At 68.8% G+C, this 105,868-nt stretch carries 89 protein-coding genes, 1 pseudogene and 1 riboswitch; of the genes and pseudogenes, 49 read left to right on the plus strand and 41 right to left on the minus strand.

The window, feature by feature from the left end:
* Nucleotides 1–74: 74 nt before the first annotated feature.
* The 3 genes from ASE31_RS05470 to ASE31_RS05480 all read left to right on the plus strand — a co-directional run bounded on the left by ASE31_RS05470 (nucleotide 75) and on the right by ASE31_RS05480 (nucleotide 2,899).
* On the plus strand, nucleotides 75–815 hold the full coding sequence (locus tag ASE31_RS05470) for a 16S rRNA (uracil(1498)-N(3))-methyltransferase (protein ID WP_057200519.1): 741 nt from the start codon (nucleotides 75–77) through the stop codon (nucleotides 813–815).
* Between the two features lie 203 nt (nucleotides 816–1,018).
* Nucleotides 1,019–2,095, plus strand: coding sequence for a diguanylate cyclase (locus ASE31_RS05475; RefSeq protein WP_057200520.1), 1,077 nt, complete (start codon nucleotides 1,019–1,021; stop codon nucleotides 2,093–2,095).
* A gap of 60 nt (nucleotides 2,096–2,155) precedes the next feature.
* On the plus strand, nucleotides 2,156–2,899 hold the full coding sequence (locus tag ASE31_RS05480; RefSeq protein WP_057200521.1) for an SOS response-associated peptidase: 744 nt from the start codon (nucleotides 2,156–2,158) through the stop codon (nucleotides 2,897–2,899).
* 16 nt (nucleotides 2,900–2,915) lie between these two features.
* Here ASE31_RS05480 and ASE31_RS05485 read toward each other — a convergent pair whose 3' ends face one another.
* On the minus strand, nucleotides 2,916–3,533 hold the full coding sequence (locus ASE31_RS05485; RefSeq protein WP_057200522.1) for a hemolysin III family protein: 618 nt from the start codon (nucleotides 3,531–3,533) through the stop codon (nucleotides 2,916–2,918).
* A gap of 212 nt (nucleotides 3,534–3,745) precedes the next feature.
* Between ASE31_RS05485 and ASE31_RS05490 the strand changes: the two genes are divergently transcribed.
* Nucleotides 3,746–4,918, plus strand: coding sequence for an MFS transporter (locus tag ASE31_RS05490; RefSeq protein ID WP_057200523.1), 1,173 nt, complete (start codon nucleotides 3,746–3,748; stop codon nucleotides 4,916–4,918).
* 3 nt (nucleotides 4,919–4,921) lie between these two features.
* On the opposite strand, the gene ASE31_RS05495 is transcribed toward ASE31_RS05490, so the two are convergent.
* The gene (locus tag ASE31_RS05495) at nucleotides 4,922–5,833 is read right to left on the minus strand and encodes a LysR family transcriptional regulator (protein ID WP_057200524.1); all 912 of its coding nucleotides are present in this window, start codon (nucleotides 5,831–5,833) and stop codon (nucleotides 4,922–4,924) included.
* 141 nt (nucleotides 5,834–5,974) lie between these two features.
* On the opposite strand from ASE31_RS05495, the gene ASE31_RS05500 reads away from it, so the two are divergent.
* Together ASE31_RS05500 and ASE31_RS05505 are read left to right on the plus strand one after the other, a co-directional pair.
* Nucleotides 5,975–7,336, plus strand: coding sequence for a M20/M25/M40 family metallo-hydrolase (locus tag ASE31_RS05500; RefSeq protein ID WP_157412365.1), 1,362 nt, complete (start codon nucleotides 5,975–5,977; stop codon nucleotides 7,334–7,336).
* A gap of 146 nt (nucleotides 7,337–7,482) precedes the next feature.
* Complete coding sequence (locus ASE31_RS05505) at nucleotides 7,483–7,962, plus strand: YidB family protein (protein ID WP_057200525.1); 480 nt, start codon at nucleotides 7,483–7,485, stop codon at nucleotides 7,960–7,962.
* Between the two features lie 51 nt (nucleotides 7,963–8,013).
* On the opposite strand, the gene ASE31_RS05510 is transcribed toward ASE31_RS05505, so the two are convergent.
* The 6 genes from ASE31_RS05510 to otnI form a co-directional block, all read right to left on the minus strand.
* The gene (locus ASE31_RS05510) at nucleotides 8,014–8,919 is read right to left on the minus strand and encodes an alpha/beta hydrolase (protein WP_057200526.1); all 906 of its coding nucleotides are present in this window, start codon (nucleotides 8,917–8,919) and stop codon (nucleotides 8,014–8,016) included.
* A gap of 190 nt (nucleotides 8,920–9,109) precedes the next feature.
* Nucleotides 9,110–9,640 carry a TlpA disulfide reductase family protein gene (locus ASE31_RS05515; RefSeq protein ID WP_057200527.1) on the minus strand — a complete coding sequence of 177 codons (531 nt, stop codon included), beginning with the start codon at nucleotides 9,638–9,640 and terminating at the stop codon, nucleotides 9,110–9,112.
* Between the two features lie 74 nt (nucleotides 9,641–9,714).
* Nucleotides 9,715–11,205, minus strand: coding sequence for a M20 family metallopeptidase (locus ASE31_RS05520; RefSeq protein WP_057200528.1), 1,491 nt, complete (start codon nucleotides 11,203–11,205; stop codon nucleotides 9,715–9,717).
* 69 nt (nucleotides 11,206–11,274) lie between these two features.
* Nucleotides 11,275–12,501 (minus strand): GGDEF domain-containing protein, encoded by a 1,227-nt coding sequence (locus ASE31_RS05525; RefSeq protein ID WP_057200529.1) that lies wholly within the window; start codon nucleotides 12,499–12,501, stop codon nucleotides 11,275–11,277.
* A 92-nt stretch (nucleotides 12,502–12,593) separates the two neighbouring features.
* Nucleotides 12,594–14,567, minus strand: a complete 1,974-nt coding sequence (locus tag ASE31_RS05530; RefSeq protein WP_057200530.1) for a methyl-accepting chemotaxis protein — start codon at nucleotides 14,565–14,567, stop codon at nucleotides 12,594–12,596.
* 134 nt (nucleotides 14,568–14,701) lie between these two features.
* Nucleotides 14,702–15,520: a 2-oxo-tetronate isomerase gene (gene otnI / locus ASE31_RS05535; protein WP_057200810.1), complete on the minus strand. Its 819-nt coding sequence runs from the start codon at nucleotides 15,518–15,520 to the stop codon at nucleotides 14,702–14,704.
* 98 nt (nucleotides 15,521–15,618) lie between these two features.
* Between otnI and ASE31_RS05540 the strand changes: the two genes are divergently transcribed.
* Nucleotides 15,619–16,056 carry a MerR family transcriptional regulator gene (locus tag ASE31_RS05540; RefSeq protein WP_057200531.1) on the plus strand — a complete coding sequence of 146 codons (438 nt, stop codon included), beginning with the start codon at nucleotides 15,619–15,621 and terminating at the stop codon, nucleotides 16,054–16,056.
* A 95-nt stretch (nucleotides 16,057–16,151) separates the two neighbouring features.
* Nucleotides 16,152–16,763 carry an NAD(P)H-dependent oxidoreductase gene (locus ASE31_RS05545; RefSeq protein WP_057200532.1) on the plus strand — a complete coding sequence of 204 codons (612 nt, stop codon included), beginning with the start codon at nucleotides 16,152–16,154 and terminating at the stop codon, nucleotides 16,761–16,763.
* On the opposite strand, the gene ASE31_RS05550 is transcribed toward ASE31_RS05545, so the two are convergent.
* The 4 genes from ASE31_RS05550 to ASE31_RS05565 form a co-directional block, all read right to left on the minus strand.
* Nucleotides 16,764–17,894: a glycerophosphodiester phosphodiesterase gene (locus ASE31_RS05550; protein ID WP_057200533.1), complete on the minus strand. Its 1,131-nt coding sequence runs from the start codon at nucleotides 17,892–17,894 to the stop codon at nucleotides 16,764–16,766. It lies immediately after the preceding gene.
* Between the two features lie 81 nt (nucleotides 17,895–17,975).
* Nucleotides 17,976–18,560, minus strand: a complete 585-nt coding sequence (metW, locus tag ASE31_RS05555) for a methionine biosynthesis protein MetW (RefSeq protein WP_057200534.1) — start codon at nucleotides 18,558–18,560, stop codon at nucleotides 17,976–17,978.
* The gene (locus ASE31_RS05560; RefSeq protein ID WP_057200535.1) at nucleotides 18,557–19,687 is read right to left on the minus strand and encodes a homoserine O-acetyltransferase; all 1,131 of its coding nucleotides are present in this window, start codon (nucleotides 19,685–19,687) and stop codon (nucleotides 18,557–18,559) included. The genes metW and ASE31_RS05560 overlap by 4 nt, the downstream gene beginning before the upstream one ends.
* 141 nt (nucleotides 19,688–19,828) lie before the next feature.
* On the minus strand, nucleotides 19,829–20,401 hold the full coding sequence (locus ASE31_RS05565; RefSeq protein WP_057200536.1) for a TMEM165/GDT1 family protein: 573 nt from the start codon (nucleotides 20,399–20,401) through the stop codon (nucleotides 19,829–19,831).
* Between the two features lie 22 nt (nucleotides 20,402–20,423).
* A riboswitch (yybP-ykoY riboswitch) is annotated at nucleotides 20,424–20,601 on the minus strand.
* A 244-nt stretch (nucleotides 20,602–20,845) separates the two neighbouring features.
* Here ASE31_RS05565 and ASE31_RS05570 point away from each other — a divergent pair.
* Nucleotides 20,846–21,247, plus strand: a complete 402-nt coding sequence (locus tag ASE31_RS05570; RefSeq protein WP_057200811.1) for an RNA-binding protein — start codon at nucleotides 20,846–20,848, stop codon at nucleotides 21,245–21,247.
* 282 nt (nucleotides 21,248–21,529) lie between these two features.
* Nucleotides 21,530–22,117 carry an RNA-binding protein gene (locus ASE31_RS05575; RefSeq protein WP_057200537.1) on the plus strand — a complete coding sequence of 196 codons (588 nt, stop codon included), beginning with the start codon at nucleotides 21,530–21,532 and terminating at the stop codon, nucleotides 22,115–22,117.
* 135 nt (nucleotides 22,118–22,252) lie between these two features.
* Here the strand turns inward: ASE31_RS05575 and ASE31_RS05580 are convergent, their stop codons facing one another.
* Genes ASE31_RS05580 through ASE31_RS05595 form a run of 4 tightly spaced genes read right to left on the minus strand, consistent with a single transcriptional unit; the run spans nucleotide 22,253 to nucleotide 25,347 of the window.
* Nucleotides 22,253–23,041 carry an SDR family oxidoreductase gene (locus ASE31_RS05580; RefSeq protein ID WP_057200538.1) on the minus strand — a complete coding sequence of 263 codons (789 nt, stop codon included), beginning with the start codon at nucleotides 23,039–23,041 and terminating at the stop codon, nucleotides 22,253–22,255.
* 52 nt (nucleotides 23,042–23,093) lie between these two features.
* The gene (gene lptC / locus ASE31_RS05585) at nucleotides 23,094–23,720 is read right to left on the minus strand and encodes an LPS export ABC transporter periplasmic protein LptC (protein ID WP_057200539.1); all 627 of its coding nucleotides are present in this window, start codon (nucleotides 23,718–23,720) and stop codon (nucleotides 23,094–23,096) included.
* 58 nt (nucleotides 23,721–23,778) lie between these two features.
* Nucleotides 23,779–24,342 (minus strand): HAD family hydrolase, encoded by a 564-nt coding sequence (locus ASE31_RS05590; RefSeq protein ID WP_057200540.1) that lies wholly within the window; start codon nucleotides 24,340–24,342, stop codon nucleotides 23,779–23,781.
* Between the two features lie 3 nt (nucleotides 24,343–24,345).
* On the minus strand, nucleotides 24,346–25,347 hold the full coding sequence (locus tag ASE31_RS05595) for an SIS domain-containing protein (RefSeq protein WP_057200541.1): 1,002 nt from the start codon (nucleotides 25,345–25,347) through the stop codon (nucleotides 24,346–24,348).
* Between the two features lie 48 nt (nucleotides 25,348–25,395).
* On the opposite strand from ASE31_RS05595, the gene ASE31_RS05600 reads away from it, so the two are divergent.
* Nucleotides 25,396–27,381: a monovalent cation:proton antiporter-2 (CPA2) family protein gene (locus tag ASE31_RS05600; protein WP_057200542.1), complete on the plus strand. Its 1,986-nt coding sequence runs from the start codon at nucleotides 25,396–25,398 to the stop codon at nucleotides 27,379–27,381.
* 9 nt (nucleotides 27,382–27,390) lie between these two features.
* Here the strand turns inward: ASE31_RS05600 and ASE31_RS05605 are convergent, their stop codons facing one another.
* On the minus strand, nucleotides 27,391–30,453 hold the full coding sequence (locus ASE31_RS05605; RefSeq protein WP_057200543.1) for an EAL domain-containing protein: 3,063 nt from the start codon (nucleotides 30,451–30,453) through the stop codon (nucleotides 27,391–27,393).
* Nucleotides 30,454–30,602: 149 nt separating this feature from the next.
* On the opposite strand from ASE31_RS05605, the gene ASE31_RS05610 reads away from it, so the two are divergent.
* The gene (locus tag ASE31_RS05610; protein WP_057200544.1) at nucleotides 30,603–31,157 is read left to right on the plus strand and encodes an adenine phosphoribosyltransferase; all 555 of its coding nucleotides are present in this window, start codon (nucleotides 30,603–30,605) and stop codon (nucleotides 31,155–31,157) included.
* 84 nt (nucleotides 31,158–31,241) lie between these two features.
* On the opposite strand, the gene ASE31_RS05615 is transcribed toward ASE31_RS05610, so the two are convergent.
* Complete coding sequence (locus ASE31_RS05615) at nucleotides 31,242–31,496, minus strand: DUF2061 domain-containing protein (protein WP_057200545.1); 255 nt, start codon at nucleotides 31,494–31,496, stop codon at nucleotides 31,242–31,244.
* A gap of 256 nt (nucleotides 31,497–31,752) precedes the next feature.
* Here ASE31_RS05615 and ASE31_RS05620 point away from each other — a divergent pair, with 256 nt between their 5' ends.
* The 11 genes and pseudogenes from ASE31_RS05620 (at nucleotide 31,753) to ASE31_RS05660 (ending at nucleotide 45,663) form a co-directional block, all read left to right on the plus strand.
* Nucleotides 31,753–32,799, plus strand: a complete 1,047-nt coding sequence (locus tag ASE31_RS05620; protein ID WP_057200546.1) for an SPFH domain-containing protein — start codon at nucleotides 31,753–31,755, stop codon at nucleotides 32,797–32,799.
* Nucleotides 32,800–32,901: 102 nt separating this feature from the next.
* A complete protein-coding gene (locus tag ASE31_RS05625; protein ID WP_057200547.1) occupies nucleotides 32,902–34,392 on the plus strand; it encodes a DUF4178 domain-containing protein in 1,491 nt (496 codons plus the stop codon).
* A gap of 24 nt (nucleotides 34,393–34,416) precedes the next feature.
* Entirely contained in the window at nucleotides 34,417–34,638 is a 222-nt protein-coding gene (locus ASE31_RS05630) for a DUF350 domain-containing protein (protein WP_082604034.1), read from the plus strand.
* Between the two features lie 165 nt (nucleotides 34,639–34,803).
* Nucleotides 34,804–35,064 (plus strand): annotated as a pseudogene (locus ASE31_RS05635) (TonB-dependent siderophore receptor); the annotation flags it as partial.
* Nucleotides 35,065–35,336: 272 nt separating this feature from the next.
* Nucleotides 35,337–35,591, plus strand: coding sequence for a TonB-dependent receptor plug domain-containing protein (locus ASE31_RS33065; protein WP_369818169.1), 255 nt, complete (start codon nucleotides 35,337–35,339; stop codon nucleotides 35,589–35,591).
* The gene (locus ASE31_RS33070; RefSeq protein WP_369818170.1) at nucleotides 35,546–36,133 is read left to right on the plus strand and encodes a hypothetical protein; all 588 of its coding nucleotides are present in this window, start codon (nucleotides 35,546–35,548) and stop codon (nucleotides 36,131–36,133) included. The genes ASE31_RS33065 and ASE31_RS33070 overlap by 46 nt, the downstream gene beginning before the upstream one ends.
* Nucleotides 36,134–36,154: 21 nt before the next feature.
* The gene (locus ASE31_RS33075) at nucleotides 36,155–37,219 is read left to right on the plus strand and encodes a TonB-dependent receptor (RefSeq protein WP_369819437.1); all 1,065 of its coding nucleotides are present in this window, start codon (nucleotides 36,155–36,157) and stop codon (nucleotides 37,217–37,219) included.
* 75 nt (nucleotides 37,220–37,294) lie between these two features.
* A complete protein-coding gene (locus tag ASE31_RS05645) occupies nucleotides 37,295–38,887 on the plus strand; it encodes a polyamine aminopropyltransferase (protein WP_057200549.1) in 1,593 nt (530 codons plus the stop codon).
* A gap of 234 nt (nucleotides 38,888–39,121) precedes the next feature.
* Nucleotides 39,122–42,907, plus strand: coding sequence for a PAS domain S-box protein (locus tag ASE31_RS05650; protein ID WP_057200550.1), 3,786 nt, complete (start codon nucleotides 39,122–39,124; stop codon nucleotides 42,905–42,907).
* Nucleotides 42,904–43,899 carry a two-component system response regulator gene (locus ASE31_RS05655; RefSeq protein ID WP_057200551.1) on the plus strand — a complete coding sequence of 332 codons (996 nt, stop codon included), beginning with the start codon at nucleotides 42,904–42,906 and terminating at the stop codon, nucleotides 43,897–43,899. The genes ASE31_RS05650 and ASE31_RS05655 overlap by 4 nt, the downstream gene beginning before the upstream one ends.
* A 48-nt stretch (nucleotides 43,900–43,947) precedes the next feature.
* Nucleotides 43,948–45,663 (plus strand): FAD-dependent oxidoreductase, encoded by a 1,716-nt coding sequence (locus ASE31_RS05660; protein WP_157412367.1) that lies wholly within the window; start codon nucleotides 43,948–43,950, stop codon nucleotides 45,661–45,663.
* A 6-nt stretch (nucleotides 45,664–45,669) separates the two neighbouring features.
* On the opposite strand, the gene ASE31_RS05665 is transcribed toward ASE31_RS05660, so the two are convergent.
* The 3 genes from ASE31_RS05665 to ASE31_RS05675 all read right to left on the minus strand — a co-directional run bounded on the left by ASE31_RS05665 (nucleotide 45,670) and on the right by ASE31_RS05675 (nucleotide 48,670).
* Nucleotides 45,670–46,317, minus strand: a complete 648-nt coding sequence (locus ASE31_RS05665; protein WP_057200552.1) for an aspartate/glutamate racemase family protein — start codon at nucleotides 46,315–46,317, stop codon at nucleotides 45,670–45,672.
* A 20-nt stretch (nucleotides 46,318–46,337) separates the two neighbouring features.
* On the minus strand, nucleotides 46,338–47,252 hold the full coding sequence (locus ASE31_RS05670) for an amino acid ABC transporter substrate-binding protein (protein ID WP_157412368.1): 915 nt from the start codon (nucleotides 47,250–47,252) through the stop codon (nucleotides 46,338–46,340).
* A gap of 62 nt (nucleotides 47,253–47,314) precedes the next feature.
* On the minus strand, nucleotides 47,315–48,670 hold the full coding sequence (locus ASE31_RS05675) for an aspartate aminotransferase family protein (RefSeq protein WP_057200553.1): 1,356 nt from the start codon (nucleotides 48,668–48,670) through the stop codon (nucleotides 47,315–47,317).
* 166 nt (nucleotides 48,671–48,836) lie between these two features.
* On the opposite strand from ASE31_RS05675, the gene ASE31_RS05680 reads away from it, so the two are divergent.
* The 4 genes from ASE31_RS05680 (at nucleotide 48,837) to ASE31_RS05695 (ending at nucleotide 52,466) form a co-directional block, all read left to right on the plus strand.
* Nucleotides 48,837–49,700, plus strand: coding sequence for a MurR/RpiR family transcriptional regulator (locus tag ASE31_RS05680; RefSeq protein WP_057200554.1), 864 nt, complete (start codon nucleotides 48,837–48,839; stop codon nucleotides 49,698–49,700).
* Nucleotides 49,697–50,197 carry a L,D-transpeptidase gene (locus ASE31_RS05685; protein WP_057200555.1) on the plus strand — a complete coding sequence of 167 codons (501 nt, stop codon included), beginning with the start codon at nucleotides 49,697–49,699 and terminating at the stop codon, nucleotides 50,195–50,197. The genes ASE31_RS05680 and ASE31_RS05685 overlap by 4 nt, the downstream gene beginning before the upstream one ends.
* 88 nt (nucleotides 50,198–50,285) lie before the next feature.
* The gene (locus tag ASE31_RS05690) at nucleotides 50,286–51,647 is read left to right on the plus strand and encodes an esterase-like activity of phytase family protein (RefSeq protein WP_057200556.1); all 1,362 of its coding nucleotides are present in this window, start codon (nucleotides 50,286–50,288) and stop codon (nucleotides 51,645–51,647) included.
* A 114-nt stretch (nucleotides 51,648–51,761) separates the two neighbouring features.
* Nucleotides 51,762–52,466: a riboflavin synthase gene (locus ASE31_RS05695; protein WP_057200557.1), complete on the plus strand. Its 705-nt coding sequence runs from the start codon at nucleotides 51,762–51,764 to the stop codon at nucleotides 52,464–52,466.
* A 3-nt stretch (nucleotides 52,467–52,469) separates the two neighbouring features.
* On the opposite strand, the gene ASE31_RS05700 is transcribed toward ASE31_RS05695, so the two are convergent.
* Entirely contained in the window at nucleotides 52,470–52,865 is a 396-nt protein-coding gene (locus ASE31_RS05700; protein ID WP_057200558.1) for a nuclear transport factor 2 family protein, read from the minus strand.
* A gap of 148 nt (nucleotides 52,866–53,013) precedes the next feature.
* Here ASE31_RS05700 and ASE31_RS05705 point away from each other — a divergent pair, with 148 nt between their 5' ends.
* The 4 genes from ASE31_RS05705 to ASE31_RS32035 all read left to right on the plus strand — a co-directional run bounded on the left by ASE31_RS05705 (nucleotide 53,014) and on the right by ASE31_RS32035 (nucleotide 56,298).
* Entirely contained in the window at nucleotides 53,014–53,550 is a 537-nt protein-coding gene (locus ASE31_RS05705) for a GNAT family N-acetyltransferase (protein ID WP_057200559.1), read from the plus strand.
* A gap of 85 nt (nucleotides 53,551–53,635) precedes the next feature.
* Complete coding sequence (locus ASE31_RS05710; protein WP_057200815.1) at nucleotides 53,636–54,121, plus strand: NUDIX hydrolase; 486 nt, start codon at nucleotides 53,636–53,638, stop codon at nucleotides 54,119–54,121.
* Nucleotides 54,122–54,268: 147 nt separating this feature from the next.
* Nucleotides 54,269–54,562 (plus strand): hypothetical protein, encoded by a 294-nt coding sequence (locus ASE31_RS05715; protein WP_007850748.1) that lies wholly within the window; start codon nucleotides 54,269–54,271, stop codon nucleotides 54,560–54,562.
* Between the two features lie 41 nt (nucleotides 54,563–54,603).
* Nucleotides 54,604–56,298 (plus strand): DUF692 family multinuclear iron-containing protein, encoded by a 1,695-nt coding sequence (locus ASE31_RS32035; protein WP_162261377.1) that lies wholly within the window; start codon nucleotides 54,604–54,606, stop codon nucleotides 56,296–56,298.
* A gap of 21 nt (nucleotides 56,299–56,319) precedes the next feature.
* Here the strand turns inward: ASE31_RS32035 and ASE31_RS05725 are convergent, their stop codons facing one another.
* Complete coding sequence (locus ASE31_RS05725) at nucleotides 56,320–57,147, minus strand: IclR family transcriptional regulator (RefSeq protein WP_057200816.1); 828 nt, start codon at nucleotides 57,145–57,147, stop codon at nucleotides 56,320–56,322.
* A gap of 103 nt (nucleotides 57,148–57,250) precedes the next feature.
* Between ASE31_RS05725 and ASE31_RS05730 the strand changes: the two genes are divergently transcribed.
* The 5 genes from ASE31_RS05730 (at nucleotide 57,251) to ASE31_RS05750 (ending at nucleotide 62,275) form a co-directional block, all read left to right on the plus strand.
* Nucleotides 57,251–58,249 carry a tripartite tricarboxylate transporter substrate binding protein gene (locus ASE31_RS05730; RefSeq protein ID WP_057200560.1) on the plus strand — a complete coding sequence of 333 codons (999 nt, stop codon included), beginning with the start codon at nucleotides 57,251–57,253 and terminating at the stop codon, nucleotides 58,247–58,249.
* A gap of 154 nt (nucleotides 58,250–58,403) precedes the next feature.
* The gene (locus ASE31_RS05735) at nucleotides 58,404–59,918 is read left to right on the plus strand and encodes a class I adenylate-forming enzyme family protein (protein ID WP_057200561.1); all 1,515 of its coding nucleotides are present in this window, start codon (nucleotides 58,404–58,406) and stop codon (nucleotides 59,916–59,918) included.
* Nucleotides 59,919–59,931: 13 nt separating this feature from the next.
* A complete protein-coding gene (locus tag ASE31_RS05740) occupies nucleotides 59,932–60,717 on the plus strand; it encodes a citryl-CoA lyase (protein WP_057200562.1) in 786 nt (261 codons plus the stop codon).
* Nucleotides 60,714–61,445 (plus strand): SDR family NAD(P)-dependent oxidoreductase, encoded by a 732-nt coding sequence (locus tag ASE31_RS05745; protein WP_057200563.1) that lies wholly within the window; start codon nucleotides 60,714–60,716, stop codon nucleotides 61,443–61,445. Before ASE31_RS05740 ends, ASE31_RS05745 begins: the two co-directional genes overlap by 4 nt.
* Nucleotides 61,442–62,275: an SDR family NAD(P)-dependent oxidoreductase gene (locus ASE31_RS05750; RefSeq protein ID WP_057200564.1), complete on the plus strand. Its 834-nt coding sequence runs from the start codon at nucleotides 61,442–61,444 to the stop codon at nucleotides 62,273–62,275. The genes ASE31_RS05745 and ASE31_RS05750 overlap by 4 nt, the downstream gene beginning before the upstream one ends.
* 8 nt (nucleotides 62,276–62,283) lie before the next feature.
* Here ASE31_RS05750 and ASE31_RS05755 read toward each other — a convergent pair whose 3' ends face one another.
* From ASE31_RS05755 to ASE31_RS32425, 3 genes are read right to left on the minus strand one after another with little or no spacing between them, the layout of a single operon-like run.
* Nucleotides 62,284–63,369 carry a porin gene (locus ASE31_RS05755; RefSeq protein ID WP_057200565.1) on the minus strand — a complete coding sequence of 362 codons (1,086 nt, stop codon included), beginning with the start codon at nucleotides 63,367–63,369 and terminating at the stop codon, nucleotides 62,284–62,286.
* A gap of 36 nt (nucleotides 63,370–63,405) precedes the next feature.
* Nucleotides 63,406–64,398, minus strand: coding sequence for a tripartite tricarboxylate transporter substrate binding protein (locus tag ASE31_RS32420; RefSeq protein ID WP_057200566.1), 993 nt, complete (start codon nucleotides 64,396–64,398; stop codon nucleotides 63,406–63,408).
* Between the two features lie 45 nt (nucleotides 64,399–64,443).
* Nucleotides 64,444–65,538 (minus strand): 4-oxalomesaconate tautomerase, encoded by a 1,095-nt coding sequence (locus ASE31_RS32425; protein ID WP_057200567.1) that lies wholly within the window; start codon nucleotides 65,536–65,538, stop codon nucleotides 64,444–64,446.
* Nucleotides 65,539–65,737: 199 nt separating this feature from the next.
* Between ASE31_RS32425 and ASE31_RS05770 the strand changes: the two genes are divergently transcribed.
* A complete protein-coding gene (locus ASE31_RS05770; protein ID WP_057200568.1) occupies nucleotides 65,738–66,658 on the plus strand; it encodes a LysR family transcriptional regulator in 921 nt (306 codons plus the stop codon).
* A 17-nt stretch (nucleotides 66,659–66,675) separates the two neighbouring features.
* Complete coding sequence (gene mnmA, locus ASE31_RS05775) at nucleotides 66,676–67,797, plus strand: tRNA 2-thiouridine(34) synthase MnmA (protein WP_057200569.1); 1,122 nt, start codon at nucleotides 66,676–66,678, stop codon at nucleotides 67,795–67,797.
* Here mnmA and ASE31_RS05780 read toward each other — a convergent pair whose 3' ends face one another.
* The 10 genes from ASE31_RS05780 to ASE31_RS05825 all read right to left on the minus strand — a co-directional run bounded on the left by ASE31_RS05780 (nucleotide 67,798) and on the right by ASE31_RS05825 (nucleotide 85,390).
* Entirely contained in the window at nucleotides 67,798–70,401 is a 2,604-nt protein-coding gene (locus tag ASE31_RS05780; protein ID WP_235514273.1) for a DUF5682 family protein, read from the minus strand. It abuts the gene before it with no gap.
* Between the two features lie 2 nt (nucleotides 70,402–70,403).
* Nucleotides 70,404–71,510, minus strand: a complete 1,107-nt coding sequence (locus ASE31_RS05785) for an AAA family ATPase (RefSeq protein WP_057200818.1) — start codon at nucleotides 71,508–71,510, stop codon at nucleotides 70,404–70,406.
* 200 nt (nucleotides 71,511–71,710) lie between these two features.
* A complete protein-coding gene (locus ASE31_RS05790; protein ID WP_082604035.1) occupies nucleotides 71,711–72,424 on the minus strand; it encodes a Bax inhibitor-1 family protein in 714 nt (237 codons plus the stop codon).
* A gap of 90 nt (nucleotides 72,425–72,514) precedes the next feature.
* The gene (locus ASE31_RS05795) at nucleotides 72,515–73,078 is read right to left on the minus strand and encodes a DUF3592 domain-containing protein (RefSeq protein ID WP_057200570.1); all 564 of its coding nucleotides are present in this window, start codon (nucleotides 73,076–73,078) and stop codon (nucleotides 72,515–72,517) included.
* 231 nt (nucleotides 73,079–73,309) lie between these two features.
* Complete coding sequence (locus tag ASE31_RS05800) at nucleotides 73,310–77,122, minus strand: DUF4132 domain-containing protein (protein WP_057200571.1); 3,813 nt, start codon at nucleotides 77,120–77,122, stop codon at nucleotides 73,310–73,312.
* A 135-nt stretch (nucleotides 77,123–77,257) separates the two neighbouring features.
* Complete coding sequence (locus ASE31_RS05805) at nucleotides 77,258–79,348, minus strand: SWIM zinc finger family protein (protein WP_057200572.1); 2,091 nt, start codon at nucleotides 79,346–79,348, stop codon at nucleotides 77,258–77,260.
* A 2-nt stretch (nucleotides 79,349–79,350) separates the two neighbouring features.
* Entirely contained in the window at nucleotides 79,351–80,502 is a 1,152-nt protein-coding gene (locus ASE31_RS05810) for a VWA domain-containing protein (RefSeq protein WP_057200820.1), read from the minus strand.
* Nucleotides 80,503–80,630: 128 nt separating this feature from the next.
* Entirely contained in the window at nucleotides 80,631–81,203 is a 573-nt protein-coding gene (gene ssb, locus ASE31_RS05815) for a single-stranded DNA-binding protein (RefSeq protein ID WP_057200573.1), read from the minus strand.
* 133 nt (nucleotides 81,204–81,336) lie between these two features.
* Nucleotides 81,337–82,518, minus strand: a complete 1,182-nt coding sequence (locus ASE31_RS05820) for an MFS transporter (RefSeq protein ID WP_057200574.1) — start codon at nucleotides 82,516–82,518, stop codon at nucleotides 81,337–81,339.
* A gap of 172 nt (nucleotides 82,519–82,690) precedes the next feature.
* Nucleotides 82,691–85,390: a sulfite reductase flavoprotein subunit alpha gene (locus ASE31_RS05825; protein WP_200961076.1), complete on the minus strand. Its 2,700-nt coding sequence runs from the start codon at nucleotides 85,388–85,390 to the stop codon at nucleotides 82,691–82,693.
* A 191-nt stretch (nucleotides 85,391–85,581) separates the two neighbouring features.
* Here ASE31_RS05825 and uvrA point away from each other — a divergent pair, with 191 nt between their 5' ends.
* Nucleotides 85,582–88,674 carry an excinuclease ABC subunit UvrA gene (gene uvrA / locus ASE31_RS05830; RefSeq protein WP_082604052.1) on the plus strand — a complete coding sequence of 1,031 codons (3,093 nt, stop codon included), beginning with the start codon at nucleotides 85,582–85,584 and terminating at the stop codon, nucleotides 88,672–88,674.
* 3 nt (nucleotides 88,675–88,677) lie between these two features.
* On the opposite strand, the gene ASE31_RS05835 is transcribed toward uvrA, so the two are convergent.
* Both ASE31_RS05835 and ASE31_RS05840 read right to left on the minus strand, forming a co-directional pair.
* Nucleotides 88,678–89,646 (minus strand): alpha/beta hydrolase, encoded by a 969-nt coding sequence (locus ASE31_RS05835; RefSeq protein ID WP_057200575.1) that lies wholly within the window; start codon nucleotides 89,644–89,646, stop codon nucleotides 88,678–88,680.
* Nucleotides 89,647–89,710: 64 nt separating this feature from the next.
* Nucleotides 89,711–90,034 (minus strand): hypothetical protein, encoded by a 324-nt coding sequence (locus ASE31_RS05840; protein WP_057200576.1) that lies wholly within the window; start codon nucleotides 90,032–90,034, stop codon nucleotides 89,711–89,713.
* Between the two features lie 165 nt (nucleotides 90,035–90,199).
* On the opposite strand from ASE31_RS05840, the gene ompR reads away from it, so the two are divergent.
* On the plus strand, nucleotides 90,200–90,940 hold the full coding sequence (gene ompR, locus ASE31_RS05845) for a two-component system response regulator OmpR (RefSeq protein ID WP_057200577.1): 741 nt from the start codon (nucleotides 90,200–90,202) through the stop codon (nucleotides 90,938–90,940).
* Nucleotides 90,937–92,286, plus strand: coding sequence for an ATP-binding protein (locus ASE31_RS05850; protein WP_057200578.1), 1,350 nt, complete (start codon nucleotides 90,937–90,939; stop codon nucleotides 92,284–92,286). The genes ompR and ASE31_RS05850 overlap by 4 nt, the downstream gene beginning before the upstream one ends.
* A 9-nt stretch (nucleotides 92,287–92,295) precedes the next feature.
* Here the strand turns inward: ASE31_RS05850 and ASE31_RS05855 are convergent, their stop codons facing one another.
* Complete coding sequence (locus ASE31_RS05855; RefSeq protein WP_057200579.1) at nucleotides 92,296–94,254, minus strand: methyl-accepting chemotaxis protein; 1,959 nt, start codon at nucleotides 94,252–94,254, stop codon at nucleotides 92,296–92,298.
* A gap of 223 nt (nucleotides 94,255–94,477) precedes the next feature.
* Between ASE31_RS05855 and ASE31_RS05860 the strand changes: the two genes are divergently transcribed.
* Nucleotides 94,478–94,930: an acyl-CoA thioesterase gene (locus tag ASE31_RS05860; RefSeq protein WP_057200580.1), complete on the plus strand. Its 453-nt coding sequence runs from the start codon at nucleotides 94,478–94,480 to the stop codon at nucleotides 94,928–94,930.
* A 124-nt stretch (nucleotides 94,931–95,054) separates the two neighbouring features.
* On the opposite strand, the gene ASE31_RS05865 is transcribed toward ASE31_RS05860, so the two are convergent.
* Both ASE31_RS05865 and ASE31_RS05870 read right to left on the minus strand, forming a co-directional pair.
* On the minus strand, nucleotides 95,055–97,181 hold the full coding sequence (locus ASE31_RS05865; RefSeq protein ID WP_157412369.1) for a hypothetical protein: 2,127 nt from the start codon (nucleotides 97,179–97,181) through the stop codon (nucleotides 95,055–95,057).
* 78 nt (nucleotides 97,182–97,259) lie between these two features.
* Entirely contained in the window at nucleotides 97,260–98,051 is a 792-nt protein-coding gene (locus ASE31_RS05870) for an IclR family transcriptional regulator (protein ID WP_057200823.1), read from the minus strand.
* A 166-nt stretch (nucleotides 98,052–98,217) separates the two neighbouring features.
* Here ASE31_RS05870 and ASE31_RS05875 point away from each other — a divergent pair, with 166 nt between their 5' ends.
* The 7 genes from ASE31_RS05875 to ASE31_RS32430 form a co-directional block, all read left to right on the plus strand.
* Nucleotides 98,218–99,978 carry an FAD-dependent oxidoreductase gene (locus ASE31_RS05875; protein WP_057200583.1) on the plus strand — a complete coding sequence of 587 codons (1,761 nt, stop codon included), beginning with the start codon at nucleotides 98,218–98,220 and terminating at the stop codon, nucleotides 99,976–99,978.
* Between the two features lie 39 nt (nucleotides 99,979–100,017).
* Nucleotides 100,018–100,794: an SDR family NAD(P)-dependent oxidoreductase gene (locus tag ASE31_RS05880; protein ID WP_057200584.1), complete on the plus strand. Its 777-nt coding sequence runs from the start codon at nucleotides 100,018–100,020 to the stop codon at nucleotides 100,792–100,794.
* 71 nt (nucleotides 100,795–100,865) lie between these two features.
* Nucleotides 100,866–102,065: an ABC transporter substrate-binding protein gene (locus tag ASE31_RS05885; RefSeq protein ID WP_057200585.1), complete on the plus strand. Its 1,200-nt coding sequence runs from the start codon at nucleotides 100,866–100,868 to the stop codon at nucleotides 102,063–102,065.
* Nucleotides 102,066–102,147: 82 nt separating this feature from the next.
* The gene (locus ASE31_RS05890) at nucleotides 102,148–103,071 is read left to right on the plus strand and encodes a branched-chain amino acid ABC transporter permease (protein WP_057200586.1); all 924 of its coding nucleotides are present in this window, start codon (nucleotides 102,148–102,150) and stop codon (nucleotides 103,069–103,071) included.
* Nucleotides 103,068–104,840: an ATP-binding cassette domain-containing protein gene (locus ASE31_RS05895; protein WP_057200587.1), complete on the plus strand. Its 1,773-nt coding sequence runs from the start codon at nucleotides 103,068–103,070 to the stop codon at nucleotides 104,838–104,840. Before ASE31_RS05890 ends, ASE31_RS05895 begins: the two co-directional genes overlap by 4 nt.
* A gap of 15 nt (nucleotides 104,841–104,855) precedes the next feature.
* A complete protein-coding gene (locus tag ASE31_RS05900; RefSeq protein ID WP_057200588.1) occupies nucleotides 104,856–105,569 on the plus strand; it encodes an ABC transporter ATP-binding protein in 714 nt (237 codons plus the stop codon).
* 29 nt (nucleotides 105,570–105,598) lie between these two features.
* Nucleotides 105,599–105,868: MBL fold metallo-hydrolase (locus ASE31_RS32430; protein ID WP_235514277.1), on the plus strand; the 270-nt coding region annotated here is incomplete at its 3' end.

Raw genomic sequence — 105,868 nt, forward strand, 5'->3', positions numbered from 1 at the left:
CTTGGCCGCGCCGGTTTCATCCATCAGGAGGTCCGTGGAACGGCCAACTGAAAGCCATTGAAAAGATATTGAGCATGCCTCGCTTCCACTGCCCCATCGACCTTGCGCCTGGCGCCGAGATCGACCTGCCCCCGGGCGCCGCCCGCCACGTGCAGGTGCTGCGCCTGCAGCCCGGCGACGCCATCACCCTCTTCCACGGCGGCCAGGACGGCCCCGGCGGCGAATTCGACGCCACCGTGCTGCGCATGGGCCGCAGCGACGTGCGCGTGCAGGTCGGCGCCCACCATGCCATCGAGCGCGAGGCGCCGCGCGCCGTGCACCTGCTGGCCGGCATCACCGCCAACGAGCGCATGGACTGGCTCGTGGAAAAGGCCGCCGAACTCGGCGTGGCCAGCATCACCCCCCTGGTGGCCGAGCGCAGCGTGCTCAAGCTCAAGGGCGAGCGCGCCGACAAGAAAATCGCCCACTGGCAGGCCGTGGCCGTGGCCGCCTGCGAGCAGTGCGGGCGCAACCGGGTGCCCATGGTGCACGGTGCGGTGGATCTGGGCGCCTGGGTGCGGGCGCAGGCCCAGCCAGGCACCCCGGGCTCGGCGCAGCGCCTGCTGCTGTCGCTGCGGGCGGGCACTGTGCCCTTGCATACCGGGGCGGCAGGCGCAGGTCCCGTGGTGTTTCTGTCGGGCCCCGAAGGCGGGTTGAGCCCAGCCGAAGAGAATCTGGCGCTGCAGCACGGCTTCGCCTCCGTCACGCTCGGCGCGCGCGTGCTGCGGGCCGAGACGGCGCCCCTGGCGGCCCTGGCCGCGCTCACGGTCGCCTGACCCAGGCGCGGATGCGACACAAAAACTCCCCGCCCGGGAAGCCCCGCCGGTAAAATCCCGGCCAGCGCCGCTGGCCAGCGCGCCCAACCCGGGCGACGTGCCCTTGGCAGGAGAGGCAGGCCACCTTGCACAAACCCACCCACTGGCGGCGGCTGGTGGGCTCCTTCCTTCCCACTGACCGTCGGCAGCGCACGATAGGCAGCATGGCCTTGCTCGCGCTGCTGCTCATGATCGGCAGCTCGGGCGTGATGCTCATGCTCGCGCATGCGGGCATGACCGCCCACGAAGAGGCGGTCCAGTGGTGGGCCGCCATTTCGGTGGGCGGCCTCATGGTGATGACGGCCATGGTCTTCAGCGGCTGGTCCGCGCGCCTGCCCGATCCCTCGCTCACCATGGCCCAGATGGCCTGGACCATCACCAGCGGTGCTGTGGCCTACGTGCTCGCGGGCAATGCGCGCGGTGTGGTGCCTGCCGTGCTGGCCATGATCCTGTTCTTCGGCACCTTCGGCCTGACGCTGGCGCAGGTCGTGGGCATCGGTGCCTATGCCCTGCTGACCTTTGTCGTGGCGGTTGCTGCGGCAGCCCGGTTCAATGCCGGAACCTACGGCGTGGTGGACACGGCCTATGCGCTCATGGTGCTGCTCGTGCTGGGGGGCTCGATCGCGCTGAACCTGCGCATCCAGAACATCCGCCAGCGCCTGCGCCAGCAGCGCGAGGCCCTGGCCCAGGCGCTGGCCGAAAACCGCGAACTGGCCATGCGCGACGAACTCACGGGCCTGCTCAACCGCCGCGCCATGGTGGACCTGATGCTGCTGGAGCAGCGGCGCAGCCTGCGCAGCGGCCGCCCCCTGCTGCTGGCGCTGCTGGACATCGACCATTTCAAGCCCATCAACGACCTGCACGGCCACTCCACGGGCGACCGGGCCCTGCAGGCCTTCACCGCCGCCGTGCGCGCCAGCGTGCGCGATACCGACGTGCTCGCCCGCTGGGGCGGCGAAGAGTTCGTGCTCATGCTCTGCGACACCCGACTCGATGATGGGCACGAGCTGCTGGAGCGCGTGCGCGCTGCGGTGGCGGGGCTGCAGGTGCTGCATGTGCCCGAGGCGGTGCACTTCACCGTGTCGGCCGGGCTGGCCCAGCACCTGCCCGAAGAGACCATCGAGCACACCCTGGAGCGGGCCGACCAGGCGCTCTACACCGCCAAGGCCCTGGGGCGCAACCGGGTGGCGGTGGCGCCGGGTCATCGGGCGGCAGCTTCGGCAGGGCACGCGCGGTCGTGAGCCCCGCTGCTGGATAGCCTCGGGGCCGCTGGGGGGGCACCGCACAGGTACCATCGCCGCATGAGCACTTACTACGAAACCCTGCAGAACGCCAGCGCCTACCCCGAATCCTTCGGAGTGGAGTCCCCCGCCATGCTGGGCGAGCGGCATCTGTGGCCGCGCAAGAACGGTTTTTTCATCCGCGCTGCTGCAGAGGCGGTCGACGAGGTTGCTCCGGTGGTTGCGGACGATGGCCTGGCCGAAGCCCCGCCCAGCCGCGCCGCGCGGCGCCGCGAACTGGTGCCCGCGCAGTGGGGCCTGGTGCCGCACTGGGTCAAGTCGGCATCCGATGGCAAGCTGCGTGCGCCCAAGCTGGCGCATGCCAAGTCCGATACCGCCTCCACCGGCACGGCGTTCCGCGACGCCTGGCTCAACGGCCAGCGCTGCATCGTGCCGATGCTGGCCTTCTACGAAGACGACTTTCGCCCGGGCAAGGCCGTTCCCACCCGCATCACGCGGGTGGATGGCAAGCCCATGGGCGTGGCGGGCCTGTGGGCGCGCTGGCAAGGGCCGGATGGCGAAGTGCTGCTCAGCTACGCACTGCTCACGGTGAATGCCAACAACCACGCCCTCATGCACCGCTACCAGCAGCCGGGCAGCGAAAAGAGCATGCCCGCCATCCTTAACGAAGGCGCCTACGACGCCTGGCTCAGCGCACGGCAGGAAAAGGCCAAGGAATTCATGCGCCAGTACCCGGCCCAGTGGCTCACCGCCAATCCGCTGGAAAAGAAGGCCGACAAGGTTCCGAAGGGCTGGCTGGAATAGCCAGCGGCCGTGTGCGCTAGGCCACGTAGAGCAGCACCGTGACGAAGTGGCAGATGCTGCCGCCCAGCACGAACAAATGCCACAGCCCGTGGCCGTGGCGAACCTTGTGGTCGGTGGCGTAGAAGACGATGCCCAGGGTGTAGCAGGCGCCGCCCGCCAGCAGCCAGCCGAAGCCGGCGGGGGTGAGCGCCTGCCACAGCGGCACCACGGCCACCAGGGCCAGCCAGCCCATCAGCACATAGATCACCAGCGAGAGCACGCGTGCGCCCTTGGCCAGCCAGATCTCCTGCGCGATGCCCAGCAGGGCCAGGCCCCAGACGACCCCCAGCAGCGACCAGCCCCAGGCGCCGCGCAACGAGACCAGCGCAAACGGCGTGTAGCTGCCCGCGATCAGCAGGTAGATGCTGCAGTGGTCCACCTTCTGCAGGATCTCCTTGGCGCGCCCGCGCACGCTGTGGTACGCGGTGGATGCCGTGTACAACGCCACCAGCATGGCCCCGTAGATGCTGAAACCCACGATCTTCCACGGGTCGCCCAGCCGGGCGGCCAGCGCCACGAGCACTGCCGTGCCGGCCACGGCCAGGGCGGCGCCCACCAGGTGGCTGATGCTGTTGAAACGTTCTCCGTGGTACATCCGGTCATCCTTTGCAATGCATGCAGCGCCACAGGCCAGCCGTGCATGGCCCACCATACACAATCCGTGCCACGCAGGGGCTCCAATCCCTGTGCAACGTCCGGGCACTCCTGTTGGTGCACATGCACAGCCGCTGGCGCGCCTGCCAGGGATTTCGATGTGCACAATGGGCGCCTCCTTCCCCTGCCCTCGCGCCCGGCGCCCCCGTCTGCATGAACAAGAACCTCTGGCTGCTGGCCCTGTGCCAGGGCCTTTTCCTGACCAACAACGTCGTCTTCATCGCCATCAACGGGCTTGTGGGCCTGCAGCTGGCGCCCTATGGCTGGATGGCCACGCTGCCGGTGATGGGCTATGTGGTGGGCGGCGCGCTGTCCACGGCACTGGTGGCGGCCACGCAGGCGCGCTGGGGGCGCAAGGTGTCGTTCCAGATCGGGCTGGCCGTGGCCGTGTTGTCGGCGGCGCTGTGCGCCTGGGCTGCGTTCAGCGCACACTTCTGGCTGCTGTGCGCGGCCACCGTGGTGGCTGGCTATTACAGCGCCAATGGCCAGCTCTACCGCTTTGCGGCTGCGGAGCTGGCCGTGCCTGCCTACCGCGAGAAGGCCGTCTCCCTGGTGCTGGCGGGTGGCCTGCTGGGCGCCGTGGCCGGCCCCAACCTGGCCAGTGCCACGCGAATGCTGTTCCCGGTGCCGTTTGCCGGCGCCTACGTCGCGCTCATGGGCGTGGCACTGCTGGCCATGGCCTGCATGTCGGCCATCCGCTTCGCGCCGCCGCCCGTTGTGCTCGACGCCGCAGGCCAGCCGCAACAGGGCCGGCCTCTGGCCGAGCTGATGCGCCAGCCCGCCTTCGTGGTGGCCATCCTGGGCGCCGCGCTGGGCTATGGCGTGATGAACCTGCTGATGGCGGCCACGCCGCTGGCCATGCAGGTGTGCGGCTTCGCCTTCGATCAGGCGGCACTGGTGCTGGAGTGGCATGTGATCGGCATGTTCGCGCCGGGCTTCTTCACCGGCCACCTGATCAAGCGCCTGGGTGTGCTGCCCGTCATGGGCACGGGGGTGCTGCTGAACTTCGCCTGCGTGGCCGTGGCGCTGTCGGGGGTGGAGCTGCACCACTTCGGCATTGCCCTGTTCATGCTGGGCGTGGGCTGGAACTTCCTGTTCACGGGCGCCACCACGCTGGCCATGACGGCCTACCGGCCCGAGGAGAAGGACCGCGCCCAGGCCGCCATCAACTTCTGCGTGTTCGCGACGCTGGCGGTGAGTGCCTTCTCGTCGGGCGTGCTGGTCACCACCCAGGGCTGGACGCTGCTCAACGCGGGGTCGCTGGTACCCATCGTGGTCACGGGTGCAGGCCTGGCGTGGCTGGCAGTGCAGCGCCGCAGAGCCTGAGCATCAGGGTGCCGTGACAGGCACTTGCGAAGCCACGGCCTGCGTGAGCCAGTGGACAAAGGCCTGGACGGCGCGCTCTTGCGCCCGTTCGCGCGCGACGAACAGGCTGTAGCCGCGCAGGCCGCTGTCCACGAAAGGGTGGGCCAGGGCCAGGTCGCCCGATTGCAGCTCGCGCTCCACGAAGTAACGCGGTACCAGGCCCACCCCCAGGTCCGCGCGCACCGCCTCGACGAGCATGGAGAACAGATCGAACCGGTGCCCGCCCAGGCTGTGAGCCGGCGTGTGGGCAACGCCCGCGTGGGCGAACCAGTCGTCCCAGGCGCCCAGGCGCGAGCTGAGCTGCAGCAACGGCACGGCGCTGAAATCGCCGCGCTCCATGGCACGCCGGTGGCGTGACCCTGGTGCGCATACGGCCACGCAGGCCTCGCGCAGCAGGGGCTGCTGCAGGGCGCCGGGCCAGGCCGCATCGTCGTATTGCACGGCCACGTCGAACGGGATCTCGGCCATGTAGGTTTGCGTGGGGTAGACCTGCAGGTGCACGCTGCAGGCCGGCTCCTCGGCCAGGAAGGTGGGCAGGCGCGGCAGCAGCCAGCGCTCGGCGAACACCGGCACGCAGCCCACCTGCAGGCTGGTGCCGTCGGCGCGCTGGGCCATGGCCTCGCGCGTGTGGTTCTGCAGGCGCAGCAGGTCACCCACGATTTGCGCGTGGTAGCGCCGGCCCACCTCGGTCAGATCGGTGCCACGCGCGCTGCGCCGCACCAGTTGCAAGCCCAGTTGCCCTTCGAGCTGGCGCAGCTGCTGGCTCACCGCGCTGTGGGTCAAAAACAGCTCCTGGGCGGCCTTGCCCACGCCATGGTGGCGCGCCACGGCGTCGAAGATGAGCAGGGCGCGGGTGCTGGGGATATGGCGGTGCATGTAAGAAAAACTGACGAGTGGGTAGATTAAAGCAGAGCCGAAAGCGGCGCTGCGGCCCAACAATTGCTCCGTTGCAGTGTGCCGCTTGTCGCCTGCCAGGCGGTCCGCATTCTTGTAGTTTCGTCAATTTTCCTTTCCACCATGATCCAGACCCGTACCCCCCGTTTCGCCTTCGCGGCCAGCGCCGTTGCCCTGTCCGTCGCCACCCTGCTGGGCGGTGCGGCCCATGCCCAGGCCGTCGCCCCCACGCCTACCCAGTTGCGCCCCGCCGTGGACCAGGCCTACACCCAGCTCATGGCCGCCCCGCAGATCCAGAAGCTGCTCGAGGCCGTCAAGGCCGACCACGAGCGCTCGATCGGCGACCTGAAGCTGCTCACCGAGATCGAGGCGCCGCCCTTCAAGGAGCAAAAGCGCGCCGAAGCCTTCCTCACCCGGCTGAAGGCGCTGGGGCTCACCGATGCGGCCATCGACGCCGAAGGCAACGTGGTCGGCGTGCGCAAGGGCACGGGCCAGGGCCCCAAGCTGGTGATCTCGGCCCATATGGACACGGTGTTCCCGGCTGGCACCGACGTGAAGGTCAAGGAGCGCGACGGCCGCCTGTATGCGCCCGGCATCTCCGACAACACGCGCGGCTTGGCCGTGTTGCTGTCCTGGCTCAAGGTGCTCAACGACAACCGCATCGCCACCGTGGGCGACCTAGTGTTCGTGGGCAACGTGGGCGAGGAGGAACTCGGTAACCTGCGCGGCATGAAGCACCTGTTCGCCGAGCACCTGGACATCGACGGCATGGTGGCCCTGGAGCCCGCCCCGGACGGCACCGTTCTGGTGCTCGGCACGGGCAGCCACCGCCACGAGGTCACCTTCAAGGGCCCGGGCGGCCACAGCTATGCCGCCTTCGGCCAGGTGCCGAGCGCCATCCACGGCATGGGCCGGGCGATTGCCAAGATCTCCGAGATCCGCACGCCGACCTCGCCCAAGACCACCTTCACCGTGGGCACGGTGGGCGGCGGCACTTCTGTGAACACCATCGCCCCCGAGGCGCGGATGGCCGTGGACATCCGCTCCGACGCGATGGAGCCGCTGCTGGCCACCGAAAAGCAGGTGCTGGCAGCCGTGGACGCGGCCGTGGCGGAGGAAAACCAGCGCTGGGGCGTGACCACGCTGAGCGCGTCCAGCAAGCTGATCGGCGACCGCCCAGGCGGCCGCACCCCGGTGGATGCGATCCTGGTCGAGGCCGCCGTGCGCTCCAACACGGCGTTCGGCCACAAGACGGTGCTCAGCGGTGCCAGCACCGACGCCAACGTGCCCATGTCCCTGGGCATCCCGGCCATCGTGATCGGTGGCGGCGGCAAGACCGGGGGCTTTCACGCGCTGTCGGAATGGATCGACATGACCGATGCCTGGAAGGGTGCGCAGAACTCGCTGGTCACCGTGCTCGGCCTGGTCGGTGTGCAGGGCATCAGCCAGCCCCTGCTCGAAAAGCGCCCTGCGCGCACCAAGTGAGTCCGCAGGCTTGCGGTCTCCTATCGACCGGCGGCCCTCAGTAGGACAATTCACCATTGTTGACACCAGGGCCTGCCCTGGCCTGCGTACCATCTCCGGGTGGCGGGCTGCTTCGGCCCTGCCCTGACTTATTTCAGGAGATCACCATGGGTTTGCTCGATTCAGTGCTGGGCGCTGTCATTCAGAACGCGTCGCAGGGCCATGGCGGTGCTTCGGCCGCGCAAGGCGGTGGTGGCCTGGGCGGGCTGGTGGCGCTGGCCGCACAGAATCCGCAGCTCATCCAGGCGGTGCTGTCGCTGGTGAGCAATGACGGCCCGGTGGGTGGCTTGCCCGGCCTGATGGCCAAATTCCAGCAGGCCGGGCTGGGCGACATGATCGCCTCGTGGCTCGGCTCCGGCACCAACCAGGCCATCTCGGGCGACCAGCTCTCGCGCGTGCTCGGCTCCGGCCCACTGTCGCAGGTGGCATCGCAGCTGGGCGTGGGCCAGTCGGATGCGGCGAACCAGCTGGCGCAGGTGCTGCCGGGGCTGCTTGACCAGCTCACGCCGCAGGGCCATGCGCCCCAGGGCGGCCTGGGCCACAGCAGCGACCTGTTCGGCATGCTCGGCGGCCTGCTGAGCAAGTAAGCCACACGCAGGAATCACCGGGGCTGGTCTACAGGCCCTGGCCGATCACGATCAAGCGACGGAAGCGAGCCGGCCCCGGGTGGCCGCGTTGTTGGCGCGTGCCGGGCAGCGCATGTCCAGCCACTGGCGCAGGGTCTCGAACACGGGGGCAGCCAGATCGGAGCGCTCGTTGAACAGCTCGTGGTACAGCGGTTCGAAACAGCGCGACTGCACCCGGGCGCTGGGTGCGGCGGCCGCAAAGGCGCGGCTGCCAGCGGGGTTCACCAGCCTGTCGCTGCCGGCCCACATCAACAGGGTCGGCACTTTCCACTGGGCCGCTGCGGCCACGGTGGCCGGGCCGCCGTCGGCAATGAAGCGCGCCAGGCGCGCACTGATGCGGTCATGGCACAGCGGGTCTGCCAGGTAGGCGACCGGCACGGCATTGTCGTGCGAGAGGTACTGCGCATCCAGGCCATTGCCCACGCGCAGGTTGGGTGCCAGGCGCGGCAAGGTGGCCAGCAGCAGCTTTTGCACCGCGCCCAGGCCCGGATCCAGCGCCGGGGACGACAGCACCAGCGCATCCACGGGCCGCACGCCGAGTGCGACGAAGCGCGAGGCCACCAGCCCGCCCATGCTGTGGCCCAGCAGCACCAGCGGCAAGCCCTCGGGGGTGCGGGCGCGCACAGCGTCCACCATGTCGGCCAGGTCGTCGAGCAGCCGGCTGTCGGTGGTGAGCCCGCCGCGCGGCCCGCTCGATTCGCCGTGGCCGTACTGGTCGTAGCCGCGCACGGCAAAGCCCCAGCCCCCCAGTTGCCGCGCCAGCGCGTCGTAGCGGCCCACATGCTCCCCCAGGCCATGCACCAGCAGCACGGTGCCCCGCTGGGCCTGGCCCGGTGGCAGCGGCCAGTCCTGGACGGCCAGATTCTCCCCGTCGCTGGCGGTGAAGGTGGTCAGGGTGGAGGGAACGGGTTCGGTCATCGGACAGGGCGGCAGAAGTGAGCGTCGTGGCCCGGGGGCGGACAGGAAAGGTTCGTGCAGGCAACAATCTGCCGCATGCAGGCATCGTGACGGGGCCGTGCAGCGCCGTCAATGGATTTCATGCAAGGCCAGGCCCTGGCAGGTCCGGGCCATGGCGAGTACCCAACGGTTCAGGGCGTGTTAACAGGCCCTAGTTCAGCGAGATCCAGAGGTCGTCCCAATCGGTGGGCTGGAAACTGCCCTCGCGCCGCAGCACCTGCTGGTGCTGGCGGTTGAGCACGTAGTGCGTGGGCCTGCGCGTGATGGTGCCGAAGCTGTCCTGGTGCCCCGGGGCGTTGCGCCAGGCGATGGGAAAGCGCTGCTCGGCTGGCACGGACACCTTGAGCAGGTCGATGTACTGCATGAAATCCGCGCTCTTGTCGTCCAGGTTCACCCCCAGCAGCACGAAGTCGCGCTGGCGGTTGTTGGTGTAGAACTCACGCATCAGGCGCAGTTCGTTGACGCACAGGGCGCAGCCGGCGGTGAAAAAGCTCACCAGGCAGACCTTGCCCTTGAAGTCGGACAGCATGACCGGCTTGCCATCGCTGCCGGTGCCTGACAGCTGGTGCTGCGCACCCTTTGCCGGCACGGGAGCGGGTGCGGGCTGCGCCCATGCACCCAGCTGGGTGGATGCCAGGGCCGATGCGGTGAAGGTCTGTAGAAACGCGCGTTTGTCCATCATCAGGGCCTGCAACAGGGAAGCGGTAAACCGGCGCCCCGCCAAGGCAGGGCGCAGGAGGAAAGACTCTCAGCCTCTCAGGCCGGGGTGGCTGGCGCAGCCTGCTCGGCGGCCATGGCCGCGATCACGTGGGCCACCGAGGCCGTGAGGCGCTTGGCATACGGCACATGCAGGAACTCGTTGGGGCCGTGGGCATTGCTCTTGGGGCCGAGCACGCCGCAGACCATCATCTGCGCCTGAGGGAAGCCTTCGCTGAGCATGTTCATGAGCGGGATGGTGCCACCCTGGCCGATGTAGCCGCAGGGCGCGCCGAAGTGCGCCTCTGATGCCTCGTTGAGCGCCCGCTCGAACCAGGGCGTGGTGGCCGGGGCGTTCCAGCCCGTGGCACCGCCGCCGTGGTCGAAGGTGACCCGGGCCTGGTAGGGGGCGTTGTCCTCCAGCAGTGTCTTGAGCTCCTGTACGGCCTGGGCCGCGTCCACCAGCGGGGGCAGGCGCAGGCTGAGCTTGAAGGCGGTGTAGGGGCGCAGCACATTGCCCGCGTCCTGAAGGGCCGGAAAGCCTTCGGCGCCGGTCACGCTGAGCGTGGGTGTCCAGGTGCGGTTGAGCAGGGCCTGCAGCGGGTCGGTGGTGGTGGGCAGCGCAAAGGCGGTGGAGCCGCCGCAGTCGTAGTGCGCCCAGGGGAAGCGCCTGTACACCTCCTCGCCCAGGATGGCGGCCGTGGCGCGGGCTTGGGCCAGGCGGTCCGCAGGCACCTCGCAGTGGAAGCTGGCGGGCAGCAGGCGGCCGGTGGCGCTGTCTTCCAGCCGGTCGAGCACCTGGCGCATGATGCGAAACGACGAAGGCACCAGGCCCGAGGCGTCGCCCGAGTGGATGCCTTCGGTCAGCACCTCGACCTTGAGCGTGCCGCTGGCCATGCCGCGCAGGCTGGTGGTGAGCCACAGCTGGTCGTAGTTGCCGGCGCCCGAGTCCATGCAGACCACCAGCGCCACGTCGCCCATGCGGCTCTTCAAGGCATTGATGTAGGGCAGCAGGTCGCCCGAGCCGCTTTCCTCGCAGGTCTCGATCAGGCCCACGATGCGTGGGTGCGGCACGTTCTGGCGCTTGAGTTCCTGCACGGCAGCAATGCTGGCGTACACCGCATACCCGTCGTCGGCGCCACCGCGGCCGTAGAGCTTGCCGTCCTCGTACTTGGGCGTCCAGGGGCCCAGGTCATTGCGCCAGCCCGAGAACTCGGGCTGCTTGTCCAGGTGGCCATACATCAGCACGGTCTGGGCCGAGGCGGGCGCGGTGGCGTCGATCTCGAAGAACAGCACGGGGGTGCGGCCTGCCAGGCGCACGATCTCCAGGCGCAGGCCGGCCACCTTCTGCGCTTCGACCCAGGTGGCGGCATTGCGCACCACGGTGTCGAGCAGGCCCAGCTCGGCCCAGTCGGGGGCAAAGCCGGGCGACTTGGCGGGGATGGCGATGTAGTCGGTGAGCTGGCGCAGGATGTCGGTGTCCCACGCCTGACTCACCCGCTCAAGCGCCAGTGCGGGTTGCAGGGCGTGGGGGGGGACGCGGGCGTTCATGGTGGTGTTCCTCTGGCGGGATGGGATGAAACCGACATTCCAACACAACGCGCGCCAGCGCGCCACGGGTCAGTATTCAGACGTTGGCAGCGTCTCGGGATTGGAGTCGAGCGAGGAGGGTGACGAGGGCGGGTGCAGGGCCAAGGCCGCCTCCACCCGGTTGCGCCCGAGCTCCTTGGCCCGGTACAGGGCCCGGTCGGCGGCCGAGATCAGCATGTCCCAGCTGTCGCCCGGCTCCAGCCGGCCGCCGAAGACGCCAATGCTCACCGTGACGCTGATGTCCTTGCCCTCGTGCCGGTAGCGCGCGCCGGACACCGACTCGCACAGCTGGCGCGCCACCTGGTGGGCGCCGATCAGGTCGGTGTCGGGCAGCACCACGAGGAATTCCTCGCCCCCATAGCGGCTCACCAGGTCCTGTGATCGCAGGCGCTCGCGCAGCAGGTTGACCACGTGGCACAGCACCTGGTCGCCCACTGGGTGGCCGTAGTGGTCGTTGACGCGCTTGAAGTGGTCGATGTCCACCATCATCACCGAGATGGATTCGCGCGTGCGCACCGCGCGCGCCACGTCGCGGTCCAGCGCCGAGATGGCCGCGCGCCGGTTGGCCACGCCGGTCAGGGGGTCCAGCGCCGCCAGGCGGCGGTTGTTCTCGTCTGCCCGGTCCCGGGCCATGAAGATGAAGCCCATGGTGGCCACCATCAGCTCGATGAAGGTGGTGCTGAAGGTCAGCGTCTGCACGCCGCTGGACTGCATGATGCCGGTGGCCGGATCGTCGCTGCCGCCGATCACGGCCACGCGCACCAGGAATACCAGCGCCTGCAGGGCCAGGACCGCCATGACCAGCCAGGTGCCGCGGCCGGGCGTGGACCCGCGTCGCGAGAACAGGATCCACAGCGCCCACAGGTTCAGCGCCCCCAGCAGCAGCCCGGCCAGCACCACGCGCGCGGCATAGTCGTCGATGAACCAGGCCATGCCGGCGGCCATGAGCACCGGCGCGACCGCCATGGTGGGCCAGGGCAGCGGCCGGCCCTGGAATTGCAGCAGGGCCGCCGCCAGGCAGGAGAACATGCAGCTGAGCAGCACATTGCCCAGCACGATGGACAGCAGGGCATGGATGTGGCCGCGCGATGCGAACAGGGCATAGGCCATGGCATTGAGCAGCAGGCCCAGGGCCCACAGCTCCACCCCTTCGCGGCGCTTGCCCCAGGTCACGACGGCCATCGCCAAGGCAGCCGCCAGCGATGACAGGATGATCATCACCAGCATGGTGGGCACGTCGGCAGTGAAGGGAACCATGGCACTTAGTCGGGACGGGCGGCAAAGGCCGCAGGGAGTTCAGGATAAACGATGGCGCCGCCCACTCCCGTCAGAAAAAGTGCCGGCCACGCCTACTGCAGGGCGGGCACCTCCACCGCCGACAGGCCCAGTGCCGGCACGCCCGAGAGCTTGAATACCTGCACCGCGCCGGCCAGCCGGGTGGCCTGTTCGCGCAGGCTGTGCGCGGCGGCGGCCGATTCCTCGACCAGGGCGGCGTTCTGCTGCGTCATCTGGTCGAGCTGGTTCACGGCGGTGTTGACCTGGCCGATGCCGTCCGACTGCGCGCCCGAGGCGGCCGTGATCTCGCCGATGATGTGGCCCACGCGCTGCACCGAGCCCACGATCTCGTCCATGGTCGTGCCCGCGTTGTGCACCAGTCGCGCGCCCGATTCGACGCGCTCCACCGAGGCGTTGATCAGTTGCTTGATCTCCTTGGCCGCGTCCGCGCTGCGTCCGGCCAGGCTGCGCACCTCGCTGGCCACCACGGCAAAGCCCCGGCCCTGCTCGCCGGCGCGGGCCGCTTCCACGGCGGCATTCAGCGCCAGGATGTTGGTCTGGAAGGCAATCGAGTCGATCACGCCGATGATGTCGGCGATCTTGCGCGAACTCTGGTTGATCTCGCCCATGGTGGTCACCACCTCGCCCACCACCTGCCCGCCGCGCGCGGCCACTTCGGCGGCGGTGTTGGCCAACTGGTTGGCCTGGCGCGCGGCATCGGCCGACTGGCGCACGGTGGTGGTCAGATGGTCCATGCTCTGGGCCGTCTGCGCCAGGCTGCTGGCCGTGGCCTCGGTGCGGGCCGACAGGTCCTGGTTGCCGCTGGCGATCTCGGCGCTGGCGGTGCCGATGCTGTCCACGGCGGTGCGTACCTGCTGCAGCATCTGCGTGTAGCGCTGGCGCATGCCCTCGACCTCCTGCACCAGCGCACCGATCTCGTCGCGCCGCGTGGTGTGGAACACCTGCGTCAGGTCGCCCTGCGCCACCAGGGTGATGGCCTGGGTCAGGCCGCGCAGCGGGCGGCTCACGCCGCGGCGCAGCATCAGGAACAGGCCCACGGCCAGCAACGCCACGGCCACCGCCATCAGCGCCCACACGGCCAGGGTCACGCGGCGCTGGCCGGCCATGGCCTCCCCGTAGGGCACCTCGGCCACCACCCACCAGCCGCCAGCGGTCTTGCGCACCAGGGCGAAGGGGTCCTCTGCGCCTTGGCCCAGCAGCGGCACGGCCTCGCGCACATAGCCGTCCTGCGAGGCGGCCAGCGCCTCCAGGAACGGGCCGGCCTGGGGGTAGGCCTCCAGCACGCGCTTGCCGCCGGCGCTCGGGTGGTAGACGAACTGGGCCTTGTCCAGCCCGGCGCCGGGGTTCACCACGTAGGTGCCGCCATGCTCGAAGAAGCGCGTCTGCGCGACCTGCTTTTGCAGCATGGTGTGGAACACGCTGATGTCGTTGCCGATGAACAGCACGGCCGTCACCTTGCCCGCGCCGTCCTTGGTGGGCAGGTAGTGGCCCATATAGGGCTTGCCGCCCACCACGGTGACGCCGGTGTAGGGCTCGCCCTTGCTCACGGCCGCATAGGCCGGGTCGGTGCGCGCCAGCGGCGTGCCCTGCTGGCGCTCGCCCTTGTCGTTCTTGACCGAGGTGGTGATGCGCATGAACTCCTCGCCCTTGCGCGCGAACACCGTGGCGATGCCCCCGGTCTCGTTGGCAAACTTGTCCACCGAGCCATAGTCCTCGTTGACCAGGGCGCCGTAGCTGCGCAGCTCGCCCGTGGCCTCGTCCAGGTGCATGGCCGCGTCGAAGTAGCGCTGAAAGCCCTTCATCGTGAGCTGCACCAGTTCGCGGTTGGTGTTGTCGGCTGCGTCCAGCGACTGGGCCACGCTCTGCGCGGTGTCGCCCACGCTGGCGATCAATTGGGCGCGCGTGTTGCGCTCGGTCAGCACGGCGATGGCCAGGCCCACGAGCACCATGACCAGCGCCACCAGGGCAATGGCCATGAGCGTGACCTGGCGTGCGACGGAACGGTTGTTGGCAAGGGGGGCTGACACGGGGTTTGTCTCCTGAAAGTGAATGCGCATTGCCGGCTGTGCCGGTCTGCGTTCACTCTAAGCCCGAGTGCCTGTTACATTTATTCACGCATTCCCTTACGCAGAGCTGCGTACCACACCTGCTTAGCCGGGAGTCAGTGGCCTGATTGCGTCCTCTCAAGCCATCCGAGGCCTTCGGAGGTGCCGGCGGCCGGCCGGTACTCGCAGCCCACCCAGCCGGCGTAGCCCAGGCTGTCGATCAGGTCGAAGAGGTAGGGGTAGTGCAGCTCGCCCCGATCGGGCTCCTGGCGCTCGGGCACGCCCGCCACCTGCAGGTGCGACACGCGGCCCGTGGGCAGGTAGCGGCGCAGCTTGCTGGCCACGTCGCCCTCCACGATCTGGCAGTGGTACAGGTCCATCTGCACCTTGAGGTTGTCCATCTGCGCCGCGTCGAGCAGCTCATGGGCATGGTCCTGGCGGTTCAGGAAGTAGCGCGGCATGTCGCGCAGGTTGATGGGCTCGATCAGGATCTCGCGCCCGCTCTGCGCCGCCTCGGCCGCCGCCCAGCGCAGGTTGTCCACGCACAGGCCCTTGAGCGATTCGCGCTCGACCCCGGCCGGTACCATGCCCGAGAGCACGTGGATGCGCGGGCAGCCCAGGGCGTCTGCATATTCCAGCGCTTCCTGCACGCCGCGGCGAAACTCCGCCTCACGCCCCGGCAACGCCGCCGTGCCGCGCGCCTGCTGCTCCCAGGCCGTGGCCATGCTGGCGCGGTCGGTGCCGCTGGGCGGGGCGTTGAGCAGCACCATCGCCAGGCCGTTGTCGGCCAGCCGCGCCGCCAGCTCGATCGGGGCGAAGGCATAGGGGAACTGGCATTCCACCGCAGCAAAGCCGTCGCGTGAGGCAGCGGCGAAGCGCGCGAGGAAGGGCAGCTCGGTGTACATCAGGCTCAGGTTGGCGGCGAACTGGGGCATGGTGGTGGGCAAAAGGTGGAGGGCCAGGACGTGCGTAGGCTACTATTTTGCGGTGGAGCCATCCCCTCCACCGCCCACCCCCTTCAGGAACCCTCCCCATGCGCATCGGAGAACTTGCCCAACGCACCGGCACCACGCCCAAGGCCATCCGCCTGTACGAGGCGCGCGGCCTGCTGGGCACGGTGGCGCGCGACGGCAGCTACCGCCACTACGGCGAGGGCGACGTGGCGCGTGTGCAGCTCATCCGCCAGGCGCAGGGTCTGGGGTTCAGCCTGGCGCAACTGGAGGGCCTGCCCGACCTGCACAGCAGCGCTGGTTGGGCACGCATGGCCGGTCTGCTGGCGCAGCGGCGCGCGGCGCTGGCCCGGGAGATGGCGCGCCTGGCAGTGCTTGATGGACAACTGGCGGCACTGGAGGCCGAGTTGTACGCCTGCGATGCCATGGCAGTCCCCGCCACGCCGCAGGCCTGCGCCGCGCCGGATGCGCACTTGGGCCCATTGCGCCAATTGGTCCCCCTGGGCCACGCCAGCGCCTGACGCCGCTCCTTTCCGGAAAGCCTGATCCCGCTGCTTGACTCTGCCCCGTGGGGCAAGGTGAGCATGGGGAACTCAACCACTTTTCGGGAGTTCTCGTGGCGCAACGCATTCTGGTCATCCTTGGCCACCCTGCCCCCAACAGCCTGTGCGCAGGCATGGCGACCGCCTACGCCGAGGGCGCGCAGGCCGCCGGCGCCGAAGTGCGGCGGCTGGACCTGTCCACCCTGCACTTCGATCCCCGGCTGCAGGCCGGGTACCGGGGCGAGCAGCCCCTGGAGCCCGACTTGGTGGCTGCGCAGGCCGACATCACCTGGGCCGAGCACCTGGTCTGGGTTTATCCCATCTGGTGGGGCGCCATGCCGGCGCTGTTGAAGGGTTTCATCGACCGGGTCTTTTTGCCCGGGTATGCCTTCAAGTACCGCCAGGGCTCCTCGCTGTGGGACCGGCTGCTGGCGGGCCGCACGGCCGAGCTGCTGGTGACCATGGACTCGCCGCCCTGGTACTTCCGCTGGGTCACGCACATGCCGGGGCACCACCAGATGAAAAAGGCCATCCTGGAGTTTTGCGGCATCCGGCCGGTCAAGGTGCGCAGCTTCGGCCCGGTGCGCACGGCCGATGCGAAACGCCTGGGCGCATGGGTGGCGCAGGCGCGCGCCCTGGGTGCGCGGCATGGCGGCCGCGCGCCGACTGCCGACACAGCGTCCTGATTATTTCCCGGTGAACGCCTGCACGGCGGCGCGGCCTACGGCCGAGTCGTCGGTAAAGAAGCCGTCCACGCCCGCGCGCAGGTAGGCAGTGATCTCGGCCACGCTGTCACCTCGCGCATTGGCGTCGCTGGACGGGGCCTTGCGCAGGCTGGCGGGCAGGAAACTGTTCTCGGGTCGCAGGGTCCAGATATGCACTGCCAGGCCCGCCGCGCGGGCGTTGGCCACCAGTGCCGTGGGCTCGCCGAGGGCACCGTCCTTCACTGGCACCACCAGTGTCTTGTAGGGGCCGACGGCATTGGCGTAGGTCGCCACTTGCCTGAGGCCCTCGGCCGTGACCAGGTCGGCATAGCTGCGCGTGTTGGCAGCGCCCTGGGCGACAAAGTCGTAAGGCCGGCCTGAGGGCGCCACCAACTGCACCAGGCGCACCGTGCTCAGCTTGCGGATGGCCTGCAGGTTGGCCACCTCGAAGGATTGCACGAACACCGGCGCGTCCTTGTGGTTCCAGCCGTTCTTTTCGAGCACGGCAAGCAGCGGTGCTTCCAGCGGCTGGCCGATGGACTGGAAGTAGGTCGGGTGCTTGGTCTCCGGGTAGATGCCGATGGTGCGGCCGGTCTTGGCGCTCTGCGCCTTGGCCAGGTCGATCACCTCCTGCAGCGTGGGGATCTCGAACTGGCCGTTGTAGGCCACGTTGGCCGGGCGCTGCGCCGGGATGCGCTCGCGCGCGCGCAGGGTCTTGAGCTCAGCCAGCGTGAAGTCCTCGGTGAACCAGCCGGTGATGGCCTGGCCGTCGATGCTGCGTGTGGCCTTGCGCGCCGCGAACTCGGGGCGGTCCACCACGTCGGTGGTGGCTTCCTTCACCGAGCCGTCGGCGTTGAGGATGGCGATGGCGTTCTCGTGCCGGGCCACCAGCACCCCGTCCTTGGTGATCACCAGGTCGGGCTCGATGATGTCGGCACCGTCGTCGATGGCCTTCTGGTAGGCCGCCAGCGTGTGCTCCGGGCGCAGCGCCGAGGCGCCGCGGTGCGCGATCACCGTGGGGGTGGGCGGCCAGGCCTGCTGGGCGGCGGCGCCAAGGGCCAGGGTGCAAAGGATGGCGGCGGCAAGAGCGGATTTCAGGGGCAGAAGGCGCATGGTGTTCTCCGGGACGGTTATCTCCAGCCTTCCACCATAAACCGGTTGCGTGACGTGCGCATGGCGCACGCCTGCGAACGCTCAGGCGTGTTCGAAGTGGAACACCGCCGTGCCGGCCATCACGTTGGGCAGGAAGCGCACTTCCCTGCCGTCCTGCAGGCCGAAGGACTCGAGCACGCGCAGCTCGTTCTTGTGCGCCAGCACCTCGAAATCCTTGTAGGTGCCCACGCGGATGTTGGGCGTGTCGTACCACTGGTAGGGCAGGCGCCGCGTGACCGGCATGCGCCCGCGCAGTATGGACAGGCGGTTGGGCCAGTGCGCGAAGTTGGGGAAGGCGACGATGCCGGTGCGACCCACGCGGGCCGTCTCGCGCAGCATCACCTCGGCGTTGCGCAGGTGCTGCAGCGTGTCGATCTGCAGCACCACGTCGAAGCTGTTGTCGCCGAACATGGCCAGGCCCTCGTCCAGGTTGAGCTGGATCACGTCCACCCCGCGGCGCACGCAGGCCAGCACGTTGGCGTCGGCGATCTCGATGCCGTAGCCGCTGCAGCCGCGCTCGCGCTGCAGGTAGGACAGCATGGCACCATCGCCGCAGCCCAGGTCGAGCACGCGCGAACCTGCGGGTACCAGGCGCGCCAGCGCCTGCATGGTGGCTTTCTCGGTCATGCGTGGTGCTCCTTGGCAATGGCGTCGAAATACGAGCGCATGGTGTCCATGTAGCGCGGGTCGTCGAGCAGGAAGGCGTCGTGCCCGTGCGGCGCGTCGATCTCGGCGTAGCTCACGCGGCGGCGGTTGTCGAGCAGGGCCTTGACGATCTCGCGGCTGCGCTGGGGCGAAAAGCGCCAGTCGGTAGTGAAGCTGATGAGCAAAAACTTCGCCGTGGCGCGGGCCAGCGCCTGCGTGAGGCTGCCGCCGTACTGCAGCGCCGGGTCGAAATAGTCGAGCGCGCGCGTGATCAGCAGGTAGGTGTTGGCGTCGAAATACTCGCTGAACTTGTCGCCCTGGTAGCGCAGATAGCTCTCGATCTGGAACTCGATGTCCTGCGTAGAGTATTTGGGCGTGAGGCCTTCGCGCAGCTGGCGTCCGAACTTCTCGTTCATCACGTCGTCGCTCAGGTAGGTGATGTGGCCGATCATGCGCGCGATGCGCAGGCCGCGCTGCGGGATCACGCCGTGGCGGTAGAAGTGGCCACCGTGGAAGTCCGGGTCGGTGACGATGGCGCGGCGCGCCACCTCGTTGAAGGCGATGTTCTCGGCCGTGAGATTGGGCGCGCTGGCCACCACCACGGCATGGCGCATGCGGTCGGGGTACTGCAGCGTCCAGCCCAGGGCCTGCATGCCACCCAGGCTGCCGCCCAGCACGGCGGCCAGCTGGGTGATGCCCAGCCGGTCGAGCAGGCGGGCCTGGGCGTTGACCCAGTCCTCAACCGTCACCACCGGGAAATCGGCGCCATAGACCTCGCCCGTGTCCGGGTGGGTGTGCATGGGGCCGGTGGAGCCGAAGCACGAACCCAGGTTGTTCACGCCGATCACGAAGAAGCGGTTGGTGTCCACCGGCTTGCCCGGGCCGATCATGTTGTCCCACCAGCCCTCGCTGCGCGGCTGGCCTTCATAGACGCCGGCCACGTGGTGCGAGGCGTTCAGGGCGTGGCAGACCAGCACGGCGTTGGAGCGCTCGGCGTTGAGCGTGCCGTAGGTTTCGTAGGCCAGCACGTAGTCGCGGATGGATGCACCGCTCTGCAGCGGCAGCACCTCCTCGAAACGCATGGACTGGGGTGTGGCAATGAACGACATAAAAAAAACCCGGCATCGCTAAAAACGAGGCCGGGGTTTGGGTGTCGGTCGGGTCTTTAGCAGAATTTATAAAGCGCCCGCAAGCTATGGCAAATCGGCGCAGGACCGAATATACCAAAGCCGGGCGCTGGCCGCACCCCCTCAGGAAGAGGCCAAGGGTGCGAACAGCGCGATGCCGCCCAGGACCAGGAAGATGCCTGCGGACACCAGGTGCACCGCACGGATCGGCACGCGCCGTGTGATGCGCTCGCCCAGCCACACCACGGGGGCATTGGCCAGCATCATGCCGAGCGTGGTGCCCATCACCACCCACAGGTAGGCGTTGTACTGGGCGGCGAGCATCACGGTGGCGATCTGCGTCTTGTCACCCATCTCGGCCAGGAAGAAGGCGATCAGCGTGGTGCCGAAGACGCCCCAGCGCGGGGTGCCACCGGTCTCTTCCTCGTCGAGCTTGTCGGGGATCAGCATCCAGATGGCCATGGCGATGAAGGATGCGCCCAGGATCCAGCGCAGCATCTGCGGTCCCAGCATGGTGGTGACCCAGGCGCCCAACGCGCCGGCCAGGCCGTGGTTGGCCAGCGTGGCGACCAGAATTCCGAGGACGATGGGCCAGGGTTTGCGGAAACGGGCAGCGAGTACCAGTGCCAGCAGTTGGGTCTTGTCGCCCATCTCGGCAAGGGCGACGATGGCGGTCGAAACGAAGAAGGCTTCCATGGGGTGGGGTCAATCCGGCCGGATTGTTATGAGACGCACATTGACTGCACCCCGACTCCGGCCATTGGATCGGCATGCAGTCAATGGTCTCGCCCAGCTCAAGAACCGCATGCGCCATAGGTTTCAAGGAACCCAAGTATGTTGACGCATGCCCCCGGCGCATGTTGCGACCGGGCGGGCTACTCCCCAAAGACGCTGTGATTGTATACGAATCTAAGGTGAAACCCTGCCCACCCCCGGTGGATAAAAAGCAGGCCTTCGGAGCGTTTGCTGAAATAAAACCCCACAAGCGACAAAAGTGATTAATAATGACCTCGCTTTTCTGCTTAGCAGCAAGGCAGTTAGGTTAGCGGTGAATGGTCAGTTTCGCGTCTTTGAAGTCGTCACAGGTTTGTTGATTGCGTCGGGCTCCATCGCGTTTTCATGTTTTTTCAGGAGTCCTTCATGGGCAACAAACTTTACGTGGGCAACCTGCCCTACAGCTTCCGCGACGAAGACCTGCAGCAAACCTTCAGCCAGTACGGCTCGGTTGGCAGCGCCAAGGTCATGATGGAGCGCGACACCGGTCGTTCCAAGGGTTTCGGCTTTGTCGAAATGGGCAGCGATGCCGAAGCACAAGCCGCCATCCAAGGCGTGCATGGCACCAACTTCGGTGGCCGTGACCTCGTGGTCAACGAAGCCCGCCCCATGGAGCCCCGCGCTCCCCGTAGCGGTGGCTTCGGTGGCGGCGGTGGTGGTGGCGGCGGCTACGGTGGTGGCGGCGGCGGCGGTTACGGCGGCGGCGGTGGCGGCCGTAGCGGTGGCGGCGGCGGTGGTGGTTACGGCGGTGGCCGTAGCAGCTACTAAGCAGCGCACACCCGTCCCGGCAGGCTTTGCCTGCTGACGACAAAAACAAGGAGCCTTCGGGCTCCTTTTTTCATGCCTGCGGCATTGTCACCACACCGGGCCCGGGGCTGTCATGCAGCTTGCTTTTTTGGGAAATTTGTGGCGCATAATGGGTTGGCGGGCTTTTGCCCGTCTCAAGTTTGCGGTGATCCGTCAGTTTCGCGCTGAGAGCGTCATTGAGATTAGCTGGCTGCGGTATCGGGACTCCATCGCTTTATCCATGTGTTTTTGAGGAGTCCCTCGATGGGCAACAAACTGTACGTTGGCAATTTGCCGTACTCGGTACGTGACAGCGATCTGGAGCAGGCCTTTGGCCAATTTGGCGCAGTGACCAGTGCCAAAGTGATGATGGAGCGTGACACGGGCCGCTCCAAGGGTTTCGGATTTGTTGAAATGGGCAGTGACCCCGAAGCCCAGGCCGCCATCAACGGCATGAACGGCCAGCCCCTGGGTGGCCGCAGCATCGTGGTGAATGAAGCACGTCCGATGGAGCCCCGCCCACCGCGCAGCGGTGGTTTCGGCGGCGGTGGTGGCGGTTATGGCGGCGGTGGTGGTGGTGGCCGCAGCGGCGGCGGTGGCGGCTACGGTGGTGGCGGCGGCCGTGAAGGCGGTGGCGGTGGCTACGGCGGCGGTGGCCGTGAAGGTGGCGGCGGTGGCGGCTATGGCGGCGGTCGCGGTGATGGCGGCGGCGGTGGCGGCTACGGTGGTGGTGGCCGCAGCGAAGGCGGCTTTCGCAGCCCTTACGGCTCTGGTTCGCGCAACGGCGGTGGCGGCGGTGGCCGCAGTGGTGGTGGCGGCGGTTACGGCGGTGGCGGCAACGGCGGCTACTGAGCCCCATGCTCCCCAGCAACAAAGCCCCTTCGGGGGCTTTTTTCACGTCTGAAGCCTGCGAAGGAAGTGCCTTTCATGCTTCATGGCAAGGGCCGCCCCGCCGCGCTGGGGGACGGCGGGAAGCGACTCAGGGGGCTACTCGTCCATTCTGCGCTTGCGCGGCCGCCCCGCCAGTGCCTTGTCGAACACCACGTTGGGCAGCAGGCGCATGAGTTTGGCGACCACCCCCATCTGCCAGGGGATCACGCGGTAGGTGGCGCCTGCAGTGATGGCCCGGAATGCCCGCTCGGCAAAATCCCCGGCCTTCATGAGGAAGGGCATGCCATAGCGGTTGTGCTGGGTCAGCGGCGTGTCGATGTAGCCCGGCGAGATGGTGACCACGCGCACGCCATGGGGCCGCATCTCGCCGCGCAGGCTCTCGCAGTAGCTGATCACCGCCGCCTTGCTGCCGCAGTAGGCGCCATGCCCGGGCAGTCCGCGGATGCCGGCCACGCTGCCGATGCCCACGAAGGTGCCGCTCTTGCGCTGCACCATGGCATCGACGAAGGGGTGGAAGGTGGCGGCCATGCCAATGTTGTTGGTGGCAAAGGTGCGGGCCATGACGTCGATGTCGCCACGCACCGCCGTGTCCATGCCCACGCTGATGCCGGCATTGGCGATCACCACGTCGGGCGTGCCCTGGCGCACAAGGCAGTCGCGCCCGGCGGCGACGATGCTGTCCACCACCGAGACGTCGGCGCTGTAGATCTCATAGTCTGCAGGGTCGATGCCTTGCGCGATCGCCCAGGCCTTGACCTCCTCGGTGCGGCGCGCCACCAAGGCCAGGCGGTAGCCCGCCTGGTGAAAGCGCAGGGCCAGGGCCTGGCCGATGCCGCTGGAGGCGCCGGTGATGAAGGCCAGTAGTGGTTGCTGCTGCAGGGTCATGGGGGCTTTGGTGGTGGGGTGGGATGCGCCTGATGGCGGCGCCTACAGCGGGTTACTTGGCGGCGCCGGGCATGAGCAGGCCCTTGACCCGGCCGTGCAGCTGCAGCACCTGGTCCAGGTTGTCGTAGTCCATGCCATCGGCCGTGAAGCGGTCGTTGCCCCGGGTCAGGACCACCGGCTTGTCCGAGCGCACGCGCTCGGTCTGGGTGAAGGCGTGCAGGAACTCGCTGCGGAACTCCATGCGCGGCTGGGCGGCCACACCGGGGCGGGCGGGCAACGGCTCGCGCGTGACGATGGCGTTGCCGAACAGCTGCACTTCGCTGCCATCGGCATTGCTCAGGGCCCGGTTGGCCGTGGCCAGGGTCAGGCGCCCGTCGATGGCCACCGAGCGCATGCGCGCCAGGTCGATCTCCAGGGTGTCCGTGTCCGGGAAGTGGCGTGCAAGGTCGCCCTGCACCTCGCTTTGCAGTCGGCCCTTGGCATCGAAGCTCTTCACCGAAAAGGCCTTCATCGAATAGTCGGGCTGGTTGCTCCGGGCCTTCTCGGCGGCCGGGGCCAGGGGCATGGGGGCATTGCGCACCAGCCACCAGGTGCCCAGGGCCATCAGGCCCATGATCAGCACCGGCAGGTACAGGGTGATGCGCTCCCAGCTTTGCTGGAGCATGCGGCGGCGGCTCATGGGCGGCCTCCTGCCTGTGGGGCTGGCGTGGTGGTGCAAAGGTGCATGGGAGAAGTCGTCATGCCGTGTAGTCTGCCAGCAGGCGGGCGTAGTGTCCCGTGGCCACGAGCAGCAGATCGCAGAACTCGCGTGCAGCGCCATCGCCACCGCGCGCAGCAGTGATGTAGTGGGCGTTCTGCCGCACCTCGGCCTGGGCGTTGGCCGGTGCGCAGGCCAGGGCGCTGCGGCGCATCACCGGCAGGTCGGGCCAGTCGTCGCCTATGGCGGCGGCCTGCGCCCAGGACAGGCCCAGGCGGGCCAGGATGTCCTCGGCCGCAGGGCGCTTGTCCTCGGTACCAAAGACCGCATGCTCCACACCCAGGGCCTTGAGGCGCACGCGCAGCGGGGCCGAGTCGCGCCCGGTGATCACGGCGGGGGTGATGCCCGCCTTCTGCAACAGCTTGAGGCCGTGGCCGTCCAGGGTGTTGAAGCGCTTGATGGTTTCACCGGCGTCGGTGAACAGCAGGCTGCCGTCGGTGAGCACGCCGTCCACGTCGAAAAACGCCACCCGCACGCCTTGGGCGCGCAGCAGCAGCTCGGGTGCGAAGTTCAGGGCCGGCTGTACGGAAAGAGGGGTCGCCATGGCTCAGATCACCTTGGCGCGCATCAGGTCGCCGATGTGCACCACGCCGACGAGCGCACCGGCGGCATCCACCACCAGCACGCTGGTGATGCCATGGGCCTCCATGAGCTCGGCGGCGTCCACGGCCAGGGCATCGGGGGCAATACGCCGGGGCGATGGGTGCATGACCTCGGCGGCGCTGGCGGCGCGCAGGTCGGCACCGGCCTCGATGCGCCGGCGCAGGTCGCCGTCGGTGAAGATGCCCAGGATCTGGCCGGCAGGGTCGACGATGGCCGATGCGCCCAGCCCCTTGGCGCTCATCTCGCGCATCAGCTCGCTGAACGAGGCCTCGGGTGCCACGCGCGGCACGTCGCTGCCCGAGCGCATGACGTCGCTCACATGGGTCAGCAGCTTGCGGCCCAGGGCACCGCCGGGGTGCGAGCGCGCGAAATCCTCGGGCCTGAAGCCCCGTGCATCGAGCAGGGCCACGGCCAGCGCGTCGCCCATGGCCAGCTGGGCTGTGGTGCTCGCGGTGGGGGCCAGGTTCAGCGGGCAGGCCTCGCGGTCCACGCTGCAGTCGAGCACCAGGTCGGCATGGCGCGCCAGGGTGGAGTGCAGGCCCCCGGTCAGGGCCAGCAGCGGAACCCCCAGGCGCTTGAGCACCGGCAGGATGGCCGTGAGCTCGCCGCTTTCGCCGCTGTTGGAGATGGCCAGCACCATGTCGTGCTCGGTCACCATGCCCAGGTCGCCATGGCTGGCTTCGCCCGGGTGCACGAAAAACGCCGGGGTGCCGGTGGAGGCCAGGGTGGCGGCGATCTTGCGGCCCACATGGCCGCTCTTGCCCATGCCCATCACCACCACGCGGCCGCGGATCGAGAGTGCCATCTGCACCGCCTGTGCAAAGCGCGCATCCACGCGGGAGGCCAGCGCGTTCAGGGCGGCGGCTTCGATGTCGAAGGTCTCGCGGGCCAGGCGCAGGGCCTGTTCGGCATCGAAGGGGGGGAGCACGGGGGCAACGGGCGTCATCCCACGATTCTATCGACCGGCCTGCCCGGGCTCGGATAGCATCAGCCTATGTCCTCACTCGCCCTCACCCTGCTCTACCTTCTGGCCGCGGTGCTGGGCGTGGTGGTCTGCCGCAGCCTGAAACTGCCGCCCATGCTGGGCTACCTGGCCGCAGGCGTGCTGATCGGTCCCCATGCGCTGGCGCTGGCCCAGAACTCCGAAGGGGTGCGGCACCTGGGCGAGTTCGGCGTGGTGTTCCTGATGTTCGCCATCGGTCTGGAGTTCAGCCTGCCCAAGCTGCGCGCCATGCGCCGCCAGGTGTTCGGCCTGGGGCTCATGCAGGTGGTGGTGACCATGACGCTGGCGGGCGGGGGCTCGCTGGTCCTTTCGCTGCTGGTGGGCGGGATCTGGGAGATGGGCTGGCAGACGGCACTGGCCCTGTCGGGCGTGATGGCCATGAGCAGCACCGCCATCGTGGTCAAGCTGATGGCCGAGCGCGCCGAGCTCGAAAGTGAGCATGGCCGCAATGTCATGGGCATCCTGCTGTTCCAGGATCTGGCCGTGGTGCCGCTGCTGGTGCTGATCCCGGCGCTGGGCTCCTCGCCCGACAAGCTGCTGGTGGCCCTGGCCTGGGCCCTGCTCAAGGCCACGGTGTTGGTGGGCCTGCTGCTCACCGGCGGGCAGCGCGTGATGCGCTGGTGGCTGACTCTGGTGGCGCGCCGCAAGAGCGAAGAGCTGTTCATGCTCAACCTGCTGCTGATCACGCTGGGCCTGGCCTGGCTGACCGAAGAGGCCGGCCTGAGCCTGGCGCTCGGGGCCTTCATCGCCGGCGTGCTGGTGTCGGAGACCGAGTACAGCCACCAGGTGGGCACCGACATCCGCCCCTTCCACGACGTGCTGCTGGGGCTGTTCTTCATCACCATCGGCATGATGCTGGACTGGCACATCCTGGTGGACCGCTGGGGCCTGGTGCTGGCGCTTCTGGTGGTGCCGATCACGCTCAAGCTGGTGGTCATCCTGGTGCTGGCGCGGGGCATGGGGGCGACCACGGGGGTCTCGCTGCGCACCGGGCTGTACCTGGCGCAGGCCGGCGAATTCGGCTTCGTGCTGCTGTCGCTGGCCCAGAACAACAACCTGGTGCAGCCCGCGCTCATGAACCCCATCCTCGCGGCCATGGTGCTGTCCATGCTGGCCACGCCCTTCCTCATCATGTACGCCAACCGCATCGTGATGAAGCTGGTGGCCAGCGACTGGCTGCAGCAATCGCTGCAGATGACGAGCATTGCGCGCAAGTCCATCAATTCGAGCAAGCACGTGATCATCTGCGGCTATGGCCGTTCGGGCCAGAACCTGGCGCGCATGCTGGAGCACGAAGGAATCCCCTACATGGCGCTCGACCTGGACCCGGACCGGGTGCGCCAGGCCGCCGCCGCTGGCGACTCGGTGGTCTACGGCGATGCCACGCGCCTGCAGGCGCTCATGGCCGCTGGCCTGGTGCGCGCCAGCGCCGTGGCCGTGACCTACATCGACGTGCCGGCCGCGCTCAAGGTGCTGGCCAACACCCGCTCCCATGCGCCGCAGGTGCCGGTGGTGGTGCGTACCCAGGACGACCTGCACCTGGACAAGCTGCGGGATGCCGGTGCGACCGAGGTCGTGCCCGAGGCCATCGAAGGCTCGCTGATGCTCGCCAGCCACGCGCTGGCCCTGGTCGGCGTGCCCATGCGCCGCGTGCTGCGCCTGGTGCAGGACCAGCGCGATGCACGCTACAACCTGCTGCGCGGCTACTTCCACGGGGCCGACGACGACACCGTCAACGAGCGCGACCAGGAGCGCCTGGCCACCGTCACCCTGCCTTCGGGCTCCAAGACCCTAGGCCAGGCGCTGGGCGAGTTGGCCCTGCCGGCCATGGGCGTGCGCGTGGTCAACCTGCGCCGTGCCAACGGCCATGTGAGTGCTGCGGCGGACGATGCGGCACTGGCCGAGGGCGACACGCTGGTGCTGTCGGGCCACCCCGCAGCGTTGAGCCTGGCCGAAGCCAGGTTGCTCAAAGGCTGACAGGCCGGGTCAGCCGGGCTGCAGCGCTTCTGCGGGGCCGGGCCGCCCAAAGAGATAGCCCTGGAACTGCTGGCAGCCGTTGCGCAGCAGAAAGTCGTGCTGGCCTTCGGTTTCCACCCCTTCGGCCACCACGTCCAGGCCGAGGCTGTGCGCCAGCGCCACGATGGTGCAGGCAATGGCGGCATCGTTGGGGTCGGTGAGCACGTCGCGCACGAAGCTCTGGTCGATCTTGAGCTGGTCCAGCGGCAGCCGCTTGAGGTAGGACAGCGAGGAGTAGCCGGTACCGAAATCATCGAGCGAGAAGCCCACGCCCAGGTTGCGCAGCACCTGCATCTTGACGATGCTCTCCTCTACGTCCGATAGCAGCAGGCTTTCGGTCAGCTCCAGCTTGAGCCGCCCGGGGTCGGCGCCCGTGGTGTACAGCGCCTGCAGCACCTGGGGCACGAATTCGGTGTGGCGAAACTCCTGCGCGCTGACATTCACCGCCACGGTCCAGGCCTGGGTGGCCGGCTCCCGGTTCCAGCGGGCCAATTGCTCGCAGGCCAGGTGCAGCACGCGCTGGCCCAAGGGCAGGATCAGGCCGGTCTGCTCGGCCAGTGGAATGAACTGGCCCGGCGGCACCATGCCGCGTTGCGGGTGCTGCCAGCGCACCAGGGCCTCGGCGCCCATGGTCTGGCCGGTGGCGTTGACCACGGGCTGGTAGTGCAGCAAGAACTCATTGCGCTGTATGCCCTGGCGGATGTCGCCCTCCAGCGCCGAGCGTGCCGTGGCCGCCGCCTGCATGGCGGGATCGAAGAAGCACAGCGTGTTGCGCCCCTGGGCCTTGGCCTGGTACATCGCCAGGTCGGCCCGCTTGAGCAGTTCGTTGACGGGCTGCTGCCGGTCGCTGAACAGGGCAATGCCGATGCTGGGCGTGCTGTGCAGCTCGCTGCCGTCCATGTCGTAGGGTTCGTTGAGGGCCTGCAGCACCTTCTGGGCCACGGCCTCCGATTCCACGGCGGCGCCGGTCTCCTCGCTGCTCAGGCCCTGCAGCACCACCACGAATTCGTCGCCCCCCAGGCGGGCCACGGTGTCGGTGGCGCGCACGCTGGCACGCAGGCGCATGCCCACCTGCACCAGCAGGCGGTCGCCCCATTCGTGGCCCATGGTGTCGTTGATGCCCTTGAAGTTGTCCAGGTCCAGGAACAGCAGGGCGCCATGCTGGCCGTCGCGCTCGCAGGCCGTCGCCACGCGCTCCAGCCGATCGAGCAGCAGGCGCCGGTTGGGCAGTTTGGTCAGTTCGTCGTAGAACGCCAGGCGCTGGATCTCGGCCTCGGCGCGCTTGCGCTCCGTGATGTCACGGGCCAGCCCGCGGTAGCCGGTGAACTGGCCCTCGGCATCGAAAATGGGCTCGCCGCTGATGGAAACCCAGAGGGGGTCCCCTTGCGCCGACATGCGCTGGATCTCGAAATTGCGGAACACCTGGCGCTGTGCGAGCTGCTCGCGGTGCGCGCGCCACTGTCCATCGTCCGCAAAGGTGTTGGGCAGCTCCCAGCGCGTGAGCCCGAAGAGCTGGCTGTCGGGCAGGTCCATCTTGTTCTGCGGACTGCCCTCGATGCGCACGAAGCGGAACTCGGCATCCTGCTCCCAGTACCAGTCGGAGGACAGCTGCGTGAGGCTGCGCCAGCGGGCCTCACTCTCGCGCAGGGCCTCCAGCGCGCCCAGGTAGTCGGTCACGTCGGTGAAGGTGCGCACGCGCCCGCCCCCTTCCAGCGGGCGCGTGCGCACCTCGATGAAGCGGCCGGCCACCGTGCGGCGGATGTAGCTTTCCGGCATGGTCAGGTTGCCGCCATGCGCGGCGTATTCGGCACCCACATAGTCCCGGGCCTTGGACTCGATCAGCTGGAAGCCGGTGCCGAAGTCCCCGCGCTCGGTCTGGAAGCGCACCACCTCCTCCACCCGGGGCTCGCCCGCGAGCAGTTCCTCGGGCAGGTTCAGGAGCTCCAGGTAGCGCTGGTTGTAGACGCGGATGCGGCCTTCGCCATCGACGTTGGTGATGCCCTGCGACACGCTGGCCAGCGTGCTCTGCAGCGCGCGTGTCTTTTCAGCCAGCAGCGCGCTGGTGCGCGCCAGCTCCTGCTCCACCTGCCGGCGCGCGAGTTCGGCACGCCGCGCCAGTTCCAGCTGGCCCACGGTGCTCAAGAGCGGCTGCAGGAACTGCACGTCGGCTGCGGTGTAGCCCTCTGGCCGGTTGGCCAGACCCACCACGGCGACGAGCTCGCCCGAGGCCAGGATGGGCAGGCCCAGGTAGGAGACCACGGGCGGGTGCCCCGGCGGCATGCCGGCGCTGCGGCTGTCGCCCGCTGCGTCGTTGATAACCACGGGCTTTTCGGTCAGCATCGCCTGGCCGGGCAGGGAGTCGAGGTCGTCGAAGACCTGGCCCTCCTCCGCGTCCCGGGTGTAGCGCGCGCGCGTGGCCTCATCCCACGCCACGTCGGTCATGGAATGCATGCGCAGAAAGGGCTTGCCCTCGGCCGTGCGCTGCACCTGCCCGACCAGCCCGAACCGGCTCCCGGTCAGCTCCATGAGCTCGTGCAGCAGCGCATCGAACGCAGCGCGCGGGGCCGAACTGGCAATGAACACGGCCTGCGCGCGCGAGATCGCCTGCAGCAGCCGGTGCTGGCGTGCCAGCATGGCCTCGGCGGCGCGGCGAGCGCGCACGCTGCTGCTGCGCTCGAGCACGGCCTCGATCTGCGCCGGCAGGGCCAGCAGGTAGTTGCAGCCGGGGTCGCGGATGGTGAAGTCGGCAAAGCCATGGCGCATTGCGTGCGCCGCCTGGGCGTCGGCACCGGCGTCCACGATGATCAAGGCCGGGATGCGGCCCATGCGTTCGAGCACGTCGTAGGCCGATCCGTCTTCGAAATGCTGGCAGACCAGCAGGATGTCCGGGGTGTGGTTCTCCAGCCATGCCTGGGCCTGCGCCAGCGAGGGCGCCACCTCGACCCGCCAGCCCAGCCAGGGGTCCACCAATGCATCGACGAGCGCCCGTGCGTGCTCCGGGTCGTCTTCGATCAACAGGACGGAGATGGGCATGGCCGATCTGGGTTTTCAGGGCAGAGAGAGGCAGCCTGCACACCGCAGGCCCTAGTTCCATTATGGGTCAGCATTCGGGGCTTGCGGTCCGCCGACCCCAGGGGCTGGTGTTTACACTCGCAGCCTTTGTGCCATCCACCCCACACCCCATGCAGCCCCTCAGCGTCAACCAGTACCTGCGCCAGCACATCCGAACCGTGCCCGACTGGCCGGCACCCGGCGTGCAGTTCCGCGACATCACACCGCTGCTGCAGGACCCCAAGGTCTTTCGCGTGCTGATCGATGCCTTCGTGCACCGCTACATGGACAAGGCCCTGCGCCCCGATGTGGTGGCCGGGCTCGATGCGCGCGGCTTCATTCTGGGCGCCGTGGTGGCCTATGAACTCAACGTGGGCTTCGTGCCGATCCGCAAGAAGGGCAAGCTGCCCTTCACCACGGTGGAGGAGACCTACGAGCTCGAATACGGCAGCGCCACGGTGGAGTTGCACACCGATGCCGTCAAGCCCGGCGACCGCGTGCTGCTGATCGACGACCTGATCGCCACGGGGGGCACCATGATGGCCGGCCGGCGGCTGCTGGAGAAGCTGGGCGCCACCGTGATCGAGGGCGCGGCCATCGTCGACCTGCCCGAGTTGGGCGGCTCGCAGCGGCTCAGGGAATCAGGCTTGCCGCTCTACACCCTCGTCGATTTCGAAGGGCATTGAGCCCCGCAGCACGTCACTGCCCCCGTGCGTAGGCTGCAAGAACCTGATGCAGCCATTGGGCGAAAAAGGGCGGGTGCATGGCGGTCATGCGAGCGAAGGCACGGCATCGGCCGCACTGGCTGCGCGGCGGCGTGCCGCGCGCTCCCAGGCCTTTTCATGGAAGAAGAAAGCCACGGCCTGCACCGTGGGTTCCAGCAGGCTCAGTGTGAGCGATGCCCAGAGGTTGCCCGTGACGGCATAGGCCACCATGGCCGCCACGCTGATGTGGATCAGGTAGTAGCTGCCGGTCTTCTTGAGCATGGTCTGGTTCTGGCGGGCGAGTTGGCGAATGTGGGCCATGGTGGATTCCTTCTTCCAATCAGCGCCTGCACAGGGGTGGGCAGGCATGGTGTTGATGGTAGGGATTCTCAATAGCATTCACCAATTGAAAACTGCTAATCCACGCATTGAAACTATTGCAAAGCCCCCCGCAAAACCTCAAGCGCCCCGGCGTTAAATCCGTCACGCAGTGGGGCCAAAAAATCCCTCAGACCCTGGCAACCCCGTTGCTATGATGGACATCTTTTCAACTGCGGCAACGCACTAGGGAGCAGACATGGCCCTCATGGACTTCATCAAGAAACAGTTCATCGACGTCCTCCAGTGGACGGAGGAAGGCGACGGCACGCTGGCATGGCGCTTCCCAATGAGCGGCATGGAAATCCAGAACGGTGGCACGCTGGTGGTGCGCGAATCGCAGATGGCGATCTTCGTCAACGAAGGCAAGGTGGCCGACGTCTTCGGCCCCGGTACCTACAAGCTCACCACGCAGACGCTGCCGGTGCTGACCTACCTCAAGAACTGGGACAAGCTCTTCGAGTCGCCCTTCAAGAGCGATGTCTACTTCTTCAGCACGCGCCAGCAGATCGACCAGAAGTGGGGCACGCCCCAGCCCATCACCATCCGTGACAAGGATTTTGGTGCGGTGCGCCTGCGCGCCTTCGGCAACTATGCCTTCCGCGTTGCCGACCCCAAGCTGTTCCACACCGAGATCTCGGGCACGCGCGAGTCCTACCCTGTGGGCGACCTCGAAGGCCAGCTGCGCGGCCTGGTGCTGCAGAACATCAGCAACGCCATTGCCGGCAGCGGTTTGCCGTTCCTGGACTTGGCGGCCAACCAGGTCATGTTCGCCGATGCGCTGACCAAGGAGCTGGCCCCCCTGTTCGCCAAGCTCGGCCTGCTGATCGAGAACCTCACGGTGCAGAATGTCTCGCTGCCCGAAGAGCTGCAGAAGATCCTGGACCAGAAGATCGGCATGGGCATGGTCGGCAACGACATGGCCAAGTTCATGCAGTACCAGACCGCCCAGGCCATCCCCAAGTTTGCCGAGAACAGCGGTGGCGGCAGCGGCATTGCGGGCGACGCCATGGGCCTGGGTGCCGGCGTGGCGCTGGGCCAGGTGATGGCGCAGAACCTGCAGCAGGGCCTGCAGGGCGGCGGCAACGCTGCCCCTGCCGCAGCGGCCGTGGCAGCAGCCTCCGGTGTGAAGCCCGAGGACGTGATGGCCACGCTCGAGAAGCTCGGCGAACTCAAGGCCAAGGGCATCCTCACGCAGGAAGAGTTCGACGCCAAGAAGTCCGAACTGCTCAAGAAGCTGATCTGAGGCCGGCGCAACCTACCTTCGCTACCGGCGCCTGGCGTGCGGGCAGCAGCGGGCTGATGAGCCCCTGCATTGCCGCACCCGGCCGCCATTGGCACCGCCCGAATGGCCACTGACCCTACACAGCGTTCCTACCGTGCGCCCTGCCCGGGCTGCGGCGCGCCGGTTGAATTCCGCAGCGCGCAGTCCACGCACGCCGTATGCGGCTACTGCCAGAGCACCGTGGTGCGCAGCGGTGACGTGCTGCAGCGCGTGGGCAAGATGGCCGAGCTGTTCGACGACCACAGCCCGCTGCAGCTCATGGCCAGCGGACGCATCGAGCTCGACGGCAAGGACACCCCCTTCACGCTCATCGGCCGGCTGCAGTACAAGACCGAGGCCGGCGTCTGGACCGAATGGGCTGCCTTCCTGCAGGACGGCACCCTGGCCAGCCTGGGCGAGGACAACGGCGCCTACGTCTTCACGCGGCCCATGGAGGCCGGGCGCGAGCTGCCCGAAGCCAGCCGCTTTCGCATCGGCGCCACCACCGCCATTGCCGGCAAGTCGTATTCCGTCGCCTTCAGCGGCAGCGCCTCGCTGATCTCGGCCCAGGGCGAACTGCCCAAGCTGCCGCCGCTGGGCCAGCCCTTCGACATGGTCGAGCTGCGCAGCGCCGATGGCGAGGTGCTCAGCATCGACTACGGCCACACGCCGCCGCACCTGGAGCGCGGCCGTGCCGTGCTGCTTGAGGACCTCAAGCTCACCGGCCTCAAGGACGAATCGGCCAAGGACGAGAAAGGTCGCCAGTTCAACTGCCCGCACTGCGGTGCGCCGGTGCAGGTGCAGCTGTCGACCACCAAGAGCATCACCTGCGGATCGTGCGCCAGCATCATCTCGCTGGACAGCGGCGTGGGCGGCGAGCTGCAATCGACCGAGCAGGACGAGCCCGTGCGCCCCATCATCCCGCTGGGCAGCAAGGGCCAGCTGCAGGGCGTGCACTGGCAGGTGGTGGGCTTCCAGCACCGCATGGGTGTGGAGCCGGGCGACGACGAGCACTTCGGCTGGAGCGAGTACCTGCTGTACAACCAGAAGCGCGGCTTCGCCTTCCTGGTGGACGCCGAAGACGGCTGGAGCATGGTGCGCCCGACCACCGGCGCCCCGCAGATGGCCGCCAGCGGCCGCAGTGCCACCTACCTGGGCACCACCTACCAGCTCAAATACAGCTACGAGGCCGAGACCACCTACGTGCTCGGCGAGTTCTACTGGCAGGTCACGCGCGGCCAGAAAACGTCGAACCGCGACTTCGCCAGCGCCAAGGGCCTGCTGTCGATGGAGCAGACACCCAACGAGGTGACCTGGTCCTCGGGCGACAAGCTGGCCAGCGACACCGTGGTCAAGGCCTTCAAGCTCGAAGACAAGAAGGATGTGCTGCAGCGCGACGACCCGGGGCCCTTCGTGGCCAAATCGGGCCTGGGTTGCGGCACCATCATCATCATCGCGATCGTCATCATCATCCTGCTGATCCTGCTGAGCAACTGTTCCGGATCGTCCGGCAGCGGCTACCGCAGCTCGGGCGGCTCGTTCGGCGGCTATTCCAGCGGCGGCGGACACAAGTAAGCAATTTATCAAGGAGCTTCCACCATGATGGGAATCGAATGGCTCAAGCCCGCGGCGTTCCTCGGGTCCATCCTGTACGCGCTGATCGGCGTCGTCATCTTCTGGGTGTGTTTCATCGTCGTCGACAAGATCACGCCCTATGACCTGTGGGGCGAGATCGTCGAGAAGCAGAACGTGGCGCTGGGCGTCGTGGTGGCTGCCATGTGCCTGGGCATCAGCCTCATCGTCGCCGCCGCCATCCATTGAGGCAGGGGGTGGCGGATTCCAACGGGCTTTCACGGGCCCTGCTCGCGTTTGTCCCTTGGTGTGTCAAAAATCGAATAAGAATAATTATCGTTTGTATTAAAATGTGTACTTCGTGTGAGCGGTAGCGGCCGGAGGGGGCTGCACGTTCGAATATCTGGAGTACCCATGGCACACAAGCACCCTGCGGGCAGCAACAAGGCTGCCCGTTTTCATTGGACCGCCACCGCAGCAGCCAGCCTGCTGGCCGTACTGGGCACGGCGCAGCAGGCCTGGGCCCAGGCCGATGCCGCACTGCCTGCCGTGCAGGTCACAGGCTCGCAATACGACGCCGACGATGTGCGCCCCGAGGGCGTGACCACGGCCACCAAGACCTACATGGCGCCGCGCGACATCCCGCAGACCATCGACACGCTGGAGGTCAACAAGTAAAGAGCCTGTTCAATGTCTTTTTGAAGCCGCGCAAGCCCCTTTTCGGGATGGGATGCAAGGCGCGGGGTGCAGCCAATAGCGCGGCTATTGGCAAGCGCCGCAACGCCGCAGACCGCCCGAAAAGGCACTTGCCCTCCGGGTTGGAGTGAAATCGGGCGATTGGACGCCCCGGCTGCTTGCATGGGCACGAGCCCATGCGGCGCATCCGAAGCATCCACTCATCCCGATTGCACTCCAACGCGGCTGCAAAAAGGCATTGAACAGGCTCTATGAGCTATGGCATCAACGACCTTGCGGTGATGCTCGACGGCGTGCCCGGCGTGAACACCAAGTACGACATGCGCGGCGAGGGCGTGATGATCCGCGGCTTCAACGCCGACTCGGGCGACATCTACCGCGACGGCGTGCGCGAATCCGGCCAGGTGCGCCGCAGCACCGCCAACGTGGAGCGCATCGAGATCTTGAAGGCCCGGCCTCGGTGCTCTACGGCCGCAGCAGCGGCGGCGGCATCGTCAACCTGGTGAGCAAGCAGGCCCGCTTCGATGCCAAGAGCAGCGTCACCTTGCGCGGCGGCTCGTGGGAGAACTACGGCGGCACGCTCGATATCAACAAGGTCATCAACAACCACGTGGCCGTGCGCCTGACGGCCGACCGCGAGCAGGCCGACAGCTTCCGCAGCGGTATCCGCAACCGGAACGAGATGGTCTCGCCCAGCATTCTGGTCGATACCCGCACCGGCCTGCGCTGGAGTGGCCAGTACACCTACGACAACATCTGGCGCGTGCCCGACCGGGGGCCGGTCTACGACCAGCTGCCGCCCGGTGTCTCCATCCGCAAGGGCTTCGCCCACCCGGATGACCAGGTGGAAGACCGCCTGCGCGTGCTGCGCTCGGACCTGTCGTACGACTTCAACAGCGCCTGGAGCGTGCGCTGGGTGGCCAGCAAGCGCGAGGCCAGCCAGGACTTCGACCACTACTTCGCCGGCACCTACTGCAACACGGCGGGCCAGACCACCGCAGGCGCCGCCTGCGCGTGGCGCGGCCAGGTGCGGCCGAACTACGCCTGACAGCAGACGGCCAACGAGACCCTGTCCAACACCGTCGACCTGACGGGCAAGTTCAGCACCGGCGGCATCCAGCACGAGGTGCTGGTCGGTGCCGAGGCCAGCGAGGAAAAGCGCCACCCGCGCATCGGCCAGCCGGCGTCCACCTTCAGCTACGACCCGCTGCAGCCCATCGCCTGGGGCGCCAAGCCGGCGCAGGGCAACCCGACCCAGCACAACCTGCACAAGGCCGAGGGCCAGGCCCTGTACGTGCAGGACCTGGTCAGCCTCACGCCCGAATGGAAGCTGCTGGCCGGCCTGCGCTATGACCGCTTCGACTTCAACAGCACCAACCTGCTGACCAACGTGGGCCGTGGCTACGACGGTGATTCGGTGAGCCCGCGCCTGGGCGCGGTCTGGCAGCCGGTGCGCGAGCACAGCCTGTACGCCTCGTGGAACAAGAGCTACTCGCCCTACGGCGGGCGCGGCATGATCAGCGTGGACGTTGCGCCCACCGCCGTCTACGACGACGAGCCCCAGCACTCGCGCCAGGTCGAGGTGGGCGTCAAGAGCGACTGGCTGAACGGCGCGCTCTCGACCCAGCTGTCGGTGTACCAGCTCGAGCACGCCAACATCCGCTACCGCCCCGACGCGGTCAACGATCCCTTCACCTGGGCCGTGCGCGGCAAGGAGCGCTCGCGCGGCATCGAGTTCAGCGCGGCAGGCCGTGTGGCCTCGTCGTGGTACGTGCGCGGCGGCGTGGGCGTGACCAGCGCCAAGGTCACCGAGGACAAGCTGCAGCCCGCACTGGTGGGCAAGTACCTGGTGGACACCGCCTTGCGCAACGGCAACTTCTTCGTGCGCTACGCGCCGCAAGGCCCCTGGTACGGGGAAATCGGCGCCACGCACACCAGCGCCCGCTGGCTCAACGCCGCCAACACCTCGCGCGTGCCCGGCTATACCCGCTGGGATGCGCTGGTGGGCTGGCGCCAGGGCGTATGGACGGCGACGGCCGCCATCTCCAACCTGCTGGACAAGGAATACTGGCGCAGCGATGCCATGCCGGGCGCCCCGCGCAGCCTGCTGGTCAGCGTGAACTACCAGTTCTGACGCCGGCCTTGGGGCGGGGGACTTCCGGAAGGTGCCCTCGGCTTGCACCTTTCCCATTCGCAGCACAATAGCGGCTTGTCCTCAAACCCTACCTCCCTCCCCTCCGCCTCCGCCCCCTCGGGCGCACGCCCCATCGACGTTGCGCTGCTGGCCAGCGTGTTCGTTGTGGCCGCCTGCGGCCTGCTCTACGAGCTGGCGGCTGGTGCCCTCGCGTCCTATGTGTTGGGCGACTCGGTGCTGCAGTTCTCCACCATTATCGGCACCTACCTGTTCGCCATGGGCGTGGGCTCCTGGCTGTCGCGCTATTTCGAGCGGCAGCTGCCTGCGCACTTTTTGCGCATCGAGTTGATGGTGGCACTGATTGGCGGCGCGCTGCCGGCCACGCTGTTCCTGGCCAACGCCTATGCGCCGGGGGCCTTCCGGCTGCTGTTGTACGGCATGGTGTTCATGGTGGGCACGCTGGTGGGGCTGGAGATTCCGCTGGTCATGCGCATCTTGAGGCGCAACGTGGCGCTCAAGGACCTGGTCTCGCAGGTGCTGACCTTCGATTACCTGGGCGCGCTGGCCGTGTCCATGGCTTTTCCGCTGCTGCTGGTGCCGCACCTGGGGCTCATCCGCACGGGGCTGCTGTTCGGGCTCATGAATGCAGCCGTGGCGCTGTGGGCGGTGTGGCTGTTCCGCGATGAGCTGCGCCGCCTGCGCGCGCATGCCTTCGCCTGCGTCGCCGTCATAGGGCTGCTGTTCGCGGGCCTGCTCGGCGCGGACCACATCACCAGCTTTGCCGAAGACAAGTTCTACCAGGACCGCATCGTCTTCAGCACCGCGTCGTCCTACCAGCGCATCGTCGTCACCAACGGCAAGCTGGGTCACCGCCTGTACCTCAACGGCAACCTGCAGTTCGCGGAGCGCGACGAGTACCGCTACCACGAGGCCCTGGTCCACCCCGCCATGGCGGCGCACGGCGCACCCCGGCGCGTGGCCGTGCTCGGCGGTGGCGACGGCATGGCCGTGCGCGAGATCCTCAAGTACCCCTCGGTCGAGTCCGTCACCCTGGTGGAGCTGGACCCGGCCATGACGCGCCTGTTCAGCGACAACCCCACGCTCGCCCGGCTCAATGGCGAGGCGCTGCGCTCGCCCAAGGTGCACGTGGTCAACACCGACGCCTTCCAGTGGCTGCAGCACGGCAAGGACGCCAAGGCGGATGGCGGCGATGCGGTGGATGACCTGTTCGACGTGATCGTGGTCGACTTTCCCGATCCCACCAATTTTTCCATCGGCAAGCTCTACACCAACAGCTTCTATGCGCTGCTGGACAAGCGCTTGGCGGCCAGCGGTTATGCCGTGGTGCAGACCACCTCGCCGCTGGTGGCACGCCAGAGTTTCTGGACCGTGGTGCAGACCATCGAGTCCGTGGGCCTGCAGACGGCGCCCTACCATGCCCATGTGCCCAGCTTCGGCGAGTGGGGCTTCGTGGTGGCCAGCCGCCGGCCCTGGCGCATGCCCGAGGCACTGCCGCCCGACCTGCGCTTCCTGAGCGCGGGCACGCTTCCCCTGCTGTTCGACTTTCCGCTCGACATGGCGCGCCTGCCGGCCGAGGTGAACCGCCTGTCCAACCAGGCGCTGGTGCACACCTACGAGCGGGAATGGGGCAAGGTGGTTGCGCACTGAATTCGGAACAACCCCCTGAGGGGGACGCCCCAGCGCGGCGGGGCGGCCCTTGCGCGGGGGCGCTGGCCTGGGCCGCGCCAGGTGTGGGGACCTGGGGTTAGGGGCCTGCGCTGTTGCATCCATGCCGCGCGGATGTAACAAATCGGGGAGTTGAGGGGGTTACCGGGCACGTGGGTAAATCGCTCACGGGGTTCCCGGCAAAATGGAAACCAACGCTTACATTTTGTCCGCCCGATGCTCGAGAGATTCTTCGTTGTCGGCGCAGAGCGGGATCTACAGAACCTTTGGGGGCACGACCCCTGGCTGGTGGCCCTGTCGGTCGCGCTCGCGATCGCCTCCTCCCTCATGGCGCTGCACCTGGCAGCGCTGGCCTTGCGCGCACCCGACCGCTTGCGCCGCAACCTCACGGTGGCTTCCGGTGCGGTGGCGCTGGGCGGGGGCGTCTGGTCCATGCATTTCGTGGGCATGCTGGCGTTCGATCTGTGCGCCAATGGTCATTTCGAGCCCTGGGTCACGGCGCTGTCGTTTCTTCCCAGTCTGGTGGCCTCGTGGATCGCGTTGCACGTGCTCACCCAGGAGCAGCCCACCCGCCGCTCCATCACCCGGGGTGGTGCCCTGGTGGGCGTGGGAATCGGCGTCATGCACTATGCCGGCATGTCGGCATCCGATGCGGCGCCGCAGATCCGCTACGACGTGGTGGGCTTCCTGGCCTCCCTCGCGTTCGCGGTGGGCATGGCCATCCTGGCGCTGTGGCTGCGCTTCGGCATGCAGCGCGCCTGGACGCGCCGCCCCTGGCTGAGCACGCTGCTGGGCGGCCTGGTCCTGGGCCTGGCGATCGCCGGCATGCACTACATCAGCATCGCGGCCGTGCGCGTGTCCGGCAGACCCGATCTCCTGGGGCCGGTACCCGAGCAAGCCAGGTACATGGCCCTGGCCATCGCCCTGATGGCGGTGCTGGTGGGCCTGGTGGTCACCACCGTCAACATCGGACTGCGGGTTCGCTGGCTGCTGCGCAGGTCCGAGCAGAGCGAATCGCGCCTGCGCTCCGTGGTGGAGACGGCCATGGACGCCATCATCATGGCCGATGCGGATGGCACCATCCGGTCCTTCAACGGCTCGGCGCAGCGCATGCTCGGCTGGACCGCCGAGGAAGCCGTGGGCCAGCCGGTGCGCATGCTGGTGGACCCCGCCTATGCCAACACGCCGCACAGCTACCTGCCGCGCGACCTGTCCCGGGGCGAAGCGCGCCAGGTGGGCAAGGACAAGGAAATCCACGTGGTGCGCAAGGACGGCGCCCTGGTGCCCGTGCGCCTGGTGGTCGGCCGCGTGGACCTGCCGGGGCCGCCGGTGCTCGTGGGGTTTCTGACCGATCTGACCGAGCGCCGGGCCATCGAGCAGGAGCGCCGGCGCGGCGAGGAGCAACTGCGTTCGCTGGTGCGCAACATCCCGGGCGTGGCGTTTCGCTGCCGGTACGACGCCGACTGGTCCATGCTGTTCATCAGCGATGCGGTCGAGGCCCTCACCGGTTGGCCGGCCGAGGATTTCCTGCACAGCCGCATCTCCTTTGGCCGCATCATCCACGAGGACGATGCCGAACGCATCGGCGAGCAGGTGGCGCGCGCCCTGGACGCCGGCGAATCCTATGTGCTGGAGTACCGGCTGCACACGCGGCATGGCGGCATCCGCTGGGTGTCCGAAACGGGCCGAGGCGTCGCAGGGCCGCAGGGGGAAGTCCGGTGGATCGATGGCGTGATCACCGACATGACGGCGTCCAAGGCACAGAACGCCGAGTTCGTGGGCACGGTCACGGCCATCGGCCGGTCGCAGGCGGTGATCGAGTTCGACCTCAAGGGCAAGGTACTCACCGCCAACCGGAATTTCCTGGACCTCATGGGCTATACGCTCGCCGAAATCGAGGGGCAGCACCACCGCATCTTCTGCACGCCGGAGTACGCCGAGAGCCAGGCCTACCAGGCCTTCTGGGCGCGCCTGGGCCAGGGCGAGTTCGATGCCGGAGAATACCTGCGCCTGGGCCGAGACGGGCGCGAGGTCTGGATCCAGGCCACCTACAACCCTATCTTCGACGCCCAAGGGCGGGCCTTCAAGATCGTCAAATTCGCCACCGACCTCACCGCGCGCCGGCGCATGGAGACCGACCTGCGCGCGGCCAAGGAGCAAGCCGAGCACGCGGCAGCGGCGCGCAGCACCTTCCTGGCGAACATGAGCCATGAGATCCGCACGCCCATGAACGCCATCATCGGTTTCACCGAGGCGCTGCTCGATACCCCGCTCGAAAGCACCCAGCGCCGCCACCTGGGCACGGTGCACCATGCGGCGCGCTCCATGCTGCGCCTGCTCAACGACATTCTGGACACCGCCAAGCTCGAAAAGGGCGCGGTCGAGCTGGAAGTGGCCGACTTCAGCCTGCGCGAGCTGTGCGAGCAGATCCTCGCCTCGCTGCGCATCACCGCAGCCAAGAAGGGGCTAGAGCTGGTGCTCGACTACCCTGGCGCGGTGCCCACGCACTGGCAGGGCGATGCCTTTCGCATCCAGCAGGTGCTGCTCAACCTGCTGGGCAATGCGATCAAGTTCACCCACGCAGGACGTGTCACCCTGCGCGTGTCGGGCGTGAATGCGCAACTGGTGCTGGAAGTGACCGACACCGGCATCGGTATCGACGCGGCGGGTGTGGAACGCATTTTCGACCCCTTTGCGCAGGCCGATGCCTCCACCACGCGCCGCTACGGCGGCACGGGCCTGGGCACCACCATCGCCCGCCAGCTGGCGGAGCTCATGGGCGGTGCCATCGCGGTGGCAAGCCGCGTGGGCCACGGCAGCACCTTCACCGTGCGCCTGCCGCTGCGCACAGGGGAGGCCCCGGTGGATGGCAGTGTATCGGCCCGGGACTGGCTGCGCGCGCCCTTGCCCAGCCTGCGTGTGCTGGCCGTGGACGACGTGCCCGCCAACCTGGAGCTGCTGCAGATCACGCTGCAGCGCGGCGGTCACAAGATCACCACGGCAGGCAGTGGCACGCAGGCGCTGGAAGCCTTTGCGGCAGAACGCTTCGACGTGATCCTCATGGATCTGCAGATGCCCGACATGGACGGGCTGGAGGTCACCCGCCACCTGCGCAGCTTCGAGCAGGCCCGGCAGCGCAAGGCCACGCCCATCGTGGCACTGTCAGCCAGCGTCCTGGAGCAGGACCGCCGCAATGCCCGCGCCGCCGGCATGGATGGCTTTGCGAGCAAGCCGGTCGAGCCGGTGCGGCTCATGGCCGAGATCGCGCGCGTGATCGGCGTGCGTGAAGATGGCGCTGACCCGGTGTTTGCCGTCACCAGTGCCTTTGGCAGCCTGGAGGCCCCCGACGGGCTGCAGGGGATGCGCGCACTGAGGCCACCGCAGGCGCCGTTGCCGGCCGCCATCGAGTGGGACCGTGGTGTGCGGCTGTGGACCCAGGCGCGCTACCTGCGAGAGGCCATCGAACGCTTCATGCAGGAGAGCGGCGTGGCGCTGGCGGGCCTGCTGTCTGCGCACCAGGCGGACGATTGGGAAAGCCTGGAATCACGTGCCCACCGCGTGCGTGGCGCCGCTGCCAATCTGGCGCTGCCCGTGGTGCAGCAGCTCGCCGGGCAGATCGAGCATGCGGCCCGCGCGCGCGATGCCGCTCCAGTGCAGGCAGCGCTGCTGGCCCTGGCCACCGCGCTCGACGCGGTGCGCGTCGCCCTGCTCAATCCGCAGGCGCCTGACGCCCAGTTGCAGGGCACGGCCTCCTCACCGGTGCCGCTGCCGCCAGCCGAGCGCAGCCGTGTTCTCGCCGCCATCGATGCCCTGGTCGCAGCCCTGGCGCAAGGGGAGCTGGCCGATGCTCCGCTGGCGGTGCTGGAGGGCGAGCTGTCAGCCGTCAGTCTCAACAGCCTGCAGGAAGCGCTGGATCGCTTCGATTTTGACGAGGCGCGGGCCTGCCTGCTGGCCTTGCGTGCGCATCTGCAGGCGCCCACGCCCCCCCAGGAGATGGCATGACGCCCGTGCAGGAAGACCACCGCCCCCGCCTGCTGCTGGTGGACGACGAACCCACCAACCTGCAGGTGCTGCGCCACATCCTGCAGGAGGACTTTCGCCTGCTGTTCGCCACCGAAGGGGCGCGCGCGCTGCAGATCGCCCAGCAGCAGCGGCCCGACCTGGTGCTGCTCGACGTGATGATGCCGCAGATGGACGGCTACAGCGTGTGCCAGGCCCTGAAGGCCGACCGCGCCACCGCGAACATCCCGGTGATCTTCGTCACCGCGCTCACCGAAGCGCAGGACGAGGCGCGCGGCTTCGACGTGGGCGGGGTGGACTACATCACCAAGCCCGTGAGCGCCCCCGTGGTGCGTGCCCGCGTGCGCACGCACCTGTCGCTGGTGCGCACCGAGGAACTGCGCGAAACGCGGCTGCAGATCGTGCAGCGCCTGGGCCGCGCCGCCGAGTACAAGGACAACGAGACCGGCATGCACGTCATCCGCATGAGCCACTTCGCCCATGTGTTGGCGCTGGCGCTGGGCCACTCGCCCGCCTGGGCCGAAGACCTGCTCAATGCCGCGCCCATGCACGATGTGGGCAAGATCGGCATCCCCGATGCCGTGCTGCGCAAGCCCGGCCCGCTCGATGCCGGCGAGTGGGACACCATGCGCCGCCATCCCCAGATCGGTGCCGAGATCATCGGCGAGCATCCCGGCGGCTTGCTGCGCCTGGCGCACTCCATTGCGCTCACGCACCACGAGAAGTGGGACGGCAGTGGCTACCCGCAGGGCCTGGCAGGCGAGGCGATCCCGGTGGAGTCGCGCATCGTCGCCCTGGCAGACGTGTTCGATGCTCTGACGGCGCGCCGGCCCTACAAGGAGCCCTGGAGCATCGAGGACACCCTGGCCCACCTGCGTGCCCAGGCGGGCAAGCACTTCGACCCTGGCATGGTGGAGGTGTTCATCGCGCAGCTGCCCCGGCTGCTGGAGATCCAGGCGCGCTGGAAAGATTGACCCCCCGTTGCCGGGGACTGGCTTGCGGGTGACGTAGAGTACGGCCCCATGTCCCTTGCGCCCCCCTCTTCTCCGCCCTCACCACGCCGCAGGCAGCTGCTACAGGCTGGCGCCCTGTTCGCCTCAGGCGGACTGCTGCAGGGTTGCGACAAGGTGCCGCGCACACTCGATGGTGGCTTTGCCGGCATCGACATGGAGCGCGGCCATGCGCTGCGCGAGTTGCTGCAAAAGGGCCGCCTGCCCGAGCCTTCCGTGGTGCGGCGTGCGCAGGTCATCATCGCCGGCGGCGGCGTGGCAGGGCTGGCCGCGGCGCGCGCGCTGCGCCTGGCCGGGGTGGAGGACTTTGCGCTGCTGGAGCTCGAAGACCAGCCTGGCGGCAACAGCCGCGGCGGTGTGGTCGGCGGCATCGCCTGCCCCATGGGCGCGCACTACCTGCCCGTGCCCGGCGACGACGCGGGCGAGGTGCAGGACCTGCTCGAAGAACTGGGCCTGCGCCAGCGCGTGGCTGGGCGCTGGCGTTACGACGAGCGCCACCTGTGCCATAGCCCGCAGGAGCGCCTTTACTTCGAGGGTGAATGGCAGGAGGGCCTGCTGCCGGTGCAGGGCGTGAACGAGGCCACGCTGGCCCAGTACCGCCGGTTCTCGGAGCGGGTGGATGCCTTGTCCAAGGCGGCGCGCTTCACCATGCCCATGCTCAAGGCCTTCGATGGCAAGCGGCCGCTGTCGCCCACGCACCAGGCGCTCGACGCCCTGAGTTTCGGCGCCTGGCTCACGCAGGAGGGGCTGGACGATGCACACCTGCGCTGGTACCTGGACTACTGCTGCCGCGACGACTACGGTGCGGGCATGGCGCGCGTATCGGCCTGGGCCGGCATCCACTACTTCGCCAGCCGCCACGGCTTTCATGCGCCGGGCGATGCGGGCACCGATGACCGCGAGGGCGTACTCACCTGGCCCGAGGGCAATGGCTGGCTCACGCAGCGCCTGGCGGTGCCGCTGCGCGAAGGCGGGCAACTGGCCACGGGCACCAGCGTGCTGCGCATCACCGAGGGGCGCCATGGCGTGGAGGTGGAGGCGCTCAACCATGCCTCGGGCAATGTCGAGCGCTGGCAGGCGCCGCGCTGCGTGGTGGCGCTGCCCCTGTTCCTGGCTGCACGCGTGGTGCGCAACCCGCCGGCCTTTCTCACCGAAACAGCGCAGCGCCTGTCCTGGGCGCCGTGGCTGGTGGCCAACATCCACATCGATGCGCCGTTGACCGACCGCGCAGGCGCCGCGCCTGCCTGGGACAACGTGCTGTATGCCGATGCCAACCCGGGCGGCCTGGGCTATGTGGACGCCGGCCACCAGCGCCTGGACCCGCGCCCGGGGCCCACGGTGCTCACCTACTACCAGGCCCTGGGCGATCTGCCCGATGGCCGCCAGCAACTGGCCACCCAGCCCTGGGCCCACTGGGTGCAGGCGGCCATGCAGTCACTGGCCGGCCCGCACCCCGACCTGGCCCAGCGCGCCACGCGCGTGGACATCACGCGCTACGGCCACGCCATGTCCATCCCCACACCCGGGCTGCTGGGCTGGCTGCACCAGCCGGGCCGCTACCGGGCGCCCGACAAGCGCGTGCGCCTGGCCAGCGGCGAGCGCGTGGCCGTGCTGCCCACGCCGGCCACGGCGCGCCTGGCGTTCGCCCACAGCGACTGGTCGGGCTATTCGGTGTTCGAGGAAGCCTTCACGCGCGGCCACATGGCCGGGCTGGTGGCAGCCGGCTGAACTGCTTCAGGCGGGCGCCAGCCGGCGCCTGAGGGCGCTGACCGCGCTGTCCACCGTGGTCAGCACCGGCAGGCCGGTGGCTGCCTCGCACAGCCGGCGCGCGCGCGCCATGCTGAACTGCGCCAGTGCGATCACCTCGCAGCCCTCGCGCTGCAGGCGCTGCGCCTGCGCGGCCACCAGGCTGTCGTGCAGGTCGCCATTGCCTGCGTTCAGGGCCGCCATAGCGCCCTCGGCCAGGGCCAGCTGCAGTGGTGTGCCGGTTGGAAATTCCGGCGGCATGGACTGCAGGGTGGGCGCAAAGCTGGCAATCAGCCCGATGCGCCGGCCCGTGGCCACGGCCTGCTCGACCATGGCCTCGTTGGGCTTGAGCACCGGGATCTGTGGGTGCAACGCCGCCACGCGCGCGATGCAGGGCCCGAAGGCCGAGCAGGTGAACAGGATGCCCTGCGCCCCCGTGCCCACGGCGTAGGCGGCAAGCGCCTCGAAGCGCGCATGCATGGCCGCGTCCAGCCCACGCCCCTCGCGCGCCAGGTCGGCCGAGAGGCTGTCGTCCAGCAGGTTCATGCGCACGGCCTCGGGCCAGTCCTGCGCGAAGGCGGTGTTGATGGGCTCCACCGAGTGGGCCAGGGCGTGGATGAGGGCGATGCGGGTCATGGTGTGGAAGGCGCCGGGGCTCAGATGCCCTTGGAGCTGGGGTTGGCGAAGGCCTCGCGCGTCTCGGCGTTCAGCGGGTAGTTGATGCTCACGTTCTTGGGCGGGATGGGTGCCATGAACCACTTGGTGTACAGCTTTTCCATCTCGCCCGACTTCATCATGCCCGTGATCACGCGGTCCACCAGCGCCTTGAATTCCGGGTCGTCCTTGCGGAGCATCAGCGACTGGTTCTCGGTGCGAAGGTTTTCGCCCACGATGGCAAAGTCCTTGGGGCTGCGGTGGGTGGCGATCAGGCCGGCCAGCAGGATGTCGTCGAGCACGAAGGCCGCGGCCCGGCCCGTCTCGACCATCAGGAAGGAGTCGGTGTGGTCCTTGCCCGCCAGTTGCGTGATCTCCAGGTTCTTGCCCTTGTCCGCCTCGCGCAGCAGGCGCAGCGAGGTGGTGCCGCTGGTGGCCACCACCGACTTGCCCTGCAGGTCGGTCACGCCCTTGATGCCCGAGTCCGCGCGCACGGCCATGCGCACGTTGTAGCGGAAGATGTCGGGCGAGAAGGCGACCATCTGCTGGCGCTCGATGAGGTTGGTGGTGGAGCCGCATTCGATGTCCACCGTGCCGTTGGTGACCAGGGGAATGCGGTTCTGCGAGGTCACGTTCTGGTACTTCACGGTGATCTGCGGCAGTTGGAGCTCGGCCTTGATGGCCTCCAGGATGCGGTTGCAGATGTCGATGCTGTAGCCCACCGGCTTGCCACCCCCATCCAGGTACGAAAAGCCGAACGAGGCTTCGCGGTGGCCGTAGGTGATGGAGCCGCTGTCGCGGATCTTCTTGAGCGTGCCGCCCGCAGGGCTCTGGGCCCGGGCGGTTCCACCGGCCAGCAGCGTGGCCAGCGCCAGGGTGGCGGGGAGCAGCGTCTTCGTCAGGGTCTTCATCGGCATGGGAGCACCTTTCAGGTCAGGTCAGGTCAGGGGAGGGGCAGGGATGGTTCGGGAGATGGAGATCAGCAGGGGCTGGGCTGGCGCGGCAGCGCGGCGCTCAGGGTCACGGCGTCGATGGTCTGGGCCAGCAGCGCGGCGATGGACACGAGGTGCTCGCGCGAGGCGATGTAGGGCGGGGCCAGCAGCACGTGGTCGCCCACGTTGCCGTCCACCGTGCCGCCGAAGGGGTAGCACAGCAGGCCCAGGTCCATAGCCTTCTTCTTGATGCGCGAGTGCACCTTCTGCGCAGGGTCGAACGGCGCCTTGCTGGCCCGGTCGGCCACCAGCTCCACACCCCAGAAGAAGCCGCGTCCGCGGATGTCGCCCACGTGCGGGTGTTGGCCCAGCGCATCGCGCAGCACCTGGCCCAAGAAGGCGCCGTCCTCGCGCACCTTGGCCAGCAGGCCGTCGCGCTCTATCACCTGCTGCACCGCCAGCGCGGCGGCGCAGGCCACCGGGTGACCGAGGTAGGTGTGGCCGTGCTGGAAAAAGCCGCTGCCCTGCGACATGGCCTGAACGATGTGCCGCTGCGCCAGCACCGCGCCGATGGGCTGGTAGCCGCCGCCCAGGCCCTTGGCCACGGTGATCAGGTCGGGCACCACGCCCTCCTGTTCGCAGGCGTGCAGGGTGCCGGTGCGGCCCATGCCGCACATCACCTCGTCCAGGATCAGCAGCACGCCATGGCGGTCGCAGACCTCGCGCACCGCCTTGAAGTAGCCGGGCACGGGCGTGAGCACGCCGGCCGTGGCGCCGCCCACCGTCTCGGCGACGAAGGCCAGCACCGTGCGCGGGCCGTGCGCGACGATGGCCTCTTCCAGCTCGCGCGCCAGGCGCAGGCCATAGGCCTCGGGCGTCTCGCCGGCATGCTGCTCGCGGTAGGGGTAGCAGGGCGCCACGTGCGTGGCCTCCACCAGGATGGGCGCGAACGGCGCGCGCCGCCAGGCATTGCCGCCCACGGCCAGTGCGCCCAGGGTGTTGCCGTGGTAGCTCTGGCGCCGCGCGATGAAGTGCGTGCGCTCGGGCTGGCCGATCTCCACGAAGTACTGGCGCGCCATCTTGAGCGCAGCCTCCACGGCTTCGGACCCGCCGCTCACGAAGTAGGCATGGCTGGTGCCCGCCGGGGCGGTGCGCACCAGCTGCTCGGCCAGCTGCTCGGCCACCTCGGTGGTGAAGAAGCTGGTGTGGGCATAGGCCAGCCGGTCGATCTGCGCATGCATGGCGGCCAGCACGTCGGGGTGGGCATGGCCCAGCGACGACACGGCTGCCCCGCCCGAGGCGTCGAGGTACTCGCGCCCCGCGGCATCGCGCAGGAACATGCCCTGCCCGCCCACGGCCACGGGCGGGGTGTGCTGAAGGTGGCGGTGAAAAACGTGGGTCATGCCAGGTCTCCGGAACAGGTGCAAACAGCGATGGAACAAATGTACCGTAAAAACAAATTAAATGGAACATATGTTTTTATGTTGCGGCAGGGCGGAACACTTGCACCATGGGGCGATCCGCTACAGTGCTGCGACCACAACTCCTGCGCACGCACCGCCACCCGCCATGGGCCTGAAAGACACCCTCCGAGCCCGGTTCGACGGCATGACCGCCACGCAGCAGAAGGCCGCGCGCTTCGTGCTGGAGCACCCCAACGATGTGGTGACCGCCTCCATGCGCACGGTGAGCGCACGCGTGGAGATCCCGCCCGCGACGCTGGTGCGCTTTGCGCAACTGCTGGGCTTCGACGGCTGGCCCGAGCTCAAGGCAGCGCTGGTACAGGACATGGGCCTGGGCTCGGAGCCCTATGCGCACAAGGCGCGCAGCCTGGTGGACCGCGCACGCGACGGCGGCGGCCTGGCCGGCGAGATCTTCGCGGTGCACCACCAGAACCTGGACGCCACCGAGCATGCCAACGGCGAGGCCCTGCCGCGCGCCGCCGCGCTGCTGGAGAAGGCGCGCGCCGTGCACGTGGCCGGCTTTCGCGCCTGCCACCCAGTGGCTTATTCGCTGATGTACGTGTACCGGCTGTTCCGCGACAACGTGCACCTGCTCGACGGCATGGGTGGCTCGCTGGAGATGCAGCTGCGCGCCCTGCACAAGGGTGATGCAGTGGTGGTCATCAGCTTCAGCCCCTATTCGCGCGAGGCCATCGCCGTGGCGCGCCAGGCGCGCGAAGCGGGCTGTCAGGTGCTGGCGCTGACCGATTCGCCCGCCTCTCCGCTGGCCCTGCTGGCGCACGAGGTGCTGCTGTTCTCCACGCAAAGCCCTTCGTTCTTTCCTTCCATCGCGGGTGCGCAGGCCCTGTCGGAGGCACTGCTGGGCCTGCTGGTCAGCCGTGCTGGCAAGCCCGGCATCGGCCGCATCGAGAGCGCCGAGGCGCAGCTCTTCGCTACCGGCGCCTACCTGCCGCCCGCACCATCGCCATGACGCAGGCAGGGCCCGGCAGCGTGCACGTGCACATCAGCGTGCCGCGCCAGCAACTGCAGCTGTGCGAGGGCGATGCCCTGGTGTGCAGCTACGCCATTTCCACGGCGCTGCATGGGGTGGGCGAGTTGAACGGCAGCGGTTGCACGCCGCGCGGCCTGCACCGCGTGCGCGCCAAAGTGGGGGCGGGTTGCGATGCCGCCACCGTCTTCGTGGGACGCCGGCCCACGGGCGAGCGGTACTCGCCCGGGCTCGCGGCGCAGCATCCGGGGCGCGACTGGATCCTGTGCCGCATCCTGTGGCTCGCGGGCTGCGAGCCGGGTTTCAACCGCGGCGGCGCGGTCGATACGCTGCGCCGCTACATCTACCTCCACGGCTGCCCCGATGGCACGCCGCTGGGCGTGCCCGCCTCGCACGGCTGCGTGCGCATGGCCAATGCGGATGTGATGGACCTGTTCGAACGGGTGGCGGTGGGCACGCCAGTGCGCATCGAAGGCTAGCGGGCCGTCGCGGTGTGGACCGATGTCACGTGCCCGTCATGCGGACCGGGCATCGTCGCCGCTTTACTTACATTTGCAGCGAGTGACCATGTCCCGACTTTCCACCCTCGCCGCCTGCGCCCTGCTGGTGTGCGCCGCCGCTTCGTCCACCGCCGCGCTGGCCCAGCAGGCCTACCCCGCCACACTGGCCGGCCATGCCGTGATGCCCGCAATGACGCTGGTGCCCGCGCCCAAGGACGCACCTCAGGACCTGCAGGTCAGCGGCAAGTTCACCACGCCCAAGCGCGTGGAAACGCTGGGCTCGGTCGAAGGCATTTCGGGCGGCCGTCCCACCGGCATCTCGCTGCCCTTCGCGGGCCAGCCGCTGCAGGGCCACTCGGGCATCAAGCGCATGGCCGACGGCTCGTTCTGGATCCTCACGGACAACGGCGCCGGTGCCAAGGCCAATTCGCCCGATTTCATGCTGCACCTGAGCCACTACAGCGTGGACTTCAAGGCCGGCCAGTTCAACCGCCTGGCCACCGTGTTCCTGCACGACCCGGACAAGAAGGTGCCGTTTCGCATCACCCACGAAGGCACGGACAAGCGCTACCTCACGGGCGCGGACTTCGATCCCGAGAGCTTCCAGTTCGCCGGTGGCGCACTGTGGATCGGCGAGGAGTTCGGGCCCTATCTGATAAAGGCCGACCTGTCGGGCCGCGTGCTCGCCGTGTTCGAAACGCAGGTGGACGGCAAGCTCGTGCGCTCGCCCGACCACCCGGCCATCACCACGGCCGGCGCGCCCGACGCCAAGGCCCCTGCCTTCGAGGTCAAGCGCTCCAAAGGCTATGAAGGCATGGCCTCGTCCAAGGACGGCAGCAAGCTCTACGCCCTGCTCGAAGGCCCGCTGTGGAACGAGGCCGGCAAGGCCTACGAAGCCGTGGACGGCAAGCCGTACCTGCGCGTGCTGGAGTTCGACGTGAAGGCCGAGCAATGGACCGGCCGCCACTGGAAGTACGTGCTCGAAGCCAACCACCACGCCATCGGCGACTTCAACATGATCGACGCCACCACCGGCCTGATCATCGAGCGCGACAACGGCGAAGGCACGGCCGACAAGGCCTGCCCCGAAGGCGTCAAGCGCGCGGACTGCTTCCACGACCTGGCCAAGTTCAAGCGCGTCTACAAGATCGAGCTGACCGATGCCAACGTCGGCGGCCCGCTGCGCAAGGTGGGCTACATCGACCTGATGGCCATCCATGACCCCAGGCGCCTGGCGAAGAAGCCGCTGAACAATGGTGTGCTCACCTTCCCGTTCTTCACCATCGAGAACGTGGACGTGGTGGACGGCACGCACATCGTGGTCGGCAATGACAACAACCTGCCCTTCAGCTCCAGCCGCGAGCCGAACAAGGCCGACGACAACGAACTGGTGCTGCTCGAAGCGGGTGAGCTGCTGCGCGCGAAGTAAGCGCTGCGCTCGCTGCACAAAGGGCTGCCCTGTGGCAGCCCTTTTTCATGGCGGGCAGCGCGGCGTGGGGCCGGGTGGCAAAATCGGCGGCCCCACCCCGAAAGCCGCGCCACCATGTTCACAGGCATCGTTCAAGCCACGGCAGGCATTGCCGCCATCCATGACCGCGCAGGCCTGCGCACCTTCACGCTCGATTTCCCCGAGGGCTTCTGCCAGGACCTGGCCATTGGTGCCAGTGTGTCCACCGATGGCGTGTGCCTCACGGTGACCGAGATCCTCTCACCCACACAGGCCAACTTCGACGTGATGCAGCAGAGCCTGAACATCACCACGCTGGGCAGCTACGGCCAGGGCGACCGCGTGAATGTGGAGCGCGCGGCCAAGGACGGTGCCGAGATCGGCGGCCACCCGCTGTCGGGCCACATCGATTTTTCGGGCACGCTGGCCAGCGTGCGCGAGTTCGACAACAACCTGGTGTGGCGCGTGGCCGTGCCGCCCGAGTTCCGCAGGTATGTGTTCGCCAAGGGCTACATCGCCATCCATGGCGCCAGCCTCACCGTGTCGGAAGTGAACCGCTCCGAAGGCTGGTTCGAGGTCTGGCTGATCCCCGAGACCCGCCGTGCCACGGTGTTCGAGGGCAAGAAGGCTGGCGACCGCCTGAACATCGAGATCGAGCGCAGCACCCAGGTGGTGGTGGACACGGTGCGCGAAGCGGTGCAGGAAAGCCTGGGCCGGCTGCAGCCCGTGCTCGAAGCCCTGCTCAAGGAAAAGGGCCTGTCCCTTGAAGACTTCGTGCAACCCCCCGTGCTCCCGCACTGAAGCTCAGCCCGCGACGTAGTCGAGAAAGCCGGTGACACGGCGCAGGCGCCCGTCGGCGTCCACCTCGGCCACGTCGGTGCCACGCGCCACGGGTTCGGCCCCCGGGGCCGCGAGCGCCCAGGAAAAGCGCACCACGCTGTGGTGCCCCTCGGGCGTGCCCAGCAGCGCGAAGCGGTAACCGGCAAAACGCTGCTGCGCGCCCGCGATCAGGGCCGCCATGCCGTCATGGCCCCTGCCTTCCATCATCGGGTCGAGGTAGTGCACCTCGCTGCTGAAGGCCTCGCGCACCAGGCGATCCCGCTCGCTGCTGTCGGTGGCGTTCCACGCGCTCAGGTAACGTGCGGCGATGCCGGAGGCCGAAGTGGCGGCGTTCAGGACAGGGGATTCGACGGTGTTCATGGTGGCTGCTCCAGAGAAGTTGAACGAACGGAATAAAAACAAAGGGTGGCGGATGCAGGCAGGCATCCGACGCAAGCCATTCTTCGCGGCTGCCCTGCCGGCGTCGATGACATGGCAGGTCATGTGCCAGGGATAATGCGGCGCCTGCATGCTGAACTCCACCGCTTCCTCTTCTTCTCCTGGTGCGCCGCGCGCTCTGCAGCTGCACGACCTGCCCGGTCTGCTGCAGGTGCAGCTGGCCTGCTATGGCGCGGGCTTTGTCGAAAGCGGCGAGGTGTTTGCGCGCCGGCTCGCCAGCCCGGTCAACTGCTCGCTGGTGCTCGAACGCGCCGGCCAGGTCTGCGCCTACCTGGCGGCCTACCGCTCGGTGCAGGGCAAGGTCACGCCGCTGCACGGCGACTTCGAGGGCCCGCCCGGCGCACCCGACACCCTGTACCTGCACGACATGGCGGTGCTGCCGGCCTGCGCAGGCCAGGGCCTGGCGCAGACGCTGCTTGCGCCGCTGTGGGCGCAGGGCGCGGCATGGGGGCTGCGGTACACCGCCCTGGTCTCGGTGCAGGGCTCGCAGGGCTACTGGGAGCACCATGGCTACGCCGTGCAGCCGCTGGCCGATGCACAGCAGCGTGAGCGGCTGGCAAGCTACGGCGAGGGGGCCGTGTACATGGTGCGAACGCTGGCTCCCTAGCCAGCGCCTTGCGTACGCCATTGGGCTTGTTTGAACGGCGCCACGGGCCGGGCATCTGTCGCAGGCCGTGGTCATAATGGCTGGCATGCCGAACCGCTGGAAACCCAATGTCACCGTGGCTGCCGTGATCGAACGCGATGGCCGCTTCCTGCTGGTGGAGGAAGAAACCACCGATGGCCTCAAGCTGAACAACCCAGCCGGCCACCTGGACCCCGGTGAGTCGCCCCCCAGCGCCTGCGCGCGCGAGGTGCTCGAAGAAACCGCACACGATTTCGAGCCCACACACCTCATCGGTGTGTACCTCAACCGCTTCACCAAGACGCGCACGGGCGACGACCTGACCTACCTGCGTTTTGCCTTTGCCGGCACGCTGGGCACGTACCACGCCTGGCGCACGCTGGACGAAGGCATCGTGCGCACCGTGTGGATGACGGCCGACGAGATCCGCGCCTGCCCCGAGCGCCACCGCAGCCCGTTGCTGCTGCAGTGCCTGGCCGACTACCTGGCCGGCCAGCGCTACCCGGTGTCGCTGGTGCATACCGACATTTCGGTGACCCAGACCTCGGGCTGACACGTGTTTGGGATGCGCCGCAAATATTTGTGGCGCCGCATGTAACCCGCAGGGTGGATGGAGCGAAGTAACAGGCAGAGAGCACGGCGCCGTGCGATCTGAAACCCCCTGTTTCGACCCTCCCTCACCTTTACGGAGTCTTCCACCATGCTGTCCACCTCGAACCCATCCGCCGCTTCCCTCGCCCTGGCCGCCGCCCTGCTGGCCCTGTCCTCCGGTGCCTTTGCCGCCGACGCCCCCAAGGGCTCCAAGGGCGGGGCCGTCGCCGCCAACGACAAGGTGCACTGCTACAACGTGCACGACTGCAAGGGCAACAGCGATTGCTCCACCGCCGAGCACAGCTGCAAGGGCCAGAATGCCTGCAAGGGCCATGGCTTCAAGGCCAAGACGGCCGCGCAATGCCTGAGCGAGAAGGGCACCATTGGCGATATCAAGGGGTGATGCCCCTGGCGGTTGCGCCACGGCGCAGCCGCCTGCGCACCATGGCACACGACCCCATCGCCGTGCGCGGCACCGGCTTCGGCCTGGGCCTGCGCACCGCCCACTACGCGGATTTTCTGGCCGGCCCGCAGCCGCTGGATTGGCTGGAGATCATCACCGACAACTACCTCATCGAGGGCGGCAAGCCGCTGGCGGTGCTCGACACGCTGCGCCGCGACTACCCCATGGCCATGCACGGCGTGGCCATGTCCATCGGTGCGGCGCAGGGCGTGGACATTGCCTACCTGCGCCAAGTGAAGGCGCTGGCCGAGCGCATTGAGCCGCTGTGGGTATCGGACCACCTGTGCTGGATCGGCCCCGGGCCGCAGCAGCAACTGCACGACCTGTACCCGCTGCCCTATACCGATGCCTCGGCGCGCCATGTGATCGCGCAGGTCCGCCGCGCGCAGGACGTTCTGGGCCGCCGGCTGGTGCTGGAGAACGTCTCCAGCTACATCCGCTATGCCGGCGACAGCGCAAGCGAATGGCAGTTCCTGGCCCACATCGCGCAGGAGGCCGACTGCCTGCTGCTGGTCGATGTGAACAATATCTACGTGAGCAGCGTGAACCACGGCTTCGACCCGCTCACCTACCTTGATGCGCTGCCCGCGCACCGCGTACAGCAGATCCACCTGGCCGGCCATTCGGACCAGGGTGACCACATCATCGATACGCACGACCACCCCGTGGCCCAGCCCGTGTGGGACCTGTATGCGCGGGCCTGCGAGCGCTTCGGCGCCGTGGCGACCATGGTCGAGCGCGACGACCGCATTCCGCCGCTGGCCGAGCTGCTGGGCGAAATGGACGTGGCGCGGTCCATCGCTGCGGCGCATGTGACACCGGCCGGTATCGCAGGACCGGCCGCTGCGCCCTGGCCGCGTGGCCCGCTGTCGTTTGCCCCGCCACTGCAGGTGCTGCAGCAGAACCTGGCAGACCGCATCCTGGCCGAGCCACTGCAAGCCCTCGACGCGGAGGCTCCGGTCACGGGCCGCCTGGGCATCTACCACCATGCCTACCGTGCGCGGCTGTCCGAGGTGCTGGCCGACACCTACGCCAAGACCTGGCTCTACCTGGGCTCGGATACGTTCGAAGACCACGCGCGCCAGCATGCCGTGGCGCACCCGCCTACGGCGCGCAGCCTCAACCGCTATGGCGAGGGCTTTGTCGGCACCCTGCGCACGCTCTACCCCGACAACCCCGAGCTGCACGAACTGGCCCAGCTCGACTGGGACCTGCGCACGCGCTTCGACGGGGCGGACGTGCCGGCACTGGACGCGGCCACGGCTCCTTTCGCCGGCCCCTGGCTGGCACGCGCAGGGGTGCTGCACCCCAGTGCATTGCTGCGCACGCTGGCCACCAACGCCGTCGCGCTGTGGAATGCCATCCACGCCGACGAAGACGTGCCCGAGGCGGTGGCGCTGCCAGCGCCTGTCACCTTGCTGGTGTGGCGCAAGGGCCACCAGCCGCACTTTCGCTCGCTGGGCGCCCAGGAGGCGGTCTTCATCCACCTGCTGCAGGCGGGGGCCTCGGTGGAGCAGGCCTGCGACCGCCTGCAGGCGCTGGGGGCGATGCCGGGCACGGAACTGCTCGCACAGTGGCTGGCAGGCTTGTTGCGGGAGGGCCTGGTTGGCCTGGATGCGGCACGCGGCAGCCACTGCGCCGAGGCGCCCGTTGAGGAGCGCGCGAGCGCAGGCTGAGACTCCCTGGCCGGTGCCAGGTCACACCCCGTTGGGCAGCAGCGCGGCCAGCGCCTCGCGCATCCAGCGGGCAATCAGTTGTTGGCGCTCGCGCGGCATGCGGTCCAGCGTCGATGCGACGCTGATGGCGGCCACCGGTGCGCCATCGGCATTGCGCACGGCCATGCCCGCGGCCAGCACGCCCTGGGTGGCGTGGTTGCCCACCACTGACCAGCCGCGCTCGCGCGTGGCGCGCACCAGAATGGCCAAGCGCTCGGGTGTCATGCCGCCGTAGCGTGGCAGCTCCTGTGCGTTGGCCGCGATGGCGGCGTCCACCTCGCCATCGGGCAACGCGGCCAGCAGCGCCAGGCCGGCCGCGCCCACGCCCAGGGGCTGGCGCGTGCCCACCTGGATCACCAGGATCTGCACCGGGTGCGTGCCCACATGGCGTGCGATGCAGTGCGATGCGGCGCCCTCGCGCACGATGGCGAAGGCCGCATCGCCGCAGGCCCGGCTCACGCGCTCCAGCACGGGTGCCAAACGCATGGCCATGTTGGGCAGGGCGGCGGGCGCGGCCAGGGCGGCCATGCGGGGTCCGGCCATGTAGCGAAAACGCCCGCGCCGGGCCACATGGCCGCCCTCCAGCAGCGTGGCCAGCAGGCGGTAGACGGTGGCGCGCTCCAGCCCCACAGCGCGGCACAGGTCGATCACGCGCAAGCCCTCGCGGCCGCTGGCGAGCACGGCGTCGAGCACCTGCAGGCCGCGGCGCAGCGTGCGGCTGCCGTGGTCCTCGGTGGCGTCTGCCACGGGCAAGGTGGAGGATGGAACGTCCGGCAGGCGGACGATTCGATTCGCGGGTCGGGAAGGCATGGGAAAGAATTTGTCCGTCGATGCAACCAGCATGCAGTGTGCCGCAGAGCCACGCCGCCGGGGCGCCAAGACGGGATTTTCAGAAACACCCAGGAGACAAGACATGACCTCGCACACCACCACCGCGCCGCGCCGGCGTCTTCTGGCTTTGGCCGCCGCTGCCATCGCCTGCACCGCCGCACTGCCCCTGCAGGCACAGACCACCAACTGGCCCACCAAGCCCGTGAAGCTCGTCGTGGGCTATGCGGCCGGTGGCGCCACCGACGTCATCGCGCGCCTGGTGGCCGTCAAGCTCGGCGACCAGCTCGGCCAGCCCGTGGTGGTGGACAACCGCGCGGGCGCCAACAGCAACGTGGGCGCCGAGAACGTGGCGCGCGCCCCGGCCGACGGCTACACGCTGTACGTCTACACCATCGCCAACACCATCAACGCCACGCTGTACCCCAAGCTCGGCTACGACCCGGTCAAGGACTTCGAGCCCATCGGCATGATCGCCAAGATCCCGAACATCCTGGTGGTCAACCCCAAGCTGCCGGTGAAGAGCCTGGCCGACTACGTGCGCTACGCCAAGGAGTCCAAGGACGGCATCACCTTCGCGTCCTCGGGCAGCGGCTCGTCCATCCACCTCTCGGGCGAGATGTTCAAGATGCAGTCCCAGCTCAAGATGCTGCACGTGCCCTACCGCGGCAGCGCCCCGGCCGTCACCGACCTGCTCGGCGGCCAGGTGGATTCGATGTTCGACAACACGCCCTCGGCCCTGCCGCACGTGCAGGCCGGCAAGCTGCGCGCCATTGCCATTACCAGCGCCCAGCGCTCGCCCCTGCTGCCTGACGTGCCCACGCTGGCCGAGTCGGGCTATGCCGGCTTCGACGTGCAGTCGTGGTTCGCGCTGGCCGCGCCCGCGGGCACGCCGCGCCCCGTGGTCGAGCAGCTCAACACCGCCCTCAACAAGGTGCTGGCCCTGCCGGAGGTGCGCAACCGCCTGCAGGAGCTGGCCGCTACCCCCGATTCCGGCACGCCCGACAAGATGCGCAGCTTTGCCGCCGCCGAGATCAAGCGCTGGCGTGAAGTCGTCAAGGCCTCCGGCGCCACCGCGGAGTAGGCGACGGGAAAAGCCCTCCTGGCGTCGTTGTTCCGTCTTGTCGTACTGACCGTACTGCCTGCGACGGAACGCCTAGCCAGGACCGCTTCGCTGGGCTTTGCCCGCCGCTTGTGACGCTGTTCATCGAATCTCAACCCAGGATTACCTGCCCTCCATGTTCCCCATCGATTTCTTCTGGCGCGCCGCCCAGCGCTGGCCCGACCGCATCGCCATTGATGCTCCCGAGGGCGCCATCCGCTACGACGCGCTGGCCGCGCGCGTGGCGGCCCTCGCTGCGGGTCTCACCGCACTCGATCCTTTGCCGCAAAGCCGCGTGGGCATCTGCGCGGGCAACAGCGCCGACCACATCGCTGCGCTGCTGGCCGTGCTGGCCTGCGGCAAGGTCTGGGTGCCGCTCAACCCCAAGAGCACCCGGCCCGAGATCCGGCGTATCGTCGACGCGACCGAGCCCTCCATCTTGGTGCTCGACGCGGCCTGCGCCGACCTGCTCGAAGGCGCACCGGGCGCCCGGGTGTTGGCGGGTGGCGACACCACCAGCGCGGCCACGCTCGCGGGCCTGGCCCAGGCGTATGCCGGCGCGCAGCGCCCTGTGATCGACCTGCCGGACGACGCCACCCAGGCCATCAAGTTCACGGGCGGCACCACCGGCGCACCCAAGGGCGTGATGCAGCCCTACCGCGCGTGGATGGCCAACATCAGCAACCAGATCCATGCCTGGGGCTTCGACGAGCACGAGCGCTACATCGTGGCCGCGCCCATCACGCATGGCACCTCCACCTACCTGCTGCCCATCCTGGCGCAGGGCGGCTGCCACGTGGTGCTGGGCGGCGCGGGTGCCGAGGCGGTGCGCGCGGCCTTCCGCGAGCGCGGCGGCACGGTGTGCTTCATGCCGCCGACGCTGGTCTACATGCTGATGGCGCTGCCGGGCGCTTCGCGCGCAGACTTTCCGCGCCTGCGCCGGCTCATCTATGGCGGCGCACCCATGCCGCCCGAGAAGATCCGTCAGGTGCGCGACTTCTTCGGCCCCGTGCTGGGAACCACCTATGGCCAGACCGAGGCGCCGCAGATCCTCACCGTGATGCAGCCCGCAGACTTCGAAGACCCGGCCAACTGGGCCGCGGTGGGCCGCACCACCTGGTTCAGTGACGTGGCCATCATGGCGCCCGACGGCCGCCTGCTGCCCACGGGCGAGGTGGGCGAGGTGGTGGCGCGCGGCGACCTGCTGATGACCGGCTACTGGCGCCTGCCCGAGAAGACCGCCGAAACCCTGGTGGACGGCTGGCTGCACACCGGCGACCGCGGGCTCATCGACGCTCGTGGCTACCTCTACCTCAAGGACCGGCTCAAGGACATGGTGATCACCGGCGGTTTCAACGTCTACCCGGTGGACGTGGAAAACGCCCTGGGCCAGCACCCGGCGGTGCACGAATGCGCCGTGTTCGGCCTGCCCGACGACAAGTGGGGCGAGACCGTGCAGGCCGCCGTGCAGCTGCGCCCCGGCCAGCAGGCCAGCGAGGCCGAGCTGATCGCCTTCGTGCGCGAGCGCCTGGGCCCGGTGCAGACACCCAAGCACATCCATTTTCATGACAGCCTGCCGCGCTCGCTCGTGGGCAAGGTGCTCAAGTCCGCCGTGCGCGATGCGGCCCTTGCCCTTGCCCCCACCGCCTGAAGGAACCCGCCCCATGACCGCCCCATCCGCCAAGCCCCCCGTCACCAGCCTGTGCACCCACACCCTCACCAGCTTGCATTACCGCGATGCGAACCTGGTCGAGGACCTGATGGGCAAGAAAACCTTCACCGAGGTGATGCTCATGCAGATCCTGGGCCGCGCGCCGCGCGGCGTGGACCTGCGCATTACCGACGTGGTGCTCATCGTGCTCATGGAGCACGGCCTCACACCCAGCGCCATCGCCACGCGACTGATCTACATGAGCGCGCCCGAGAACCTGCAGGGCGCCGTATCGGCCGGCCTGCTGGCCGTGGGCAGCTCCTTTGTGGGCACCATGGAGAACTGCGCCGGCCTGCTCGACCGCATCGCGGCCGCTGCCGACCCCGCTGCCGAGGCCCTGGCCATCGCGCGCCACTACAAGGGCCTCAAATCCCCGGTTCCGGGCTTCGGTCACCACCTGCACAAGCCGGTGGATCCGCGCGCCTACAAGCTGCTGGAGATGGGCCGCGCCGAGGCCGAACTGAAGGGCGACAAGATCCGTGCACTGGAGACCCTGTCCCAGGCCGTCGACGAGGTGGCGGGGCGCCCTATCACCATCAACGCCACGGGGGCCGTGGCCGCGCTGCTCGGCGAGATCGGCGTGCCTGCCGCGGTGATGCGCGGCTTCGCCGTTATCTCGCGCGCGGCCGGGCTGGTGGCGCACATCGTCGAGGAGCAGAACAGCCCCTCGGGCCGCTTCATCTGGGACACCATCGAGCACGCGATTCCCTTCGTCGGCGGCAAGGACGGCCAGGCATGAGCGGCGGCCAGGAAGGCACGGTGCTCGTCACCGGCGCCAGCCGCGGCATCGGCCGCGCCGTGGCCACGCGGTTGATGGCCGATGGCCTGCATGTCGTGAACTTCGACATCGCCGCGCCCGAGGCCATTGCACAGTGCGAGACCTTCGTGCAGGTGGACCTGGCCGACGAGGCCGCCCTGCGCGACGCGCTGGCCCGCACCGTGGCCGCGCGGCCCATCACCCGCCTGGTGAACAACGCAGGCATCGTGCGCCCGGCCGGCATCGATGCGACCACCAGTGCCGACCTGCAGGCCGTGATGGCCGTCAACCTGGCGGCGTCCATGGCGTGCGTGCAGGCGCTGCTGCCCGCCATGCGCGCGGCGCGCTTCGGCCGCATCGTCAACATCTCGAGCCGTGCCGCACTGGGCAAGGGCGAGCGCATCGCCTATTCGGCCAGCAAGGCAGCGGTGCACGGCTTCACGCGCACCCTGGCGCTGGAACTCGGCGCCGACGGCATCACCGCCAACGCCATCGCCCCCGGGCCGATTGCCACCGAACTCTTCGAACGCGTGAATCCGCCCGGCGCACCGGCCACCCAGCGCATCCTGGACACCATCCCCGTGCGCCGCATGGGCCAGCCCGACGAGGTGGCGCACCTCGTGGCATCGCTGCTCGATGCGCGTGCGGGCTTCACCACCGGCCAGGTGGTCTACGTGTGCGGCGGCATGACCGTGGGGCTGGCACCATGAGCGCGCCGAAGAATATGCCACCCGCCCTGCCGCTGGACCTGTCTGGCCGCGTGGTCTTCGTGGCCGGCGGTGGCTCGGCCGGCCCGGGCTGGAGCATCGGCCGGGCGTCTTGCGTGACCTACGCGCGCCTGGGCGCCAGCGTCTGCGTGGCCGACCGCGACGCAGCATCGGCCGAAGAGACCACGGCGCTGATCCACGCCGAGGGCGGCACGGCCGCCACCTTCGTGGGCGACGTGGCCGTGGCAGCGGACGTGAAGCGCCTGTTCGCCGAGGCGCGCGAGCGCTTCGGCGGCGCCATCGACGTGCTGCACCACAACGTGGGCATTGGAAAGACCGGCGGCCCGCTGGAGACCAGCGCCGAGGACTTCGAGCGCATCCACGGCGTGAACGTGGGTAGCCTGCTGCTGGCCTGCCAGGAGGTGCTGCCTGGCATGGTGGAGCGCGGCCGAGGCTCCATCATCACCATCTCGTCCATCGCGGGCATGCGCTACCTGGGCTACCCGCACCTGGCCTATGGCGTCACCAAGGCCGCAGTCACGCACTTCACGCGCATGGTGGCGCAGCAGTACGCGGGCCAGGGCGTGCGCGCCAACACCGTGGTGCCGGGACTGATCGACACGCCGCGCATTGCCAACACGGTGGCCAGGATGTTCTCGGACACCAGCCTGGACGAGGCGCGCGCCGCGCGTGCCCGCCAGGTGCCCATGGGCCGCATGGGCACGGCCTGGGACGTGGCCCACGCTTGCGCTTTCCTCGCCAGCGATGCATCGGCCTACGTGACCGGCACCGAACTGGTGGTGGACGGCGGCATCATGGGCAAGTTCGTGTAGGGCCTGGCTTAGAAGCTGTGCATGACCCCGGCGGAAACACCGGTGGCCACGCGCTTGTTGGCTGCACCCTGGAAGCCGTTGCGCCATCGCGTGTGGTCCAGTTCGGCGTAGACCCGCGTGCGGCGCGACAGTTTGTATTCGGCGAAGGCCACCATGCGGCCGTAGCCATCGTCTGCTGCGGCGGTGCGTGTGCGGTCGATCTTGTAGTAGGTGGCGGTCAGGTCCAGCAGCGGTAGCGCCGCCCAGGTGGCGCCCGCCGAGAGCACGCGCTGTTCGGTGTGCGTGGCCGCACCGGTCTTCGCCTTGCTGCGCCCGGCGTTCGCGGCCAGGCGCACGCTGCCCCACTGGTACGCAGCGCCCAGCGTGGCCGCATCGAGCGGTCGCAGGTTGGCGTCCTTGAAGGTCTGCCAGGCGCCGGACACGGTGAAGCCGCCATCCGCATACGCCAGGCCCAGGCCGTGCGAGGACAGGGCCGACGATTGCGATGCCACCTCGCCCACCCCCAGCATGGCCCGCGCCGTGAGGCCGCCAAAGCGGCCGGTGAGCTTGACCGCATTGTCCAGCCGGTAGGAGCCGGTATTGGCGCCCGCGCTGCCGTACTCGATTCCCAGGCCGTGCTGGCTCAGCGCTGTCACGCCGATGTTGGGGTTGAAGCTGGCGAAGCGCATGGACAGCGGGTCCACGGGCGAGATCGCATCGGCCAGCAGCGTGGTCTGGCGGCCGAGCGCCACGGTGGCCCAGCCCGCCTGCAGGCCCACCCACGAGGCGCGGTCGAAGTATTTGGCGCTGTTGGCGGGCGCACCGGTATCGGCGTTGAGGCCGCTTTCCAGGTTGAACAGCGCACGGGCACCACCGCCCAGGTCTTCGCTGCCGCGCACGCCCCAGCGGCTGGTGGTGTGGATGCCGCTGCCCAGGCTGTGGTGCGAGCCCGGTGCGGGGGCGTTGGCGGCCGTGAGCCCGCTGGCGTGGCGCAAGCCCAGGTCCACCACGCCGTAGAGCGTGAGGCTGCCGGCGGATGGGCTGGTCGATGCGGTCTGGGCGAACGCCGGCGCGCAGGCCAGCAGGGCGCAGATGGCGCCGTTTGTCTTCTTCATGCTGTCTCCTCGGATGGAATGTTCTTGTGGGCGGGATCAATCCGCCGTCAACTGGGCCTTCTGCACTACGCCGCGCCACTTGGCCAGCTCCTGGCGCACGGTCAGAGCCAGGGCCTCGGGCGTGCTGCTGTCCACCACGGCGCCTTGTTCTTCGATGCGCCGCACCACGTCCTTGTCGGCCAAGGCGGTGTTGAGGGCCTTGTTGAGCTGGTCCACCACAGCCTTCGGTGTCTTGCCGGGGGCGAACAGTGCGTACCACTGCGTGATCTCCACGCCCTTGATGCCCGCCTCTTCGAGCGTGGGTACGTCGGGCATCAGCGAGGAGCGCTTGGGGCCGGCCAGCGCGAGGGCGCGCAGCTTGCCGTTCTTCACATGCGAGGAGGCCGAGAACAGGCTGGGGAACATCACCTGCGTCTGGTTGGCCATGGTGTCGTTCATCGCCGGGGCCGATCCCCGGTAGGGCACATGCGCCATCTGCGCGCCGCTCTCGAGCTTGAACATCTCGGCCGAGAAATGCGGCGCCGTGCCATTGCCGGCCGATGCGTAGTTGTAGGAGGTCGGATGGGCTTTGGTCAGCGCCACGAACTCGGCCACCGTCTTCGCCGGCACCTTGGGGTTGACCACCATCAGCGTGGGCGAGTAGCAGACCATGCCGATGGGCTCGAACTGGGTGACGGGGTCGTAGCGCAGCTTCTGCAGCGCCGGGCTCATGCCGTGCGTGCCGATGTAGCCAAACAGGATGGTGTGGCCGTCGGGCGTGGCGCGCGCCACGTACTCGGCGGCAATGGCGCCGTTGGCGCCGGCCTTGTTTTCGACGATCACCGATTGGCCCAGCAGCTGCGACATCTTTTGCGCCACCACGCGCGCCATGCCGTCGTTGCCGCCCCCGGCGGCCGTGGGCACGACCAGGGTGATGGAGCGCTCCGGGAAGGCTGCGTGTGCCGCCAGAGGTGCACCTGCCAGCGTGGCGAAGGCCAGCGCGGCGGCCAGCGTGCGGCGCAATGTGGATGGGGGTTTGCGGTGGTTCATGGTCTTGTCTCCGGTCAGGTCGTTATGGATGGTTGGGAAAGGAAATCAGAGGTGTTCGGCAGGGTGCTGCGCCACGAACAGCGTGCCCTCCAGGATCTTTCGGGCGGTACGCACCAGGGCGGCCTGCACCAGCGTGCAATGGCCGTCCACCAGGGCCAGCTCGACGTCCACATGGATGCGGCCGGCCGGGTGCAGAACCTCCACGCGGCGCGTGCCGGCGCTGGGCGCGCTGCGCGCGTCGCTGGCCACGGTGCCGGGCAGCACCATGGCCGCAGCCACGCCGATGGCGCCGGTCACGGCGTGCGAGGGGTGGCAGCGCCGGGGCGTGAAGTAGCGCGAGACGATGCTGCCGGGCGCAGGGCCGTCGGAGACGATCACCGGCTTGGGCAGCACGCTGCCCGAGACGTCGCCCATGCCCATGCGCAACCCGGCCTCGCAGCGAAGGGCTTCGAGCCGGGCGAGCAGGGCGGTGTCGGCATCGAGCTCTGCCGGGCTCTCGTCGCCGCGCAGGCCCAGGTCGGCCGCGCGCACCAGCACCATCACCTGGGCGGCGTCGATGCAGGTCACCGGCAGGCCGTAGATGGTGTCGATGCGCTGCCCGGTCGGGAAGATCTGGCCCGTGACGGCGCCCCAGGCGTCGAGGAAGTTCATCAGCACCGGGGCGGCCGTGCCCTGCACGCCGTCGATGTGCACGTCGCCCTCGTAGTGCACGCGGCCGCCGCGGGTCTGCACCTGCACGTCGATGCGTGAGCGGGTGTTGACGTTGTAGACCCGCACCCGCGTCACCTCGCCGGTGCGGCTGGCGGGCACCAGGCCCTGCTCGATGGCGAAGGGCCCCACGCCGGCCAGCATGTTGCCGCAGTTGGGCCGCGTGTCCACGCGGGCCTCGTCCACGCTGACCTGGGCGAACAGGTAGTCCACGTCGCAGCCCGGATGCGACGAGCGCGAGACGATGGCCACCTTGCTGGTCAGCGAGTTGCCGCCGCCCAGGCCGTCGATCTGCAGCTCATGGGGCGAACCCAGGGCCGCAATCAACGTGCGGTCACGCTCTGCCGGGTCTTGCGGCAGCCAGTCGGCCAGGAAGAAGGGGCCCCTGGAGGTGCCGCCGCGCATCAGAACGCAAGGAAGGTTGTAGCTCATGGGTCTGCATGGTGCGGCTCTCCGGTTTGTTTGTGAATTGCATTGTTGGCAACGATTGATGCATGCCAAGCAATAGATGCCAGGCGCTTTTACGTGCTGAAATGGGGCCTGTAAATTGCAACTTTGCGAAGCATTGATGCACGGCGCGCAACGCCATGCGCCCCCTTGCCTCCCACTATCGTTCCTGCCAGGACATGCCATGCACAACAAGTTCGACCTTGCCGACATCCAGGCCTTTGCCGCGGTGGCCGAGCTGCACAGCTTTCGCGCTGCGGCCGAATCCATCCACCTGTCGCAACCGGCCTTCAGCCGCCGCATCGACAAGCTCGAAGAGGCGCTGGGCGTGCGCCTGCTCGACCGCACCACGCGCCGCGTGACGCTTACGGCCGTGGGCCGCGATTTCGCACGCAAGACGCGGCTGTGGCTCGACGACCTCGACGGCATGCTCATGGGCCTGGGCGACGTGGCGGCGCGGCGCATGGGCGAGGTGACCATTGCCTGTGTGCCCTCGGCCGTGTATTACTTTTTGCCGCAGGTGGTCAAGCGTTACCACGAGCGGTTTCCGAAAATCCGGGTCAAGGTGTACGACGCCAGCGCCAACGAGGTGCTGGTGGCCGTGGCGCAGGGCGATGCGGACTTTGGCCTGAATTTCATCGGCAGCCAGGAGGCCGAGATCGAGTTCAAGCCGGTGCTGGCCGAGCGCTTTGTGGCCGCCTGCCGGCGCGACCACGTGCTGGCGCGGCGCAAGAAGGTCACCTGGGCGGAGCTGGGTCAGCACGATTTCATGTCGGTGGGCAAGACCTCGGGCAACCGCCTGCTGATGGACCTGGCGCTGGCCAACGTACCCGACCGCCCGCAGTGCCTGTACGAGGCCAAGCATGTCACCACTCTGCTCGGCCTGGTCGAGGCGGGGTTGGGCGTGGCCGCCGTTCCGCGCCTGGCCATGCCGGGCAAGGACCACCCCACGCTGGTCAGCATTCCCCTGGTCGACCCGGTGGTCACGCGGCAGATGGGGCTCATCAAACGCCGCGGGCGCTCCCTCTCGCCGGCGGCCCAGCAGCTGTATGACCTGCTGGTGGCTACGCGTTCTTCGCGCCCGCGCAGCGTGCCCGCAGCATAAAAAATACAATCTGGGCAATGACAGCACCAACCAAGCACCGCGTCGTCGTCGGCCTCTCAGGCGGCGTGGACTCGGCCGTCACCGCCCACCTGCTCAAGCAGCAGGGCCACGAGGTGGTCGGCATCTTCATGAAGAACTGGGAAGACGATGACGACAGCGAGTACTGCTCGTCCAACGTCGACTTCGTGGACGCGGCCGCCGTGGCGGACGTGCTCGGCATCGAGATCGAGCACGTGAACTTCGCCGCCGACTACAAGGACCGGGTGTTCGCCGAGTTCCTGCGCGAGTACCAGGCCGGCCGCACGCCCAACCCCGACGTGCTCTGCAACGCCGAGATCAAGTTCAAGGCCTTTCTCGACCATGCGATGCGCCTTGGCGCCGAGAAGATCGCCACCGGGCATTACGCACGGGTTCGCCAGAACCCGGCCTCGGGCCTGTTCGAATTGCTCAAGGGGCTGGACCCGTCCAAGGACCAGAGCTACTTTTTGCACCGCCTGAACCAGGCGCAGCTGTCCAAGACCCTGTTCCCCGTGGGCGAGCTGCACAAGACCGAGGTGCGCCGCATCGCCGAGGCAATCGGCCTGCCCAACGCCAAGAAGAAGGACTCCACCGGCATCTGCTTCATCGGCGAGCGGCCGTTCCGCGAGTTCCTGAACCGCTACATCAGCCATGCGCCCGGCCCTATACAGGACGACCGGGGCCGCACCCTGGGCAAGCACGTGGGCCTGAGTTTCTACACCCTGGGCCAGCGCCAGGGCCTGGGCATCGGTGGCATCAAGGAAAAGGGCGCCCAGCGCGGCGGCGGCGAGCACGAGCCCTGGTTCGTGGCGCGCAAGGACCTGGCGAAGAACACGCTGCGCGTGGTGCAGGGGCATGACCACCCCTGGCTGCTGTCGCACGCGCTGACTGCGCAGGACGTGAGCTGGACGGCGGGCCACGCGCCGGCACCGGGCGTCTATGGCTCCAAAACGCGCTACCGCCAGCAGGACGCCGCCTGCACCGTGCTCGCGGCCGACGACGCCGGCCTGAGCCTGCAGTTCCCGGACGCCCAGTGGGCCGTCACGCCCGGCCAGTCGGCCGTGCTGTATGACGGCGACGTCTGCCTGGGCGGCGGCGTGATTTCCAGCGCGGCGGAGTAACTAGCGGATCCAGCCCTGCAGCCCGTCGCGCTGCAGGCTGGCTTCCAGCAAGGCCTGCAGGCGCAGGCCGGCGTGCAGGTCCTCCTCGGTAGTTTCGTAGTGCATGCCGGCGAGCGATGCGGCCGTGGCCTCGTCCGTGCCGTGCAGCTGCGCCACCTTGGTGGCCAGGTCCGCCGTTTCCTGCGGGCGCAGGCCGGTGAAGGCCTGGCGCAGGTCCGGCAGGTGGGCCACGAAGGCCGCGTCGTCCCACTGGCGCACCAGGGCGTCCAGCCCCTGCAGCAGGGCTGGCAGGCGCAGCAGCAGCTCGGGTGCGGCGGTCATCATGCCGTTCAGGAACTGCACCGCTTCTTGCGGCTGCGCTCCGGGGCCGAAGCGCTGGCGCACCACGGCATCCAGCGCCGCATCGTCCCAGTGGCCGTCCAGGTAGAGCAGCGCGGTGGCGGCGCCGGCCACGCCCGGTGCAACGCCGGCACCGGTGGCAAAACGTTGCAGGTGCCCCGAGAGCAGGCTGGCATCGATGGCACTGGCGTCTTCTTTTCCGTCCAGGCTGGCGAGCAGGCGCCCCAGTTCGCGCAGTGAGAGCAGCAGGCGCACGGCCTGCTCCTGCCCGTCCGCCGGCGTCTGCGCCAGCGGCGGCAGCAGGTACAGGGCGGCTGGCCACACGCGCTGCAGCAGGCCCGCCAGCTGCGGGTTCTGTTGCACGCCCAGCGGCTCGCGCGCACGCCACAGCGTGACCAGGCGGTGCCCGCATTCCACGACGGAGCCGAGAGAGGCATCCTCGTCGAGGTGGGCCGAGAGCATGGCGAGGAGCTGCGGCAACCGCGCGTGCAGGCCCACCAGGCAGGCGCGCTGCAGCAGGGCCACGGCGGCACTGGCGCTGCGCCCGCGGCCCTGGTCGGACAGGGCCGCTTCTTCGCGCAGCAGGCGCGCCAGGCACACCGCCTCCACGCTCGCGCCGTCGCTGGCCAGCGCGATCAGGCGCGCCTCGACCATGGGCGACCAAGCGGCGCGCCATTCCTCGAACAGCATGTTCAGCCGGCTGCCGGCGATGAAATCGGGCCCGGCCACCCACTGTGCCAGGCCCGCATCGAGGTAGGCCATGGCGTGCAGGAAGCGGCTGCGCTCGCGGTGCGAGGGCTTGCGGTACAGGTCCAGCCGCACCGTGCGCGAGGCGCTGTCGTCCAGGCGCACGCCGGCCGCGCGGGCCAGGCGGCGCGCATCCTCGATCAGCGGTGGCGAGCCGGCCGAGGGCGGCACATCGCCGATGCGCGTGCCGCCCAGGAAGGCGCGCAGGTCGGCCGTGAAGCCGCGCGTGCCCTCGTCCATCGCGCCCTTGACGAAGCACGAGCGGATCGCGTCCAGCAGGTCCTGGCGGCCCGGCCCGGCATTGCCGCGCAGTTCGGCCAGGCGCACGGCCTGCAGTGCAGCGGCCTGCACCAGTGCGGTGGAGACGGCGTCGGCCTGGTCCTGCGCGCGGGTCTGCTGCGCGAAGCGGGTCAGCAGGTCCAGCGCCACCACGGTGAGGGGGTGGACCGCCCCGGTCGCCGAGACATCGCGTTGGGCCGGGGCCTGCAGCGCCTCCAGGGCTTCCCAGGTGCGCTGGTAGTAGCCCGGTGACGGCATGCCGGCGCCATAGCCATTGAGCGCATCGAGCTGCTCGAAGCTGTAGCGGATCAGCCAGGCATCGGGCTCCGCGGCCTTGTTCTTTTTGGCTGCAGCCTTGGCGGGCGCCGCCAGGGGCGGGGCCGTCTTCCAGCTGCGCAGCAGCTCGGCGGTGTGAAAGCCCCCGGTCACCACCACGATGGGGCCGCTCACCTCGCTGCGCCAGCGGCGGATGTGCGCGGCCATATGGCGCTCGCGTGGCAGGCTCAGCTCGGCCTCCAGCACCTCGGGCTCGTAGTCCTGCCGGGCCATGGCGCACCAGCTGAACACGTCGGCGAACAGCGTGCGCCAGTCGGCCAGCGCCTCGGGCGTGCGCAGCTCGAAGAGGCGGTCCCACAGGTCGTGGTGGTCCACGCAGCCGAGCTGGCGCGCCATGGCGTTCAGGTAGCGGCTGTGCGCGAAGTGGCGCTCTTCCATCTGGCTGCGTGCGGTGTCGGGGGCCTGCGTTTCCTCCCCGCCATCGCCGCCGCCGTAGCGGCGCTCCCAGGCCTTATGGCGCCAGGGCAGGTCAATGAGTGCGATCTGCGCACCGAGGGCCGCACCCTCGCGCACGGCGATCCATTCGGGGCTGTAGTCGCACAGGGGGTAGAAGGAGCTGCTGGTCACGGTGCGCGGCGCGGCCGGTTCGGGCTCTGCTTCGGCGCCGTCTTCGCCCGGCGGGGCCGATTCGGCCTTGGTTTCGCGCGTCGCCTGGCACAGCCAGGCCACCGGGGTGCGAGTCTTCGGGTCCTGCAGCAGGGGCAGCAAGCTGTCGAGGTCATCCGGGCCCTCGATCAGCACGGCCGCTGGGCGCACCTCGCGCAGCAGGTGGCTCAGCGCCCAGGCGCAGGCGGGGCTGTGGTGGCGCACGGGCACGAAGAAGATGCCCTCGTCACCAAGCAGCTGCGGCAGCAGGGCCGCGATCTCCGGCGGCAGGCCCGCGGGCTGCGGTGTTGTGCTCACCGCTATTGCCACAGCGAGCGGGCTGCGTCGTGGAACGCCTTCCACTGCGGGTCGCGCCGCGCGCGCTCGCGCACCACGGTGTCGAAGTAGTGGCGCACGCGCTTGGCATCCTCGGTGCTGTCCTTGAGCACCACGCCCTGCAGCTGGCCGGCGATCTCGCGCGGGGTCAGTTCGCCGTCGTTGAAATGCCGCGCCTGCAGTGCGGCCGCATAGGCCACGTTCACCGCCTCGGCGGTGGACATCACGGCATCAAGCCCCTTGATGGCCGTGCCCTCCTGCGTCTGGCCGGCGCGCAGCTCCTGGAAGGTGGTGACCAAGAGCGAGACCACGTCGCGCGGCACGTTCACCGGCGCCTCGTTGCCGGCCAGCTCGCGCGCCAGTTGCGCCATCACCAGGTCGACCTCGAACTGGTGGTCGCGGATCGGGCGCACAGTCTCGAAGTTGAAGCGCCGCTTGAGAGCCGAGGACATCTCGTGCACGCCCCGGTCGCGCAGGTTGGCCGTGGCGATGATGTTGAAGCCGCGCTGGGCAAAGAGGCGCGCGTCGTCGCCCAGCTCGGGGATCATCAGCTGCTTGTCGCTCATCAGCGAGATCAGCACGTCCTGGATCTCGGGCGGGCAGCGCGTGATTTCCTCGAAGCGCACCAGCTTGCCCGCGCGCATGGCCTGGTACAGGGGCGATGGCACCAGCGCACGCTGGCTCGGGCCCTCGGCGAGCAGCAGGGCGTAGTTCCAGCTGTACTTGATGTGGTCTTCGGTGGTGCCGGCCGTGCCCTGCACCGTGAGGCCCGAGTCGCCGCTGATGGCCGCCGAGAGCAGCTCCGACAGCAGCGACTTGGCCGTGCCCGGCTCGCCCACCAGCATCAGGCCCTGGTGGCCCATGAGCGTGACGATGGCGCGGTCCACCAGCGGGTCGTCGCCAAAGAACTTCTGCGTCACCTGCAGCTTGGCATCGCCCAGGATGAACTGGCGCACGGCGCGCGGCGAGAGCTTCCAGCCCGGCGGCCGGGCATGGCTGTCGGCTGCGGCCAGGCGGGCCAGTTCTTCAGCCCAGCGTTGCTCGGGCGCCAGGCGCACGGATTGGTTCGCGGAAGGGGGGGGGGTGCTCATGGTGTCGGTGGTGTGGACGGCGGTGAGCGCGCACAGGGAGACGGGCTGCGCGCCCTTCGCAGCTATTTTGGACCAGCTTTGCGCAGTCTCCGCAGCAAGAGTGCATCGCTCCAAATAAAACACCGGGCGCATGCTGTGCATGCCCCGGTGTACTTGTTTCTGTCGGGTGCCCTTCGCAGGGCACCGGCCCAGGCCTTGGCTCAATCGTCGTTCGTCGCCAGGCTGATCAGGATGCGCAGCACGTACCAGAGCATCAGCGCGATCGACGCGAACAGGTGCAGCGCGGCACCGGCGGGGCGGTCGGTGGGGTAGTCGTGGATGATGCGCGAGGTGTCGTACAGCACGCAGGCGCCAGCGAACAGCACCATGATGCCGGAGAACCAGATGCCGAGCTTGAAGCCGAAGATCGCGCCGGCCACGATGGTGCCCAGCGCGACCAGGCCGCCCACCTTGAGGATGCCGCCCAGGAACGAGAAGTCCGACTTGCTGGTGAAGGCCGTCCAGGTCAGCGCCGCCACCATCAGCAGCGTGATGAAGCCTGCCGCGCCGATGGCGCCGGGCGCCACGATCTGGGCAATGCCGAACAGGGGCGCGAAGATCAGGCCTTCGGCCAGCACGTAGATCCCGAGGCCCATGAGCTGGGTCTGGGGCTTCTCGGCGTTGTCGGCCAGGTACGAGGCCAGCCAGCCCACGAGCATGAAGGCACCCATGACGCCCAGCCAGATGAACTTGTTGCCGCTGCCCATCAGCATCTTGGCGGTGGTGGTGGAAAAGCCGCTCAGCATGAGCACGGTGGACAGCACGACAAAGGCCAGGATGGCCGCGCCCAGGTGCTTGTAGGTGGAGACGATGAACTCGCGGCGCTCCATGGGCGAGCCGGACGGGTCCTCAGGGGTCAGTACATTGGTGTTCACAAGGATGTTCCTCGGTTGTGGTTGTTGCTACTTCTCACACAGGAAGCAGCCTTGTGGGCCGCTTACTGCCTCTCTCTCTTGGTAGGGGAATCAGGCCGCTGCCAGCTCGTCGGCGCGGCGCAGCTTGCGGTTGGACCACACGCCGGCGGCGCCCAGCAGCGTCAGCACGACGGCCAGCACCCAGATGCCGGCGCCGCTGAAGGACTGGGCCGTGGACGCGGCCTCGGCCTGCATGCGTGTGCGCGTGGCCTCATAGCTGATCACGGGCTTGCCGGCCATCACCACCTCGTAGACGATGTCGCTGTCGCTGCTGTCGTACAGCGCGGTGACCTTCTCGTCGATGATGTCGCCCACGACCGCCTTGGGCTCGCTGTGCGCGATGCGCAGCTTGCGCTCTTCGCCACCCGCTTCAGGCTTGACGGTGATTTCGTAGTACTGCTTGGTGGAGCGGCGCTTGCGCTTGACCGTCACCTCGCTGGCGCCGGTGACCGTGCCGGCCACCGTCTGCAGCTGCTCCCGCGCGGTGTAGGCGTGGTCGCCATCGGCCTTCCAGCTGCTCCAGATGGCCATGCCAGCCAGACCCGGGCCTGCCAGCAGGATGAGCCATGCATAGCCCGTGATGAAAATCAGTATTTTTCGGACAAAACCCGGCATGAAAATTCCTCCCTCAATCATTCACATTCAATGAAATCCCGCACAGCTCATGGGCTGTTGTGCGGTGCAAGGGCTGGATCATCGCGGGAGTTTTCGCGCCAAGATGTCGCAAATTGTGAGAATGGAGAGACCTCACCAAAAAAACGTGAATTACGCCCGGTTTTCGTCGCTCGATTCAAACAGTTACGGCTTGAAATCTTGCGGGGCCCTCTTCAGGAGCCCGCAGACAGGCTACCAGGGCATCTTCTTTTCCCAGTCGGCATCGAAACCGGTGCAGGCCTGGCCTATGGCCAGGTAGTCGGCATAGGCCTCGGCCAGCAGCACGGACGGCACGCTGGCCAGGGGCAGGGTGTTGTCGCCCCAGCTGCGTGCCTTGCTGTCCTCGAAGCTGAGCGTCTTGAGGGCGGCAGCCACGTTCTCCTCGGGCAGGGTGTTGCCGGAGAAATCGATGGCCACGCGCACGCCCACGCTCGAGAAGTCCTTGGTGTACTGGTAGAAGAAGCCGCCGTCTTCGGCCTGGGCGCGCTGGTAGCCGAGCTTGGTGAAGGCGCCGCGCAGGGTGAAGCTGTCGCTGACCCAGCCCTGGCGGTCTTTGATTTCGCTCACGGCCAGCCCCTTTTCGTCGGTGAAGGCCAGGGTGGGCGACTGGCGCGACATCTGCGGGAACAGCGGGGCTGTCTTGTAGTCCTTGAAGTGTTTCGTCCACGCGCTGGCGCTGGCCTTGTCCACCAGCGAGGCGTGGGCCAGGCGCACTTGGGCGCCGTCGGACAATTGCACCTCGTCGTCCTCGGTGTTGATCAGGCTGCCGTCCTCTGTGGGGCGAAAGCTCTGCAGCGCGGCGCCCTCGGCATCCACCTCCAGCCACACCAGCCGCTGGATCAGCCGGCCGGCCACCGGGTGGCGGTGCAGGTACTCGCGCCACTCGGCCACGGGCCAGTGGCGACCGGTGCACATGGCCTCGAACAGGCGGGCGGTCTGCAGGTCGATGACCTGCTTGAGCTCCTTCTTGCTGGTGGACAGCAGCGCCTTGGTCTCCTTGGCCTGCGCCGGGTCGTCGTTCTGGCGCGGCTCGGGCAAGGTCTTGATGGCCTTGCCCTCGGGGTTGCGCAGCTCGGGCTTCATCGCCGCGTCGAGCACCATGGTGAAGATGCGCTCGCCAAAAGGCAGCGCCAGGGTGCCGGTGTCGTCCAGGCCGGCTGTGGGTATGGTGCGGTCGGCCAGCTGGTCCTGCGTCCAGCCGTTGCGGTCGGCGATCTCCTGCACCAGGGCGCGGGCCTTGGTCTGCACCGAGGCCGTGCGGTAGCGGCGCGACAGGCCCAGCATCAGCTGGATCACCACCGGGTCGTTGCCCGGGGCCACGCCTTCGAGCATGGCCTCGATCTGCGAGCGGCGCTGGTAGTGGTCGCGCATGTACTGCTGGAGCAGGGTCACGATCTCATGGCCCGGCGCAAAGGCCGCCAGCGCCAGGATGCCCTTCTCGCCGATGGCGCTGCCCAGGTACTCGGCCATCTTCTCGCGCTTGCATTCTTCGAACACCTGGTCTTCGGACTTGGCGTAGTCGGCCTCGTAGTACTGGCGGTACTCGGGTTTGGCGTTCTGGTAGCCCTTTTGGTAGGACTGGTAGCGCTGCGGCGCATGGGCCTGGGCGTAGGCGATGCCTTCCTCGAGCGGCGGATGGCGCGTGTCCTGGGCGATGAACTGGCGCAGCACGCTGCTGCCCAGGGTTTGGCGGCTCCCGGCATCGAGCAGACCCATGTAGCGCGTGAGCAGGGCGTTGCCGCCGGGCTCCTTGAGCTTGCAGGCCAGCACCACCCACCAGCGCAGGATCTCGGGCTCCACGGCCGTGCCGTCGGCCCAGCGTGCGGCCGGCAGCGCATCCAGCGCGAACCAGGCCAGGCCCGCAGGGGGCTTGGCCTTGAGGCCCTTCTTCGCCTCGGCCAGCAGGATGGCGGGGGCCAGGCGCGGCGAGATGTCATCGCCCAGGCCTTCCAGTGCGGTCAGGAAGGCGGCACGCACCGTCTCACGGCTTTCCTTTTCGAGCGCCTTGGTGAGGGCCGGCACGGCGTCGGTGTACTTCAGCTCGGCCAGCCAGTTCGCGGCCTCGATGCGCACTTCGCTCTTGGTGTGGGTGAGCGATTCCACCACCTGGCGGCCGATGCTCGGCAGGGTGGACAAGGCCTTCTGGGCCATGGGGCGGTGCGTCTTGCCCTCGCCCAGGGCCAGTTCCATCACGCGTGGCAGCCAGCGTGCCGGGATGGTGGGGAACACCGCCAGCGTCTGCAGCGCGGGCGCCAGCGCCAGAGCGCTGGAATAGCGCTCGGTGTTGGGCGGGGGGGCGGTCAGGCCCAGGGCTTGGTCGATGAACTCGGGATGCTCCATGAAGAAGGGCCAGATGCACTCGGGCGGCAGCAGATCCGTGGCGCTGGGGGTGTTCCAGTAGTCGGACAGCGCAGTGCGTGCCACTTCAATGATCGGCAGGCTGGAGCGCTGCATTAGCTCGGCCAGGGCGCGCAGGTCCACGCTGCCCCGGGGCTGGCGGCCCAGCCACTTCTGGAAACCGTCGTCGAACCAGAAGCTGCGGCCGTAGCGCGACACGCCCAGCCAGCGGATCAGGTGCGAGGGCCCGAAGGACGGCAGTGCGAACAGGCGGTTGCCGTGCGTCACGGCCTGGGCCACCTCGGTGCTGCGCAGTTTCTCTGTCTGCTTCCTGTCGAGCTGGCCATTGAGCAGGGCCAATGCCTGGCGCATGTCGTCCTCGGTCAGCTTCGACAGGTTGGCGTAGCTCTTCTGGCGCCAGGTGTACTTGTGCTTCTGGGTCTTGTTTTCTTCGGCCTCTTCCTCGGCGGCGCGGCGCGCGCGCTCGATCACCTCGGTGCGGTTGGCCAGCAGCAGATCCAGCGCGTCCTGGCCCAGCGGGTTGTCGGCAAACGGAGCCCAGGGCGGGGGCTCGGGCAGGTCCTGCTCCTGCGCATTGCCGGCTGCGTCCAGCCGGTTCAGTGCGGCGCGGATCGCCTGCTGCACCGGCTTGCTGGCCTCGCTGGCCAGCGCGGCTTCGAGCAGGCTGCGCGTGGATTCGGCGGGCAGGCGCGCGAGCAGCTCGGCCGCCTGGGTGCGCTGGCTGGTGTCGCCGTCGCCCAGCAGTGCGGCCAGCAGACGCAGGCGTTCGGCTTCGGCGATGCCCTCGATGTGCGGCACGGCTTCGGCGCGCACGGTCTTGCTGCCATCGGCCGCCAGTGCCACCATCAGCGGTGCGAAGGCGGCGCGCAGCCCCTTGTCCGGTCCGATGCGCGAAGCCAACTGCACTCGGCCGGACGCCGAGAGCTGCTGCAGCAGGGCCTGTGCGGCCTCGGGGCGCGCGCGCATGAAATCGGCGACGGCGGGGTTCTTCACCAGATGGTCCAGGCGGTCCTGGTAGTAGCTGTCCAGGCCCTTGCGCTCGAACACCAGCTGCAGCGCCAGCGTCTCGTTCAACCCTTCCTCGGCCAGCAACTGCGCGATGAGATCGACCGTCCAGGCCGCACGCTCCTTGGCCGGCTCGTGCTTGTTGCTGTTGCCATCCTTGAAGCTGGCATGCACCGCATCGTTGACCAGGTACTGCAGCCAGTCGGGCACGGGCGCACCAGGGTGCTCCAGCGACTTGCCGGCATCGGCTGCGGCCAGCAGCTTGCCCAGGCGCACCAGCAGGGCCAGAGGCGGCTTGTCGGCAGGCACAGCGGCGTAGAACCCGGAGCGCCCGGCCAGGCTCTTCTTGCCCGCTGCCTCCAGGGGCTTGTCGTTCCAGAGGTTGAAGCCCCAGCGCAGCCGGCCCGGCGAGCCGAGCAATTGACCGGGCTCAAGGGCATGGGGGGCCTGCAGCTCCAGCAGCACGGCTTCGTGGGTGCCTTCGCTCACGAAGGCCAGGGCCTTGTCCGCCAGGCCCGGCGCCGCCTTGTCCAGCGGCTCCATGGCCTGGCGCAGCAGGTTGTTCTGCGCGGTGCTCAGTCCATTGCCATCATTGCCCGAGCGGCCCGTCACCGCCCCCACGATCTTGTCCAGCAATCCCATGCGCGATCCCCTGTGGTCTGAATAGAGCCTCGCATTTTGTCAGCGCGTCATGGCGCTGCCGTGGCGCCAGGCCGCGCCAGCGTGCAATTTGCCCGCTTTCAAGGTAATGGCTTGTAACACCACGCCGGTGCGCGACTACGCAGCGATGGAGGGCAGGCCGTCGAGCTCCACCGTGCGCTGGCACAGCTGCTGCAGGCGCAGCATGCCGGCCGGCTGCGGTGTGGCCAAGTGGTGTTGCAGGGCCGATGCCACGGTGTGCAGCCCCACCGAGGCGATGCCGGGTAACGCAGCGCCCAGGCGCTCCGATTGCGTTTCGGTGAGCGGCATGCGTCCGGTGGCGGCCTGGGTCTCCAGCACGTCGAGCACCGGGCCCAGCAGGCGCTGGGCGCGCGTGGGCTGGGTGGCCGCTGGCGTGGCCTGGTCCTTGCGCCATTGCACCAGGCGCAGGATGCGCTGGGCCAGCGGCGTGGGCCGCGCCGCCTCGGTCGCATAGTCCAGCGAGATGGCATGCACCTGGCCTTTGGCGTCACTGCTCAGCAGCGACAGCGGCACCAGCAAGGTGGTGGCAGAGGTGCGCTCCACCCGCACCAGCACGGCGTGTACCGGGGCGCCACGTGCGGCCAGCCGGTCGAGGTTGTCCACGCGCTGCATGCTGGCGTCGCCCACGGGCACGGTCAGGTGCAGCCACAGGCCATCGGCATCCTGCACGGGCCACAGCAACTGCTGGTGCGCCTCATCGAGGATGGGGGTGCGCGTGGCGGCAGGGCGCAGCAGCACCAGTTCGGCGCCATCGCCCGAGAGACCCGTGGCCGCGCTCAGCTGCGCCGTGAGTTCGGCCCAGCGGCCACAGCCCAGCGTGGCCAGGCGCGCATCGCCCGCGTGCCAGGGTGCCAGCGCCTGCGCCCGGGCCGTGCCGGCCAAAGCCAGCCGGTCGTCGTCGGCCAGCCGGGGGGATTCAAGCTGCAGCGGGGCCTGGCACAGGGACTGTGCGGCGCCCACACCGGGCCACACGGCATGGATGGCCCAGGCGCTGTGGCGCGTGAAGCCCGTGTCGCTGCCATCGGGGCGCGCCAGCACGGCCTGCAGCAGCCGCTGGCCCTCCAGGTCCCAGAAGGCCAGGGTCAGGCCGCGCGCACCGCCCAGGGTCTGCCACCAGTGGGCGCCCAGGGGCTGCAGTTCAAGGGCCGTGGTCTCGTCGAAGGCGCGGCGCACCCGGCCGCGCAGGGCGGCGGTGCGCTCTGCGGCCTCCTGGCCTTCAGCGGGGGCACGCAGGGCATCGCACAGCGCCTGGATGCTGGACATCAGCGACAGCGCATCGCGCTCCTGCATGCGGTGGTCGCGCCGCACCAGGCCATCCACCATGCCGCCCAGGTTGCGCAGCAGGGCGGCCAGGCGCGGCAGGCCTTCGCCGCGCGCCGACATGTTCAAGGCCAGCAGCCGCGCCGAGGCCTGCTCGCTCACGTGCGACAGGCCGCCGGTGAGCAGCTCGTGCAGCATGGCCTCCACCTGGGCAAGGAAGGCGCGCTCGCGTTCACCCAGCGCGGCGGTGGGCTGCTCTGCCGCTGCGGCAGGGGCCATTCCCTCGGGCCAGGGCAGCGGCTCGCCCAGCGCCTGGCGCAGGGCCGCCAGCGCGATCAGGTGCACGGCCTTGCGCTCGCGCACGGGCACTTCGGACACCATGCCCTCATAGCCCGCACCCGCCACATAGCGGCAGGTGGCGGCGAGATCGGGCAGGTCGATCACCAAGGTGCCGCCCTGCACGCGCCACTCGATGCCGCAGGGCAGCGCCTGCACCGCGCGGCGCACGGCGGCCACGCCGGCTTGCTTGAACAGCGCGGGCGCTTGCAGGGCACGGACCTCGGCCAGTGGGTCGGCGTTGGGGCCGGCCGCAGGCGGCGACGTTGCGTCCGCCTCGGATTCTGGCGACGCAGTGGCGTCACCGGTGGCCGCGCCAGGCTCCATGGCCCGCAGCCACAGCGCTGCGCCCAGGATGTGCTTGCAGATGCCCGGCGCCGGGCATTCGCACTGCGCCTTTTGCGGACCCCGCGCATCGAGCTGCACGCGCTGGCCATCGGCCTCGACCACGCCGCCATCGGCGCCCTGCTCTGCCCATTGCACCTTGCCGGCCTCCACGTCCTTGGCCGCGCGGCGCAGCAGGCCCGCATTGGCCAGGGCCGCCAGGGTGTCGTCGTCGTAGGCGCGGTAGCCCTCGAACCAGGCGGGCATCGTCACTCCATCACTTCCGCAAGCCACTGGGCGAAGTGGGTCGGCGTCAGGGCCGCCACGTGCATGCCCTTGTTGGCCAGGCGCTGGGCCATCTGGCGGTCGTAGACCGGGTTGGCACCCTCGTCGAGCGCGGCCAGGCCGAGCAGCTTCACGCGCGCCTCGGCCATGCGCGCCACGGCGGCCAGCAGCGGCCCGGGCGCGGCGCCCTCCTCGAAGTCGCTGATCAGCGCGAACACCGTGCGCTGCGGGTTGCCGACCAGCGACTCGCAGTAGTGCACGGCGCGCCCGATGTCGGTGCCGCCACCGAGCTGCACCGTGAGCAGCACCTCCACCGGGTCGTGCGCCAGGTGCGTGAGGTCGACCACGGCGGTGTCGAACACCACCAGTTTCACGCGCACGGCGGGCAGCGAACTCATGATGCCCGCGATCACGGCGCTGTAGATCACCGAGTCCATCATCGAGCCGCTCTGGTCCACGCACAGCACCACGTCCCAGGGCAGGTTGCGCTTGACGCGGGCGTTGAACAGCGGGCGCTCGATGACCAGCTGGCGCCGCTCGGCGCTGTAGTTCTTGAGGTTGGCCGCAATGGTGGCGCGCGCGTCGAAGTTCTGCGCGTTCTTGACGAGCGAGCGCCGCTGGCGGTTGCGCCGGCCCACCAGGGCGTTGACGAAGTCGTTCTTCAAGCGCCGGGTGATCTCGTCCACCGTCTTCTGGATCACCTCGCGCACGGCATCGCGCATGCCGCCCGACAGGCGCCCGCGCATGCCCAGCAGCGCCTTGGCTAGGCCCGGCGTGGGGTCCATGGAGCGCAGCACCGCCGGGTCCTTGAGCAGGTCGGTGAGCTGGTAGCGGTCGATGGCCTGGGTCTGCATGCGCTCGAAGACTTCCTGCGGAAACAGTTCGCGCGAGCGGTTGAGCCAGTCGATGGCGCGCAGCTGGCTCGGGTCGAGCGAGCCGGCTGCGCCGCCCGCAGGGCGCGCCAGGCCCCGGCCGTCGTAGTCGCGGCCGTAGAGGTATTCGAGGGCCTGGTCGAGTTTCCAGTCGCCTGCATCGAACTGCGCATGCGACAGCGGCTGCGCGGCGTAGCGGCCCAGGATCAGGCGCCAGCGGCGCAGGGCCTCGTCGGGGCGGTCGCCAGAATCAAGGCTTTCCATGGGTGCCTGTGCGGCCGCAAAAAAGGCCCGCGACACGGGCGGGCCTGGATGGGTTGGGCGAATGCAGGGGTGCGGCGCGCAGGGGCTGCACCAGCCCGGCAATCATGCGCAACACGCCCATTCGGTGCTCAGAACGGGATGTCGTCGTCCATGTCGTCGAAGCCCGAGGCTGCGCGAGGTGCGGGCGCAGGGGCCGGGCGCGCGGCGGGCGCGGCGGGGCGCTGCTGTGCCGGAGGGGCGGGGCGGCGCTGTTGCTGGGGCGGGGCCTGGTCGTAGCCGCCACCGCCCTGGTCGCCGCCGTAGCCGCCACCATCGTCATAACCGCCGCCCTGCTGGCCGCCACCGCCCTGGCCGCCGCCCATGCCCTGGCGGCTGCCCAGCATCTGCATCTGATCGGCACGGATTTCGGTGCTGTACTTCTCGACGCCCGCCTGGTCGGTCCATTTGCGCGTGCGCAGGCTGCCTTCCACGTAGACCTGCGAGCCCTTGCGCAGGTACTGGCCGGCAATCTCGGCCAGGCGGCCATTGAAGACCACGCGGTGCCACTCGGTGGCTTCCTTCATTTCGCCGCTTTGCTTGTCTTTCCACTTGTCGGTGGTGGCAATCGTCACGTTGGCCACCTGGTCGCCACTGGGGAAGGTGCGCATTTCAGGGTCGCGGCCGAGGTTGCCGACGATGATGACTTTGTTCACGGATGCCATGGTGCTGCTCTACCTACTTGATGTTGGGGGGCGCTGGTGTGCTCTCCGGTCCGTGGAGAGTCTGCGCGCCGAACGCGCCATTGTGCCGCAAGCCGGGGTGGCCGGGGCGGGCGGGAATCTGTTACAGAAACGCTCAGTGCCCCTGGCCCCGCCCCGTGGGGCGCAGCGGCCAGGTCAGCACCAGCCATAGGGCGGTCAGCACGGCCGTGGTGGCAAAGAGGCCTGGTGCGCCCGCCCATTTGACCAGGGCACCGCCCAGGGCGCCGCCGGCAAACAGCCCCAGCGACTGCAGGGTGTTGTAGCTGCCCAGGGCCGCGCCGCGCAGGGCGGCGGGGGCCATGCGCGAGACCAGGCTGGGCTGGCTGGCCTCCAGCGCGTTGAAGCCGCAGAAGAACACGAACAGCAGCGGCCCCAGCACCCACAGCGTGGGCGTGGCGCCACTGGCCGCCAGGCCGCCAAGGCCCAGTTGCACCACCAGCACCAGGGCGATGGAGCCCAGCAGGGCGGCGCGCAGGTGCCCGGCGCGCTCCAGCGCGAACAGGCCCCCCATGGCGGCGAACGACAGCACCACCGCTGGCAGGTAGGCCTGCCAGTGGTGGTCCTTGGGCAGGCCGGCCTGCACCAGCATGGCCGGCACGGCCACCCACATGGACAGCTGCACCGTGTGCAGCACGAAGACGCCCAGGTTCAGGCGCAGCAGGTCGGGGTGGGCCCAGACGTCGGCCAGGCGGCCCCGAGGGGCATTTTTGTGCTCCGTGGGTTCGGGGGGAACCAGCCACAGCACCACGGCCACGCCGGCCAGTGCCAACGCGCAGGTCAGGCCGAACAGGCCCGACAGGCCGATGTGGGCGGTGAGCAGCGGTGCGGCCACCAGGGCGACGGCGAACATCAGGCCGATGCTGCCACCCACCAGGGCCATGGCCTTGGTGCGCACCGCATCGCGGGTCTGGTCGGCCAGCAGGGCCGTGACGGCGGCCGACACGGCGCCCGCGCCCTGCAGCGCCCGGCCCAGCAGCAGCCCGGTGAGCGAGTCGGCCAGCGCCGCCAGCAGGCTGCCGCCGGCAAACACCAAGAGGCCGAGCACGATCACGCGCTTGCGCCCGAAACGGTCCGAAGCCATGCCCAGCGGCAGCTGCAGCAGCGCCTGGGTGAGCCCGTAGATGCCCATGGCCAGGCCCACCAGGGCCGGGTCATCGCCCCCGGGGTACTTGCGCGCCTCCAGCGCGAACACCGGCAGCACCAGGAACAGCCCGAGCATGCGCAGCGCGAAGATCAGCGCCAGGCTGACGCTGGCGCGGCGCTCCAGCGGCGTCATGGCGTGCGCGGCCGTCGGCGGCAGGGGGGCAGAGGGGGAAGGGGCGGCACTCGGGGCCGGGGAAGGCATGAACAAGGAAGGGGGCTCGGTGGACGGCTGGCGCAAACCCCGATTCTCGCCCATCCCCCTGTCCGTTGACTTTGATCAAGAACAAACGGCCATCCGCTTGCGCTCAATAGACGTCGCGCCGGTAGCGTCCGTCCGCGATCAGCGCGTCAATCGCATCGGCGCCCAGCACCTCGGCCAGCACCGCATCCACGCCCGAGCCCATGCCCTGGGCACTGCCGCAGACATAGAGGATGGCTCCGTCAGCCACCCATGCGCGCAACTCGTCGGCGGCGGCGCGCAGGCGGTCCTGCACGTACCGGTGCTCGCCGCCATCGCGCGAGAACACGCGGTCCAGCCGCGCCAGGAAGCCAGCGGCCTGCCAACCCTCGATCTCGGCTGCGCACAGAGTGTCGTGCGCGCTATGGCGCTCGCCGAAGAGCAGCCAGTTGCGCCGGTGCCCACCTGCCACCCGTGCGCGCAGGTGCGAGCGCAGGCCTGCCAGGCCCGAGCCGTTGCCGATGAACAGGCAGGGCACGTCGCCCGTGGCCGAGTCGAAGCGCGGGTTGGCCACCAGACGCAGGGGTACCAGCGTGCCCAGCGGGGCATGCGTGGTGAGCCAGCCCGAAGCCAGACCCAGCCCGCCCGCATGCCGATCCAGGCGCACCAGCAGCTGCAGCGCGCCGTCCTGCGGCAGCGAGGCCACTGAATAGGTGCGCGGCGCCAGCGCCACCAGGGTGTCGGCACAGGCCTGGGCATCGGCAAAGTGCAGTGGCGGCACCGGCAGCACGCTTTGCGCCATGGCGTCGGCCAGGGTGCAGGGCTGGCCGGCCAGGTGCACAGTCTGCGCGCCCGCCAGGCCGGCCGCCTTTAGCCAGGCATCCACCGCTTCGGCGGAGTGTCGGGCTTGTACCTCGACCAGAGCGCCGGGGTGCCAGGTCGCAGGGGTATCACAGGTCAATGCCAGCTCGACCAGCGGCCCGCCCTCGCTGCCGGGGTTCAGGTGCTCACGGCTGGCCAAGCGCCAAGGGGTGTAGGGCAGCTCGGGGCCGGTGTCGGCCAGTGCGCCGTCCAGCGCCAGGTGTTCGGCCCCCTCCAGCGTGGCCAGGGTCTGCATCCAGCGGGCCAAGGCGGCTAGGTCGCCGCTGTCCACCTCGATCAGTGGAAACAGGGGCTCGGCACTGCCTTTGCGCAGGGCTTCGTCGAGTGCATGGCCGTAGCCACAGAAACGTGCGTAGTTGCGGTCGCCCAGTGCCAACAGACCGTAGCGCATGCCGGCCAGGGCGCCCGTGCCCTGCTGCTCCAGCAGGCGCGTGAAGCGCCGGGCGCTGTCGGGCGGCTCGCCCTCGCCAAAGCTGCTGGCCACCAGCAGAACGCGGCGGTGCGCGCGCAGCGCCTCGGGGGTGAGCTGTGCCACCGGCTGCACGGCCACGCGCAGCCCGGCGCGCTGCAGGGCCGTGGCGCTTTGCAGGGCGATGCGCTCGGCCTGCCCAGCCTGGCTGGCATAGGCCACCAGCAGGGTGTCGGTGGCCAGGGTGCCGGCCACGGCGGTGGGCACGCCCTGCCCGTGCGCCGCGCGCGCGGCCTCGGTGGCGCGGCGCTGGCGCCTGCGGTCCAGGTACAGCATCCAGCCGGTGATGGCGAACAGTGGCAGGCCCAGGCTGGCCAGCAGCATGGCCACCCGCCCCGGCAGTCCGAAATAGGTGCCCATGTGTACCGGGTAGATGGTGCTCAGCGCGCGTGCGCCCATACTGCGGTCGGCATAGCGGTCCTCGGCGCTGACCTTGCCGGTCACGGGCTCGATGGACATGCGGCTGCGCGCGCGCTCGTGCGGCGCCCTGACATCCAGCCAGGTGATCTGCACCGGCTGCCCGGGCTTGGTCGGCATGCGCAGGCTGGCCTCGGCCCAGTCGCCGGCCTGTTGCTGGAACACGGCCCAGGTGCGGGCCAGGTCCGGCGGCGGGGGCTCGGGCGCCTTGGGCTGCGCGCTGGCGGATGCCGGCGGCTTGGCGGGGGCGGTCACGCGCGGCGGGCGCTTCTGGCCGGCCCAGCCGTCCACCGTGTCGCGCACCGCGTCGAAGCACCAGTAGATGCCCGTGGCCGTGAGCGCCACGTACATCACCAGCGCCCAGGTGCCGATGACCGAGTGCAGCCCCCACAGAAAGGAGCGGCCCTTGAGCGCGGTGTCGAAGGTCAGCCAGGTGCGCCAGCGCAGCGGGTTGCGCGGCCAGCGCAGGTACAGGCCCGAGAGCGACAGGCCCAGCAGGCAGATCGCCAGCACGCCGGCCACCACGCGGCCGGGCTCGCGCGGCAGCAGCAGCCAGCGGTGCAGCGACTCGATCCACTCGAAGAAGCCATGCCCCTGCAGCTCGCCCAGCACGGCACCGCTGTAGGGGTGCACGTAGACCACGTCGCCGCGCCGCTCGCCGGGGCGCGGTACGAAGGTCACGCGTGCCGAGCCGCCCGGCTCGGCCTGCACGGCCACGCTGCTGATGCGCTCGCTGCGGCCGGCACGCTGCACCGCGTCGACCGTCTGCTGCGGGGTGAGCATGGGCCCCGCCAAGGGGGCCACCTGCCGCACCCCGGGGTTGATCAGGTCCAGGATCTCTTCGTGGAAGGCCAGCAGCGCCCCGGTGAGCCCGATGACCACCAGCACCGTGCCGGCGGTGATGCCGATGAACCAGTGCACCTGGAACCAGGCCTGGCGCAGCGTGGGCAGGGCCGGCAGGTGCCAGCGGCGGCTGCGGGTCGGCGCATCGGGACTGGACACGGGCACGGCGCTGTCGGGCGTGGTGGATGCGGCGGAAAGTGTGCGTTCGCTGGCCATGTTGCTCGGCAGGGGAGAGCGATCCACCGCCGGGGCATGGGGCGTGCCCCGGCGACAAAGCGATTAAATGAGAATGATTGTTATTTTAATGCTATCTGCATGCCCGTAGCGCCAGGTCGGCCTTGGCCGTCATTTCCGGTTGCATCGGCAACGGCCTGTGCTTTGGCAGCAGCGTGGCGGCTGCGCGGGGCATGCCGGTGGCCTATCATGGTGGGTTGTCCTGCATTGAGCCCGCCCCCGTGAAAAACGACCCTGTTGCCGCCGACGACGACCGATCTTCCGACGGCGCCTACCTGGCCCGCGTGCTGCGGGAGCAGCGCATCAGCATCCGCGGGGCGCGCACGCACAACCTCAAGAACATCGACCTCGACATCCCGCGCAACCAGCTGGTGGTGATCACCGGGCTGTCGGGCTCGGGCAAATCGAGCCTGGCCTTCGACACGCTGTATGCCGAGGGCCAGCGTCGCTATGTGGAAAGCCTGTCGGCTTATGCGCGCCAGTTCCTGGGCCGGCTGGACAAGCCCGATGTCGACCTGATCGAGGGGCTGTCGCCCGCCATCAGCATCGAGCAGAAAGCCACCAGCCACAACCCGCGCTCCACCGTGGGCACGGTGACCGAGATCCACGACTACCTGCGCCTGCTCTACGCGCGCGCCGGCACGCCGTTCTGCCCCGACCACGGCCTGCCGCTGGCCGCCCAGACCGTGAGCCAGATGGTGGACGCCGTACTGGCCCTGCCCGAGGACACGCGCCTGATGCTGCTGGCCCCCGTGGCCCGCGAGAAGAAGGGCGAGTTCACCGAGGTCTTCGCGCAGATGCAGGCGCTGGGATACATCCGCTTCCGGGTGGACGGCACGATCTACGAATACGAGAACCTGCCAGCCCTCAAGAAGACCGAGAAGCACAGCATCGACGTGGTGATCGACCGCCTCAAGGTGCGCCCCGAGATGCAGCAGCGGCTGGCCGAGAGCATCGAGGCCGTGCTGCGCGTGGGCGGCAACGAGGGCAATGGCCGCGTGCTGGTGCTGGAGATGGATTCGGGCCAGGAGCACCTGTTCAGCTCCAAGTTCTCGTGCCCGGTGTGCAGCTACTCGCTGGCCGAACTGGAGCCGCGCCTGTTCTCTTTCAACTCGCCCATGGGCGCCTGCCCGGCCTGCGACGGCATCGGCCAGCGCGAGGTGTTCGACCCGCTGCGCGTGGTGGCATTTCCCACGCTGAGCCTGGCCAGCGGTGCCATCAAGGGCTGGGACCGGCGCAATGGCTACTACTTCGCCATGCTTGAGAGCCTGGGCCGGCACTACGGCTTCGATGTCGAGGCACCCTTCGAGTCGCTGCCCGCCAACGTGCAGAACGCGGTATTGCACGGCTCGGGCGAGGAGGAGATCGCCTTCAGCTACATCATGGACAGCGGCCCCTCCAAGGGCAAGGTGCTGAGCCGCAAGCACACCTTCGAAGGCATCCTGCCCAACATGGCGCGGCGTTACCGCGAAACCGATTCGGTGGTGGTGCGCGAGGACCTGGCGCGCTACCGCAGCACCCAGCCCTGCCCCGAATGCCATGGCACGCGCCTGCGCCGCGAAGCGCGCCACGTGAAGGTGGGCGAGGGCGAGCAGGCCCGCGCCATCTTCGAGGTGAGCCATGCCACGCTCAACGACGCGCACAGCTGGTTCCGCTCCCTGTCGCTCTCGGGGTCCAAGGCCGAGATCGCCGACAAGGTGGTGCGCGAGATCACCACGCGGCTGCAGTTCCTCAACGATGTGGGCCTGAACTACCTGAGTCTGGACCGCAGCGCCGAGACGCTGTCGGGCGGCGAGGCGCAGCGCATCCGCCTGGCCAGCCAGATCGGCTCGGGCCTCACGGGCGTGATGTACGTGCTCGACGAGCCCAGCATCGGCCTGCACCAGCGCGACAACGACCGCCTCATCGCCACCTTGCAGCACCTGCGCGACATCGGCAACAGCGTGATCGTGGTCGAACACGACGAGGACATGATGCGCGCCGCCGACCACGTGATCGACATGGGGCCGGGCGCGGGCGTGCATGGCGGCCGCGTGATGGCCCAGGGCAGCTACGACACGGTGCGCAACCACCCCGAATCGCTGACCGGCAAGTACCTGTCGGGCACCTTGTCCATCGCCGTGCCCCGGCGCCGCACGCCCTGGCTGCCGGTGGTGGAGGCGGTCGCGCCGGCCCCTGCGCCGGCCAAAGGCAAGTCGCGCTTTCCCGAAACCGAGGCCAGCAAGCGCCGCGCCGAGCGCATGGCCGCCCACCATGCACGCCAGGGCGCCGTGCAGGCCCTGCGCGTGGCCGGCGCCACGGGCAACAACCTCCAAAACGTGACGGTGGACTTCCCCGTGGGCCTGCTGACCTGCGTGACCGGCGTCTCGGGATCGGGCAAGAGCACGCTGGTCAACGACACGCTGTACGCCGCCGTGGCGCGCCAGATCTACCGCGCCCACGAAGAGCCGGCCGCGCACGACGAGATCGTGGGCATCGAGTACTTCGACAAGGTGATCAACGTCGACCAGTCGCCCATCGGCCGCACGCCGCGCAGCAACCCGGCCACCTACACGGGCCTGTTCACGCCCATCCGCGAACTGATGGCCGAGGTGAATACCGCCAAGGAACGTGGCTACGGGCCCGGGCGCTTTTCCTTCAACGTCGCCGGCGGCCGCTGCGAGGCCTGCCAGGGCGACGGCGTGGTCAAGGTGGAGATGCACTTTTTGCCCGACGTCTATGTGCCCTGCGACGTCTGCCACGGCCAGCGCTACAACCGCGAGACGCTGGAGGTGCTCTGGAAGGGCCGCAACATCGCACAGATTCTGGAGCTCACGGTGGAGGACGCCTTCGCCTTCTTCAAGGACGTGCCGGCCCTGGCGCGCAAGCTGCAGACCCTGCTCGACGTGGGCCTGTCCTATATCCGCCTGGGCCAGGCGGCCACCACGCTCTCGGGCGGCGAGGCGCAGCGCGTGAAGCTGGCGCAGGAGCTCTCCAAGCGCGACACCGGCCGCACGCTCTATATCCTGGACGAGCCGACCACCGGCCTGCACTTCGCCGACATCGACCTCTTGCTCAAGGTGCTGCACCAGCTGCGCGACGCGGGCAACACCATCGTCATCATCGAGCACAACCTGGACGTCATCAAGACGGCCGACTGGCTCATCGACATGGGCCCTGAAGGCGGTGCCGGCGGCGGCATGGTGGTGGGCGTAGGAACGCCCGAGGACCTGGCGGCCAACCCGGCCAGCCACACGGGCAAGTACCTGGCGCGCTACCTCGCCTGAAGCTCAGCGCAGGCGCTGCGCGACGACCGGATCTAGCGATCCCATGAAGGCTTCGACAGCCTGCGTGTAGCCGCTCTCCAGGCCCAGGTTGGCGTTGATCTCGCCGTGCGTGAGGTCCTGCGGCAGCACCTCGGCGCGGCCGCCCAGGGCCTGCACATGGGCGGCCATGCCCTGCGCCTGCAGGCAGGGGCGGTCTGGGCGGCTGGTGGAGCACACGAACTGGTAAGGCGGTTGAGCCCCGGTCACGGCCTGGTAGGGCGAGATCGCCAGCCAGAAGGCCGGATCGCTGCCCAGCACCTCGTCGTACAGCGGATAGTGCGGCAGCGACATCACGACCGGGGCGTTGAGCAGCGCACTGTCGAGCGACACCGTGCCCAGCCAGGGCGTGACGCCCAACTGCTGCAAGAGCGGCGCATGCGCGTTGACGAACGACACCAGGTGCGCCCCGGCCGAGTGGCCCATGAGGATGAACTTTGCGGGGTCGGCGCCCCACTGCGCGGCCTGCTTCTGGGCGGTGTCGAGCGCCACTGCCACGTCGATGGCCTCCTGCAGCACGTCGACGGCCGGGTGCAGCCGGTAGTTGACCGAGATGAAGACGAAGCCGCGCGGCACCCAGCGCGCCGCCTTCTCCTGCACCACGCGGGACATGGCCTTGTCGCCCGTGCGCCAGCCGCCGCCGTGCACCATGAAGATGACCGGTGCGGGGCCGTCCACGCTGCTGCGCGGGGTGCTGGGCAGGTACACGTCCATGCGCTGCAGCGGGTCGGGGCCATAGGGTACGTCGGCGATGCGCTGCACGCCGGCCGGCAGCGCGGTCACGGTGCCGCCGCCCGCATCGTCGAAGAAGCTACCGGGATCCATCGGTTGCGCATGGGCCGGAGCCACGGCAGCGAGCGAGGCCAATGCCAGCCCCAGGGGCAATGCGGCCCGGCGGGCCCAGGTGCGAAGGCGGAAAGCGGGGGGGGTGGTCATGCTGGTGTTCTCCTGCAATGGTAGTGAAATGGACGGAAACGGGGGGTGGAGCTGGCTAGAGGGGCTACTGCGGCGTGCCCTTGCGGCTGGCCAGGCGCGCGGCGATGGCGGCGGTGATTTCGGCCTCGCTCACGAAGCCCTTGCGCTGGGTGTCGATCTGGTCGAACGCGTTGTAGACGCGCGGCATGCCGGCCTGGGCCTCGGCACGGGTGAGCTGGCCGTTGCCGTCCTTGTCGGCGGCCATGAAGCGCTGGTGCAATTGTTCGCGCGCCTCTCGCATCTGCTGGGTGCGTTGGCCGGGCGGCGCGGCCTGGGCGCTGGCACCAGCCACCAGGCCCGCGGCGAGCAGGCAGGCCACGGCCAGCGTGCGGGTGGAGGAAGAAATCATGGGTCGGCTCCTGGGGCAATGGGTTGTGGATGCCCCGACTCTGGCGCCCAGGTGTGAGCCATTTGTGGCGTGGATGGGCCGATGTATGACAAAGCATGACGAAGTGGCCTGCGGCAGGGCCTTGCGCCCTACCATTGCCCCATCCTGAGTTGCACGCCCTCCCCTATGACCGAAGCCCTGGCCCGTATCCTGGTGGCCGATGACGAGCCCGACCTGCGCGCCCTGCTGCAGCGCTACCTCAGCGACCAGGGCTATGCCGTGCGTACCGTGGATGGCGCCGGCCCGCTCGATGCACTGCTGGCGCGCGAGCGTTTCGACGTGCTGGTGCTCGATGTGATGATGCCGGGCGAGGACGGCCTGTCCATCTGCCGGCGCCTGCGCGCGCAGGGCGAGACCATTCCCATCCTCATGCTCACGGCGCGCGGCGACCCGGTGGACCGCATCATCGGCCTGGAGATGGGTGCCGACGACTACCTGCCCAAGCCCTTCAACCCGCGCGAGTTGCTGGCCCGCGTGCAGGCCATGGTGCGGCGCCAGCGCATGCTGGGGGCGCACACCGGCCCGCTGCAGGCTGGCGGCATCATCCGGTTTGGCGATTTCACGCTGTGGGTGGATGAGCGCCGGTTGACCCGCGACGGCCAGGACGTGCCCCTGACCAGCGGTGAGTTCGCCCTGCTGCAGACCCTGGCCCAGCAGCCGCGCCGCCCGCTCGGGCGCGACCGGCTGATGGCCCTGGCCTACGGGCCCGACCACGAGGCCACCGACCGCAGCATCGACGTGCAGGTGATGCGCCTGCGCAAGCTCATCGAGACCGATGCGGCGCAGCCGCGCCACATCCGCACCGTCTGGGGCGTGGGCTATGTCTTCATGCCGGACGGTGCGGCGCCGACCGGGGGCAATGCATGACCGCCACGGCGCCTGCGCAGGGCTGGTGGCCGCGCAGCCTGCTGGGGCGCAACCTGCTGCTCATCACGGCGCTGGTGGTGGCTAGCCAGCTGTGCGCTGTGGTGCTGGTGCGCCAGATGATTTTGCAGCCGCGCGTGGCCCAGGTGGCCGACGGTGTGGCGCGCAATGTGGCCGCCCTGCGCGCCGGGCTGGACGTGCTGCCGCCCGCACAGCGCGCCGCCTTTGTCGAGGCCTTCAACCGCCAGGCGGCCCAGGCTGTTCTGGAATCCGACGAGCCGCCGTCTCCGCGCCGGCGCGCCCTGCTGTCGCCGCTGGAGCAGCGCTTCGTGCAGGCGGTGGCGCGGCGCTTGGACCAGGCCGAGGCCAGCGCGGCCGGTGCGCCGCGCTGGCGCCGCGATGGCGCGGGCATGCTGGCGCTGCGCGTGACGCACGGCGGCACCGACTACTGGCTGAATCTGCCCAGCGTATTCCCCACGCGCGAGTTCACGGGCGCCTGGCTCATGGCCACCGTCGCTGGCGTGCTGCTCGCCCTGCTCGGGGCCTGGTGGCTGCAGCGCCACCTGAACAGGCCGCTGGCACGCGTGGTGGCCGCCGCGCAGCACCTGGCACAAGGCCAGGCGCCCGCCCTTCTGCCTGAGGATGGGCCCCAGGAGATCGCCACCGTGGCGCGCAGCTTCAACCAGATGGCGCGCAGCCTCGCCGAAGCCGACCGCGAGCGCGCGCTGATGCTGGCCGGCGTGTCGCACGATCTGCGCACCCCTTTGACCAAACTGCGCCTGGGGGTGGAGATCGCCCAGGCGCATGTGGACGCGCCGCTGGCCGCCAGCATGGCGCGCAGCATCGAAGAGATGGATGCCATCGTCGGCCAGTTCCTCGACTTCGCGCGCCTGGGCGACGGCGAGGCCCCCGTGGCCGCCTCGCTCGATGAACTGGCCCGGGCCGTGGCCGAGGCGCAGGCCGACCATGGCCGCGCGGTGCTGCTGGAGCCGGGATCAACGCCAGCGGTGCCCGTGCATATACAAGCGCTGCGGCGTGCCGTGGACAACCTGGTCGAGAACGCCTGGCGCCATGGCGCTGCGCCCGTGGTGCTGAGAACGGGCGCCGGTGCGGCTGGCGTGTGGATCGAGGTGGCGGACCATGGCCCCGGCATCCCTCCCGCCGAGCTGGAGCGCATGCGCCAGCCTTTCGTGCGCGGCGGTGGCGGCGCACGTGCAGGCATTCCGGGGGCCGGGCTGGGCCTGGCCATTGCCGAGCGCGTGGCACGCGCGCATGGTGGCGCGCTGGAGCTGCACAGCGCTCCGGGTGCCGGCCTGCGCGCGCGGCTGGTGCTGGCGCGCCCGACGTAGATTGGCGAATCAGCGCAGCCGCGGTGCGGACGCCGGGGCTGTCTCCCCGACGCGGAACACCGACACCACCTGCACCAGCTCTTCGGCCTGGCCTTGCAGGCTGCTTGCCGCCGCTGCCATCTCCTCGACCAGGGCCGCGTTCTGCTGCGTGGCCTGGTCCATCTGCGTCACGGCCTCGCCCACCTGGGCCACGCCCAGCGACTGTTCGTGGCTGGCGGCGCTGATCTCGCCCATGATGTCGTTCACCCGGCCGATGGCGGCCACCACCTCGTGCATGGTGCCGCCGGCGCGCTCCACCAGCAGGTTGCCCTGCTCCACACGCTCGACGCTGGCGTGGATCAGCGTGCGGATCTCGCGCGCCGCCTCGGCGCTGCGCCCGGCCAGGCTGCGCACCTCGCTGGCCACCACCGCAAAGCCCCGGCCCTGCTCACCCGCGCGTGCTGCTTCCACTGCAGCATTGAGCGCCAGGATGTTGGTCTGGAAGGCAATGCCATCGATCACGCCGATGATGTCGGCGATCTTCTTCGACGAGGCGCTGATGTCCTGCATGGTCTGCACCACCTGGGTGACCACATCGCCGCTTTGCACTGCAATGGTGCGCGCATTGCCGGCCAGTGCACTGGCCTGGCGTGCGCTGTCCGCATTCTGGCGCACCGTCGAGCTCAGCTCTTCCATCGAGGCTGCGGTTTCTTCGAGCGCGCTGGCCTGGCTCTCGGTGCGCGCCGAGAGGTCGTTGTTGCCCTGCGCAATCTGGGCACTGGCCGTGGCCACGCCTTCGGATCCGCCGCGCACCTGGCTCACCACGTCGGTCAACTGGCGGCGCATCTGCACCAGGGCCGCCATGAGCTGGCCGACCTCGTCCGTGCCGTGGGCCGTGGCCGTGCCGCGCAAGTCGCCCTGGGCCACGGCATTGGACAGCTGTACCGCCTGCGCCAGCGGCACGGTGATCGAGCGCACGAAGGTGCGCCCCAGTGCCACCGCCACCGCCAGGGCCACGGCCAGCAGGCCGAGCTGCCACAGCAACTGGCGCTGCAGGCCCGAGGCCCGCTCCTGCAGCGCGCCGTTGAGCAGGTCCATGGCCTGGGCATTGAGCGCATACAGCGCGTCGATGGTGCGGGTGAATTCGTCGAAGTAGTCCGAGGCCGGCGCAGAGAGCTCGGCCGCGCCGATGACCTCCCTGTCGGCGCGCTGCAGTGCCTGCTGAACCTGGGTGTTCACCGCCTGCGCCGGGCCGCCCAGCGCCTGGCGGAAGACCGGGTTGTGCACCATGGCGCGCTCCAGGCTGCGCAGCGTATCGCCCTGCAGTTCCACCACGCGCTGCTGAAGTGCCATCAGGCCGCCCTTGCCTTCGGGCGCCAGGGCCTTGCCGCTCAGCGCGGCAGAACCCTGGGCGCGCATCACGCCGAGCTTTTCGCCGAGCATGGGCACGTGCACCAGCGAGGCCTGTACGAGGGCGCTTGTGTCCTGCCCGGGGTCGAGCGCCAAGCCGTAGTGGTGCAGCAAGGTCTCGTTCAGGCGCATCACCCCGGCGATGAGCTGGGTGTGTTGTGCCGTGCTCTGGGCCGGCTGCAGGCCGCGCGCGGCGACTGCCTGCTCCAGGGTCTGCCAGGTCTGGCGCAATTGCTTCCAGGTGGCTTCCTCGGCTGTGGGCACGCCCGCTTCTGCGAAGCGGGTGGCCACGTCGGCCAGGGCTTTCTCCACCGCCTCGCGCGCTGCAGGCCGGCGCGCCGCCAGGGCCTCGTTGCCGCCGAGCATGCTGGCCGAAAGACCCCGGTGCACCTGCATGCCCTGCACGACCTTGTTGAGTGCCAGCAAGGGCGGTGCACCGCGCGCCTCCTGGCGCGCCGTGGCCATGTCCTGCAGGGCATCGCGCACGTGCATGAAGGTGGGCAGCGCCGTCATCGCCAGCGCGATCAGCCCGAGGATCAGAAACTTCTGGAGCAAGTTCAGACGGTTCAGGGAGGTCATGGCGAAAGCGGCAGCCGGTGCATGCGCGAGGTTGCGGGCCCGGCGCGGGGCCGGGTCAGGGAACAGGGGAGGAACGCCTGTCTTTCAGCAAGCGACATGCCAGATGCGCCGCGCTGCACCGCAGGTCGCCCCAACACGGCCGTTCGGTGGGTAGCGTTGCGTTCCTACAGGGCATCTGGCGGTAAATGGGATATACCGGGGCACCTTCCGAGGAGAGCTCCGCATGCATTCCATCACCCTGCGTTTTCTGGCGTCGCACACCGCCCCTTCGGCCTCCGGCCGTATCCATGGCGGCACCGTGCTGCACTGGATGGACGAGGCCGGCTTCGCCTGCGCCTGTTCCTGGGCCGGTGGGACTTGCGTGACGGCATTCATGGGCAGTGCCAGCTTCGAACGGCCCATCCACCCGGGCGACCTGGTGGAGGTGCAGGCCAGCCTGGCCCACACGGGCGAGACCAGCATGAACATGCTGGTCGAGGTGCGCAGCGGTGGCATCCAGGAAAAGGAGCTGCGCCAGGTCACCCATTGCGTGGCCGTCTATGCTGCGCTGGATGAAGACAGCGCCCCCCGTGCCGTGGACAAGTTCTCGCCCGAGACCCCGGGCGACATGGCCTTGGCCGAACGAGTGAACGCGCAGGTGGATGCGGCGCGGCTGCACCTCGCGCCGGCCCACTGATACGGATTTGCCTTCAACCGTATAACGTCGTTGGTTCGCCTTGCCGTGCTACAGCACTGTTTGCGGCTCCCGCCTAGTTTTACGATCGAATGCAAATCCGTATGAGATGCGATAGAACAGATTCTCAGGTCGGCGCGTTGACGGCCTGCAGGAACTCCGCGTCCTGCCGGTAGCGGTCGAAATCCGTGTCCCGCAGGAACTGCGCGGGCTGCTTGCCCAGGCGGCGGGCGTTGGCGATGGCCTCCAGCATGCGCGCCTTGTCGCCGGTGAGTGCGTAGTAGCACGACAGGTTGTACATCAGCGTGCCGTTGGTTTGCACCGCCGGGTCGAAGCCTGGGCCTATCAGGGTCGCCATCACGGCTTCGGCCAGGTCGCGTTCGTTGGTGCGCATGGCGAAGGCCAGGGTCTGGCTGGCGATCACACCGACGTTGTAGACCTGCTTGTCGTCGCGCTGGTACTTGCCCATGGACGGGTAGACCTGGGCCAGGTAGTGGCGCACCAGCCGCGAGGACGCGGCGAAATCCTCCCGGCCATTGAAGTGATTGATCAGCTGCGCATACGCATGGGTGATGTCCGAGGCATCGCCCTGCACCCGCTGCAGGTCCTGCGCCAGGTCCTGCGCGATCTGCAGGAACGCGGGCAGTGCGCCGGGCGAGCGCTGGGCGGCGGCGTTCGCATCCCTGAGCGCCTGCACCGATGCCTTGCGCGCGGATGCGGGCCGTGCCGTATTGTCCACGTAGGCCATGCGGGCGCCAGGCAGCGCCTGCTGCAGGCTGCCGCTGCGCAGCAGCACCGACATCCCCAGCGTGGGGCCTTCCAGGTCGGGCACCTGCACCACCAGCTCCAGCGGGCCCTTGCCGCCCTGCAGCCGCTCGAAGGCCGCGCGGGTTTCGCTGGCAGGCAGCTCGATGCGCAGCTGCGTGTCTTCCTCCTCGGAGGACGTGCGCCAATGCAGCGTCAGTGCCGAAGGCACGGTCTGCAGGACGGGCCACAGCGCCTGCACGGGGATCTGCGGCCCCATCCCAGCGTGGCGCTTGCGCTCGTCGGGGCTGCGCAGCCAGGTGTGCGCGGCGGGGGCGGCCGCTTCGCCGGGCCGCGCGGCAGCAAACTCCACATTGGCGCTCACGGCGTACGAACGGGTCGATGGCCCGGTGAACACCGGGCGCCACGCGCCGGCCCCCCGGCCCATGGCCTGGCCTGGCACCGCGCCGCGCGGGCGCACCAGGTACAGGCCGATATCCTTCTCGTAGTGCCGCAGCAGCGCCTCTTCGCCGGGGTGGTGCAGGTAGCTGCGTGGGTGCACGGTGAACCAGGGGTTTGCGCCCGGCAGCACGGGCGACGGATCCCACCATGCCATGTTGGGAAAGCGGAACTGCCCATCCTCCTTGGGAATGAAGGCCTTGAACTTGAGCACCTCCCTGCCCACGCGCAACTGGGTATGGGCATCGCCGAACCAGTAACGGCTGGGCAGGTTGCCAGGCACGCCCAGGGCCTTGAGGGCCACGCCCACGGTGGCCCCGAGCAACTGCCCGCTCAGGCCCTCTTCCAGGTGCAGGCGGCGGCGGTCGAAGTCCACCACCTTCACGCGCGAGATGTCTTGCCCGGTGCTGTCGAAGTCCCCGGGTTCGATCTCCGTCCAGCCCTTGCGGGCAGGGTGGTAGCCGCCAAGGCAGGTGGCATCCCAGCCCAGCTTCTCGGCCGAATGGGTGCGCTGCCGGCAATAGGTGTCCACCTTGTCGCGCTGGCGCGTGATGTCCAGGATCCACGCCTTGCCGCCCGACAGCAGGTAGGCCCAGGCGCTGGTGTCATTGCGGCCGAACTCCACGTGCTCGGCGCGGTCGAGCTCGGCGAACAGTTCGGCCTGCGAGAGGCGGTTGCCATCCACGGTGGGGGCATACGGTTTGCGCCGCCGGTCACCGCTATACACCCAGTCGCTGTAGTAGTGGGGCGTGAAGACGATGCCGGAGGTGTGGATCCCGCCGGGCACGCGCAGCGTGTCCTGCAGCTCCCCTTGCGCAGTGAATTTCCACAGGTAGCCTCCGGCCACCGCGACCAGTTGCTGGGTGCGCGGCAGCGCGAACAGGCCTTCCACCTCGCCATGCAGTACCTTGCGGACTTGCAGGTTCGGTGAGGCCGCGAGGTTCTCGGACAGGCGCGGGTACTCCTGGGGCGAGGGTTTGGCGCCAGCGGCGCAGGACAGCAATGCGTACGCGGCGCAGACTCCGAAGCGGCGGAGCGAGGAAAGGTGCATGGAAGGGGCCGGTCTGGAGGAGCGGCTATTCTGACCCACGCTGTGCACAGGCCCCGCGGGGCCTGTGCCTGTCGCGAATCAGCCCGGTGCTGGCGGCGCGGTGCGCCCGATGCGCTGCGAGACCTGAAGCGCGCACTGGCGCAGCGGCGTGGCCACCGAGCCATCCCAGCTGCTGTCGAAGCTGGCCGATGGGCCCATGGCCAGGATGCCCAGCACCAGGTGGCCTGCCGAGTCGAACACCGGCGCGCACAGGGCGTCGATGCCGGGAATCGGCTGCCCCAGCGAGCGCGACAGGCCGTGCTTGCGCGTCTCGGCCAGGGCGGCGTCGAGTTCCGCGTGGGCGGGTTCGCCCTTGGCGTCCTTGCGCGTGCCCAGGCGCTGCAGTTCATCGTTCAGGATGCGCTCCACCACCTTGGGCGGCATGTAGGCCGCGAACAGCCGGCCCGTGGCCGTATTGGTCAGCGACATCACGGTGCCCGTGCGCAGGTTCACGTGCAGAGGCTCGATGGGTTCCTCGAGCCGCACGATGGTCGGGCCCAGGTTGCCCCAAACGGCCACGGCAATGCTCTGGCCCGAGTCATTGGCCAGCGCCTCGATGAGCTGCGAGGCCTCCTTGACCGGGTCCATGCGTTGCAGCCGCGTCAGGCCCAGCTGCAGGGCCAGCGGGCCCAGCTCGTAGTGCCCGGCCTCGGTCTGGGTGACGAAGCCCACCTTCAGAAAACTCACCATGTACGGGTGCGCCTTGCCCGCGGTCATGCCGCTGGCCTTGGCCAGGTCCTTGAGCGCCAGCGGGCGCACATGCAGGGCGAGTTGCAACAGCAGGGCACTCCCGATCTCTATCGATTGGATGCCACGGCGACTTTTTTCCATGATGGGGAGTTCCAGACGGGGGGTGGCCAGTGTATCCATAAGGGTTTTCCATGATATAGGCAGATTCATTCGACTGAATCGCATTGTTTGATATTAACGGATCAATTGACAATAGTCATATGCTCGTTAGAATCCGCCGAAACACTTCGAACGTTGGAGACAAGGCATGACGCAGGACAGCATCTCGGTGGATGTATTGGTGGTGGGCACGGGCGCCTCGGGCATGGCGACGGCCATCACGGCGGCATCGCAGGGCCTGAAGGTGCTGGTGGTGGAAAAGGAAGCGCGCTTCGGCGGCACCACCGCGCGCTCGGGCGGCTGGCTGTGGATCCCGGGCACGCGCCTGGCCAGGGAGCAGGGCATCCAGGAACCGGACGGTGCTGCCCGCGCCTACCTGCAGCACGAGGCGACGACGCACTTTGACGCCGCGCGTGTCGACGCCTTCCTGGAATACGGCCCCAAGGCCATCGACTTCTTCACCCAGAACACCTGCGTGCAGTTCGACATGCCCGCCGTGTTCCCCGACTACCACGCCGAGGCCACGGGCGGCCAGCCTGGCGGGCGATCGATGGTCACGCGCCCCTTCGATGGCCGCGAACTCGGCCCGCGCATCAGGCACCTGGCGCCACCCCTGCCTGAGCTCACGGTGTTCGGCATGATGTTGGGCTCGGGCCCCGAGATCAAGCACTTCATGCGGGCTTTCAAGTCGCCCACCTCGTTCGCCTACGTGACGCGGCGCCTGAGCAAGCACGCCATGGACGTCATCGGCAACGGCCGCGGCATGACGCTGACCAACGGCAACGCTCTGGCCGGCCGCCTGGCCAAGGCCGCGATGGACCTGGACATCCCCGTGTGGCTGTCCTCCCCGGTCACGAAACTGGTGGTGGAATACGACGGCGTCAGCGGCGCGCTGGTGCAGCACGAAGGCAAGACCGTGAAGGTGACCGCCACGCGCGGCGTGGTGCTGGCCTGCGGCGGGTTCCCGCACGACGTGGAGCGGCGCAAGCAGCTGTTTCCCCACGCGCCCACCGGCAAGGAGCACTACTCGCCTTCGCCCGCATCCAACACCGGCGACGGCCTCAAGCTCGCCGAGGCCGTGGGCGGCCATGTGGACGGCACCATTCCCCATGCGGCGGCCTGGGTGCCCGCATCGGTCACCACGCGCTCAGACGGCAGCAAGGGGGTGATGCCGCACTTCATCGACCGCGCCAAGCCCGGCGTGATCGCCGTGACGCCCAAGGGCGTGCGCTTTGCCAACGAGGGCAATTCGTACCACGACTTCGTGCAGGCCATGGTCGCCGCCTGCCACGGCGAGAAGGAAGTCTCCGCCTGGCTGCTGTGCGACCACAAGGCGCTGCGTGCCTACGGCCTGGGCTGCGTAGCCCCCGCGCCGCTGCCCATCGGGCGCCACCTGCGCAGCGGCTACCTGCAAAGTGGCAACACCGTGGCCGAGCTGGCAGCACGCATCGGCGTGGAGCCGTCGGTGCTGGAGGCCACGGTCAGTGCATTCAACGACACCGCGCGCCGTGGCGAAGACCCGGCGTTCGGCAAGGGAAGCAAGGCCTACAACCGCTACCAGGGCGATGCGCTGGTCACCCCCAACCCTTGCCTGGCGCCGCTGGAGAACGGTCCGTACTACGCGATCAGGCTCGTGATCGGCGACATCGGCACCTTTGCCGGCCTGCAGACCGACGACAGGACCCGCGTGCTCAACGCCGCAGGCCAGCCGATCAAGGGCCTGTACGCCGTGGGCAATGACGCGGCCAGCATCATGGGCGGCAACTACCCCGGTGCCGGCATCACCCTGGGCCCGGCGCTCACCTTCGGCTACGTGGCCGGGATGGAACTCGCCCAGGCCCTGGTGCCCGTGCGCGAATCGGTGACGCTGCAGGACCGCGCTGCCGTGCCCGTGGCCCGCACGGCCTGAGCCTCCCCAAAAAAAGACCAGAGAAGAAGGAGCAGACATATGGTGTATCCAGAAGCAGTGGCCCCGCGCCTGCTGAACGGCCGGCTGGCGCTGGTCACGGGCGCTGGCCAGGGCAACGGCCGCGCAATTGCGCTGGGCCTGGCCCAGGCCGGCGCACGCGTGGTGGTGACCGACATGAACACGGCAGCCGTGCAGGAAACGGCCCGCCTGGTCAAGGCCGAAGGCGGCGACGCCTTCGCCTACACGCTGGACGTGACCGTCCCCGAGGCGTGCAACGCGCTGGCCGCGCAAGTGGGCAGCGAGGTGGGCGCCATCGACATCCTGGTGAACAACGCCGGCATCATCATCCGCGAGGGCACGGGCAGCGAACGCGCCGCCGCCAACTGGAAGAAGACCATCGATGTCAACGTGCACGGCACCTTCAATGTGAGCCTGGCCTGGCTGCCGGCCATCCAGTCGACCCGGGGCTCCATCATCAACATCGCCTCCATCGCCGCCTATGCCGGCCAGGGCGGCAGCCTGGGCTACTCGCCCTCCAAGGGGGCGATCAAGATGTTCACGCAGTCGCTCGCGGCCGAGCAAGCTCCCAAGGGCGTGCGCGTGAATGCGCTGGCGCCCGGCGTCATCGCCACGCCCATGACGGCGGCCACGCGCGACAACCCCGAGCGGCTCGAATCGTTCATGACCCGCATCCCCATGGGCCGCGTGGGGGAGACCGAGGACCTCATCGGCCCGGTGATCTTCCTCGCGTCCGACATGTCGCGCTATGTCACGGGCATCACGCTGCCCGTGGACGGCGGCTTCCTCGCCGTCTGATCGAGTTCCCCCTGGCCCGGCCCGGCAAAGGGTGCGAGGCAGCTTTCAACCATAAAGAAGGAGACAACACCATGCAACTCAAACGCCTTTGTGCAGGCCTGCTGGCCGCAGCCGCCGTCACCGCGATCTCGACCGGCGTGTCCGCCCAGGACATCAAGCTCGGCTACAACGGCGACCTTTCCGCCTCGCCCTCGGCCCAGAGCGGCCAGGCCGCCGTGATCGGCATGGAAGCAGCCATCGCCGACATCAACGCCGCGGGCGGCGTGCTGGGGCGCAAGCTCACGCTCACCACGCGCGATGACGTCTCGGCACCGCCCAAGTCCATCCAGAACATGAGCGAGCTGATCGACAACGAGAAGGTGGTTGCCGTGTTCGGCCCCACCAACTCGGGCAACGCCATGGCCTGGAAGCACATCGCCAACCAGAAGAAGATCCCCGTGCTGGGCAACGTGGGTTCGGGCACCGACATCACCAAGCCCATGAGCCCCGGCGCCGACAACTACATGTTCCGGGTCTCCATGGTGGACCGCGAGCAGGTCGCTGCCCTCATGGCCTACGTCAAGAAGAACGCCGCCACCTCCAAGGTGGTGGGGTTGATGGCCGAGACCACCGGCTACGGCCAGGGTGGCTTGAAGGACATGCAGGAGATCGCCGAGGTGCAGGGCATCAAGGCCGCTGCCACCGAGCGTTTCGGCGTCGGCGACACGGACATGACCTCGCAGCTGAGCAAGATGAAGGCCGCAGGCGTGGACACCGTGGTCGTCTGGGCCCAGGGCACGCCGATTGCCCAACTGGTGCGCAGCATGGAGAAGATCAACTACTTCCCGCTCACGCTGACTTCCTGGGCGGCCGACAACATCACCTTCTACGACGCGGCCGGCAAGGCCCTGGCCGAAAAGCCGCTGTTCATGCGCACCGTGAGCGAGACGCGCACCCCCGCGCAGCAAAAGCTGTTCGACCGCATCGGTGCCAAGCTCAAGGCGCCCGGCTCGTTCTCGTTCGCGCTGCATGGCTACGATTCGGTGCTGCTGTACGCCGAGGCCGTCAAGCAGGCCAAGACCACCGAAGGCTCGGCCGTGCGCCTGGCGCTCGAAGACCTCAAGACCCCCGTGCAGGGCGTGCTCAAGGCCTACGACAAGCCCTTCACCAAGACCAACCACGACGCGCTGACCGCCAAGGACCTGGTCTGGATCCGCTGGAAGGACGGCAAGCTGCTGCCCTACACCGATGCGCTGATCGGCTCGCTGACGCCAGCCGACTTCAAGCAGTAAGCACCCCTTCGACCGACGCACGACCACAACGGCCGGGCGTGGCGGGCATCCGTGTCCGCAGCGCCCGGCCGAGGAACAGAACATGACAGAAGCGCTCTTGCAGGCGATCATCAGCGGGCTGGCGGTAGGCGGTGCCTACGCGCTGGTGGCGCTGGGGTTCAGCATCACATTCACGACCACCAAGACCCTGAACTTCTCGCACGGCGAGTTCGTCTCGGCCGGTGCCTTCATCGGCATGAGCGCGCTGTTCCTGGTGCTGGGCAAGCCAGTGAGTTCCACCACCTTCGGCGACGCCATTCCCGGTGCCGGCGCGCAGCTGCTGGCCCTGGTGGCGGCCCTGGGTGCCATGGGTCTGCTGGGCTGGCTGCTGTACGCCATCGGCGTGCGGCCCTTTGCCGGGCGGCCCGGCATGGCCTGGGTGATGAGCACGCTGGGCTTTGGCGTCATCCTGCAGAGCATCGGCCTGGCCATCTGGGGCCCCAAGCCCGTGGTGGTGCCGGCGCCGGTGGGCGATGCGGTGATCCGCTTTCTGGGCGTGGGCGTGCGCCCACAGGAATTGCTCACGCTGGGCGTGACCGTGGCCATCATGCTGGTGTTCGACCGCGTGATGAACCACACCATGGTCGGCAAGGCCATGCGCGCCGTGGCCGCCAATGGCAGCGTGGCCAGCCTGATGGGCATCAATACCAATGCGGTGATGATCGGTGCCTTCGTCGTCAGCTCGGCGCTGGCGGGGCTCTCGGGCTTTCTGCTCGCGCCCATTGCCCAGGCCTCGCTGTTCATGGGGCTCACCGTGGGGCTCAAGGGCTTCTCGGGCGCCATGATCGGCGGGCTGAGCAACCCGCGCGGCTGCGTGATCGGGGGCTTCGTGCTGGGCGTGTTCGAGTCCATGGTCAACCTCTGGCAGGCGCAGTGGCGCGAGGTGGCGGTGTTCGCGCTGGTGATCCTGGTGCTGGCCTTCCGTCCCACGGGCCTGTTCGGCAAGAAGATGGTGGAGAAGGTATGAAGCAGGGCCGTCACTTCGTCGCGGTGGCCCTGGTGGCTGCAGCGCTGATCGGCGCCACGGCGCTGTTCCACAACGACTACTACCTGCGCATCGTGTTCATGATGTGCGTGTACTACCTGTGCGCCGCCGGCATGAACGTGCTGGTGGGCTACGCCGGCCAGAAGTCGCTGGGCCAGGCTGGCCTGTTCGCAGCGGGCGCCTATGCGGCAGCCCTGCTCACCACGCGCACGGAGATGAGCCCCTGGCTGGCGCTGGTGCTGGCCGCCGGTATCTCGGGCGTATGCGGCGTGCTGATCGCGCTGCCCTCACTGCGCGTGAAGGGCCCTTACCTCGCCATGGTCACGCTGGCCTTCGGCATCGTGGTGGAAAAGCTCGTGGGCGAATGGACCGATGTGTTCGGCGGCGCCCAGGGCATCTACGGCATCAAGCCGCTGACCTGGAACGGCCAGCCCTTCACCTCGGTGCAGTGGGTGTGGTTCGGCATCGTGCTGTGCGCTGCGGCCCATCTGCTGCTGCGCAACCTGATCTGCAGCCGCTTCGGCCGCGCCCTGCTGTCGCTGCAGGCCGATGAGATCGCGTCTTCTTCGGTCGGCGTGCGCGTCTACCGCGCCAAGGTGATCGCCTTCGTGGTTGCGGCCGTCACCTGCGGCATCGCCGGCGCCCTGGTGGCGCAGCAGAACCAGTACATCAACTCCGACTTCATCACCTTCCACCTGTCCATCTTCATCCTGCTCTTGGTGCTGTTCGGCGGCGCGGGCTCCATGTACGGCCCGCTGGTGGGCACGGTGATCCTCACGCTGGTAGACGCGCTGCTCGCGCGTTGGCCCTCGGCACAGCATTTCCTCTACGGCTTCCTGCTGCTGTTCGCGCTGTACGTGATGCCCGGCGGCATCATGGGCCTGGTGTCCCAGTGGTTCCAGAAGGCGAAGAAAGCCGGCCTCGCGGCTGGCGGCAGTGCCGCGCCCACGCGCATCGGGCCCGACGGCAGCGGCGAGCTGCTGGTGGTGCAGGGCGTGAGCAAGTCCTACGGCGGGGTGAAGCCCGCACAGGACGTGTCGTTCCGCCTGCAGCGCGGCCACATCCATGCGCTGATCGGGCCCAACGGCGCGGGCAAGAGCACCATGATCAACATGCTGACCGGCGTGGTCGATCCCGACCAGGGTTCGATCCGCTTCCTGGGCCAGGAGATCGTGGGCCGCCAGGTGCACACCATCTGCTGCCTGGGCATGGGCCGCACGTTCCAGAACCTGCGCCTGTTCGCCGACCTGTCGGTGCTGGACAACGTGATGCTCGGGCGCCACAGCCGCATGAGCAACGGCTTCTTCTCTTCGCTGCTGTCGCTGCCCCAGGCGCGCCGCCAGGAGGTGGCTACGCGCGAGCGCGCCATTCAGCTGCTGGACCTGGTGGGCCTGTCGCACCTGGCGCACCAGCCGGCCGGCAGCCTGCCCTACGGCCTGCAGCGCCGCGTGGAGCTGGCGCGCGCGCTGGCCACTGAGCCCCAGTTGCTGCTGCTCGACGAGCCCGCCGCCGGCCTGAACCCTCAGGAGACGGCCGAGCTGGGCCAGCTGCTGGTGCGTATCGGCAAGTGCGGTGTGAGCATTCTGATGGTAGAGCACCACATGGACCTGGTGATGTCGATATCGGACCACGTGATCGTGCTCGACTACGGCATCAAGATCGCGGAGGGCAAGCCCGCCGAGGTGCAGGCCAACCCGCGTGTCATCGCCGCATACCTGGGCGTTGACGACGACGCCGTGGCCGCCACCTGAACCGAGAGCATCAGCATGTTGAAAATCGAATCCGTCAAGGTGTCCTACGGCGCCATCGAGGCGGTCAAGGGCGTGAGCCTGGAAGTGCGCCAGAGCGAGGTGGTGACCATCATCGGCGCCAATGGTGCGGGCAAGAGCACGCTGCTCAAGAGCATCTGCGGCCTGGAGCCCGTGGGCGAGGGTCGCATCTTCGTGGACGGCAAGGACTGCACAGCGGTGCCCGCGCACCAGCGCGTGGGCCTGGGCGTGGCCATGTCGCCCGAGGGGCGCGGCGTGTTCGCCGACCAGACGGTGCGCGAGAACCTGATGCTGGGCGCCTACTCGCGCAGGGCCGAGGGCGCTGCGGCGCTGGAGGCCTCGATCCAGCGCGAGTTCGTGCGCTTTCCGCGCCTGAAGGAACGCGAGCACCAGCTGGCCGGCACGCTGTCGGGCGGCGAGCAGCAGATGCTGGCGATTGCACGTGCCCTCATGAGCGGGCCGCGCCTGCTGCTGCTCGACGAGCCCTCGCTGGGCTTGGCGCCGCTGATCATCAAGGACATCTTCGACGCCATCCGCCAGCTGCGCGATGCGGGCCTGACCATCCTGCTCGTCGAGCAGATGGCCAAGCAGGCCCTGGGCGTGGCCGACCGCGCCTACGTGCTCGAAACCGGCCTCATCACGCTCGAAGGCTCGGGCGTGGAGCTGCTCAACAACCCCAAGGTCAAGGCCGCCTACCTGGGCACGCATTGACACCATCTGGATCACCAAGGACCCACCCCATGACCACCAAGACCTTCGCCTCCGCCGCCGACCTGGAAGTCAAGCAGGTCAGCTTCGACAAGCTGTCCGAGCACACCTACGCCTACACCGCCGAGGGCGACCCCAACACCGGCATCATCATCGGCGACGATGCCGTGATGGTCATCGACACCCAGGCCACCCCCGTCATGGCGCAGGACGTGATCCGCCGCATCCGCGAAGTGACGGACAAGCCCATCAAGTACGTGCTGCTGTCCCACTACCACGCGGTGCGCGTGCTGGGCGCCAGC

The organism is Acidovorax sp. Root217, from assembly GCF_001428645.1.
In the GTDB taxonomy this organism is placed as follows: Bacteria; Pseudomonadota; Gammaproteobacteria; order Burkholderiales; family Burkholderiaceae_C; genus Acidovorax.

What these genes read in the sequence shown, in the direction of transcription:
- ASE31_RS05470 (WP_057200519.1), top strand. Translation starts at nt 75, where the DNA reads ATGCCTCGCTTCCACTGCCCCATCGACCTTGCGCCTGGCGCCGAGATC.
- ASE31_RS05475 (WP_057200520.1), top strand. Translation starts at nt 1,019, where the DNA reads ATGGCCTTGCTCGCGCTGCTGCTCATGATCGGCAGCTCGGGCGTGATG.
- ASE31_RS05480 (WP_057200521.1), top strand. Translation starts at nt 2,156, where the DNA reads ATGAGCACTTACTACGAAACCCTGCAGAACGCCAGCGCCTACCCCGAA.
- ASE31_RS05485 (WP_057200522.1), bottom strand. Translation starts at nt 3,533, where the DNA reads ATGTACCACGGAGAACGTTTCAACAGCATCAGCCACCTGGTGGGCGCC.
- ASE31_RS05490 (WP_057200523.1), top strand. Translation starts at nt 3,746, where the DNA reads ATGAACAAGAACCTCTGGCTGCTGGCCCTGTGCCAGGGCCTTTTCCTG.
- ASE31_RS05495 (WP_057200524.1), bottom strand. Translation starts at nt 5,833, where the DNA reads ATGCACCGCCATATCCCCAGCACCCGCGCCCTGCTCATCTTCGACGCC.
- ASE31_RS05500 (WP_157412365.1), top strand. Translation starts at nt 5,975, where the DNA reads ATGATCCAGACCCGTACCCCCCGTTTCGCCTTCGCGGCCAGCGCCGTT.
- ASE31_RS05505 (WP_057200525.1), top strand. Translation starts at nt 7,483, where the DNA reads ATGGGTTTGCTCGATTCAGTGCTGGGCGCTGTCATTCAGAACGCGTCG.
- ASE31_RS05510 (WP_057200526.1), bottom strand. Translation starts at nt 8,919, where the DNA reads ATGACCGAACCCGTTCCCTCCACCCTGACCACCTTCACCGCCAGCGAC.
- ASE31_RS05515 (WP_057200527.1), bottom strand. Translation starts at nt 9,640, where the DNA reads ATGATGGACAAACGCGCGTTTCTACAGACCTTCACCGCATCGGCCCTG.
- ASE31_RS05520 (WP_057200528.1), bottom strand. Translation starts at nt 11,205, where the DNA reads ATGAACGCCCGCGTCCCCCCCCACGCCCTGCAACCCGCACTGGCGCTT.
- ASE31_RS05525 (WP_057200529.1), bottom strand. Translation starts at nt 12,501, where the DNA reads ATGGTTCCCTTCACTGCCGACGTGCCCACCATGCTGGTGATGATCATC.
- otnI (WP_057200810.1), bottom strand. Translation starts at nt 15,520, where the DNA reads ATGCCCCAGTTCGCCGCCAACCTGAGCCTGATGTACACCGAGCTGCCC.
- ASE31_RS05540 (WP_057200531.1), top strand. Translation starts at nt 15,619, where the DNA reads ATGCGCATCGGAGAACTTGCCCAACGCACCGGCACCACGCCCAAGGCC.
- ASE31_RS05550 (WP_057200533.1), bottom strand. Translation starts at nt 17,894, where the DNA reads ATGCGCCTTCTGCCCCTGAAATCCGCTCTTGCCGCCGCCATCCTTTGC.
- metW (WP_057200534.1), bottom strand. Translation starts at nt 18,560, where the DNA reads ATGACCGAGAAAGCCACCATGCAGGCGCTGGCGCGCCTGGTACCCGCA.
- ASE31_RS05560 (WP_057200535.1), bottom strand. Translation starts at nt 19,687, where the DNA reads ATGTCGTTCATTGCCACACCCCAGTCCATGCGTTTCGAGGAGGTGCTG.
- ASE31_RS05565 (WP_057200536.1), bottom strand. Translation starts at nt 20,401, where the DNA reads ATGGAAGCCTTCTTCGTTTCGACCGCCATCGTCGCCCTTGCCGAGATG.
- ASE31_RS05570 (WP_057200811.1), top strand. Translation starts at nt 20,846, where the DNA reads ATGGGCAACAAACTTTACGTGGGCAACCTGCCCTACAGCTTCCGCGAC.
- ASE31_RS05575 (WP_057200537.1), top strand. Translation starts at nt 21,530, where the DNA reads ATGGGCAACAAACTGTACGTTGGCAATTTGCCGTACTCGGTACGTGAC.
- ASE31_RS05580 (WP_057200538.1), bottom strand. Translation starts at nt 23,041, where the DNA reads ATGACCCTGCAGCAGCAACCACTACTGGCCTTCATCACCGGCGCCTCC.
- lptC (WP_057200539.1), bottom strand. Translation starts at nt 23,720, where the DNA reads ATGAGCCGCCGCCGCATGCTCCAGCAAAGCTGGGAGCGCATCACCCTG.
- ASE31_RS05590 (WP_057200540.1), bottom strand. Translation starts at nt 24,342, where the DNA reads ATGGCGACCCCTCTTTCCGTACAGCCGGCCCTGAACTTCGCACCCGAG.
- ASE31_RS05595 (WP_057200541.1), bottom strand. Translation starts at nt 25,347, where the DNA reads ATGACGCCCGTTGCCCCCGTGCTCCCCCCCTTCGATGCCGAACAGGCC.
- ASE31_RS05600 (WP_057200542.1), top strand. Translation starts at nt 25,396, where the DNA reads ATGTCCTCACTCGCCCTCACCCTGCTCTACCTTCTGGCCGCGGTGCTG.
- ASE31_RS05605 (WP_057200543.1), bottom strand. Translation starts at nt 30,453, where the DNA reads ATGCCCATCTCCGTCCTGTTGATCGAAGACGACCCGGAGCACGCACGG.
- ASE31_RS05610 (WP_057200544.1), top strand. Translation starts at nt 30,603, where the DNA reads ATGCAGCCCCTCAGCGTCAACCAGTACCTGCGCCAGCACATCCGAACC.
- ASE31_RS05615 (WP_057200545.1), bottom strand. Translation starts at nt 31,496, where the DNA reads ATGGCCCACATTCGCCAACTCGCCCGCCAGAACCAGACCATGCTCAAG.
- ASE31_RS05620 (WP_057200546.1), top strand. Translation starts at nt 31,753, where the DNA reads ATGGCCCTCATGGACTTCATCAAGAAACAGTTCATCGACGTCCTCCAG.
- ASE31_RS05625 (WP_057200547.1), top strand. Translation starts at nt 32,902, where the DNA reads ATGGCCACTGACCCTACACAGCGTTCCTACCGTGCGCCCTGCCCGGGC.
- ASE31_RS05630 (WP_082604034.1), top strand. Translation starts at nt 34,417, where the DNA reads ATGATGGGAATCGAATGGCTCAAGCCCGCGGCGTTCCTCGGGTCCATC.
- ASE31_RS33065 (WP_369818169.1), top strand. Translation starts at nt 35,337, where the DNA reads ATGAGCTATGGCATCAACGACCTTGCGGTGATGCTCGACGGCGTGCCC.
- ASE31_RS05650 (WP_057200550.1), top strand. Translation starts at nt 39,122, where the DNA reads ATGCTCGAGAGATTCTTCGTTGTCGGCGCAGAGCGGGATCTACAGAAC.
- ASE31_RS05655 (WP_057200551.1), top strand. Translation starts at nt 42,904, where the DNA reads ATGACGCCCGTGCAGGAAGACCACCGCCCCCGCCTGCTGCTGGTGGAC.
- ASE31_RS05660 (WP_157412367.1), top strand. Translation starts at nt 43,948, where the DNA reads ATGTCCCTTGCGCCCCCCTCTTCTCCGCCCTCACCACGCCGCAGGCAG.
- ASE31_RS05665 (WP_057200552.1), bottom strand. Translation starts at nt 46,317, where the DNA reads ATGACCCGCATCGCCCTCATCCACGCCCTGGCCCACTCGGTGGAGCCC.
- ASE31_RS05670 (WP_157412368.1), bottom strand. Translation starts at nt 47,252, where the DNA reads ATGCCGATGAAGACCCTGACGAAGACGCTGCTCCCCGCCACCCTGGCG.
- ASE31_RS05675 (WP_057200553.1), bottom strand. Translation starts at nt 48,670, where the DNA reads ATGACCCACGTTTTTCACCGCCACCTTCAGCACACCCCGCCCGTGGCC.
- ASE31_RS05680 (WP_057200554.1), top strand. Translation starts at nt 48,837, where the DNA reads ATGGGCCTGAAAGACACCCTCCGAGCCCGGTTCGACGGCATGACCGCC.
- ASE31_RS05685 (WP_057200555.1), top strand. Translation starts at nt 49,697, where the DNA reads ATGACGCAGGCAGGGCCCGGCAGCGTGCACGTGCACATCAGCGTGCCG.
- ASE31_RS05690 (WP_057200556.1), top strand. Translation starts at nt 50,286, where the DNA reads ATGTCCCGACTTTCCACCCTCGCCGCCTGCGCCCTGCTGGTGTGCGCC.
- ASE31_RS05695 (WP_057200557.1), top strand. Translation starts at nt 51,762, where the DNA reads ATGTTCACAGGCATCGTTCAAGCCACGGCAGGCATTGCCGCCATCCAT.
- ASE31_RS05700 (WP_057200558.1), bottom strand. Translation starts at nt 52,865, where the DNA reads ATGAACACCGTCGAATCCCCTGTCCTGAACGCCGCCACTTCGGCCTCC.
- ASE31_RS05705 (WP_057200559.1), top strand. Translation starts at nt 53,014, where the DNA reads ATGCTGAACTCCACCGCTTCCTCTTCTTCTCCTGGTGCGCCGCGCGCT.
- ASE31_RS05710 (WP_057200815.1), top strand. Translation starts at nt 53,636, where the DNA reads ATGCCGAACCGCTGGAAACCCAATGTCACCGTGGCTGCCGTGATCGAA.
- ASE31_RS05715 (WP_007850748.1), top strand. Translation starts at nt 54,269, where the DNA reads ATGCTGTCCACCTCGAACCCATCCGCCGCTTCCCTCGCCCTGGCCGCC.
- ASE31_RS32035 (WP_162261377.1), top strand. Translation starts at nt 54,604, where the DNA reads ATGGCACACGACCCCATCGCCGTGCGCGGCACCGGCTTCGGCCTGGGC.
- ASE31_RS05725 (WP_057200816.1), bottom strand. Translation starts at nt 57,147, where the DNA reads ATGCCTTCCCGACCCGCGAATCGAATCGTCCGCCTGCCGGACGTTCCA.
- ASE31_RS05730 (WP_057200560.1), top strand. Translation starts at nt 57,251, where the DNA reads ATGACCTCGCACACCACCACCGCGCCGCGCCGGCGTCTTCTGGCTTTG.
- ASE31_RS05735 (WP_057200561.1), top strand. Translation starts at nt 58,404, where the DNA reads ATGTTCCCCATCGATTTCTTCTGGCGCGCCGCCCAGCGCTGGCCCGAC.
- ASE31_RS05740 (WP_057200562.1), top strand. Translation starts at nt 59,932, where the DNA reads ATGACCGCCCCATCCGCCAAGCCCCCCGTCACCAGCCTGTGCACCCAC.
- ASE31_RS05745 (WP_057200563.1), top strand. Translation starts at nt 60,714, where the DNA reads ATGAGCGGCGGCCAGGAAGGCACGGTGCTCGTCACCGGCGCCAGCCGC.
- ASE31_RS05750 (WP_057200564.1), top strand. Translation starts at nt 61,442, where the DNA reads ATGAGCGCGCCGAAGAATATGCCACCCGCCCTGCCGCTGGACCTGTCT.
- ASE31_RS05755 (WP_057200565.1), bottom strand. Translation starts at nt 63,369, where the DNA reads ATGAAGAAGACAAACGGCGCCATCTGCGCCCTGCTGGCCTGCGCGCCG.
- ASE31_RS32420 (WP_057200566.1), bottom strand. Translation starts at nt 64,398, where the DNA reads ATGAACCACCGCAAACCCCCATCCACATTGCGCCGCACGCTGGCCGCC.
- ASE31_RS32425 (WP_057200567.1), bottom strand. Translation starts at nt 65,538, where the DNA reads ATGAGCTACAACCTTCCTTGCGTTCTGATGCGCGGCGGCACCTCCAGG.
- ASE31_RS05770 (WP_057200568.1), top strand. Translation starts at nt 65,738, where the DNA reads ATGCACAACAAGTTCGACCTTGCCGACATCCAGGCCTTTGCCGCGGTG.
- mnmA (WP_057200569.1), top strand. Translation starts at nt 66,676, where the DNA reads ATGACAGCACCAACCAAGCACCGCGTCGTCGTCGGCCTCTCAGGCGGC.
- ASE31_RS05785 (WP_057200818.1), bottom strand. Translation starts at nt 71,510, where the DNA reads ATGAGCACCCCCCCCCCTTCCGCGAACCAATCCGTGCGCCTGGCGCCC.
- ASE31_RS05795 (WP_057200570.1), bottom strand. Translation starts at nt 73,078, where the DNA reads ATGCCGGGTTTTGTCCGAAAAATACTGATTTTCATCACGGGCTATGCA.
- ASE31_RS05800 (WP_057200571.1), bottom strand. Translation starts at nt 77,122, where the DNA reads ATGGGATTGCTGGACAAGATCGTGGGGGCGGTGACGGGCCGCTCGGGC.
- ASE31_RS05805 (WP_057200572.1), bottom strand. Translation starts at nt 79,348, where the DNA reads ATGCCCGCCTGGTTCGAGGGCTACCGCGCCTACGACGACGACACCCTG.
- ASE31_RS05810 (WP_057200820.1), bottom strand. Translation starts at nt 80,502, where the DNA reads ATGGAAAGCCTTGATTCTGGCGACCGCCCCGACGAGGCCCTGCGCCGC.
- ssb (WP_057200573.1), bottom strand. Translation starts at nt 81,203, where the DNA reads ATGGCATCCGTGAACAAAGTCATCATCGTCGGCAACCTCGGCCGCGAC.
- ASE31_RS05820 (WP_057200574.1), bottom strand. Translation starts at nt 82,518, where the DNA reads ATGACGCCGCTGGAGCGCCGCGCCAGCGTCAGCCTGGCGCTGATCTTC.
- ASE31_RS05825 (WP_200961076.1), bottom strand. Translation starts at nt 85,390, where the DNA reads ATGGCCAGCGAACGCACACTTTCCGCCGCATCCACCACGCCCGACAGC.
- uvrA (WP_082604052.1), top strand. Translation starts at nt 85,582, where the DNA reads ATGCCGGTGGCCTATCATGGTGGGTTGTCCTGCATTGAGCCCGCCCCC.
- ASE31_RS05835 (WP_057200575.1), bottom strand. Translation starts at nt 89,646, where the DNA reads ATGACCACCCCCCCCGCTTTCCGCCTTCGCACCTGGGCCCGCCGGGCC.
- ASE31_RS05840 (WP_057200576.1), bottom strand. Translation starts at nt 90,034, where the DNA reads ATGATTTCTTCCTCCACCCGCACGCTGGCCGTGGCCTGCCTGCTCGCC.
- ompR (WP_057200577.1), top strand. Translation starts at nt 90,200, where the DNA reads ATGACCGAAGCCCTGGCCCGTATCCTGGTGGCCGATGACGAGCCCGAC.
- ASE31_RS05850 (WP_057200578.1), top strand. Translation starts at nt 90,937, where the DNA reads ATGACCGCCACGGCGCCTGCGCAGGGCTGGTGGCCGCGCAGCCTGCTG.
- ASE31_RS05855 (WP_057200579.1), bottom strand. Translation starts at nt 94,254, where the DNA reads ATGACCTCCCTGAACCGTCTGAACTTGCTCCAGAAGTTTCTGATCCTC.
- ASE31_RS05860 (WP_057200580.1), top strand. Translation starts at nt 94,478, where the DNA reads ATGCATTCCATCACCCTGCGTTTTCTGGCGTCGCACACCGCCCCTTCG.
- ASE31_RS05865 (WP_157412369.1), bottom strand. Translation starts at nt 97,181, where the DNA reads ATGCACCTTTCCTCGCTCCGCCGCTTCGGAGTCTGCGCCGCGTACGCA.
- ASE31_RS05870 (WP_057200823.1), bottom strand. Translation starts at nt 98,051, where the DNA reads ATGGAAAAAAGTCGCCGTGGCATCCAATCGATAGAGATCGGGAGTGCC.
- ASE31_RS05875 (WP_057200583.1), top strand. Translation starts at nt 98,218, where the DNA reads ATGACGCAGGACAGCATCTCGGTGGATGTATTGGTGGTGGGCACGGGC.
- ASE31_RS05880 (WP_057200584.1), top strand. Translation starts at nt 100,018, where the DNA reads ATGGTGTATCCAGAAGCAGTGGCCCCGCGCCTGCTGAACGGCCGGCTG.
- ASE31_RS05885 (WP_057200585.1), top strand. Translation starts at nt 100,866, where the DNA reads ATGCAACTCAAACGCCTTTGTGCAGGCCTGCTGGCCGCAGCCGCCGTC.
- ASE31_RS05890 (WP_057200586.1), top strand. Translation starts at nt 102,148, where the DNA reads ATGACAGAAGCGCTCTTGCAGGCGATCATCAGCGGGCTGGCGGTAGGC.
- ASE31_RS05895 (WP_057200587.1), top strand. Translation starts at nt 103,068, where the DNA reads ATGAAGCAGGGCCGTCACTTCGTCGCGGTGGCCCTGGTGGCTGCAGCG.
- ASE31_RS05900 (WP_057200588.1), top strand. Translation starts at nt 104,856, where the DNA reads ATGTTGAAAATCGAATCCGTCAAGGTGTCCTACGGCGCCATCGAGGCG.